This window comes from Pseudomonas sp. SWRI51 (assembly GCF_014268825.1).
Taxonomy (GTDB): domain Bacteria; phylum Pseudomonadota; class Gammaproteobacteria; order Pseudomonadales; family Pseudomonadaceae; genus Aquipseudomonas; species Aquipseudomonas farsensis.
The window spans coordinates 57,067-161,993 of the sequence record NZ_JABWRG010000003.1; the positions used below are offsets into that span (position 1 = coordinate 57,067).

Sequence of the window (104,927 nt, forward strand, 5' to 3'; positions counted from 1 at the left end):
ACATGACCGCGGCCCGCGCCGCGCCCCATTCCTCGCTGCAATAAACAGCACAAGCCTGCGCGCTTTGCTGTCAGGAGAACGCTAATGCCTGTCCACACGGATACGCCTGCGTCGGGAGGTGCCCCTTGATCGGCATGGACCGCCGTACCGGGCAACCCTTGAACGGCGTTGCCCATTTGCGCCAATCCATCGAAGACATCCTCACCACCCCATTGGGCAGCCGGCGCATGCGCCCCGACTACGGCAGCCAGCTGCGCCGCTACATCGACCTCCCGGTCAACGCCGGCTGGAAAAGCGCCGTGCAGGCCGAAGTGGCCCGCGCCCTGGGCCGCTGGGAACCGCGCCTGGCGCTGGAGCGGGTGAGGGTGGTGGCGGTACTTGATGGCCAGGTCAGCCTGGCCCTGAGCGGCCGCTACCTTGGCGACGACATGCTGGTGGAGGTGAACGTATGAGCCAGGTCGACCTGTCGAAACTACCGGCCCCGCAACTGCTTGAAGACCTCGATTTCGAGGAGCTTTACCAGCAGGACCTGGACACCTTCCGCATGCAACTGGGCGACAGCTGGAACGCCAGCCTTGAGAGCGACCCGGTGACCAAGCTGCTGGAGGTCGGTGCCTACCGCAAGCTGCTCAACCGGGCGCGCATCAACGATGCCGCCAAGGCCCTGCTGCTGGCCTATGCCGAGGGCCGCGACCTTGCGCAACTGGCGGCCAACGTGGGGTTGCAACGCTTGGAAATCCAGGCCGAAGACCTCACTGCCACGCCGCCGGTCATGCAACTGCTGGAAACCGACGATGCCCTGCGCGAGCGGGTGCAACTGGTCTACGAAGGCCTGACCACTGCGGGCCCGCGCAACAGCTACATCCTGCATGCCCGCAACGCCTCCGGCCAGGTGGCCGATGCCACTGCAGAAAGCCCGTCGCCTGCGGTGGTAGACATCACCGTGCTGAGCTTTGAAGGCGATGGCAGCGCCAGCGCCGAACTGGTGGCGGAAGTTGCGGCTTACCTCAACGACGACGATATACGCCCGGTGGCTGATCGGGTCGCGGTGCGCAGCGCCGAGATTCTGCCGTATCGCATCCAGGCGGTGCTGCACATGGCCGGCAGCGGCCCGGAGTACGAGGCGATTCTGGCCGAGTGCCGGCGCCGCCTGGCGGCTTCGGTCAACCCCCGTCGGCGCTTGGGCGTCGAGGTGGCGCGCTCTGGCATCGATGCCTTGCTGCATATCGACGGCGTCAGCCGGGTCGAGCTGATCGACTGGGTCGACCTGCAGCCGACCAAGGCCCAGGCCGCCTGGTGCACAGGCTTCGACCTGACCCGGGGAGGCTGAGATGCAAAGCCTTCTGCCGCTCAACCACACGCCCCTGGAGCGCGCCCTGGAGGTGGCCGCCGACGACGACCTCAAGGCCGGCCTACGCGCGCTCTACAACCCCGACACCTGCCCCGCGCATTTGCTTTATCAGCTGGCCTGGGCCTGGTCGGTGGACCGCTGGGACGACAACTGGAGCGAGCTGATCAAGCGTTCGGTGATCCGCTCGGCCTTCTTCGTTCATGCCCACAAAGGCACCCTCGGCGCCTTGCGCCGGGTGGTCGAGCCGTTCGGCTACCTGATCGAGGTGCGCGAATGGTGGCAGCTCAACCCACCGGGCCCGCCCGGCACCTTCAGCCTCAAGGTCGGCGTGGAAGAGGCCGGCATCGACCAGGACACCTTCCTGGAACTCAGCCGCCTGTTCGAGGACGCCAAGCCCGTCAGCCGTCACCTGATCGGCCTGGATATCAGCCTGGAAAGCCTGATCCCGGCCTACCAGGCGCTGGCCGTCAGCGATGGCGAACTGCTCGAGGTGTACCCCTGGGAAGCGGCGGACATCGACGTGCACCTGGCCGCTCCCCACCGGGTGAACGATCACACTCTGGACATACTGGACATCTACCTCAATGGCTAACACAACCACTCAATTCGGTGGGTTCCTGACCAACGTTGGCATCGCGCAGCAGGCCAATACTGCCGCGCTCGGCCAGCCCTGGAACATCACCCACATGCTGATCGGCGATGCCGGCGGCGAACCTTCGCAAACCCCGGACCCTACGCCGAAACCTACCCAGGCGGCACTGGTACGCCAGGTTTACCGGGCGCAACTCAACGCGCTGTACACCTCCCCAGCCGACCCCAATGTGCTGGTGGCCGAACTGGTGCTGCCACCGGAAACCGGCGGCTGGTGGATCCGCGAGCTGGCGCTGGAAGACGCCAACGGCAACTTCATCGCCGTGGCCAAGCCTGCACCGAGCTACAAGCCCCTGCTGGCGCAAGGGTCGGGGCGTACCCAGACCATCCGCATGCACGTGGTGTTCGGCAACCTGGCCAACGTCACCCTGAAGATCGACCCCAGCATCGTGCTGGCCACCCGCGATTACGCCGACAAGGCGCGCGAAGCGGCCGAGCTGTATGCCCGCAACCAGATCAAGGCACACATCGAGGCCACCGACCCGCACCCGCAATACCTGCGCCGTGCCGATGTGGCCAAGGATGCCGGGCAACTGGCCTGGCTGGGCACCGCCACCGGCACCGCCAATGCGCTGGTGCTCAAGCTCAAGAGCGGGGAAGCGGCGCTCACGGCCTATGCCGCCGGCCAGCGCTTCCAGTTCCAGGCCAGCGCCAGCAATACCGGCGCGGTAACGGCCAAGGTCAATGGCCTCGCCGCCGTGCCGGTGAAAAAGGCCGACAGCGCAGGGCTGGTGGACCTGTTCGCCGGGGATATTCGTGCTGGCGCGCTGTACGACCTCAATTACGACGGCACGTATTTCCAGCTGGGTGGTGGCGTTGGTGCTGGCAAGGCGTTCGAGCGTTTCTCGTTCGAGGCTTCGGTGGGGCAGACCACGTTCAACGTGCCGCACACCATCGGTAGCACCATCGTGCTGCGCAACGGCCGTGAGGTGACGGACTACCAGGCTGATGGCGCCAAGATCATCCTGCGCACCCCGTGTGCCTTGGGGGATGCGGTGGAAATCCTCGCGTTCAGCGGGTTCCAGACGGCCAATACCTACACCAAGGCGGAAACCCAGGAGTTGCTCAAGACAGCGTTGGCGCTGCCGGTCGGGACCATGCTGCCGTTTCCGCGCGGCACGGTGCCTGCGGGGTTTCTGGAGGTGGATGGTCGTGCGCACAGTGCGGCGGTTTATCCGGACTTGGCGGCGTATCTGGGTGGGGCGTTTGACAAGGGCGACGAAGGGGCTGGGTTCTTCAGGCTGCCGGATACTCGCGGGGAGTTTTTGCGTGGGTGGGATCATGGGCGGGATGTGGATGCTGGGCGTGAGCTTGGTTCTGCCCAGTCGGACGCTTTTCAAGGTCACAAACACGGTCCTGACGCCGATGTGGGTGCTAGCGCTTTGTGGGCGACTCGCACCGGCGGTGGCTTTGCAATGAACCCCGGAAGCACGCTTGGCAACCTCCAGTCGGTTGGTAAGCCAATTGCTGACGGTATCAATGGTGCGCCTAGGACTGCGGCAGAAACCCGGCCACGCAATCTCGCGGTGATGTGGTGCATCAAGGCGTGGAATGCTCCGGTAAATCAGGGAAACGTTGACGTCGCTGCACTCCAGCCCTTGGCTGGCCAAGCGACACAACAAACCCTCGGAGTGGTCACCCTTGCGACGCGCAGCCAAGTTCTAGAAGGCTTGGACGACCAAGCAGCCGTGACATCGAAATATCTTAAAGAGTTACGCTCAGGCTTTCTTTCCGAAGGGTTGCAGGTCGCTGGCGGGGGGCAATTGGTTGTCACTCACAACCTCGGCTACGTCCCAGCGCTAGATGCCATTGAGTTCCTGTGGGAGTGTGTAGTTGCTCAAGGAGGATGGCTACCGGGTGAGGTTCTTAACCGTGGCTCGTTCATGCAGGACAACGCTGGAACGGCATCAACCACTGGCCTCTATGCCTACGACGCCACCGCTAGCACTGTGACTATCGGGTGCGGTGCCAGCGCTTCATTGTGGGCTCTGCCGGTCAAAACAACGGGCGCAGCTATGAACAGCGTCCTGGCTAACTGGAAGCTTCGAGTGAGGATCAAACCATGATCGTGCAGATGTTTTATTGCCTGCCGTCCGGGCAGTTCTTCGGCAGTTGGGTCGGCGACCCTGTAAAAGACCGCAACGAGCTTGCAGAGCGCGGCTACATTGAAGTTCCGGCAGCACCTGAAAGTACAGCTTATTTCTGGAGCGCTGAGCAACAAGAGTTTTATATGCCGCCCTCGGCAGACACTGAGCGACAATGGCGTGATGCCGAGTTGTCTGGGATGGTGTGGCTGCGTGACCGGCACCGCGACCAGATGGAAATCGGCGCGGGCAATACACTGTCTGCTGGGCAGTTCAGCGAGCTGTTAGTGTACCTGCAGGCCTTGCGCGATTGGCCCCAGTCCGAGAGTTTTCCAGACGCCTCCGCTCGCCCTTTTGCACCTAAGTTCCTTGATTTTATCGGGGGTGTGCAATGAGTCGGGCTGATTCCCTCGCCTTGATCGAAAGCGGCATGCTCGCCGTTCAGGGCGTTAACAATAGCGTTGTACGCGCAAATAGAGTGCTTACGGCACAAGAAACGGGATTTGTTCTCGCAGATGCATCGGCAGGCCAGCTCAAAGTTACCTTGCCCCTGGCCACTCGGCCTATGGACGTGCGTGTCCAGCGCGTAGACAACAGCGCGAATCGTTTGTTGGTGTATGCAGCAGATGGCGAACGCATCAAGTTTCACACTCACTTGCGGTCCGAGGGATATCCATTCTGCATGGTGCTGGGCGGCGGAGATTTCTGGCACCTGCGCAGCGACGGCGCGGGTAGCTGGGTGCTTATCGACAGACTCGACAAAACTGCAGTGGGGCGCGTTGCCTACGACGCGTCGACCGCATTGAACCCCGGAGGTTGGGGTACTCCTGATGCCGCTTTATTGAACCGCGCTGACTGGCCCTGGTTGTGGGACTACGCCCAGCAATCGGGGATGCTTGTCACTGAAGCCGGACGCACGGGAATGGAGGGCTGCTGGACCTCTGGGGACGAAAGCACGCTGTTCCGCCTGCCCGACTTGCGCGGTGAGTTCATCAGGGGTTTCGACGAGACTCGAGGCCTTGATGTAGGGCGCCAACCGGGTGCCCGGCAGTTGGGTAGCGTGCAGGTTCTGGACTCCACCGTCCAGACAGGGACCGTGACAGGCCTCTATAACCCCACTACACCTGAGAACGAGGCGGCTGCCAGGGCAGGTCTCGACCCTATGAATGTTGATGAGTACGGCGCGGGTGCGACGTTTATAGGTATAGGTGGGGGCTCAGCTGGTAAGGCTGTGAACGCACCAAACAATTTCGGCATTACACGCCCTCGAAACATCGCTCAGCCCGTGCGTATCAAACTTATCTGAGTGTTGCAAAACACTTCTTCCCCTCAAGGCCCCGCACCCGCGGGGCCTTTTCATATCTGAATCTGGAGCAAAACCCCTATGAGTGGATTCTTCCACGGCGTCACCGTGACCAACGTCGACACCGGCGCACGCAGCATCGCGCTGCCTTCGTCCTCGATCATCGGCCTGGTCGATACCTTCACCGAGGGCCCGGGCGCTACCGCCAAGGCCAACGACCTGATCCTGATCACCAGCGAGCGCGAAGCGGTCGCGGCATTCGGCCCGGATGCCGCCATCACCCGTGCCTGCCGCGCCATCTATAGCCGCGCCAAGGCGGTCATTGTTGCCTGCGGCGTGGCCAAGCTCAGCGACCCGGCCGAGCAGACCTCGGCGATCATCGGCAGCGTGCTGGCCGACGGCAAGCGCACCGGTTTGCAGGCGCTGCTGGACGGCAAGAGCCGTTTCAACGCCCAGCCACGCCTGCTGGCAGCCCCCAAACACAGTGCCACCCAAGCGGTCGGCACCGCGCTGGTGGCCCTGGCCGACAAGCTGCGCGCCATTGCCATCATCGATGGCCCCAATACCACCGACGAGGCGGCCATCGCCTATGCCGAAAACTTCGGCGCCAAGCGCGCCTTCCTGGTCGACCCAGGCGTGCGCTACTGGGACACCGAGCAGGCCGCCACCGTGGATGCGCCGGGTTCTGCGTGGGTAGCCGGCCTGTTCGCCTGGACCGACCGCGAGTACGGCTTCTGGGCCTCGCCTTCGAACAAGGAGTTCGTCGGCATCACCGGCACCGGCCGCGCCGTTGAGTTTCTCGATGGCGACGACACCTGCCGCGCCAACCTGCTCAACAACGCCAACATCGCCACCATCATTCGCGATGACGGCTTCCGCCTGTGGGGCAACCGCACGCTGTCCAGTGACCCGAAATGGGCCTTCGTCACCCGCGTGCGGACCATGGACATCGTCATGGACGCGATCCTCTATGGCCACAAATGGGCGGTCGACCGCTCCATCACCGCCACCTACGTCAAGGACGTCACCGAAGGCCTGCAAGCCTTCATGCGCGACCTGAAGAACCAGGGCGCGATCATCAACTTCGAGGTCTATGCCGACCCCGAGCTGAACACTGCCAGCCAGCTGGAGCAGGGCAAGGTGTACTGGAACATCCGCTTCACCGACGTACCGCCTGCCGAAAACCCCAATTTCCGCGTTGAAGTCACCAACCAGTGGCTGACCGAAGTTCTCGATTCCGCCGCTTAAGGAGCGCATTTACATGGCAATGATTCCCGAAACACTGGCCAACCTGAACCTGTTCGTCGATGGCGTGAGCTTTCAAGGCGACGTTCCCAGCCTGACCCTGCCCAAGCTCACCCTGAAAATGGAAGAGTTCCGCCCCGGCGGCATGGACATGGCGGTCGAAATGGACCAAGGCATGGAAAAACAGGAAGCCGCCTTCACCACCACCGGCGTACGCCGCGAAGCACTGAAGTTCTTCGGCCTGGCCGATGGCAACGGCTTCAACGGCACCTTCCGCGGTGCCTTCAAGGGCCTCAAGGGCCAGGTCAACCCGGTGGTGGTGACCCTGCGCGGCACCCTCAAGGAAGTCGACATGGGTGACTGGAAATCCGGCGACAAGGCCGAGGTCAAGCACACCGTCGGCGTGACCTACTACAAGCTCGAAGTCGATGGCCGCCTGATCTACGAGATCGACGCCATGGGCATGAAGCGGGTGATCGACGGCGTCGACCAACTGGCCGCCCAGCGCGCCGCCCTGGGCTTGTGAGGAGAGCAGAAATGGCTCAAGCGAAAAAAATCCCGCAGTGGCTCAACCTCAGTGCCGAGCAAGTCACCGTGCGCCTGTCCCGTGCCAGTGAAGCCAATGGTGTACAGGTTGATAGCCTGACCCTGCGTGCCCCCACCGTGCGTGATATCCGCAACGCCCAGGCGGGCGGCAGCAAGGACGACGAACAGCGCGAACTGAACCTGTTCGCCTCGCTGGCCGAAGTCGGCGTCAAGGACCTCGAAGGGCTGGCGCTCAAGGACTACAGCCGCCTGCAAGCCGGCTACTTTCGCCTGGTGCAGGACGACGAGCTTTGACCCAGCCCGGCAGAAGGCCGCCGCCCGGCGGCTGGCCTGCGAGCTGAATTTTTCTGCGAGCGAAATCATGGGCATGTCGTACCCCGACATGCTCTGGTGGCTCGCGCCGTGACAAGGAGGAACGCATGGCGAACACACAAGTGTTCACCCTCGGCGTCACCCCCATCGCTTCGCTTGGCAGCGCGCTCGACGCGCTGCGCAAGCAGGCCGATGGCACCCGGCTCGGACGGCTGATCGGCGAGGTCATCCGCCTGGGGCTGGAGCTGGACAAGGTGCGCCTGGTTGAACGACGCCTGGCGATTGACCAGGCCTGGGCCCATGAACAACAGATCGACCGGCTGCACCGCGAAAGTGATGCAGTCGATGGCTTGCGCAGGCGGTATCTGGCGCTGCGCAGGGCAATAGCGTTGCAGCCGCCGAAGGCTCGGACCGTCAGTGCTGATAGCGGTGAAGCAGGCGTACCCACACAGAGCAAAAGCCAGTCTGCGGCTGGGGGGGAAACCACTGTTCCGGCCAATGAATCATCGGAGCAGGGAGCGGCTAAAGACAGTCGGCAGGCGCCAGCCCCGTACCCCCGTGATAAAGCGGACACCGGTGTTGTGGTCGGCTCCATAGGCGGTGTGATTGCAGCAACGCTGGCAGTTGGTTTGTTCAAAAAGATGCCTGCTCATTTGCAGACCAGCGTTAAGGAGGCTGCCCACGAAGGTGGGCCGACTGCCCTTGGTAAAGGGCTTGTGGCGCTTACCGAAGAAAACGAGCAAGACAGGGCAAGAGGCCTTGGCGCCGCTGCCGGCGAGTTGGCAGGCGGCGTATTGGGCACGCTGCTGGGGGCGTTGACCAAGAACGAGAAAGCCAAAAAATATGGCGGCAAGATCGGCGAGTCGTTAGGAGAAGAGATCGGTGGGGCATTTGGCGCTCTGCTGTATGACAAGGTTTACGCTGACCCTGCCCCGAGCGACAAGTCAGCTGGCTCCAAAGCTACAAGCCGACCCAATGACAGCACTAGAACGTCGCGCGATGAGGATGACGAGCCGCCGGAAGAGTATGAGGACGAGGAAGAAATAGAAGAGGAGGAAGAGGAGGAAGAGGCAGAGGAAGAGGTCGAGGAGTTTGAAGACGACGAAGTGCGAGCTGCTTCATCTCTGCAATCCACACAGCCCTCGACGGCGCCATCGCAACCTGGCTCGGCATTGGGCTCTGCCGTGCTCGGCGCCGCCTCGCTCGCAGGCCTGGCCGGCAAAACCTCGGCCAGCTCAGCTGGCGCCTCGTTGGCCAGCCGGGCGATGCGCCGGGTGCCGGTTTTGTCTGTGCTTGCCACCGGCATGCAACTGGCCGATACCTACAACAGCGATGCCACGCCTGATGAAAAACTCGAAGGCTACGGCGCGGCTGTCGGCGGTTTGGGTGGAGGCCTTGCGGGTGCGGCGGCAGGGGCCGCAATTGGCTCGGTTGTGCCGGTCGTCGGCACCTTGATTGGTGGCTTGATCGGCGGCGCGCTCGGCAGCATGGGCGGGGAGAGTATCGGCGGTTTGCTTGGCAAGGTACTCGGCAGCAGTGCCGATGATGTCCCTACTGCGCCTGGCCCTGCGCCATCTGCCATACCTACGCCGGTGCCAACGGCTGCAACGCCCCCTGCGCCCCCCAACCAGCAGTTCACCTTCACCGCCAACATGCCAGTCACCTTCACCAACAGCCTGTCCGACCCCAGCGTCCTGCAGCAGTTGGAGGCCATCGCGCGTCGACAGCTGGAAGAACTGATGCGCCAGGCGCGTTCGGTGCAGTTGGCCGACGCCCCCCACATCGCACTCTAAGGAGCACCCATGACCTATCTGGAGCAGCTGCAAGCCACGCTGCACGCTCTGGTCGCGGCGGGGGAGGCAGGGCGTCAGCGCATCGACGCCATGCTCGACCCAATGAACGAGGCCATCGACCATGTCAAAGGCGCAGTGACCGAGCTTGAGGGCCTGCCGGTGGTCGGCCCGATCATCGGCGCCAAGCTGCAACGCACCATGCGCGCCATTGCCCGGGCGCAGCAACGGGTAACCAAAGTGGTCGCCAAATACGACCAAACGCTGGGCAAGGTGCGCCAGGTGCGTGAGCGGATCGATGCCTTTGCCGGCCACGTGGCCAAGGCCGGGGCGGCAATCCGGCGGGTGGTGGGCGAGGTGCGTGCAACCGTCACCGGTGTGCTGCAGACCCTGGGTTTTGCGCCCCAGGTGACGCCCGCCGCCGAAGCGGTCAAGCCGTTCCCGCACCTGCTGGTGCTGCAGCCGCTCAAGCCAGGCACCGCGCCGTACTACTTCAACCTCGATACCGCAGCGTTTGACCAGTTGCGCCGGCAGACACGGTTTCGCTGGGCCGGGCAGGACCGCCTCGGCCGAGGCAGCGCGCAGCAGGCGGTCAGCCTTGGCGATGAGACCATCTCCCTCAGCGGCACGATCTTCCCTGGCTTCAAGGGTGGGCTGAGTCAGTTGCAGACCTTGCGCAGCATCGGCCAGCAACTGCTGCCCCTGTCACTGACCACCGGCTACGGCGAGGTGCTCGGCAACTGGTGCCTGACCAGCATCGAAGACAACCAGAGCCTGCTGCAAGCCGGCGGCATCCCTGCCAAGCAAGGCTTTTCACTGGAGTTCGTAAGCTATGGCCAAGACCTGCACAACGTCTGAAGGTGACCTGCTGGACACCCTCTGCCAGCACTACTACGGGCATTTGAGCGGCACCGTCGAAGCGGTGCTGGATGCCAACCAAGGCTTGGCCGACGAGGCGCAACCCTTTCGCACCGGGGTGCTGATCGTGCTGCCAGACCTGTCGGCGCCTGCCAGCAACACCCTTCAACTGTGGGACTGACAAGGAGGGCGGCGCGGCAACGCGCCGGCCTTCCAGGGAGGCACACGCATGAAACCTGAGTTCAGTATCCAGGCCGACGGCAAAGACATCACCGCACTGATCAACGACCGCCTGTTGCTGATGCGCACCACCGACAAACCCGGCCTTGAGTCGGACGAATTCGAACTGCGCATCGACGCCCGTGACGGCGTGCTGGCGCTGCCTGCTCGCGGTGCGGTGCTGGCCGTGCACCTGGGTTACAGCGGCCAGACGCTGACGCTGTTGGGGCGCTATACGGTGGATGAGGTGGAGCTGTCCGGCCCGCCCGATACCCTGGTGATCCGCGGCAAGGCCAGCGACCTGCGCGGCAGCGGCAAGACCATCCGCAGCGGCAGTTGGGAAGGGGTAACCCTGCAACGCATCGTCGCCGATATCGCCGCCCGCAACGGTTGGCAGGCGGTGTGCCCGGTGACCACGCAGATACCGCGCATCGACCAGTACAGCGAGTCCGACTTCAACTTCATCACCCGCGTGGCGCGTTTGCACGACTGCACTGCCAAACTGGCCAACGGGCAATTGCTGGTGCTGCCCCGTCAAGGCGGCAAGAGCGCCAGCGGGCAAGCCTTGGGCGTGGTCAGCCTGACCCGTGCCGAGGTCAGCCAGTGGCAGTTCCGCCTGGCCGATCGCACCACCCACAAAGCTGTGCGCACCCGCCACCAGGACAGCGCCAGCGGCCGGGTACAGGCGGTGGAACTGGCCAACGAAGCGGCGCCCGACGGCATGCAGCCGCTGTATACCGACCGCCACCTTTACCCCAACCGCAGTGCAGCCGAACAGGCGGCGCGTGCGCGGCTGGCCAGCTTCAACCGCGACACCGCCAGTGTGCGGCTGGACCTGCCGGGGCGCACTGACCTGTTCGCCGAACGCAGCATCGAGGCGCGCGGCTTTCTGGCCGGGCTCGACGGCCTGTACCTGATCGAGTCGGTGGAGCAGGTGTTCACCAGCAGCGGCTGGCGCACCACGCTGCAGTGCAACGGCGGTCAGCAGGGCAAGGCGCGCGCCAAGGGCAGTGCGACCCGCCAGGCCGATGCGCTCAAGGCGCAGGGCTGAAAACCCGAGCGGCGTTTCCCACTGCGGCCGGCCAGTGTCACTCCTTATAGTCGACCCTCTGTTGCCAGGGGGGGCGGCGTTGACCCCGTGAAAGCCTCGCGCTTCCAGCCATCGCCCTGAGCGACCCGTTGGCGGCTTGTGCCGCCGTTCGAACAGACAGCTATGGAGCATGTACGGATGGTGCTGACTGCAAGGCAACTCAGTGATATCTACCCCCTCGCCGGCCAGCGTGCCACGGCGTTTCTGCCAGCGTTGAACACGGCCATGGCGCGCTGGGAAATCGACCACCCCAAGCGCGTTGCGGCGTTTCTGGCCCAGGTTGGCCATGAGTCTGGCCAACTGCGCTATGTGAAGGAGTTGGGTAGCGATAGCTACCTGGCCCGTTACGACACCGGCAGCCTGGCCAAGCGCCTGGGCAATACCCCCGAGGCGGATGGCGATGGCCAGCGCTATTGCGGCCGAGGCCTGATCCAGGTGACCGGCCACAACAATTACCAGGCGTGCAGCCGCGCGCTGTTTGGCGATGAACGTTTGCTGGCCCAGCCGCAGATGCTCGAGCAACCGCGCTGGGCGTGCGAGTCGGCGGCCTGGTTCTGGCAATCGCGGGGGCTCAATGCCTTGGCAGACCAAGGCGAATTCAACCGGATCACCCGCCATATCAACGGCGGCCTGAACGGGCTTGCCGAGCGCCTGCAACTTTGGGCCAGGGCCCGGGAGGTGCTGTGCTGAACCGTTGGAAGCCAGGTCTCTACGCGGCGCTTCTGGTTTTGGGGGCGGTGCTGGCCTGGCAAGCCCAGGCCTGGCGTTATGGGCGCCTGCTGGCGCAACAGGAGCAGGCCCTGGTGCAGCAACGGCTGGATCAGGCCGAGGCGCTGCATGGCTTGCTGCTGGCCGAACGCGAGCAGCGCGAAGGGCTGGAACTGCGCGTTCGCGACATTGATGCAAGACACTTCAAGGAACTGAGCGATGCCCAGAATACTCAAGCTCGTCTACGTGACCGCCTTGCTACTGCCGATCTGCGCCTGTCGGTCTTGGTCGAACGTGGCGCCGGCTGTCCCGCAGTGCCCGCCGCCACCGGCGCCGCCGGCGTGGATGATGGCCCCGTACGCGCCCGACTTGACCCCGCGCATGCTCAACGAATTATCGCCATTACCGACCGCGGTGACCGGGGACTGATCGCCTTGCGCGCCTGCCAGGCCTATGTGCGGGCGCTGGCACCGTGATGCCTTGCGAGAGCAGATGAGGATGGTAGGGTAGGGCGCATTACCGCCTGGAGCCCGTCATGGACCCGATCACCGTTCTTTCTGCCCGCTTGGGCGAGCACCTGCAGCGTTTAAGTGCTCAGGTCACTACCGCCGAATCCTGCACAGGCGGCGGCATCGCCGAAGCCATCACCCGCATCCCCGGCAGCTCGGCCTGGTTCGAGGCCGGCTACGTCACCTATTCCAATGCCCAGAAAACCCGCCAGCTTGGCGTGCCGCAGGCACTGTTCGGCGAGGTGGGTGCGGTTAGTCGCGAGGTGGTCGAAGCCATGGCCCGCGGCGCACAGGCTGCCAGCGGCGCGCGTTTTGCCGTTGCCGTCAGCGGCGTCGCCGGGCCCGGTGGTGGTTCTGCGGCAAAACCGGTCGGCACGGTATGGCTAGCCTGGGCCGATGGTGGCCGTGTTCACAGCGAACAACGCCACTTCGACGGCGACCGCGATGCGGTACGCCGACAGACGGTGATCGCTGCGTTAGACGGCTTGTTACAGCTTGGTAGGGAGTAAATCGCCTAACGGGGGTTTGCGGAAACGAATCCCTGTGGAATAATACTGGCTACTTATACAGGTATTCCGGCCATCAGGGCCAAAGTCGAACACGTGAGGGTTTCAATGGACGACAACAAGAAGCGCGCCTTGGCTGCGGCCCTGGGTCAGATCGAACGCCAGTTTGGCAAGGGCGCAGTCATGCGCATGGGCGATCACGAGCGCCAGGGCATCCCGTCAATCTCCACCGGCTCGCTGGGCCTGGACATCGCCCTTGGCATTGGCGGCCTGCCCAAAGGCCGTATCGTCGAGATCTACGGCCCGGAATCGTCGGGTAAAACCACGCTGACCCTGTCGGTCATCGCCGAAGCGCAAAAAAGCGGCGCTACCTGCGCCTTCGTTGACGCCGAGCACGCCCTCGACCCCGAGTACGCCGGCAAGCTGGGCGTCAACGTCGATGACTTGCTGGTTTCGCAGCCCGACACCGGCGAACAGGCCCTGGAAATCACCGACATGCTGGTGCGTTCCAACGCGGTTGACGTGATCATCGTCGACTCCGTGGCAGCACTGGTACCCAAGGCCGAAATCGAAGGCGAAATGGGCGACATGCACGTCGGCCTGCAAGCCCGCCTGATGTCCCAGGCCCTGCGCAAGATCACTGGTAACATCAAGAACGCCAACTGCCTGGTTATCTTCATCAACCAGATTCGTATGAAAATCGGCGTAATGTTCGGCAGCCCGGAAACCACCACCGGTGGTAACGCGCTGAAGTTCTACGCTTCGGTACGCCTCGACATCCGCCGCACTGGCGCGGTCAAGGAAGGTGACGAAGTGGTGGGTAGCGAAACCCGCGTCAAAGTCGTCAAGAACAAGGTTTCGCCACCGTTCCGTCAGGCTGAATTCCAGATTCTCTACGGCAAGGGTATCTACCGCAACGGTGAAGTCATTGACCTGGGTGTTGCCCACGGGTTCATTGAAAAAGCCGGTGCCTGGTACAGCTACCAAGGCAACAAGATCGGCCAGGGCAAGGCGAACTCTGCCAAGTTCCTGCAAGAAAACCCGGCTATTGGCGCAGAGATCGAGAAGATGATTCGCGACAAGCTGCTGACCACCGGCGCTGCTGCCGCTGCTGGCAAAGCCGCTGCTGCCCAGGCTGATGCCAGCGACCTGGCTGACGCCGAAGCCGGTGTCTGATCTGCCCCATGTCCGCCGTACTCGACACCCCCGTCGCCGTTCGGCGGACAGCCATGGACCTGCTCGCACGCCGCGAGCATGGTCGGGTCGAGCTGACGCGCAAGCTGCGCCAGCGCGGCGCTACGGATGAGCTGATCGAGCCTGCGCTTGATCGGCTTTCCGAAGAAGGGTTGCTCAGCGAAGCCCGTTATCTGGAAAGCTTCATACGCTACCGTTCCAACGCAGGTTATGGCCCCGCGCGTATCCGCGAGGAGCTAGGCCAGCGGGGGCTCGAACGTGGCGATGTGGAGCAGGCGCTACGTGAAAGTGGCGTGGATTGGGGCGAGCGGCTTCAGGATGTCTGGCAACGCAAATACGCCGGGCTACGCCCTCAGGACCCGCGCAGCCGCGCACAACAAACACGTTTTCTCGCCTACCGTGGGTTCTCCATGGAAATGATCGGCCGGCTACTCAACGGCCGAGATTTGGACGATTACTGATCGATGCCCTGCATCGCAGGCCTTCAATGGCCTGTGGTGCAGGGCATTTTGCGTTTAGCTGACTTTCAAGGGCTGGTGGGCGCGCTGGGCGGTTTGCACAGGCAGTGGCTTGGCCCAGTTTTCCGGCAGGTTGATGAAATCCACCAGTTCGCGCAGGCGCCCCTGATTGCGGCCACTGAAGGCGAATGCCAGCCGCGTCAGGTGGCTGAAGTCGTCTCTTTCGTGTTCGGCCCCGGTGTCCGGCTGCTGCTGGAAGTGGCCGCTCAGGCACAAGTCGGCAAACTGTTCGCCAATTGCGCACAGCGCTGCCTCGCTCAAGGGGTGATGCATGCGGATCACGAACTTGTCCTTCAGCCAGCGGCTGGAGTGGTAGTTGCGGTAGAACTGCTCGATCTCGGCCACCGCCTCTTCGGCGCTGTACACCAGGTGCATGAGTTTCAGGTCGCTGGGCAAGATGTAGCGGTTTTCTTCGAGCTGACGGCGAATGAAGTCCAGCGCTTCACGCCAGAAACTGCCGCCCGGCGAGTCGAGCAGCACCACTGGCACCAGCGGGCTTTTGCCGGTCTGGATCAGCGTCAATACCTCCAGCGCTTCGTCCAGGGTGCCGAAGCCGCCCGGGCACAGTACCAAGGCGTCGGCTTCCTTGACGAAGAACAGCTTGCGAATGAAGAAAAAGTGGAACGGCAGCAGCTTGTCGGTACCGTCCACCGTGGCATTGGCATGCTGCTCGAAGGGCAGGGTGATGTTGAAGCCCAGGCTGTTGTCGCTGCCGGCGCCTTCGTGGGCCGCGGCCATGATGCCGCCGCCGGCACCGGTAATTACCATCAATTCAGCCTGCGCCAATTGTGCGCCCAGCTCACGGGCCAGTGCATACATTGGGTGTTCGACAGGCGTGCGCGCAGAACCAAAAACAGTGACCTTGCGCCGGCCTTTGTAGTGCTCCAGGGTACGGAAGGCGTGGTCCAGTTCACGCAGGGCCTGCAAGGTGATCTTGGCGTTCCAGCGGTTGCCGTCATCGTGTGCCATGCGCAGCACGGTAAGCATCATGTCGCGGTAAAGCGGCAAGTTAGGGCTGTTGGGGGCGACCAGTTGCAGTTGTTCGTCGACCTTGCTCAGGTCGATGCCATGTTCCTGAAAGTGGTTGAACAATCGTTCGTTCGGTAGGTAGGGCATTCAACGTCTCCTTGGGCAACGAAACCTGTTACCGGTCCGATGGCGTGGCCCGGCAGCGACTTCCATGCGTCGCAGGCTGCCTTGCGCTCAAGTATGCACACTGAGCATTGCAGAAGGCCTTCAAGGCCGCGTTGCAGAAGTAAAGTCCATCCATTTCTGTGTTTTTTTCACCGCGCAATTGCCCATGCGCTTGTGTTCAATCTAGACGTTCGACACGCGCCGTGCCGAGGATTCTGGCCTTTGGTCGGTTCGGATCCAATCATCGCCAGACTTTGATTTACTGAATACAGAAATGCCCGCTACGCGGAGGTGGCGCCATGCATCGCTTGGTAATTGAGGTAGACGCGCAGCTGTTCAGCCAGCTGGCAAGGGCTGCCAAGGCTGGGCATATCACGGTTGAGGCGGAGTGCCTGCGGCGGCTGCAAGGGGCAGAGCGGCACTCGCGGTATCTACAGGCGTTGCTTGCAGATTTACGCGCCGATGAGCAGCAACGGCGCGCAAGTTCCAGCGATCAGGTGGCGTGAATCACTTCTTCTTGTTGCCCGATACACAACTGGCAGCGTCGAAGGCCTGGTCCATGATCGGCTGGTTGGTCTTGTAGACAGTAAAGCGATAGACCAGCACCGCGCCCTTGGACATCAGCTGGCGGTAACCGTTGTTGCGGCACACGCTGTCGCCCAGCTGGCTACGGACTTGCTGAGGGTTGGCCAGCATGCGCTCTGCATGGCTCTGACGTACGCTCAGGTGGTTGACCAAGGCCTTGCCCTTCTCAACGGTATAACCCTGGTCAAGGATGTCTTCATTGATGGCACGCGGGGTGCCAATGCTGCTTTCCTTGGCGACTTTCTGCAGCACCTGGGTCAGCTCGTACTCCTGCTTGGAGGCGGCTTGTGCGGCCAGCGGCAGAGCGAGCAGCAGGCTCAGGGTCGGGGCGATAACACGCAGCATGAATCTCTCCTGGTTCGATAACTGGCGCTTTGACCGGCACCTGCAGCCGGCGTTCCATGAAACCCTTGGGTTCCGTGGCCGCCAAAGCCTGTGATTATAAAGGAGCAGCGGCTTGCCCTGCACGGCAAAACAGTTGCGCTCTGGTAGACTTGCGCTTTGTTTTTGCCGAGTTGTCGCCGTGCCCGTCTCCTCCTCCAGCCAAGGCCTGCAGCCATGAGCCACGCAGTCTCGCGCCTGCGCGCCGAGCGCCTGGCCCGCAGCGTCAAGCCTTTCATCGCCCGTGGCTCTCGCGCCGAGCGCTGCCCTGAATGCCGGGTGATTGCCACTCACTGCCTGTGCGCCTGGAAACCCAGGGTGCAGGCCAACGCTGGCATGTGCCTGCTGATGCACGACACCGAGCCGTTGAAGCCGACTAACACCGGCTGGCTGATTGCCGACCTGATTGAAGACACCTGCGCCTTCGGCTGGCTGCGCACCGCGGTCGACGAGCGCCTGCTGGCCCTGCTCGACGACCCGCAGTGGCAGCCGTATATCGTCTTCCCCGGTGAGTTCGTCGCCCAGGAACGGGTGGTCAACGAGGTGCACGCCGAGCCCGGCAAGCGCCCGCTGTTCATCCTGCTCGATGCCACCTGGACCGAAGCGCGCAAGATGTTTCGCAAGAGCCCCTACCTTGACCGCTTCCCGGTGCTGAGCCTTGAAGCCGAGCAGATGTCGCGCTATCGCCTGCGCCGGTCCAAGCGTGATGACCATTTCTGCACCGCCGAAGTGGCCGCCATGTGCCTGGATCTGGCCGGTGACAACCAGGCTTCGCAGGCACTGGATGCCTACCTGGACGTGTTCAGCCTGCATTACCTCAGTGGCAAGCGCCGCCTGCCGCTGGATGAGCAGGACGAAGTACACCAGCGCCTGCATACCTTCCTATAGTCCAAGGGGCGAGCGCCGCGGATTGGTTCATACTGTCGGGGCTGGCAGCCACAGGGCCAGGGCAACCGGGTAATTGGCTTGACCACCCGGGGTGTGCTCGGCATCCTTGGCGCCGCTTCAGGCACGCTGAAGGCGCGGTACAACCGCTCTGCGCCGTGCCATCCCGGCCGACGGCCCTGCCGTCAGCTTGAGTTGCCCGCCCGGCGCCTCCCGTACCCTGCGCCCGGCACAGAACAGGATCCATAGAGCAAATGGCCACGTACGAAATCCTGATTGCCGATGATCACCCGTTGTTCCGCAGCGCCCTGCGCCAGGCCGTTACCCTGGGCCTTGGGCCGGACGTGCGCCTGGTCGAGGTGGCGAGCATCGCCGAGCTGGAAACCCGGCTCAGCGAAAAAGCCGACTGGGACCTGGTCCTGCTCGATCTGAACATGCCCGGTGCGTACGGTTTCTCGGGGCTGGTGCTGTTGCGCGGGCAGTACCCGCAGATTCCGGTGGTGATGGTCTCGGCGCAGGAAGAAGCAGCAGTGGTGGTCAAGTCGCGCGAGTTTGGCGCCAGCGGTTTCATCCCCAAGTCGAGCGATTTGAGCGTCATCCAGGAAGCGGTCAAGAAGGTGCTGGATGGTGAAGTCTGGTGGCCGCCGCAGGCATTCGAGAAGGTCGATGTGTCCGCTGAGGCCAAGGCCGCCAGCGAAGGCCTGGCCAGCCTCACGCCGCAGCAGTTCCGCGTGCTCACCATGGTTTGCGAAGGTCTGCTGAACAAGCAGATCGCCTATGAGTTGAGCGTCTCGGAGGCCACCATCAAGGCCCACGTTACTGCTATCTTCCGCAAGCTTGGGGTACGTACTCGCACCCAGGCGGCATTGCTGTTGCAACAACTTGAATCGGTTTCGGCCAGCTAAGTTACTGTGCCTTCACGCTTTTTTGACCACGGTTGAACTAGCCTGCTGGCCATTTTTCGGTGAAGTCACTGCACCTATGTCGCCATTCAAAGGCCAGACCGGCCTCAAACGTATTTTCAATGCCGCTGGCTATTCGCTGGACGGCCTGCGCGCAGCGTTCAAGGGCGAGGCGGCGTTTCGCCAGTTGGTGCTGGTCAACGTGCTGCTGATTCCGACGGCCTTCTGGCTGCCGGTCAGCCGCGCCGAGCGGGCGATCCTGATTGCTGTATGTCTGCTGGGGCTGATCGTCGAACTGCTCAACTCGGCAGTCGAAGCGGCCATCGACCGCATCTCGCTTGACCGCCATCCGCTTTCGAAAAACGCCAAGGACATGGGCAGCGCCGCGCAACTGGTGGCCATGAGCATGGTCGCGCTGGTGTGGGGCGTTATCCTGCTGGGTTAGTGCTCAGGCTATGGTCGGCAGCACGATCTCGTCGCTGCGCTGAACGCCTGCGGTAAAGCTTCTGCACAGTTCCAGGAACTCGCGCATCGCCGAGGTCTGGTATTTCTGCTTGTGCCAGATGAAGTAGAACTGCCGCGCCAGGTCCAGTGCCGGGGTTTCCACCGGCACCAGGCTGCCGCGGCGGAACGCATCACGCAGGGCCAGGCGCGAGATGCAACCGATGCCAAGGCCCGATTCCACGGCACGTTTGATTGCCTCGGTATGCTCAAGCTCCAGGCGGATGTTCAGGTTGGCGCGGTGGTGGCGCATGGCCTGGTCGAAGGTCAGCCGAGTGCCAGAGCCCTGTTCGCGAAGAATCCACGCCTCATGGGCCAGTTGCTCGATGTCGGCGTGGCCAACCTTCGCCAGTGGGTGCTGAGGCGCACAGAACACCACCAATTCATCCTCGACCCACGGCTGCACTTCCAGGTTCGGGTGGTTGCAGTCGCCCTCGATCAGACCTAAGTCAATTTCGTAGTGGGCAACTTGTTGCACGATATGTGCTGTATTTTGCACATGCAGCTTCACCTGGCTTTCCGGGTGCAGTTGCATGAAGCTGCCGATGAGCAAGGTTGCCAGGTAGTTGCCGATGGTCAGCGTGGCGCCGACGGCCAGTGAGCCAAAGCCGGACTTGCCGTTGAGCAGGTCCTCGATCTCTTTGGCCTGGTCGAGCAGGGCAACGGCCTGTGGTAGCAATTGGTGGCCCAAGGCGTTGAGGCTCAGGCGCTTGCCGGCACGGTCGAACAGCTGGCAGCTGGACTGGCGCTCAAGTTCAGTGATCGACGTGCTGGCAGCCGACTGCGACAACGCCAGCACCCCTGCGGCTCGAGAGACGCTCTGGTGCTGTGCGACGGCGACAAAGACCTGTAGTTGACGAAGCGTGAATCGCATATCTATATAACCGATAACACATATCTTGATAATTCAGTTAACAGATATTGTCGCTGCCCCTAAACTATCGCGCAACTGCGCGTTTTGCGCGCCGCGTATTTCTTCAGGAGCCACCCTAGATGAGCAACATGAACCACGAACGTGTCCTCAGTGTGCACCACTGGAATGACACCCTGTTCAGCTTCAAGTGCACCCGCGATCCGGGCCTGCGCTTCGAGAACGGTCAGTTCGTGATGATCGGCCTGCAGCAGGAAAGCGGCCGTCCGCTCATGCGTGCCTATTCCATCGCGTCGCCGAACTGGGAAGAGCACCTGGAGTTCTTCAGCATCAAGGTGCCGGACGGTCCGCTGACCTCGCAGCTGCAGCACTTGAAGGAAGGCGACGAGATCATCATCAGCAAAAAGCCTACCGGCACGCTGGTACTCGACGACCTCAACCCAGGCAAGCACCTGTACCTGCTGAGCACCGGCACTGGCCTGGCGCCGTTCATGAGCGTCATCCAGGACCCGGAAACCTACGAGCGCTTCGAAAAAGTCATTCTGGTCCACGGCGTTCGCTACGTGAACGAAGTCGCCTATCGCGAGTTCATCACTGAACACCTGCCGCAGAACGAGTTCTTCGGTGAAGCGGTGCGAGAAAAGCTGATCTACTACCCAACCGTTACTCGCGAACCGTTCGAGAATCAGGGCCGGCTGACTGACCTGATGCGCAGCGGCAAGCTGTTCAGCGACATCGGCCTGCCACCGATCAACCCGCAGGATGACCGTGCGATGATCTGCGGCAGCCCAAGCATGCTCGACGAAACCAGCGAAGTGCTCGACAGCTTCGGCCTGAAAGTGTCGGCGCGTATGCGCGAGCCAGGTGACTACCTGATCGAGCGCGCCTTCGTCGAGAAGTAAGGCGAACGCGGCAAAAAAAACGCAGACCTTGGTCTGCGTTTTTTTATGCCTGCGATGCAGCGGCTCTGGCTCAAGTCTCGCGCACTACTTCCAGCACGCGGATCTGGTCCGGCTGGGGGTAATGCCAGCGCACCTGCACATCCCAGAATTTCACCCCGTAGACCCGCTCCGGTGGTGGCAGTTGGTACGCCGGGCGCGGGTCTTGCGCCAGACACTGCTCGATCAGCTCGACCAGCGGTTCACCCAGGCGCTGCGCATGCGCATGGGCCTGGGGCACGGCATGTTCGTGCCAAAGCACGACAATAGGCGCGGGTGCAGCGTCGGCCATCAGGTTGGTTGCCGTTGCAACGCTGTCGGCGTAGGGCACATATGGCTTGATATCCAGCACCGGCGTGCCGTCGAGCAAGTCGATGCCGGACAGCAACAGCCGGCCCGGCTCGACCCCTTCCAGGCGTACCACTGATTGCCCGATGCCATTGGGCCGGTGGGTCGCGCGGGTGGCGAACACGCCCATGCTCTTGTTGCCGCCCAGGCGCGGGGGGCGCACCTTCAGGCGCGGCTTGTCTTCAAGCGCTTCATGGAACAAAAACAGCAGCCAGACGTGGCTCACCTGTTCCAGGCCAGCCACCGCATCACCCTGGTTGAACGGGGGCAGCAGTTCCAGCACACCGCGGGCGGCTGGCGCCAGCTGTGGCTGGCGAGGGATGGCGAACTTTTCCTTGAAGCAGGAGCGCACGATACCCACCGGCGAAACCGAATGCGGCATCACCACTTAGCCATGTACGCGCAAGGTCAGGCCCTTGAGGAAGTTGCGCAGAAGCTGGTCGCCGCACGGGCGATAATTGTCATGGCCAGCCTTGCGGAACAGCGCGCTGAGCTCGGGCTTGGAGACTGGGAAGTCGACCGAGTTGAGCACGGCATGCATGTCTTCTTCCTTGAGTTCGAAGGCCACACGCAGCTTTTTCAGGATGCTGTTGTTGGTGACGGGGACTTCGATAGGCTGCGGCGGGCGGCTTTCGTCGCGGCCACGGCGGTGGATCACCAGGCCGTCGAGAAAGTGCGCCATGACGTTGTCCGGGCACTGCACGAAACCGGGTTCTTCTTCCTTTTTAACGTAGCCGGCGATGGCTTGTGCAGTAACTTGCAGGCCAGTCAGGGCAATGATTTCGGCCATTTTCTGGTCGTTGGCCTTGATCATGTAGCGCAGGCTGCGCATGACGTCGTTGTGGTTCATTGAAACAATCCTGTTCGAGCGCCGCGCGTACATGCGCGGCATGTATTTCTAGAAACGTTCGGTAGTCGCCATGAAGCGCCACTGGCCCAGCGGCAGTTTGCCCATGGACACACCGCCAATGCGGATGCGGCGCATGCCCAGCACCTTCAGGCCAGCGGTTTCGCACAGGGCTTCGATTTGCCCCGCTTGCGGGCCTTTCAGCACCATGCGCAGGTGTTGCTCGTTCTGCCAGCTGGCTTTGGCCTTGGGCAGTTCGACGCCTTTGCGCTCGACACCACGGGCCAGGCGCTCCAGCGCGCCCGGCTTGGCTTCGCCGCTGACTTGAACGATGTATTCCTGTTCGATGCGGCGCAGGTCGGCTTCAACCTTGCGCGTTACCCGCCAGTCCTGGGTGAAGACCTGCAGGCCAGCAGCACCGGGCAGCAGCGGTGCAATGCATTGCTGGCGGACAAAGTGCCCGTGCAGGGCCCGCACACCTTCGCGATGGGCTTCGCTGAGGCTGGCCATGCCGAGGCTGGCCTGGGCAATGCTCAGGGCCTGCCCGGCGGGCTGATTGAGCAGCAGCGTGACCGGCTCGAGGGTGTCGGCCGTGGCGCCTGGCAGCAGCTCGACGCGCTGGGTATCGACCTTGAACTGCGGCTGCTCGACCACCACGCCGTCGACCGTGACCCAGCCCCCTTCGATGTACATTTCGGCCTCTCGGCGCGAACAGCCAAGCTGTTCGATGAGGCGTTTTGACAGACGGATAGGCTCGGACATGGACATTCAGCTTCGCAGTGCAGGGAAAGGCGCCATTGTACCCGGCCCGGCGAGCTTGCGGCGGCCTATCGGTGTCATTTACGTCAATTCGGCAACGGTCCCCAGCAATATCGGATCAAGCCTCATGTCGCTGCAGGAAGCCGGCGCATGTGCAGCAAAGGGTAGGGCTGCCCAAGGCCGTCGGTTTCAGAGCGCCCGATGATTTCAAACCCTTCGTGCAGGTAGAAGCCCAGGGCCTGCTGGTTCTGTTCGTTGACATCCAGGCGTTCGGCGTTCAGCTCGCTCACGGCGTGGCGCAGCAAACGCTGGCCTACCCCTTGGCCGCGCTGCTCGGGTGCCACGAACAGCAGGTCGATACGGCCATTGGCGACCCCGGCAAAGCCCTGTATCCGCCCGTTGCGGTCTTTGCCGCAGACCAGCATCACGGCGTCCAGGTAGCGGCTGAGCACATGATCGCGCAGCAAGACTATATAGGCGTCAGGCAGAAAGTCGTGGGTCGCGCGCACCGAAGCCTCCCAGATGCGTACCAGCTCCGGGTAGTCGGTGTAGCGAGGTGTGTGCAGCGTCAGCGGTGGCTTGCTCAAGGGTGGCTCCTGTGTTGGCCTCTCAAGCAAACATAGATGCAAAAAAATACCCCGCCAGTTGGCGGGGTATTCTCGACGCAGCGCGCTTAGATGGGCTCGGCCCACATGTCGTACTCATCGGCATCGACTACGCGGCAACGCACCTTGTCGCCTGGCTTGAAGCCATGATCGCCGTCGATGAACACGCTGCCGTCGATTTCCGGGGCATCGAAGAAGCTGCGCCCAACCGAGCCTTGTTCTTCGACTTCGTCGATCAGTACTTCGATTTCCTTGCCGATGCGCAGTTGCAGGCGCGCCGTGCTGATCGCCTGCTGGTGAGCCATGAAGCGGTCCCAACGGTCCTGCTTGATGTCATCCGGCACTTCGGCCAGGCCCAGGTCGTTGGCCGGGGCGCCTTCGACCGGCGAGTACTGGAAGCAACCCACGCGATCGAGTTGCGCTTCGCTCAGCCAGTCCAGCAGGTACTGGAAGTCTTCTTCGGTTTCGCCAGGGAAGCCGACGATGAAGGTCGAACGAATCACCAGTTCCGGGCATTGCTCGCGCCAGTTCTTGATACGTGCCAAGGTGCGGTCTTCGAAGGCCGGGCGCTTCATCGACTTGAGCACTTTGGGGCTGGCGTGCTGGAACGGGATGTCCAGGTACGGCAGGATCTTGCCCGCGGCCATCAGTGGGATCACGTCATCGACGTTCGGGTAGGGGTACACATAGTGCAGGCGCACCCAGGCGCCGAGGCTGCTCAGCGCTTCGCACAGTTCGAGCATGCGCGTCTTGACCGGGCGGCCGTTCCAGAAATCGGTCTTGTACTTGACGTCGACGCCGTAGGCGCTGGTGTCCTGGGAGATCACCAGGATTTCCTTGACGCCAGCCTTGACCAGGCGCTCGGCCTCGCTCAGCACTTCGCCCACCGGGCGGCTGACCAGCTTGCCGCGCATCGACGGGATGATGCAGAAGCTGCAGCTGTGGTTGCAGCCTTCGGAAATCTTAAGGTAGGCGTAGTGACGCGGGGTCAGCTTGACGCCTTGCGGCGGCACCAGGTCGATCAGCGGGTTGTGGTCCTGGCGCGGCGGCACCACTTGGTGCACGGCATTGACCACCTGCTCGTATTGCTGGGGGCCGGTGACCGACAGCACGCTGGGGTGCACGTCACGGATGCTGCCTTCCTCGACACCCATGCAGCCGGTGACGATGACCTTGCCGTTTTCCTTGATGGCTTCTCCGATCACTTCCAGCGATTCGGCCTTGGCGCTGTCGATGAAGCCGCAGGTGTTGACCACCACGACGTCGGCGTCCTCGTATGTGGGCACGACTTCGTAGCCTTCCATGCGCAGCTGGGTAAGGATGCGCTCGGAATCGACCAGGGCCTTGGGGCAACCCAGCGATATAAATCCTACAGTTGGGGAATTGCTCATATACTCTGCCTGCAGGGCTCGCCCTGGCGAAAATTTTAGGCGCGAGATTCTATACGTTGATCAAAAAATGCGCAAAAAAACTTGTCGTTAATAGTTTTCATTATCATGGAGATGCGCATGCGTTGGGGTGAGCCGAGTAGCGAAGAGAAAGCCTCGCAGGTAAAGGAACATTGGATCGAACTGAGGAAAATTGAAACAAAGAGAAGGCAGATATATCTAACGATGCTGCTGGTATCTTGTTTTTCACTTTTTGGACTAATCATAAAGTATATCCCTTTGCCTGGAGGTGTCCCTGAAAAAATACTGGATAGTTGGCAGGGATATCTGGCCTTTACTTTTATGGGTATTGCACTGTTCTTCAAGGTGTGGACTGATAATTCCTACTATAAAAGTGATTCGTTTGTTGAGTTGGATGAGCGTCGACGCGAAGAGAAGTTTACTTTATCTGAATCAGGGGTTTTAAATTCTACGGTTTTGGGTGGGGGGGTTGTAGAATCGTACTCAGCTACGGAGAACGATGAGCCGATTATTGAAAAGAAAGTAAGGAGGGCTGTGTTGGGTGTCGAGTTTGCCGAGCACATGCGGACTATAATTGAAGCTTTGGATTCTCAAATTGACTACGCGGAAGCAAAGGCTTCAAGGCTGCTAGAGTCTGGAAGAACCTTTGTTCGTGGTGGTATCTCGATATATATATTTTCCATAGTGCTATGGCAGGGCTGGCTGTATCTCATCGATTTCAGGATTTCCCCTGGTGTGATATTCGGAATGATCTCAACTACCATGATTTTTTTAATTATGGAATTTATTGGTGCCTGGTATCTCAAGCAGTACAGGCATTACGGTGACTCTGCATTTTCTTATATGAGGGTGCGTTCGTCGTATAATCGCTATATGTTGTCGTATTGTGCGATTCGAGAGTTAGCCAATAATGATCCTGGTGCGGCTAGGGCTGAAATGCTTCAGGTTTTGGGGCAGGCTGAGAATTGGCCTGATTTGAGAGATGTTAATTCGAATGACTTTAATTACATGTTGCAGTCTGTGGAATCCTTTGGGAGTGTTTTCGATAAGTTGAAAGGTATTTTTGACCGTAGTAAAGCTTCTGGTTCACCGCAGTGAAACAGAATTTTGTATATAGTTATCTTCGTTTTTCCGATCCAAAGCAAGCTAGCGGTAGTAGTGCTGATCGACAGGCGGCCTATGCGGCGGGCTGGGCTGCTAAACACGACATGTTCTTGGATGAAACCCTTAGTCTCAAAGATGAAGGCCTATCTGCATATCATGAACGACATGTAAAGCAGGGCGCGCTTGGAGTATTCCTACGTGCTGTAGATGAGGGGCGCATCGCACCTGGGTCAGTCTTGATTGTAGAAGGGCTAGATCGACTGAGCCGAGCTGAGCCAATCTTAGCTCAAGCGCAATTGGCACAGATAGTAAATGCCGGAATAACGGTTGTGACCGCGAGTGACGGACGAGAGTACAATCGCGAAGGGCTCAAAGCGGAGCCAATGAATCTTGTTTACTCCTTGCTTGTGATGATCCGTGCCCACGAAGAATCTGACACCAAGAGTAAGCGAGTCAAAGCCGCGATCCGGCGGCAGTGCGAAGCATGGTTGACAGGAAGTTTTCGTGGATTGATTCGCAATGGAAAAGATCCCCAGTGGGTGCGGTGGAATGGTGAGTGTTGGGAATTGATTCCCGAGCGAGTTGCGGCTGTCCAACGTGCGCTGCAGTTGTATGGTGAGGGGCTTGGTGCTGGCCGGGCTGCGAAGTTGATGCACGAAGAAGGTCACGAGTTGACAGACTGGGGAGTTTCGGGACTGCAGATCTATAGACTCATTAAGTTGCCTGCACTTCGGGGGGTTAAACGCTTGAGTCTTGACGGCGAAAACTACGAGCTGGAGGGTTACTATCCGCGGATTCTGTCCGATACCGAGTGGGCTGAGTTACAGCATCTCGCTGGCCAGCGTCACCGTCGACGCGGTCATGGCGAAATACCGGGTATCGTGACAGGGGTTGGGTTGGCAATTTGTGGATACTGCGGCACTGCTTTGGTAGCGCAAAACATCATGCATCGCGCTGGGCCCGACGGAAAGCTTACAGATGGTAATCGGCGGTTGCATTGCACCTCGTATAGTAAGAAAGGTGGATGCTCAGCCGGAGGCAGCTGCAGTGTCGTGCCGATTGAGCGGGCGTTGCTCAACTTCTGCTCTGACCAGTTCAATCTAACGCGTCTCCTGCAGAATGGCGACGACGGTCGAGGGCTGCAGCAAGAGTTGGTCGCAGCCCGTGCTCAGGTCGAAAAGCTGAGCAACCAGCTCGCCAAGATCACCGATGCCCTTCTGGCAGATGAAAGCGACACCCCCCCGCTTGCCTTTGTCCGAAGAGCTCGGGAGCTGGAGCAGCAGCAGTTACTGGCGCAGAGGAGGGTCAAGGACCTGGAGCACCACGTAAATGCCCTTTCGAGCGTAGAGCGCCCAGTGCATGCTGCGCGCTGGGCTGAGCTTGCCGCTCAGGTAGAAACCGGCGATTACGCTGCTCGGGAGCAGGTAAGGCAGCTGGTCATGGATACATTTGAGCGCATCGTGATTTTCATGCGTGGGGTTGGTGCCACGGATCGCTCAAGCCATAACATAGACGTACAGCTGTTCTCCCGCACTGGTCAACATCGGCTCCTGCAGATCAATCGTCGTTCAGGTGCCTGGATCGCAAGTGAGAACTGGGAATAGGTAATGGCGTATTGCCTTCGGCCTGTAGGAATTTATACTGTATGCACGTACAGTGCTTATGGATCAGCTTATGTTTGTGATGCCCACCAGATTTCAGTCGCCAACCCGCTTTGAGCAACTTGCCCAACGCATACGCCGCCAGGTCAACAGCTCGGCAGCACAAGACCGGCGACGGACGGTCATATCGCGTCTGCCTGGTGAGCTCATGGACGATTGGGACCAACTGATAGACCAGCTGACGATCGAGGAAAGTGTGAGGCTTACTCGCCTAGATAGCGGTGCGATCCAGCTTTCTTGGACCAATCAGCACAGGTAGCTGATCCTTTGGGTTACCAGCGGTTAATATAAATTTACTTGCGGTGTTGATTTGAGGGGTTACCTGCGGTTAATCTTCTGGCTGTTGGGGCTGTGCTGTTGCGTGGCTCCTCCCATTTCGGAGATCAATCGCATGCACACCCATTCGCTTCACCTTTCAATGCTCAGCCGCCACGAGCTGGCCCGCCAAGTTACGACGAGTGGGACGTTCCACCACAACCTGCATGACAGCATCAGTTGCGTGATACGTGCCACGGCCAGCGTTGCCATTGAACAATGCAGCAATGGCTTGATCGCTCGTGTAGAGCTGGGCGAGTCCGTCAACAGCCTCACTCTCAGCAAGCGCGAAGACAACGCCCCCCGCCTAGTTGCGTTCATTGAGTCACTGGCAAATGGTGCGTCGCTTCCAGTTGGAATTCCCGAGGTTGGCGAGTTCGAACTGGTCACCGATCTTGAGGCAATGCTGCGTGATGCAGTGCGCGAACGCCGGGGCACATTTTATCTGCCCGCCGAGGGGGTCGAGGATCTGGCGCTACTGATGCGTCAAAGCGCCGTTGACCCTCAACGGGTGGCCTTTCGATTCGAGTTGGGGGGCTCGGGTTTGACTCTTCCCGCTCTTCTACCAACGGATCGCGAGGTGGCGTTTGAGCTACTCAGCGGATCCGTTGCAGAACTTGTTGCCAACTACCGTACTGCGGCCTGAGGAGCGAGGGATGAGTATCCATATTGCGCTGCCCGGCAAAGCCCAGGCACAACTCGAAACCGCCCTGGTTCGTTATCGGAAAGCCATAGCTGACCTCGATGCTGCGATCAAATCGCAAGCATGGGGGCGAATCCATGCTCTGCAGGGCAGCCGCGACCTGCAGGCACACACCATCGCCATGCTCGTCAATGCCAACTCGCCTGTGGTGATCGGTGAAGGAGTACCAGCATGATCGGAGTTCCCAAGACCGGTACCCTTGAGCACGGCTGCATCAGCGCCAACGTGAACACCGGTTATCGCTTCACAACTGCAGACGGTCGACCCGCACGGCTGGCGATCATCGATGACCAAGGCAACGTGGTCGAGGCCGGCGAGTCGGTCGCTAAAGAAGCCTGGAACGTTTGCATCGCCGTGATCAAGAACTTCAAGATCGGGCAGGGTCACATCGTGGTGCACAGCGCGCCGCCAGGTTCCCCATCGTCGGAGAAGGATGCCAGACCATGACTGCCAGCGCCGCTCAAAGAGGTGCACTGCTCAACATCCTGCGCATCAAGGTTGAAAAGATCGGCAAAGGCGAGCGCCGATACATCGACCGGCGCGAAGAAAATGCCCGTGCCTACGCCGAGGCACTGGCGGACGCGAACATCATCACTGACGACGAGCGCGATGAGTTGTACGAAAAGGCCCAGAAAGCTGCCGAAGACTCGGTTCGCATGCACCGTGCCGCTGGTGAACCGCACGCGGATCGTTACTTATGGCTGCGCGAACATGCTGTGCGGATACAAGGTAGTGACACCTGGTATCAAGGCGCAGCGTTGGATATTCGTGTTGACGTAGGGCGGGACCGCATGGTCGAGCAGGCCAAGCAGGTTCACGAGGGAAAGGTGCTTCTCAGGCATCAACCTGAATGAGGAGCGTCAGGGCAGCGGGTGCAACCGCTGCCCTGACAGGAATGACCAACTTTAAGGGAATCAATCATGTCCGAGCGTGAATATACCACGGTTCGTAGGATGAGCCTGCGCGAAGCCTTAGATCCAGCCAACCGCGAGAAGGTGAAGGCCTATTTTAAGTGCCAGTGTGGGTTGGTCGCATGGCACGGTTTCCTGCGCTCGATTGGGGAAGCAGTGCGGTGACCGACTGTCTAACACGGGTAGAGTTGACTGATACGGAAGTCGCTGCAGTAGCACGCCCAGGGGAGTCCTGGGCGAACGCTCGCCAGCGCGCTGAGCGGTTACGCGTTAGCGTTCGGACCTGTCAGCTCTGCAACCAGTGCGACCCGGAGCTGATCGCGAGGTACGGCATGGGCCCTGGCTGGATCGATAATGATCGTCACGCCTGTCCTGCCTGCAGATACGAATCTGATGACTGTGATGCTGCTGCGCAGGCTGGTCTATTGGCCAAGGCCAGGCTGGTGCGTGTAGAACAGTGGCAGAGAGTTGTGGCTTATCAAGGCCTGAATCCACGGGAGCAAATGCGGCAGTGGCTTGAGGGGCGCAGTCAAGATTCTACGTTTGAGCCGGCATTCTCGGCCCCGTCACATGCCCGTGATCTTGGCGTCGATCGCGCGGCCAACGATTTCCCAGTTCTCGTCCAGGGCGACCGTTTGGTACTCGGGGTTTAGTGGCACCAGGTAACCGACACCAGCGTCTGACACAAACTGTTTGAACGTGTGTTCGCCAGTCCCTGTATGACGGGCAATGTAGAACTTGCCGCTAATCAACTCGAAGCCCTCGGGCCGGATGAGTATCGGCGTCCCCTCGGGGAAGCTTGGCGGGGTATCAGAAGTCATTGATTTGCCCTTCACGGCAAGCCAATAACCATTTGGTCCCGCATTTTCAGTGGATGTGAGCCACTCATCGGCGATGCCCGTCGGGTGAGATACAGACGATTCGATGCGGTCACCTGCGACCACCCAAGTCAGCAATGGATATTCCCTCGCCTCTCGATGCGGTTGGGGCATGGGGGCTACGTTTGATGGATCAGTAGAGGCCACCATACCCGCGATCTGCGCAGCAAGGCGTGGGCTAAACGCGTCAACTGGCTCACCCAAAAGGCGTGCAAGGGCGACCGCAAATCGCACGTTCAGAGCATTCTTGCCGCTGAAATAGTGCGCCACTGCAGCAGGAGAAATACCTATCTCATCGGCTACTTTCTTTTGGCTCAGGCCGAGCGAATTTTTCTTCTGCAGGAACAGTTCATGGGCGGCTTGGCACTCGGCGAGTAGCTCAAGCGGGAGAATTTTTTTCTTCGTCATGGGCGAACTATAAACCGTTGGTTAATTTTAGGTAATTTACCTGCGGTATTGATGTTGTGATTACTTGCGGTTAATATCTCTGGAATACCCAGAGGTCCTCTGTATGAATCCCGTTGCATTACCTGATTTGGTTGCCCGGATAGGGCAAGCCGCCGTTGCCGAGGCACTCGGCGTGAGCCCGGCAGCCATTCATAAGGCCGTGAGATCTGGCCGGAAGATCTTTGTCACGGTCCATGAGGACGGTACTTGCACGGGCGAGGAAACTCGGCCGTTTCCTTGTCAGGAAGGCTCTCGAACGAGCCAGAAAGGTGAGCGTCAGGCTAATTCCCTGAGCCCCGTATGAGTACGTCCAGCCCTCGACACCCGCAGACCTCCCGCGACCAAGTGCTGGTGGCGCATGCCGCCGTCATGATTGCCCGTACCGGGTTCAGCCAGGACCATTTCGCCCAGGCGCTCAGTGGCCACTTGCACGACCTGGCGCTGACCAAGGCGATCGCCAAGGATGTGCCCGACTTCGATGCGCTCGCCCAAGGCAACGACGCTGATGGTTTCTTGAGGGCCTCCGGCACCTGGCTGCGGCGCGTATCGCGCTGGCTCAGCGGCGAAGTCGACCTGCCCAGCTGGATCGAGGAGGCCTGGGTTCAATCGCTTGAGGGCGAGTACCAGGAGCGCTGCCTGAACGAGCTGGCCAGCCGGCACGGCCTGTCTGGTGCCCGTGCGCTGGGCGGCGATGCAAACCCTGTGGGTGTGTTCGGGCAGTTGTTAGCCCGCTTGGGCGGCGCCGTAACGCTGGGCAGCGAGATCTTGGCAGATGGCCGGATCGACGAGCACGACCTGGCCAAGCTGCCTGAATTCGTTGAAAGCCTGCGATCGGCGGAAGCGCGCTGCAGCGAGCTGCGCACCAAGGCCGAGCAAGTCCTGGGCGAGCAACCACGGCTGCATGCTGTGAATAGCCAGGTGACTTCCAACCCGTGAGTCACCCACCCGACAACACTGCCAAGGACGCCGCAGGCCGCTCTACAAAGGAGCGGCCTACTGCTGTGCGTCGTGTGGACCCGAAGCTGCCCCATGCCGGATTGCGCGCCCCTATTCGACCAGAGCGCTATGCTGCCCCGCGCAAGCTCTCTGCAGAGCAGTTGAAGAAGCCGCTGATCCGTAAGGCATTCTGGCGGTTGAGCCGCATCAGTGAGTTGCGTGGGAGGTATCTGCGCTCCCTCGACACCATCCATGGCGGGCGCCGCACACGCTCCGAGAAGTTCGCGGCCTTGGCAAGGATCCCCGAGCAGTTGCTGGTCCGCCTCGATCTCGCGACCGGGGTACTGGGCTGGCTCGACGTCGAGCAAGGGCAGTTTTTCCTCAACACCCAGTGCAGCATTGCCGAGGACAGCGGGATTTCGCCGGCGGTGCTCAACCGCCTGCTGCACAGCATGGAGAAAGCCGACTACGTGTACCGTCGCATCGAGAAGGTGCGCCTGGACGAGAAGGACGAAGCCGGGCTGAACCTGGTGCGCACCCGCGTCCTGGTGCGCTTCACGCTCAAGTTCTGGACGGAACTCGGCCTCGGGCACGAGTGGGCCAAGGCCAAGAAGTCAGCCATCAAGAAGCGTGAGCACGAACTGCGTCAGGTGGCCCAGGCGCGGTCGTCCCGTATTGAGAAGGCCTCCCTGGAGGCGTTCCAGCGGCAAGTGAAGCGGCACCAGTGGCAGAAGAGCGAGGAGCGCAAAGCTGTGACTCTGGGGCTGACCCAGACGCCTCCCAATGGGGTAGGGCCACCGAACACCGCCTCGCCTCCACAGCCGCCTTCCACAGGCCCTGGTCCGGCGAGCAACGCAATGGCCCGCCTGCTACGCAGTGTCGAGGCTAAGAAGCCCACGTAACACCCTCCCGATCGCATCCCCTGCGAGGCCTGGCTGCGCCAGGTCGACCCCTTTCCCCCCTATTTCACCTGCGCGAACTGGCCAGCACCTGGCCGGCAACCTCGTGCACGCCCAATCCCCCGCAGATTTCGGCCCCGCCGCCGGCGGCCCACCCGGGGCGCCGGCATGCTTCTGTTTTAAATGGAATTTTAGACCCCCTTCAGTAACCGCAAAGCGTAAAAAAGAAGAGGCTTTCGAGTTGTTTGGACGATTGCATGAGGGGAACCAGATGATGCCTTCGCCCCGAGGGGCTCAGCTCGCTGCGCTCGACTCTTTACCATCGCGGGCTGCTCGCCCGCACCCAGGCAGGGCAAGTGCCCTGCACCCAACGCTTCCTCGCCTGCACGATGTGCTGGCGATTCAGCAGATCAAGGGCGGGTGATCAGGCGCGGCGGGTGGCGATCTGGCCTGGCGTGGTGCGCTCGCGGCCTGGCCATGGCAGGGGCGCTGCTATCGTGGGGCCGGTGTTGACTGTCGATCGGCCGCTGCGCGGGTATCGCCGCAGTGAAAGCGTAGCCATCACCAACGATCGTGCAGGCGGCTTTCATGCCTGCGCTGCAGGCATCTGGCGGGGGATTGACCGTCGCGGAAATGAAAAGTGCCCGCGTGGGGCACTTGAGGGGGCGAGCTGGCGGGGGAGGGCTCAGGCGGCGGGGGAGATGCCCAGTTGCTGGAACAGCTCGTGCTGCCGATCGCTCGGCAAGCTCCTGATGTGATCGAGGAGGAGGGTGGTCTGGCGCTGGGCTGGCGCACGTAGGGTGTGCTTGAACGTGAGCTCTGACACCCATGTGTGCCCGCACTCGGCGTTCAAGCATTGGCAGTACAATTTCGCATACGCTCGGGTTGTCTCTTCGCGTGAACTGATGCGCCCTTTGTGGTCGCACGCTGTGCAGTAAATCCTCATTCGCCACTCCCCTGGATCCAATGGTGTCATTATGCCGCCAAACAGGGCAGCTATCATCCGATTACTGTGTTTTTATTCAGTATTTTCGCCCGGTTTTGGGGGCTCGACCCATGCGATTTTTCTGTCATCGCGCAGGCAATCATTGACCTGGTTGAACAACTGGCAGATGGGCCGGATTTCGTTGCTGGTGTACACGCGGTCGATCTTCTCGATGTCCCCGAAACCGCCCGTGGTTTCGGGGATGATGCCGGCCAGCGCTGGGTTCATCCGCCAGGCGGCGATGACGTCGTTCCGGGTGATGTTCTTGACCTTCTCCAACTCGTCCTTTGCCTGGAAGTCGCCCACCGGGATGATCTTGATGGCGTTCTCGGCGCCTCCTGGGATGTTCACGAACATCGAGCGGAAGTTGCCCACGCCCTTGCTGGAGCTGATCTGGGCGCGCAGCTCGTTTTCGTCTTCCTCGGTGAGGTCGGGGTCGTTGGTGTAGAAAATGTACCCAGCGTGCGCGCCGTTGCTGTAGTAGCGCCGGCGGAAGAGGGTGGCAGCCTCATTCAGCAGCAGCGCCTGCAGGCCACCCAGGTAGTCGGGGATCCCATAGATGTTCTGCTCGACGTCGTAGTCCTTGATGTGGACGATTTCGTCCTGGTCGAAGTCCTCGAATTTGTTGTCCGGCAGCAGCATCCGATAGCCACCTTTGACCTTCACTCGCATGTTGATGGCCATCAGGTGCTCAAGCTCCACCGTTTGACCAAAAGCGTTGGGGACGCGGTAGAAATACGCCTCACCGAACACCATGTAGTCGAGCGCCGCCTTAGCCATGGTCTGCGCGCTGCAGGCCGGGGATGCGATGAACTCACGCAGCATCAGGTTGCGCTTGAACTTGGGAATGGCGCCGTGGTGCGCGTTGGCGCGCAGCAGCTTGGCCAGGCCGGCCCGCGACACCGGCGGCTTGTAAATCTCGCCGTCGTCGCTGGGGAACACGCCCAGGTACTCGCCGATGTTGCCGCTGAGCACCTGTTCCGGTTCCCCGAAGGTGAACATCCTGGTGGGCTGTTGCGACCGCGCCGGCGGCGCGACCTTTCTACTTTTGCGTCGGTTGGGCATTGGTTCCGCTCGTTAGATAGCGGCTGCGGCGCCGCTTGTTGGTGTTCAGAGGCTCGTTGTAGAGGGCGTGCATGACCGACCAGGCGATGTCAGCGTGGCCGGTGGCCTCAGTCCTGGACGCGCTGAACGTGATCTGCCCGCCGTTGGTGGTGCCGCGCTTGATCGTCAGGAAGGCCTGAGCGATGTCTGTCCAGCCGGCATCCCACTGCATGCGGCCCGCCTGGATGACGTCCTGGGCTTTAAGCACAAGCGTGGTTTTCGTCTCCAGGCTGTAATGGATCGATTTCGCCTTTGGGTAGAAGTCGCGCACCAGGTCGTAGACGCCGATGCCCACACCCGTTGTATCGATACCGATGTGCTGAACGTTGAAGCGCTCAGTGAGTTTCTTGACCTGGGCCGCTTGATGGGTGAAGGACTGCCCTCGCCAGCTGTGTTTCTCCAGGATCCTGAACTTGCCACCCGGTTCAGCCGGCGGCGCGACAACTACACAGGTCGCATCGTCTCGGGTACGGCTCGGGTCGTAGCCCAGCCAAACGGGGGCGTCACAGAACGGACGCTTAGCGGCTGGGTCGTGATCGCTCCATAGCTCTAGGTCGGAGTAGCATTTTTCGAGGGCCGCGAGGCTGAACACCGACTGGGTGCTGTCGATGAATTTGCACATGAACAGCTGCTCGAAACGATCCTCGTCGTTTTCGAGGCGCAGGCGCTCGATGTCGAAGAGATTACAGCCACCGGCGATGGCATCTTCCAGCGTGATGATCTTGCGCCACTGGCCATCGGGACAGAGCGTGCCTGCGTGAATCTCCGCTTCGCTTGGCCATGCCCCCGCCTTTTTGCCGCGCTTGCTGTTGCGGAAGGTCTCACCCGTCCAGAACGGATACGCCTCATGGGTCACTGCACTGGGTGTTGAGAAGTAGGTGTGTCGCCACTTCGCATGGGAGGCCATCCCACTGGCTACGGTCTGGATCTTGTCGAAGCGGGGAATCCAGAAGACTTCATCGACATAGAGGTGACCGTGGTAGCTCTGCGCAGTGTTAGCGTTGGTGGACAGGAACCGTAGTTCGGCCCAGGGCTTACCCTCTTTGCTCAGGATGATGGGGTTGCCGGTCAGTTCGATATCGAACCACTTGCTGGCAAACGCCACGATGTAGCTGCGGAACACCTCTGACTGCGCCCGGCTGGCAGAGAGGAAAATCTGGTTGTCACCTGTCAGCACCGCATCCATGAACGCTTCGGCGGCGAAGTAGTAGGTCAGCCCAATCTGACGACTCTTCAAAATGTGGCGCAGCCGGGCTGTCAAAGGGTTGATCTTGGCGGCGAACAGCTCTTGCTGATAGCCGAACATGGTGGAGGTGAACTTCTCCAGGAAGTCCACTTCGGTCAGAACGCTGATGTCGTTCTTGGCCTTCTTCTCTTTGCGCTTGCCCCCGCGATCGCCCCTGTCGCCTCGATCTCGACGCTCACGGCGTTGCCCGCGCTCCTCGTCCTGGTCGTGATCAGGTGCAGTGCCATTCTTTGGCGCCGGCGGTCGGCTCGACTGCTTAATCAACCGCTCGCGCATTGTGGTGAGCCGGTCCAGCTCGTCGAGCTCGCTCTTCGTCAACGGTTCGGTCTTTTCCAGGATGAGCGTGATCCGCCGGCTCACTGCAGTGACCGGCTCCTCATCCGTCAGCATCTCGTCCCACGACCCCTGGCGGATCCAGTAATAGATGATCCGCACGTTGGGCAGCTTCAAATGAGCCTGGATTTCCTTCACCGATGCCCGGCGCAGGTAGAGGCGTTTGGCGGCCTCTTTGACTTCGATGGAGTAGTTCATGGGCCGCAGTCTATGCGGCGATCCGCGCCGAAACGCCCGGAAAAATTCCGTGTTTCTCCTAGATTTGCGGAATAGGAGCAAGTCGAAAGTTCGGCGGTTGGCCGGGCACTTTTCGGTGCCTATGGTGGGGGCCTCAGACCCCGTCGACCACCGCCGAGCACTCTCCCAACCATGCCACGCTCCCTTGTCTCCTACTGGAAACGTGTCGCTGTAAGCGGCCCCACCTGCGATGGCCGCGAGATCCTGCCGCAGCACCTGCGGGACATGGCCGAGACCTATACCCCAGCGACCTATACCGCTGTTATCTGGTGCGACCACGACCGCTGGCCAGGTTCGCATGGCACCGTCTTCGCTCTGCGCCTGGACGAAACCTCCGATGACCTGGGGGCCGGCCAAGTTGCGTTGGAAGCGCAGTTGAAGCCCAACGACAAACTGCTGTGGCTCAACGATCGCGGTGAAAAGCTGTTCACCAGCGTCGAGATCACCCCCGACTTCGCCAACACCGGCAAGGCCTACCTCACCGGCCTGGCCGTGACCGACGAGCCCGCCAGCCTGGGTACCCAGGAGCTCTATTTCTCGAACAAGACCAGTAAGGCGTCGTACTTCGCCGCCTCGCAGGAGTTGGGGCCGCTCGAGGGCGAGCCGAAGGGTGAGACCGGCAAGCTCATCACCATGTTGACCAAGATTTTCAGCCGCTTTGCGTCGGGCGATGCCACCACCGAAACCGAACCCACCACCACCGAGAGCAAACCCCCAATGGATGAAGCTACCGCAACGGCCTTGAAGGCCCTGCTGGCTCAACTGCTTGTCGTCGCCGCCGGCATTCAAGCTGTGATCGAGCCCGCTGCCGAAGCTGCGCCTGACCCAGAGCAAGCCCCGATCGATGATGTCCAGACCGCTGTCGACGACATCGTCAACACCGCCGAGGCGGAGCGCGAGTTCGCCCGCAATGGCGCCGGCAACAAGGCCGTGTTGAAAGCGCTGGCAGGCCTGCAGCAGCAATTCACCGCCCTGCAGAACACCCCAACCGGGCGCCAGTTGCCGCGCTCCATTGGCCCTGCGGCCACCAAGAAACCGCGGGTGTTCTGACATGGCCCGTAACCTGAGCGCCTACGGCGCGCAAATGTTCGCCCAACTCCAGGTGGCCATGGCTGAGAGCTATGGCGTTGACCTGGTCAGCCAACACTTCAGCGTCGACCCGTCGATCACCCAAGAGCTGAACGAAGCGATCACCGCGAAATCGGACTTCCTGGAGCGGATCAACGTCGTTCCAGTAACCGAGATCAAAGGCGAAAAGGTCTTCATCGGTACCAATGGCCCGGTCACCGGTCGTACCAACACTAAGACCACCGACCGCGAGGCGAAAGACGCCTCCGGCCTGACCGACGATCAGTACGAGCTGCACGACACCCAGTCGGATGTGGGGCTGCCGTACGCCAAGATCGATGCCTGGGCCAAGTTCCCGGACTTCCATCAGCGCTACTCTGCCGCCGTGCAGAAGCAGATCGCCTTGGACCGCATCATGATTGGCTTCCACGGCACCCACGCTGCTGTGCAGACCGACATCACCCAGTATCCGCTGCTCCAGGATGTGAACATCGGCTGGCTGCAGATCCTGCGCACCCAGGTGCCGCACCAGGTGCTGGCCGAAGGCAAAGTGGCCGGCAAAATCGTCATCGGTACCGACGGCGACTACGCGAACCTCGACGCGGCGGTGCATGACGCCAAGCAGTTGGTCGATGAGCGTCTGCGCGAGGGCGGCGACCTGGTGGCCATCATTGGTTCCGATCTGCTGGCTGCCGACAAGGCGAAGCTGTACAGCAAACAGGCCGACACTCCGACCGAGAAAGAACGCATCGAGCTGGCCCAGGTGATCGCCACCTATGGCGGCCTGGCGGCCTACAGCGTGCCGAACTTCCCGGTGGACGCGATCCTGGTCACCAGCTTTAACAACCTGTCGATCTACTACCAGGAATCCAGCTGGCGTAAGCAGACCGTCGATAACCCGAAGCGCTCCCGCGTCGAGGACTACAACAGCCGCAACGAGGGCTACGTGGTCGAGCAGTTGGAGAAGGCCGGGCTGATGGAGAACGTCGAGGTGGCCAAGTGAGCCTGGCGCTGCAGCACAAGCGCCGGATCCTTGCCCTAGGGGCTGCCGCCGCGACAGCTGCAGTCACCGCCGCCACGCTGGCTTACTCGCCTGCAGAGGCGCTGAATAGCCCTGCGAACGCTCGCAAGCACCTGGCGCTGATGGTTGCAGGGCTGGATGAGGATCTGGCCCGAGTGAGCGCTATCAAGGGCCTGAGCAGCCGCCAGGACCTCAAGCGCAACGAGCTGCTGCCCAAGTACCAGGAATACGTCGATCGCTACTTGGCGTCCGGCCTTGTGTACCAGAACCGCGTCCTGGTGCAGGTCATGGTCTGGCTGTTTGATACCGCCCAGTTCGAGGACGCCCTGGCTCTGGCGGACATTGCCATGGAGCAGGGGCAGGAAATGCCGGAGCGGTTCAAACGCGACATTCCGACCTTTGTTGCCGATGCCGTGTGCGAATGGGCCTACGACGAGCACCAGGCTGGCCGGAGCCCCGAGCCGTATTTGTCGGAGCTGCTGCCGCGTGTGGATGGTGAGTGGGACCTGCCGGAGCAGATCCCGGCCAAGTATCACAAGCTGATCGGCATTCGTGCCCTGGAAGCCAAGGAGTGGCCGACCGCGATCAAGCACCTGGAGCGCGCCGCCGAGCTGTATCCGAAGGTCGGTGTGGGCACCCGCATCGATAACGCCCGCAAGGCTCTGCTCAAACAACAGCCGGCGCCAGTGGTGCCTGCGCAACCGACCCCTTAACCGACTACCCCCCCCAGCGGAAACCCGTGAAACGAGTCGGCCATTTATGGCCAGCCCCGTGGCAACGGTGTTTTCCGCCCTTTTCGAGTGGCCAGCAATGAGCTTTTCAGGCAAACCCACCACGGTCGTAGAGCAGACCATCGAGAACAACGGCTTTTGGCCCGACCTCTCGCTGGCTGAATACCAGAAGGCTTATCGCCTGCCGGGTGAGTATCTGAGCGAGGTGCTGGTTACTCAACTTGAACTGGCCATGGTCGAAGTGAATCAGGACCTGGCTCGCGTCGAAGTTGCCATTAAGGCCGCCGGCGTGACCTGCCTTGAAGATGGGGCCAGCCCGGGCAGCGTCCAGGGATGGGGCTATGCCGCCAAAGTCAGCCTCTACAAGCGCGCCGTGTACTGCCGGGCCAAGGCAACTGCCCTGACCGACTTTGCGACCGTCACCCGCCGCGACGTGGCCGAGAACACCGGCAAGGAAGCCCCCGAGCGCGCCGACACCTACCTTGCGTTCAGCCAGCAGGCGGTTCGTGCCCTGCAGGGCCGCAGCCGCATTACGGCGGCACTGCTGTGATCAAGCTACAGGCCATGACGGCCTACCTCATCGCCGCGAAGCTGGTACAGCCCGAGCAGCTGGACAGCTGGGTAGACCAAGTGAATCTGGACCTGATCTGGAAGCCCACCGGCAACGGCGGCATGCACATGGGCGACATGCGCTATCGCGCAGTGATCAGCTTGGAGCGCTTCACCGGCAACCCCGCGCTGCTCATGGCACTGGTCGGCAGTTGGCTTGAGTCGAACGACTCCGACCGTGGCGACGACCTGCCCGCGCCGAACTTTGCCGTCGAGCCCCTGGACAACGATCTGTTCGATGTCGACCTGACCATCGAGTTTGAGGAAGGCCAGCACCTGGTCGAAGACCCGGACGGCCCGATCAGCAGCGGCGGCAAGAAATACGGCCTGGGACAAGCCGAGCTGTGGGTGGCAGAGCACGGGGAGGTTGGCCATGGCGGCTAGCACCATCGGCCTGGACATTCGCGGGCTGCTCGATGCGCAGGCGCAACTGGCGCTGCTCGAGCTGCCGCCGAAGCTGCGCCGGCGCCTGCTCAACAACCTGGGCAAGCGCGTGCGCAGCATGAGCCGCAAGCGCATCCGCACCCAGCAGAACCTCGACGGATCGCACTTTGCGCCGCGCCGCGACACCACTGCCGGCAAGAAAAAGATGGAAACAGGCCTGGGCAAGCTGCTGCAGGTCACCAGCGTTACCCCCGACAAAGCCGTACTGGGCTGGAAGAACAACCTCACCGGCTGGGTCGCCTCGCAGCAGCACAACGGCGCCTCCGAGCGCCGTACAGCGCAACAAATGCGCCAGTGGAATTCCGTCGAGCCGGGTGCCAAGGCCACCGAAAAGCAGGCCAAGCGCCTGCGTTTGCTGGGCTTTCGCGTGCGCCAGGCCGGCAAGAAGAAGCTCAGCCGGCCCCCCGTGGCCTGGATCGTCGCCAATGTCAGCTACATGCAGGCCGGCGTGCTGATCCGCGTCCTGGACACCGAACGCAGCGAATCAACCGGCGCACAGAGCTGGGAAATCAAGCTGCCCAAGCGGCAGTTCCTGGGCTCTGGCAACGAACAAGAAAACCGCGAGCTGCTGAACACGCTGCTCGACCAAATCACCAACTCACCCCGATAGAGGCTCACATGGCACTCGGCAAAGTCAGCGTGAACAATCTCAACCTCGGCCAGGGTGCCGTGGTCGAGATCGAGCGCTATTTCCTGTACATCGGCGCCGCCGGCAAGAACGCTGGCCAGCTGCTGCAGCTCAACACCGACAGCGACCTGGACGTCATGCTTGGCGTGGCGACCAGCGACCTCAAGACCCAGATCACCGCCGCACGACTGAACGGCGGCGACCGCTGGGCGTGCTTGGCCGCGCCGATCAGCGGTGACAAGACCTGGCAGGACGCGCTGGAGAACGCGCAGCAGCACGGCCACTCAGTTGAGGCCGTGGTCATCACCACGCCGGTGGCCAGTGGCGGCGACCTGTCGGAAATGAACGACGCCGCGATCGCCGTGAGCAACACCTATGGCCGCCGCCTGTTCGTCATGGCTGCCACCGCCGGCATCACCGCCCTGCAGACCTGGTCGGAGTACGCCGCCGAGCAGAAAGCGATCACCAAGGACCTGGTGGCGCCGCGTGTCCTGGTCGTGCCTCAACTGCACGGCAACGACCTGGGCGTGCTGGCCGGGCGCTTGGCGAATGCTGCCGTCAGCATTGCCGACAGCCCGATGCGCGTGGCCACCGGCGCTGTCCTGGGCCTGGGCGAGGTGCCCACGGACAAGGAAGGTATCCCGCTGCCGTCTGCCATCCGTGCCGCCCTGGACGCCGATCGTTTCTCGGTATCGCAGACCTATCCCGATTACCCGGGCGTGTACTGGGGCGACGGCAACATGCTCGATGCGCCGGCCAGCGACTTCCTGGTGATCGAGAACCTTCGCCTGGCTGACAAGGCCGCGCGCCAGATCCGCCCGCTGCTGATCCGCCGTGTCGGTGATCGCCGGCTGAACAACAGCCCAGCCAGCATGGCCGCTGCCGTCACCTCGTTCATGAAGCCGCTGCGCGTGATGGCCAAGTCCACCACCTTTGCCAACCAGCAGTTCCCCGGGGAGATCAAGCAGCCAAAGGATGGCGACATCGTCATCAGCTGGCCGACCCGGAACCGAGTGGAGGTGTACATCAAGCTCACCCCGCTTGAGTCCCCGAAAGACCTCACCGCCAACATCGCACTCGACCTTTCGAACGAGTAAGGAGCCCGTATGTCCCGCATTGGCGGCAAGAACTTCGATATCGCCCTGGGCGACCTGCAGGTGCACGTCGAGTCCTGCACCCTAGATATCACCGACAACAGCGCAGCCGCGCAAACCCGGGGCGTGCCAGACGGCTACGTTGACGGCGATGTGTCGGCCAGCGGTGAGTTCGAGTTCGACAGCATGAACTTCAACCTGCTGATTGAAGCAGCGCGCACCGCTGGCAGCTTTCGCCAGCTGAGCACCTTTGACGCTGTGTTCTTTGGGCAAGCGGGCGAGCAGGAGCTGAAGGTGGAGGCCTTCGGCTGTCGCTTGAAGGTGTCCAGCCTGCTCAGCGTCGACCCCAAAGGCGGCGAGAAAACCAAGCACAAGGTGCCATACGAGGTCACCAGCCCGGACTTCATCCACATCAACGGCGTGCCGTACCTGGCCGCGTCCGAGATCGAGGGCCTGAGCTGATGGTCTGCCCATTCGACCGCGCCCAAGCCCTGGAGCAGCGACAGCGTGACCAGGCGATCGCCGCCGCCCTGGCCCAGGCGCCGTCGAGCGGGCCGAGCCTGACCCACTGCGAGGACTGCGACGGCTTGATCCCCGAGGCGCGCCGCGCTTTGGGCGGCAAAACTCGCTGCGTGCCTTGCCAATCCCTTTTCGAGCAAGGTGCCCGCCGATGAGCGCGAATCAAGCCGCCCAAGACACCGCAATTGCCTTTGCCAAGGCGGCACCCGCGATCGGCGTGGCCGCGACCGGGGCCACCGGCACCGTGGACTGGTCAGCAGTCGCCTACATGCTGACCGCCCTTTACATGGTGCTGCAGATCGTTCTGCTGGTCCCCAAGTACCGGCAGATGCTGCGCGATTGGAGGGTAAAACCATGAGCCTGCGCACGCGGATCATCGCCGGCACCATCACCCTGGTGCTGGGCAGCAGCACGCTGATGGCGTTCCTGGCCAAGTGGGAAGGCGAGGGCCAGAACGTGGTCTACGCCGACAAGCTCGCCCGTGGCCTGCCCACGGTCTGCGCCGGCATTACCCGACACGTCAGCCCCTACCCGGTGATTGTGGGCGACTACTGGTCGCCGGCGCGCTGCGCCGAGGTGGAGCAGCTGGTGGTCGAGAAGGGCCAACTGGCCCTGGCCGACTGCCTGACCAACCCAAACATCAGCCAGAACACGTTCGACTCGCTCTACAGCCACGGCCACAACGTCGGCGTGCCGTCGACGTGCGCGAGCCGGGCCGTGGGCCTCATCAATGCCGGGCGCATCAAGGAAGGCTGCAGGGCGCTGGCCTGGGGCGCCGATGGCCGCCCGGTCTGGGCCTACGTCACCGATGCCAAGGGCAGCAAAAGATTTGTACCCGGGCTGCACGCCCGCCGTCTGGACGAGATGAGGCTGTGCCTGCAATGACCTTTGAATCAGTGCGCTCTGTCGTGACCCTGCTGCTGATGGCCGTCGTGAGCTGGGCCGCTTGGGACTACAAGACCCAGCTGGCCACGGTGCGCTCGGAGCGCGACCAGGCCGTGTTTGAGGCCGAGGGCCTGCGCGAGGTCGCTCGCCTGGCCTACGAGCGGATGGAACAGGCCGCTGATCTGGATTCCCGACACACCAAGGAGCTGAACGATGCTCGGCAACAAAACACGGATTTGCAGCGTGCTGTTGATCAGCTTGATCAGCGGCTGCTCGTTAAAGCCAACTGCCCCGCAACCACTGTGCGCACCGATTCCGCCGGCGCCGGCGTGGCTGATGCAGGAACCGCCGAACTCGCAGCAGACGCTCGATCGGATTATTTCACCCTCCGAGATCAGCTCGCCCTCAGCCGGCAAATGATCCTCGGCCTGCAGGAGCGCGAACGGCGCTTCTGCACCACCCAACCCAATACTGGAGCCACACCATGACCGACCGCCGTGAAATCACCCTGGAGCTGGGCGAGCAGGAATTCACCTTCATCCTGACCCCGGCTGACGTGACCAAGTACTTCAACAGCATGACCCAGAACAACAAGGTGGCACCGGCCAACAACTTGCTGGTGACCACCGTTAACCAGGAGCAGCGCGCCACCCTGAAACCGCTGCTGGGTAACCCAGTGATGGTCATGCAGCTGGCCGGCGCGCTGATGGAAGAGTACGGCCCGCAGGTCGACATCATCGTAAAAAAGCCCTCGAACACGCTGAGCGCCTGAGCGAGAACGGCCTGGGCCAGCTGATGGCCCTCACTCAGCGCTGGCTACCCGGCGCTGAGCCCTCGATCGAGAACATGGGTCTGGCCAAGTGGCTGGACGATGAACACTGGAGACGCATGGAGATCGCCGTGGCAAACGGCATCGCCCACGCCCTCAACGGATAAAGCCGATGGCCTCGCAATCTTCGAAGCTGGATTTCATCCTGGCACTGACCGACAAAGTCACCGGCCCCCTGGGCAACGTGAAAGCCGGCTTTGACGACCTGGCCAAGCAGACCGAGGCCAATACCAAGCAAATGGGTCTGGGCCTGGCTGCCGTGACTGGGGCCTTTGTCGGTATCAACGCATCCCTTGAGCCTGCCCTGGAGATGAACCGCGCCCTGGGCGATGTTCGTTCTTTGGGGGTGGCCGAGGATGCGTTGACGTCGCTCAACAGCAAGGCCTTGGCGTTTTCCGTGGCCTACGGTGAGAACGCCCAGGAGTTCGTCGCCTCCGCCTACCAGATCGAGGGCGCCGTAAAGGGCCTGGCCGGCACCCAGTTGGCCACGTTCACCAACACCAGCAGCGTGCTGGCCAAGGCCACGAAGGCCGACAAGGCTGTCATGGGCGAGTACGTCGGCACGATGTACAACCTGCAAAAGCAGCAGGCCGACGCCATGGGTAAAAGCCAGTGGGTCGAGCGCCTGGGCGGGCAGACGGCCCTGGCCACCCAGCTTTTCCGCACCTCCGGCGAGGCCATGAAGGACGCTTTCAAGGAGGCCGGCGCCATTGCTACGGCGTCGGGCGTCGACCTGGCCGAGCAGATGGCCGTGATCGGCACCCTGTCCAGCACCATGGAAGGCGGCGATGCCGGCGGGCGCTACAAGGCGTTCTTCGAGAACATCGGCAACGCTTCGGAAAAGCTCGGGATCAAGTTCACCGACGCCAACGGCAAGGCCATGCCGATGCTGGACATCCTCGGCAAGCTGGAAGGCAAGTACGGCGACCTCAAGAACGCTGCAGCCAACGCCAAGCTGGTGGAGGCCTTCGGCGGTGAGGGTGCCATGGTGATCGGCGCACTGGCCAAGGACACTGGCCGGCTGCGCAACGGCATCGATCAACTGGGCAAGGTGCACGGCCTCGAGCAGGCCGAGCGCATGGCCAAAGCCATGGTTGACCCGTGGCAGCAGTTCGGCGCTGCCGTGCAGGCCCTGCGCATCGCCTTTGGCCAGGCACTGATTCCAATTCTGACCCCGCTGATGGACCGCCTGACCGGCATCGCCGGCACGCTGACCCGGTGGACCCAGTTGTTTCCGAACATCACCCGGGTGATCGGTATCACCGCGCTGACGGTGCTGGCCATGACGGCGGCGATGGGCCTTTTGACTTTTGGGGTGGGCCTGGCCAAGTCGACCTGGTTGGCCCTGGTGACCATCTGGAAGGTGCTGACCTGGACCGGCTGGAAGAGCATCGCGATGTTCCTCTACCACACGGTGATCTTCACCTTGTTCGTCGCCGGCATGGTGGCCATGTACACCTGGATGGGCCTCGTTCGGGTCGGGATGCTGGCCTGGCAGGGCGTGATCTGGCTGGTAAACGCAGCGCTCAGCGCGAATCCGATCGGCCTGATCGTAATCGGCATCGCCGCGTTGATCGCCCTGGTGACGCTGGCGGTCGTGTACTGGGACGAGTGGACCGCGGCCCTGATGGACACCGCCGCGTTCAAGTGGGTCAGCGAGCAACTGCTGGCCCTGTCCGAGTGGTTCAACTCCATGAGCGGCTGGTCGGCCATGGCCAAGGCCGCCTGGAGCAGCATCGTCTCGGTGTTCCAGGAGGCGATCAACGGCCTGATCGAACTCATCAACAAAATCCCGGGTGTGAACATCGAGGCGCGCCTGGGCGATATGCCGACGATCCCGGGCGCCGAGCAGGCGGTGATGGCCAGCGAAACCGCCAACGTCTCGCAGAGCGCCCAGCAGGCCCTCAGCGCCTCGGTACCGAGCTTGGCGCCGGCGCGGGCTAACGCCGTGCCCAAAGGTGGGCTGCTGAGCAGCATCCAGAACACCAACACCCAGAACAACAACGGCAAAAAGGTTGAGAGAGTGAACATCTATAACAGCCAGCCGATGACCCCGACCGAGCTGGAAAACATGCTTGAAATGGCGGTGGGCTGATGGACGGCCAGTACATCGATCTACTTATCCAGGACAACGACCTGGTGCTGGACCTTTCCCGCCAGCCGGCGCCGATCCAGGACCGGGCCAGCATCGCCCAGGACATCGCCCACATGATCCGCGACAGCGGTCTGCTGGTCACGCTGGTGGCCGAGCGTGACCGGCTGCGACAGCGCGACTGCATTCAGCAGCTGGAACTGCTGGTGGAGAACGACGAGCGTCTGGTTCCCGGTACCGCGCAGATCACCGAGCAAGGGTCAGGTGTGTACCTGGTCACAGCCACCACGTTGGCCTTTGGTGTCGTGGAGGTCAGCCTGTGAGCGATGTCGACTTCCAACAGGCGCTGGCAGATGCCGGCATCCCGACCACCGAGGCCGGCCTGCGCCAGGCGTGGGAGGCCGAGGTGGCCGCCCAAGGCAGCAAACTGAGCAACACCAGCGCATATTCACCGTTCTGGCGCGTGGTCACGGCTCTGGTGACGAAGCCAGTGCAATGGATGCTGCAGTTCCTGGTTACCACGGTGCTGCCGAACTTCTTCGTCAAGACGGCAACGGACAAGTGGCTGGACATGCTGGCCTGGGCCGTCGACGTGACGCGCAAGGGCTCGACCAAGGCCGTCGGGGTAATTCAGTTCACCCGCATGGCGCCCGGCGGCGCCCTGGTGGTGCCGGCCGGCACGCTGATTCAGTCGCCCGCGATCAACGGGCGCGTGTATCAGGTCGTGACCACGGCCGAGGGGCAGTTCAGCGATGGCCTGATACAACTCGACATTCCGGTGGAGGCTGTGGAGGCAGGGGTAGGGTTCAACCTTGCCCCGGGCTATTACGCGATCTTGCCGGTACCGGTACAAGGCATCGCCCAGGTGGCTAACGGTGAAAGCTGGCTGACCACCCCAGGCGCGGATCCTGAGCCCGACGACGAGCTGCGCCTGCGCACCCGTAACCAGTTCAGCGCGGTCAACCAGTACCACACCGATGCCGTCTACCGCGCCATGATTTCCGCTTTCCCTGGCGTGCGGCCCGATGGCGTCTACTTCGAGCACGGTGCCCCGCGTGGGCCGGGCAGCGCCAATGCCTTTGTGCTGTTCGACGCCGGCGTGCCGGCAGAGGCGTTCCTGGAGCAGATCAACGCCTACATCCGCGACCAGGGCAACCATGGCCACGGCGACGATCTGCTGGTCATGGTCATGCCTGAGACGCTGCATGACCTGGTCGTGCAACTGTGGCCCCGTTCGACGCTGACCGCTGAGCAGCGGGAAAAGCTGGAGGCGGACGTGGATCAGTTCATCCGCGCCGCATTCCGCGAGAACAGCGAGTACACCGTGACGCTCACGGCTCCCCAGTCGCGGTTTTCATTCAGCCGCCTGGGCGAGGAGCTGCACAAGCAGTTTCCCGGTATCGAGTCGCTGCACTTCGAAAACGCCGACATCGTGTCGGAGCTGAGCATTCCGCGCATCCACAGCCTGCAGGTGGTGCCCAATGATTAAGCTCGACCTGAAGTTCTGGCTGGCCGGTACCGAGCTGACCAAGCTCAAAGAGGCCGCGCAGGCCTGGTGGGAGCGGGTCGAGGAGTGGCTGCGCTGGCCGCTGCTGCAGCTGGACGCCGAAACCTGCCACCTGGCCATCCTCGACCTGCTGGCCTGGCAGCGCGACATCACTCGGTTCAAAGGTGAGCCCGAGTCCCTGTATCGCCTGCGTGTGAAGTACGCCTTCATCAACGCCGTGGACGCCGGCAGCATCGCCGGCATGAAGCGGATCCTGGTGCGCCTGGGCGTTGGCTACGTCGAGATTGAGGAGCGTCAGCCCGACCGCGACTGGGACGTGGTGCTCCTGCAGCTGACCAATACCCAGCTGGCCAAGAGCCCCGAGCTGCTGCGCGTGCTGATTCAGCAGTACGGGCGCACCTGCCGCCGCTATGACTTCGTGACCATTACCCCGTTAGCCATGGGCGTAGCCCTGGTGCATTTCAACGACGACCAGCAGACGCTGGTCGCCAGCCTGTAGGAGTTCCCCGTGGGAGCGAGCATTACCCTCGCAGGCGAAAGCCTGATTGCCCAGAAACAAGCCGCCCAGCAGATCCTGGACGTGCAGCGTTTCGTCTTCGCCAATGTGCCCGGGTTGGACCCGTCCAGCCCGGTTGATCGCGCTGCAGCGAGGCCTTCAGCGGATCGCATCGTCTATACCGGTGAGATTCCGAACAATAACGCCGGATTCGTGAACCCCAACCAGGTTGTGTATAGCCTGCAGGTCGGGTCGGACGTGGGCGACTGGGATTTCAACTGGATCGGCCTCGAATCCGCCGAGGGCGTGCTGTTCGCCGTGGCCTATGTGCCGCTGCAGCAGAAGCGCCGCAACGTGCCGCCGCTGCAGATCGGCAACAACATCACCCGCAACTTCCTGGTGGTGTACGACGGCGCGCAGGCGCTGACCGGCATCACCATTGACGCGAGCACCTGGCAGCACGATTTCACCGTGCGCCTGGCGGGCATCGATGAGCGCGAGCGGCAGAGTAATCGCGACATCTTCGGACGGGCCTGCTTCTTCGGCAGCGCCCTGCAGGTGGAGAAGGTGGGCAGCGCATACCAGGTGAAGCCCGGCACGGCCTACGTCGAAGGCATCCGCCTGCAGCGCAGCAGCGCGTTGGCCATCGTGCCGCCGGCACTGCCGACCACGGCCTGGCTCGATGTTGCCCTGCAGCGCGAACTGAGCGACGTGGTAGCGAGCTGGAGCGTGGTTTTCGGTACCGACCTGGCCGACCGGACTGACAGCGCCGGCGTGCGCCATTACCTGGTGCCGATTGCCGACCTGGCCACCGGCGGTGCCATGGTGGACCGTCGCCCTGTCGAGGCCATCAGCGGGCCACTGGTGCAGCACTTTGCCGCCAGGGTCGGGGACTACGAGCAGTTGAGGGCGCGGGCCACTACCAAGGATGACGTGGAGCTCGGCAACCTCCCAAACGCCAAAAGCGATGACCCGAGCCTGGAGAGCAGCGAAACACTGGCCACATCGATGGCCGTTTCCAAGGTCTACAAGCAGCTGAATATTGGTGCAACGGCGGGGAAGTACTTCGGCGTCAAGATCAACAACCGTGGCCAAGTCACCGAGGGCTACGGCCTCACGCCGCTGGCTGAGGCGCTGCTGGAGGCCGACACCCAGGACAAAGCCAAGACTCTGCTGGGCATTGGCGAGTTGCCCATGTTCACCCCGCAGTGGTTCCCTTCCCGGGAGCTGCTTGCTGCGACCCCGGGTTTTTTCCCTGCAGATGGCCAGACCATTGCGCGAGCACTGGTGACGTCTGCCACTGCCCAGTTGACCAGCGCCAAACCTCTGGTTCCGATCGTAAGCGAAGCCAGCTGGCAGGCGGATAATACGCTGCGTGGCTCCTATACCCTGGGCGACGGCGCAACCACCATTCGCCTGCCCGACTACAACGGTCGCTCACCTGGTGCCATCGCGGCGCCTTTTCAGCGGGGTGACGGTACGTTTTCCGCCGGTGTAGCCGGTGTGATTCAGCCTGACGAATTCCGCTCGCACGTCCACCCAATGGCGCTTGGGCCGGTGTCCGACGTGGGGAGCTCTGCCCAGGGCCCTGACGCGCCTTCGGACGGTACTGCCGTGATGGAAACCGACGCTGCCGGCGGCAGTGAAACCCGACCGACCAACGTCACAGGCGTATTCGGCGTGAAGCTGTACGGCGCCATTGCCAACCAGGGAAGCATCGATGCCGCAGCCCTTGCTGCCGCCTATGCATCGCTGCAGGGCGAGTTCCAGAGTTCGTTCGGCTTCCAGATCATCTATCCCAACGGTGGTACCGCCGAGGCCCCGGCCAGTGTCAGCTACAACAGCCGCTATGTGCTCCCGAACCCTTTTGCCGGTCACCACGTGATTTGCGTGGCCGAGATCCAGATCGGTGATAAATGGGGCGAGGCCGGATGGTTCTACAGCTCTGGTGGCTACGGCACCAAGGCCGCCCAATTGGATTTGGCGACGCTAGTCGTTCAGACCGGATCGTCGCGGGTGGGGTACTCGTCGTTTGGTAGCGGTGACCCCTTTGGCCAAACTGCTACCGCCCTGATTGCCGCCCCTTGCCGGGTAAAAGTATGGAGGGTCAAAGCGTGACCGTTTACGCACAGATCGGGTCGAGCCTGCAGCAGGTCGATGGCAGTTGCCCAGTGGGCTGGGTACAGATGCGCGAGCAGCGCCCTGATGGGGATTACTGGCTGGCCGCCGAGAACGGGGCGTGGGCCCTTGATGTGGATCTGCTATTGGCCCGGATAGATACCACCGCGGATTCGGTCCGCTCGACGGTGGCTGGGGATCCGCTGCGCGCCGTCGAGTACGACCGCGCCGTGCTCGAGGCGCAGCAGTTCAAGGAGGCTGGGTACCCATCTGACGCGGTGCCGCGATCGGTTGCCGCCGGCGTGGTGAACGGGCAAACCCCACAAGCGTCCGCCGATGCCATCCTGCGTGAATCCGCGCTGTACACCGAGGCGCTTTACAGCATTCGGGAAATACGTCTGCAGGCGAAGGCCGATGTTCGTGCGCTGGCAGAGGTGGGCGATGTCGCCGCCGTACTGGGCCGCACAGAGGCAGCCATGCGCGAGTTGGCCCTGGCGGCAAAGGACTCCGGCTATGCCATTTGAATGGACGGCGGTAAAAATGCGGTGGCCTGAGCAGGCTACCAGTTGGATGGGCGATTTGGTCGAGGCCAAGGGTCTGGCCGGCAGCGAACTGGCCAGCACCGGCGAGCGGCTGGCGGGCTTGGCCGATAAAGCCACCACAAGCCCCGGACCTGTGGGCGCAGCAGCACAGGTCGCGATCGAATCCGGTCGAGCGGCGCTGGCCAGCCAGTTGGGCCAGGCACCGGCCTGCCTGACGGTCACGCCGTTCCAGAGCGGTATCGGCCAGGGCCGAGGGCATCAAAAGTACCTGTCGGCGCCGAATCTGCTGCAGCAGCTGACCAGCAAGCTCACCGATGCCGGCGACAGCGCCCGGCCTGCAGGCGAGCAGTACGCCCTGGCAGTGATGTTCCTCGGGACTCGATACGACCAGTTTGCTGAAACCCTGGCGCGCTTCAACGCGCTGCTGCCGATCCCTGACCTGGTGCGCGCTGAACGGCGCGCTCGGCACCTTTCCACCCTGGAGCAAGAAAAGTGGGTGATTCCCACCGCCGGCCCGCTGCCGCGCTGGGGTGCGTTGCCCCTGGAGCGCTGCACGGTGGTGAAAGCCGCCAAGCAGTCGATGGCCGGGCAGATTGCCGCGCTGGAGAGCTACGCCGACAGCTCACCCATGGCCGACTTGGCCAGCCTGGCCGGGCGCAAGGCGCAAAAGGCGAAGGCCCGCGACCAGCAGTTGAGCGACCTGCAGGCGCTGCTCGCCGGCGGCCAGGCCGACAGCAGCATGCGCGCCCGTCTGGTCGGCCCAGGCGTTGCCCAAGAGCTGCGCCGTGATCTGCTCCAGGGCGATGCCCCGGGGCATGAATGGGTGTTGTCTGCAGGCGTGCTCCTGGTCGGCTCCCGCGAGGGCCTGAGCTTCGTGCGCGAACTGGTGGGCCTATGACGCTGATGCTTGACGGCCAAAAGGTCGTGGGCAAGCGCATGAAGGTCACCGCGAACCTGCGCATCGAGGCCGACGATATGTCGGGCCAGACCAGCGGCACCGAGAAGGCGCACAAGGGCTTCAAGCCCAAGACCCTCACTGTATCGCTGATGATCCCGTACAAGGACAAAGCCGACCTGCGCGCCCTGATGAGCCTGGCCGAGGGCACCGCCGGCGGCGGGCAGCTCAAGACCTACCGTGTGGTGAACGACACCGCCGCCGCGTTCGGCATCCGCCAGGTGCAGTTCGCTGAAGGCGTCAGCGCCCGCGAGGACGACAACCTGGCCCAGTGGGTGGTGCAGTTCACCCTGTCGGAGAAGCTGTCCAACCCCGAGCGGGTGGAGAGCCGGCGCAAAGCTGCCGGTACCAAGGCCCAATCCGCCCCGGGGCAATCCGTGGGCGGTGGCGACGGCGGTACCGGGGGCAGTGACGATAGCGGCGCCGAGCAAGGCCTGACCGGCTTTGAGGCGGTGCTCAAGAAAGTGGACGTGTTCATCGGGGGTGACTCGTGAGCATGAAGCTCCACAAGGTGCTGACCGTCGGCGGCGTCGTGCTGCCGCTGATCCAGGACGAGGTTCGTCTGCAGCTCAAGCACCCGGGGCGGGCCTCGTTCACCGTCCAGGCCGGCGCGCCGGTCAAAGGCCTGGTGACGCTCGATATCGGCTACAACGACCGCCCGCTGCAGCGCCACTTTATCGGCTACGTGCAGCGCAGCACGGCTGTGAACGGCCAGCAGCAGATCCTGTTCTGCCGCGAGCTGGCCACCGTGCTCGAGCAGCCGCTGCCGCTCAACCTGCGCCACGTCAGCCTGCAGGCCGTGCTCGAGGAGATCAGCCAGAAGACCGGCCTGCGTTTTCGGGTGCCGGCGCAGCCCTACGCCCAGGTGAAAGCCCCGTACTTCTACAGCCTGGGCGGCGGCTACCAGGCTATGGACAACCTGGCCAAGGTGTTCAACGTGCCCGACTTCATCTGGCAGCAGCAGGGCGACGGTGACGTGTTCGTCGGCAGCTGGGCCGATAGCTTCTTCGGCGCTCGATCGCCGCTGCAGCTGCCCGTCGAGCTGTTCGACGGCTACCAGGGCAACCAAAGCGCCACGATTTCGGCCCTTCCCGGGGTTAGACCAGGTGCAACGATCAACCAGGGCGAGCGGATCACAAGCGTGACGCTGGCCGGCAACCAGATGAGCATTCGATGGACGACGCAATCAAACGCAGCGTAGAGCGCGTATTCCCTGAGCTGACCGGTGGCTACCACCTGCCGCGCTTTGGCCGTGTGGTGGCGATACCCGACGCGCCGGCGGCGCCTGGGCTGTGCGACGACTTCCGCCCGCGCTTTGGCGTCGATGTCGAGATACTGCTGCCAGACGGAGAGCCTGACCCCGAGCTGCCAGTGCTGACCGGCGTGCCGCTGCCGGCGCCGATGGGCGGGCAAGAGGCGGGCATGTTCGGGTTTCCCGAAGAAGGCACCACCGTGGTGGTGGGGTTCGCGTATGGCCTGCCGCACAAGCCCTTTATCCAGCAGATCCTGGCGCACGGGCTGAGCCTGCCCCGGGTGCCGAAAGGTGACCAGGTGTGGCAGCACAGTGAGGCCTGCCAGCAGCGCGTGGATGCCGACGGCAACTGGCTGCGCCAGACCGATGGCAAGATCCAGGACAAGGCGATCGAGCGCGAAGTGGAGGCCCTGGACAACCGCGAGCAGTACCAGAGCCACGCCTGCAGTGTGGACGATCACTCCACCGAGTCGGTGGGCGGTACCAAGACGCTCGAGGCCTTGGGCGCGCTCAAGCTGCTGTCAGGCGGCGCCGCGAGTCTGGCGGCCATCGATGACCTGAACCAGGCAACGGGCCGCGACTTGAACCTGGTGGTTGGGCAGAAGCTGAACGCGACGATCGGCGGCGACCTGCAGGAGCGGATCGAGGGCTTGCGAGCGAGCGTAGTGGGGAAGAGTCAGCGCCTGCAGGCTCCGAAGACGTGGCTGGGGTCGGAAGGGGTGAACGTTCTCCAGGTGCTCTGTGATCTGCTCGACCTGGTGCAGGAGATGAACGCCCAGTTGGCGGGGCATGCTCATGGGCCAACACCGGTTCCGAGCAATGCGGCGGCTTTCACGCAGGTCGGTACCTCGGTCCTGGCGCTCTCGACTACTCTAAAATCAGTTACCGCTCAGTGATATTGGTATCCAATCTCAGTATTTGGTTGCCGAATCTAGCGTTTGTCTGGAGTGATGTTAACGCACCGATTTGCTCATCTGTTAGTTGAGCCCACTCGTAAACTTCTTCATCCTGATGGTCGATGAGCTCACCGCAGTCGAAGTTTTTGCAGTGACCTATAACATTGAGGGTGATATTTGCAAGATTTATCACTATGGTTGCATATTCACAAATTGATACGAGATCTCCCTCGTTAAGCTCTGGAAGTCGTCGATTTAATCTCTTTAAGCTCATGATTAGCAGCTGAATAGTTTGTCGCTGAGATCTCGTGAATTTGTGAGCGATTTCGATGAAGTATTCATCAAGGCAGAGGCCGCTTACATTGTCTGGTGTCTGATGGACTCTAACGCATTTGTTTGAGGCGATAGTGATGCATGCGTTACATAGCTCTGACAATACGATTGTTGCGCGTTGTCTGATGTTCTCTATATCTTCACGGCAACACGTTACCTTGTTAGTCGTAGAGCTGTTATCTTTTCGGGCAGAGCTGAGGTAGTTCAGTGCAAAGCCTAAGATCGCACCCACGAATGCTGAGCCGACAGGTATAAGCTTGTCGAAAGAAAATTCCGAGTGATTGGCTTGGATGTAGTGTAGGCACTGAGCGAAACTTTCGGCATCCATACGTGGTCAGTTTCCTTTGAGATAGAATCAATTGGGTTTGCTGAGCGCCATCGATTAATCATAAAAAACCCGTCCAAGCATGAGCAAGGACGGGCTCCCCAGGCGAACGATTTAGTTAGAGTTCGTCCCAGTTGTCGCGGATGAATTCATACAGGCGAAAGCACCGGTAAAGGTTCATCAAACCACTCAGAGTACGAAAAAACTTCTTCATACCTATAGGCCTCTGAATGGCCTGCCTCCAGCGATTTTTCCGGAACACATTCGCCTTCGGGTCTGCTCGTTGAAGCGCCCTGTGAGGAGGCCGGTTGATGGCCCCTCAATTTGAATCCGGCGCGGGTTACTAGGCCGCGTTGAGGGGGAATGGGTTACCCCCCCAATAGATATCATCCGGTCCCCACGGGGCTCGAGCGCGGCCATGTTACCGTATCCGCAACCTAGTAGCCCATCTCTTTGCACTTGGTATGCTCCGGTTTGCAGGCAGCATCTATCGGGCGTAAACTCAACAGACGTTGAAGCGCCCTGTGAGGCTAGCGAGCCAGCTACTAACTGAGCTTGCGGAGAAAACCGCCCTGATGAGGCGGTTTTTTTTTGCCCGCGATTCAACCTGCCGTTTGCTGTACGCCCTGGAATGGGCAAGCGGTCGGGCCTCTGACGCTTTGTCTATTCGAATCGACACCACCAGGACTGGGCATAAGCGCAGCCTTCGAGCACCTCGAACCCGCTGAGCACGAAGCCTAACGTGGACATGCCCGAGAGCCTTGCGTCGTACAGCGAGGGTAGCGCCTTCTCGTGCATCGGTAGGCGAGGATGGACCTCGGCAAGATTCGTGGCCCGGCCCAAGCGTTCATCCTGTACGCAGATCACTCGAACGTCAGCTTTCACGGCCCTGTATCTCTGGCGCTCCTGCAATGACAGATCGACGCCGCGGCTTCGCATCGGCGTAACAAGCATCCACATCGTATGAGCCCTCGGCTACCAACTATCAGCTTCTGCCGACTGGTGCGCATACATCAGCGCTTCATCAGCCAGCTCAAGCATTTCGGTCAAGGTATCGGGATCGACCGCATGGGCATCACGCAGCGCATAGGCGTGGTGCAGCAGCTCCCGGTGATGCTTGGTCGGCGCTCGTAGAAGTGCGTCAACGTCCTGCAGGAGGTGATACCACTGAGGGACTGAAATTAGCGCAGGTTGTTGGACGATCATGATGCACCTGAAGATAGCTGTATGCATATACAGTATTTCGAAAGCCCTCCGTTGTACAGAGGCGGGCGACCAGGTGTCAATCCTACGGTTTGGAAAATTGAGCTCGCGAAAAAAAATCGAGATAGAAAATCACTTATCCCCCTCCCGCCGACGCGCTTTTTGTGTGGAAAAAATGCAATGTCCGGGCTGAGTGAAGTGCTTGGCTAGACAAGGCCCGCCGGGGGGATCAGCAGCCGTGGTCACATTGCACGGTGTGTAGTGATTTGCAAAGGAATGACATCACTTTGCATGGCATGCCTGACGCTCTGATCGTCTGCGACGATATTCCGACTCCCGGTCTGCTTGGCCGAAAACTGGAAAAACTCGAGAGAGAGGCGATTTTCATGAAGCAGCAGAGTGCTTTTAAGCGGATCTGAGCATGAGGGTGGGTTTTGCTCCGTTCTGCTGTAGCCCAAGCGTGACAAGCCGTTCGTAGCTTTATCGGGCTCTGCCGCATTGCACGGCCTTGCACTTCTAGGGAGGGGCTCATTTGGTGTGCCGCCTTCAGTGTAGCCGGCTCACTGAGGCGATCCATTAGGCGGAATGGTTACGGCAATGTCACATAGGAAACACGAGGAAAAAAAATGGCTAGCATGTTGAGCGCTAGCCATTGTGTTGAGCTGGGCATGGCCTCGTCTCGTTAGTCCGAATCGTCTGCCTCCAAAAGGGCGGCGATTACATTTTCGATAGGGTTATACATCGGGGTTGTCCCATAGCCCCCGTCTTCTTCAAGTTCGTCAAAGCCAAACACTTCAGAATAGAAGGACGCCTTCCCAGGAGCAGCATCGAGATACACTGCTTTAAGTGGGATGGTGGTGTGCACGGTAACCGCCTTCGTGAAAGCTTCCAACATCAAGTCAGTACCCAGTCCACGCCCCTGGTGGCTTTCGTCAACACCAATCATAAAGACCTTCGCAACTGCCAGTTGCTTTGGTTGATTACCTTTGGTGGTGTTGACCCGTGATTTGTCAACAAGCGAGAAACCCATGGTCATGAAGCCGACCAACTCCATGTGCTCATTGCAAATCGCTGATGCGTGGAGGTTTTCAGATTTGACGGCACGTTTCAAATTCCCGGACGTCACATAATCATCCAACGTTTTGTCGCCACACTGGAATGACTTAGGGATTACAATTTTATCCAAGGCGTCATTTAGGTTTACCAGCGTGTACACTAGCTCGGGCTCTTTCATTTCTACTCCTTAATAGTTTTACAAGGTTTTTGTGGGCTTTCGGGTTTTCTGCGGCTTGCTGGCTTAGTTCGTGAGCTCGTGCAAACGCTTTTTCCGAAATTTCGATTATTCTATGAGACTGAATCACCGCTTCAGCTTTCTCAAAAGCTGATGCAACGATAAATGAGGTCATATCTAGTCCGGATATGGTTGCTGCTTTTCGAATCACCTCCTTAGCGAATTCAGTGGTTTTTAAATCAAGCCTTGCAGTTTTGGCACCCTGGAGTGTTTCTACTACTGAAGACATATTGTTACCCTCGTTGCGTACGTATATTGAGTGATGCGCTTCCTTCTTTTGGTTTACATCCAGCTTTGTATAAGCTGTGTGCCCTGTTGAGTAAATTTCATTCGACTCCATTCCTTTGACGGTTGCATCGTTGGTTAATTGGTTAATTGGTTAATTGGTTAATTGGTCAGGTTCAGTCGGTTAGTACGTTGGAATTCGGTACGTACGTTGACCGTACGCCAGAATAATAGCCACAGAGGCGCGCCATGTCAACGATGTACGGCTAACGTACGGTTCGTGCGAGGCTGGAGGGATGGACGGGGAGCGGCAGCTTGCTCATTGGGGGAGGCGTCGCGCTCGGATCGCGCTAGGGGAATAGACGTCTGAAAGCGGGGTTGATGACTAGTATATTTTGACAATCGTTAGGTCACCCAAGCGAAACAAAGCCGACCTTAGGAATGGCGTTGGTGGTGGACATGACTAACCTCGGTATTGAATACAGGCCGCCCGGCCGGTAACGGGGGCGATCCTGGCGGGCGCTTTGCGCGCCTCTGATCAAAAAGTGCGCAATTCTAGCGAGCACGAGGTCGCTTGACCAGCAGAAATACGACGAACGTTGTTTCCCCATCCATGGCGTTGCCCGGCGCCAGTAGGCAACGGCTGGAAACATAACCTTGCGTTTCCAAGCCTTGCTAAGCAGGGCGTTGCTGCGCACTCTCCGTCGCGTAATAAAATGCTTGTTAATGCTTATAAAACACTTATTATTTGCGGTGTGACGGCGGGCGGATGAATACGATCGACTGGTCCAGAAAGGCAGTAAAACAGCTACGCAAGATCACAAGTGGTGATCAGGTCAGAATCTACGACGCGGTCCAGGTGCTGGCGCAGATGCCGGATGTGCACAATGTCCGTGCGCTGTTAAACCATCCGCAGGGCTACCGGCTGAGGGTCGGAAATTACCGCGTTCTGTTTGACTGGGATGGAGGGGTGAAAATTGTCCACATCGAAGAGATCCGAAAACGCGATGAACACACCTACTAACGTGCAGATCATCAATGACGCCGATGGTCGCCCGGCTTTTGTCGTGTTGCCTTATGCCGATTACATCGCCAGTCGCCCCCAGCAGGATCTGGTGCCCAATGACGTTGTCGGCTACATGGTCAGAGAAGGCGCAACCGCTATCGCTGCGTGGCGCCGGCATCTTGATCTGACCCAGGCAGAGGTCGCCCTGCGCCTTGGTATTTCGCAACCTGCCTATGCTCAGCAGGAGGCCGCAGAACGTCCGCGCAAGGCTACGCGGCAGAAGATCGCCGCAGCGCTCGGTATTCCGCTGCAACTGCTCGATCTCTGAGCCATTTCTGAACGTCCGAAGAGCGCTTGACCAGCAGAAATACGACGAACGCTGCGCTATGCTTCGCGCCGTTGCGTCGGGGCCTTTTGCAGGCGCTGCGCCAATTCGAATTCTATGGCTCTATAAGGCCTTCTGCGGGAGTGGTCGATGGTTCAGGCAAGCAGTCACGCCGAGGGCGGGCAGGGGGCGACGCGGTCGTTGAGCCTGTTGGTGGCAGCTGTTGGGGTGGTGTATGGCGATATCGGTACCAGCCCGTTGTACACCCTCAAAGAGGTCTTCACCGGCGGCTACGGCGTGCCGGTCAACCACGATGGCGTGCTGGGGATCCTGTCGCTGATCCTCTGGTCGCTGCTGTGGGTGGTTTCGTTCAAGTACGTGATGTTCATCCTGCGCGCCGACAACCAGGGCGAAGGCGGCACCATGGCGCTGACGGCGCTGGCGAGGCGCGCTACTGCCGGCCACCCGAAGCTGCGCACGCTGATGGTGATTTGCGGGCTGATTGGCGCCTCGCTGTTCTACGGCGACAGCATGATCACCCCGGCGGTGTCGGTGCTGTCGGCGGTGGAGGGCATGGGGCTGGCGTTCGATGGGATCGACCATTGGGTGGTGCCGATTGCGCTGGTGGTGCTGGTGGCACTGTTTCTGGTGCAAAAGCACGGCACCGAAAAAATCGGCAAGCTGTTCGGCCCGGTCATGGTGGCGTGGTTCCTGGTGCTGGCGGCCCTTGGCGTGCACGGCATTGCCCAGAGCCCTGAGGTGCTCAAGGCGTTCAACCCTGGCTGGGCGCTGAACTTCTTCATCGTCCACCCTGGCATGGGCGTGGCCATTCTCGGCGCGGTGGTGCTGGCGTTGACTGGCGCCGAGGCGCTGTATGCCGACATGGGGCACTTTGGCCGCAAGCCGATTGCCCGCGCCTGGTTTGCCCTGGTGCTGCCGGCGTTGGTGCTGAACTACTTTGGCCAAGGCGCGATGCTGCTGCAAAACCCTGAAGCTGCGCGCAACCCGTTCTACCTGCTGGCGCCGAGCTGGGCGCTGTTGCCGCTGGTGGGGCTGGCGACCATGGCCACGGTGATCGCGTCGCAGGCGGTGATTTCCGGGGCCTTCTCCCTGACCCGCCAGGCTATCCAGCTGGGCTATATCCCGCGCATGCACATCCAGCACACTTCAAGCGACGAGCAGGGGCAGATCTACATCGGTGCAGTGAACTGGACGCTGATGGTCGGCGTGGTGTTGCTGGTGATCGGTTTCGAATCGTCCGGTGCGCTGGCGGCGGCCTATGGCGTAGCGGTTACTGGCACCATGCTGATGACCACCATCCTGGTGGCGGCGGTGATGCTGTTGCTGTGGAAGTGGCCGCCGCTGCTGGCGGTGCCGATCCTGATTGGCTTTCTGTTGGTCGACGGGCTGTTCTTTGCAGCCAACGTACCGAAGATCGTCCAGGGCGGCGCGTTCCCGGTGTTGGCCGGTGGGGTGCTGTACTTGCTGATGAGTACCTGGAAGCGCGGCAAGCAGATTCTGGTCGACCGTATCGATGAGGGCGCGCTGCCGTTGCCGGTGTTCATTGGCAGTATTCGTGTGCAGCCGCCGCACCGCGTCGAAGGCACGGCGGTGTTTCTGACTGCCCGTGCCGATGCGGTGCCCCATGCGCTGTTGCACAACATGCTGCACAACCAGGTGCTGCACAACCAGGTGGTGCTGCTGACAGTGGTCAGTGAGGATCGCCCGCGGGTGCCGGAGCATGAGCGCTTTGAGGTCGAGGCTTATGGCGACGGGTTCTTCCGGGTACTGTTGCACTTTGGCTTCATGGACGAGCCCGATGTGCCTGCCGCGCTCAAGCTCTGCCATCTGGAGGAGCTCGACTTCAGCCCCATGCGCACGACCTATTTCCTCAGCCGCGAGACAGTGATTGCATCGCGACTGGAGGGCATGTCGCGCTGGCGCGGCAACCTGTTTGCATTCTTGCTGAAGAACGCCAATGGCAACCTGCGCTTCTTCAACCTGCCGCTGAACCGGGTGATCGAGCTGGGTACGCAGGTGGAGATCTGAGGTAACCGGGGCCGAACAGCGGCCCCGGCTACATCACTTTTCGGCGACGTTGGACTTGCCTTGGCGGGTCTCGATTTCGTCGATCAGACGCTTGGCCAGGGCCGGGTAGTTCTCGTCGAAGTGGTGGCCGCCAGGCAGCTTCAGGCGCTCGCCTACCGCCGTCTTGTCGGTGCAGCCGCTTTCGTCGGTTTCTTCAACCCCATAGATGCACACCACCTTCGAGGCTGGCAGCTTGGCCATCTCCGGCCCGGTAGGGGCCTCCTGGCCTTCCTTGCCCAGCCAGCCCTCGACTTCGATCTCGAAGCTGCCACTGCGCGCAAAGGCCAGTAGCACTACTGCATCGACGCGTTTCTGGTCTTCTTCCGGCAGGCGGTTGTAGATGGCCGGCAGTACATCGGCGCCGAACGAGTAGCCGGTCAGCACGAAGCGTTTGGTACCCCATTTCTGCCGGTAGTGCTGCATCAGTTCGGACAGGTCGGCGGCGCTCTGCTCGGGGGTCTTGTGCTGCCAGTAGTAACGCAGGGTGTCGATGCCCACTACCGGGTAGCCGAGCTTGGCCATCTCGCCCGCCACGTCGCGGTCCAGGTCGCGCCAGCCGCCGTCACCGGAGAGGAACAGGGTGACCGTATCGGTAGTTTGCCCAGCCGGTACTTCAACCACCGGGATGGCCAGGGCGTTGCCGTCGTGGCCGACCAGGGCGTGGGTCAGTTGCGCCTTGAGCACCTGCGGCAGGTGGATATCGTAGTCGGCGATGCTGGTTTCGGCGTTGGCCTGATCGCGCACAAAGGCTGCGCTGGCGTCATCCGGGTTGTCGTTCCAGGCTACGTTCCAGTGGCCATGGGCTGCAGCCTTGGGCAGCGGGGCCTGGCAGCCGGGCTGCTCCAAGGTGAAGTCCACCGAAATGGCACGGGCCTGGTCATTGCCTTGCGTGGCCAGCCAGCGCCAGGCCTGGGCCGCGCCTGGGCCGATACCGGCGACGATAGAGGGCTTGTCGGCCAGTTGGGTCAGTGCCTGGTCCATGGCGGCTGCCTGCTTGGTACAGTCGGCATCCGGCAGGATCACCTGCACCAGTTGGGCTTCGCCGGCCTGGCTGAGGTCGAGCAACTGCTTGTCGCTCAGGGCCTGCTCGCGGGGCACGCCGATAGCCACCAGGGTTTTCGGGTGCACGCCTGGGGTGGCGCGGGTCAGGCTGCTGCCCTCGCTCAGGGTCAGGTGCTCAAGGCTCGGCTCAGGCGCCGGGCGGGTCCATAGCCAGAAGGCCACGGCGCCTGCCAGTACGGCCAGCAGCAGGGGAATCAGTACGTACAGCCAATAGCGTCGGATCATCAGCGTTTCACCAATCCAGTCAGGCCGCCTGCAATCAGGGCGGCGGTATCAGCCAGTGCCACCAGCGGGTCGAGCCCCGCCGGCACTGCCATGTAGCGAGGTTCCCAGTCCGGCTGGAACTTGTCCTTGAAGCGCCGCAGGCCCTGGAAGTTGTAAAGCTGTTCGCCGCGCTGGAACACCATCGAGCCCAGGCGCTGGGTCAGTGGCGCGCCCCGGCGCGGCTGCAAGCCGGAAAGCGGCACCATGCCCAGGCTGAAGCGGCCGTAGTCATGGCTTTTGTAATGCAGGATCAGGCCCACCATCATGAATTCCATGGTCAGCTTCGGGGCGTCCGGGTGGGCGCGCATCAGGTCCAGGCTGGCCAGCTCGTTGCTGTGGGTTTCCAGCAGGTTGGCGAACGCCACCGGGCGGCCCTGGAAGCGGATCAGCGCAATGCGAAAATGCTGCAGGTACTCTGGGCTGAAACGGCCGAGGGAGAAGCCTTTTTCACGCACGTTCTTGCCGCTCAGCCAGGCGTCGGAGATTTCCTTGAGCTCGGCCAGCGGGGCATGGCCGGGTTCGTGGATTTCCAGGCTCAGGCCATCGCGGCCGCCGCGGTTCCAGGTGTAGCGCAGGTCTTTCATCTCCTTGCCCTTGGCTTCGATATCGAAGCGGCGCAAGTCGACGCGTGCTTCTTCACCGAGCTTGATCGCGGTCAGGCCGATGTCCATGTAGAACGGCAGGTTCTCTGCGCGCACCTGGTAGAACACCGGGCGGGCGTGGTGCAGGTCGCACAGGTCGCGGAACTGCCAGATCATCTCGGCGCGTTCCTGGGCCGGGCCGATCGGGTCGTACAGTGCCACCAGGCTACGGCCACGCCGGGCGTACATCAGGTAGGCAGTGTCGTTGGGGTGGAACAGCAGCGCCTTGTCGCCGGTCAGGGCCAGGCCGCCGTCGGGCTGGTCCGAGGCCTGCAGAATACGGCTGGCGCGTTGCAACTCGTCGTCGGTAGGCAGGTGGATCACCGGCCGAGCGGTGCGCAGCAGCCAGGTCAAGGCGACGATCACCAGCAGCACCGCGCTGCCCAGGGTGGCGCGCAGGCCACGCGGGGCGTCGGCGTCGAGGGTGAACTGCCACCATAGGCGGTGGGTGTAGGGCACATCCTGGTAGGCGAACAGCAGCAACCATACCGAGGCGCCGATGACGCAGGCGCTGGCCACCAGGTAGACCGGTGAAAACGGCAGCTCCAGCAGGCGGCTGGGGCGGTAGAACGAACGGCGGAACAGCGCCAGCAAGGCGGCGGTGAAGCACATCATGCTGGCTTCTTCCCAGTCGAAGCCCTTCAGTAGCGACAGTACGGCGCCCACCAGTAGCAATATGGTGGTCAGTAACCACGCTGCCGACAGGCGTCGGCGCAGGCCCTGGGCCAGCAGCAGGCAGAGCACGCCGATCAGGCTGGCGCCGAAGTGCGAGGCGTCGATCAACCGATGTGGGATAAGAAAACCCATGTGTTCCAGGCGGCTGTCGATTTCCGGGGTAGCACCGGAAAACAGCAGCACCACGCCCGACAGAAACACCAGAATTGCCAGGATCGGCGCCGCAAGGCCGGAGGCTGCACGCATGGCTTGCTGGGCGAACAGCAGGCGGCGAGCTTCGTTGGCCAGCAGCAGTACGCAAGCCACCAACAGTGGCAGCACCACGTAGATCAGCCGATACAGCAGCAGGGCGGCAGCCAGCGGTGCGGCGCCAAGCTGGTTGGCGAAAGCGGCCAGCAGGATCGCCTCGAACACCCCGACGCCGCCCGGTACATGGCTTAGCACCCCAGCGGCCAGCGCCAGCAGGTAGACCAGTACGAACGCGCCGAAAGGCGGCGCCTCGGGCAGCAGCAGATAGAGCACAGTGGCAGCGGCGGCGACATCCAGCGCGGTAATCAGCAGCTGCAGCGCCGCCAGGCGACCGTTGGGCAGGCGCAGGGTGCGGCGACCGAGCTTTACCAGCAGGCTGTCCTTGAGCGGTTGCTCGGCCAGGCGGCGGCGATACAGGCCAATCACCAGCGCGGCCGTCAGCAGCAGTACCGCAACTGCGATGGCGCCCAGCAGCGTTGCCGGCAGGCGCAGCGCGGTGGCCGCAGCGGGCAGGTTGCTCAGGGTTGCCAGCGCCGCCAGGGGCGGCAGTGCGCAGCCCAGCGACAGGCTGGCGAACACCGTCATGCGCGCCACCTCGGCGGCCCCGAGGCCTTCACGGGCGTACAGGCGATAGCGCACAGAGCCCCCCGACAACATCGACAAACCAATGGCATTGCCAATGGCGAACGCACTGAAGCCGCCCAGCACCAGCGTGCGCGGCGGCAGCTTCACGTCCGCGTAGCGGGTCGCCGACCACTCATAGCCCAGCAGAATCACAAACCCGGCGACGGTCGCCAGCAGCGCGCCGGCCAGAGCGTGGCGCGGCACGCTGAGCATCGCGTCGTGCAGGGCATAGATATCCAGCTCGCTGAGCAGGTGTCGGCAAGCGACCAGGCCCATGCCGAACAAGAGCAGGGTCACGGCCAGGCCCAAGGGCTGGCGGTACTTGCTCAGCCGCTCAAGCCACGGCAGATGCTGCGCGGCCGCAGGCAGTGCTGCAGTCAGCGGAGTGTGGGTATCAGGGGTAGGGGCATTCATGGTTGACCCCGGGCGATCAGCGCGAGGTGGGGGCGAGGTGCGGCCAAGTTAAAATCCCTTTGGAAAAACGTGTCCAGATATTACTCCGGCCCGAGTGGTTAATCTGTTTCAGGATAGTTAAAGATAGTTCATCAGCTCCCCTGAATGCGGGAAACAGCGTGGATCGGGAGGGGATTTCAGAAAGGCAGAAAGCAACAAGCCCCGCCATCTTTCGAGGGCAGGGCTTGTTCTGACGATATGGTTGCGGGAGCCGGATTTGAACCGACGACCTTCGGGTTATGAGCCCGACGAGCTACCAGGCTGCTCCATCCCGCGTCAGTGGGGCGCATTCTACGGCTTTCTGAATTGGCGTCAAGCGTTAATGCTTGATTTGCCAAGTTTTTTTCCGGAAGGCATTTTGCGGGCAACAAAAAAGGCCACTGTGTGAACAGTGGCCTTTTTCTTGTATCTGGTTGCGGGAGCCGGATTTGAACCGACGACCTTCGGGTTATGAGCCCGACGAGCTACCAGGCTGCTCCATCCCGCGTCAAGGGTGCGTATTCTACGTATTGGCAGCCTGGTGTCAACAAAAAAATGCTGCGTGCGGTAAAAAACGCTGGGACGAGGTTATTCTTCGCCCATTTGCGACTGCAGGTAGTTCTCGATGCCGATCTTGTCGATCAGGCCCAGCTGGGTTTCCAGCCAGTCGATGTGCTCTTCCTCGGACTCGAGGATGTCTTCGAGCATTTCACGGGAGCCGAAGTCGCCAACGGTTTCGCAGTGGGCGATGGCAGCCTTGAGGTCGGCGTGGCCGGTTTTCTCGATTTTCAGGTCGCACTCGAGCATTTCGCGGGTGTGCTCGCCGATCAGCAGCTTGCCCAGGTCTTGCACGTTGGGCAGGCCTTCGAGGAAGAGAATACGCTTGATCAGTTTGTCAGCGTGCTTCATCTCGTCGATGGATTCTTTGTACTCGTGCTTGCCCAGCTTGTTCAGGCCCCAATCTTCATACATGCGGGCATGCAGGAAGTACTGGTTGATTGCGACCAGCTCGTTTCCGAGGATCTTGTTGAGATGCTGGATGACGCTTACGTCGCCTTTCATGGGGTCTGCCCTGTAGAAGTTGAGCCAATGAAAACAAGTTTGAGCCCGGGCACTATCTATGTCAAACCTAAGTTATTGAATAATAAGTGAAATTTAATCGGAATAAGAATGTTTTTGAACCGCGTTACAACGCTAACTTATTGAATTACAGGCATAAAAAAACCGGGCAAGGGCCCGGTTCTTCGAAATAAGGGTTTTACGCCGCGGTGAATTCAACGGGGTAGGGCAGAGCAGCCTGTTGGCTCAGTTGCAGCTCGGTGAGGGTTTCGCGCACCACTTGCTTGGCAAGGCAGGCACACTTGCCGCACTGGCTGGCCACGTTGGTGGCGGCTCGGACGTCCTTGTAGCTGCAGCATCCTTCGTAGATCGCATCGCGGATCTGTCCGTCGGTGACACCGACACATAGACACACATACATAAAGGCTGACCATCGCGGGTGGGTTCGATGGGTTGGAGAGTAATGGTAATGAGAATGCTTGTCAAAGCACTTTCTGAAAGGGGCGCGCCAGAGCGACCGGTGGTACATATTCGGCCTGTCACGCTAACCCGTGTATGATGGTCAGCCTTTATCGGGCCCGGTTGGCCGTGTGCTGCCCGGGCAAGTTTTCTAGCCTCATCCAGGAGAAATCGAATGAGCGTACTCGTTGGTAAGAAAGCCCCTGACTTCACCGTCCCTGCTGTGCTGGGCAACGGCGAAATCGTTGACAGCTTCAACCTGGCCTCGGCCATCAAAGGCAAGTACGGCCTGGTGTTCTTCTACCCGCTGGACTTCACCTTCGTATGCCCGTCCGAGCTGATCGCCCTGGACCACCGCATCCCGGACTTCCAGGCCCGCAACGTTGAAGTGATCGGCGTTTCGATCGACTCGCACTTCACCCACAACGCCTGGCGTAACACCCCGGTCAACAATGGCGGCATCGGCCAGGTCAAGTACACCCTGGCTGCCGACATGACCCACGAAATCTGCAAAGCCTACGACGTCGAGTCCGAAGGCGGCGTTGCCTTCCGTGGCGCGTTCCTGATCGACACCAACGGTGTCGTGCGTTCGCAGATCGTCAACGACCTGCCACTGGGCCGTAACATGGACGAGCTGCTGCGTCTGGTCGATGCCCTGCAGTTCCACGAAGAGCACGGCGAAGTCTGCCCTGCCAACTGGAAAAAGGGCGACAAGGGCATGAACGCTTCGCCAGAAGGCGTTGCTGCATACCTGAGCGAGAACGCCGGCAAGCTGTAATAATTGCCAGGCGCAAAAAAAAACCGGCCTTCGTGGCCGGTTTTTTTATATCCAGCTTGCAGCTCAGTCGTTGAAGTCGCGCCAGCCGCCCATCTCTTTCCAGCGGTTGACGATGCCGCAGAACAGTTCAGCGGTTTTCTCGGTGTCGTAACGCGCCGAATGCGCCTCACGGCCGTCGAAGTCGATGTCTGCGCTCTGGCACGCCCGCGCCAGGACCGTCTGGCCATAGGCAAGGCCGGCCAGGGTCGCGGTGTCGAAGCTTGAGAAGGGGTGGAACGGGTTGCGCTTGATATCGTTGCGGTTTACCGCCGCATTCAAAAAGCCCAGGTCAAAGCTGCTGTTGTGCCCGACCAGGATCGCCCGTTTGCAGCCATTGGCCTTGAGCGCCTTGCGCACCCCCCGGAAGATATCGGTAAGCGCCGCTTCTTCACTGACCGCCATGCGCAGCGGGTGGTCCAGCTTGATACCGGTGAATTCCAGTGCCGCCTGCTCGATGTTGGCCCCTTCGAACGGTTCGACCCGGAAGAAGTAGGTGTGCTCGGGGAACAGGAAGCCCTTCTCGTCCATGCCGATGGTGACGGCAGCGATTTCCAGCAGGGCGTCGGTGGCGCTGTTGAAGCCGCCGGTCTCGACATCCACCACTACCGGCAGGTAACCGCGAAAGCGTTCGGCCATCGGGTGGCGCGAGCCGCTAGTGGCTTGGCCTTCCTGTTCGTCTTCGTACAGGTCTTCGCTCACGCGTTTTCCTCCAGCAGGCGCCAGCGCAGTGTTTCACCAGCGCGCAACGGGATGATGGTGTTGTCGCCGAACGGCAGGCTGGCGGGCGCAGTCCATTCTTCGCGCACCAGGGTGATAGTGTCGGTGTTGCGCGGCAGGCCATAGAAGTCCGGGCCGTGCTTGCTGGCGAAGCCTTCGAGCTTGTCCAGCGCATTGCGCTGCTCGAACGCCTCGGCATACAGCTCGATGGCCGCAAAGGCGGTGTAGCAGCCGGCACAACCGCAGGCGTTTTCCTTGGCGTGCTGGGCGTGGGGCGCCGAGTCGGTGCCGAGGAAAAACTTCGGGCTGCCACTGGTTGCCGCGTCCAGCAGCGCCACCTGGTGGGTGTTGCGCTTGAGAATCGGCAGGCAATAGAAGTGCGGGCGGATGCCGCCCACCAGCATGTGATTACGGTTGTACAGCAGGTGCTGCGGGGTGATGGTCGCGCCGACGTTGGCCGGTGCATCCATGACGAACTGCGCGGCGTCGCTGGTGGTGATGTGTTCGAACACCACTTTGAGCGTCGGGAAGCGCTCGACCAGACGGCGCATGTGCTCGTCGATGAAACGCTTCTCGCGGTCGAACACGTCGACGTCGCTGCGTGTTACCTCACCGTGCACCAGAAGCGGCAGGCCGGTTTCGGCCAGGGCTTCGATGGCCGGGGTAATGTTGTCGATGCTGGTCACGCCCGAATCGGAGTTGGTGGTGGCGCCGGCCGGGTACATCTTGGCGGCGTACACGAAGCCGCTGGCCTTGGCCGCGCGGACATCCTCGGCGCTGGTGCGGTCGGTGAGGTACAGCACCATCAACGGCTCGAAGCGGCTGGCAGCCGGGCGGGCGGCAAGAATACGCTCGCGGTAGGCGCCTGCCTCGACGGCGTTGCGCACCGGCGGGACCAGATTGGGCATGATGATGGCGCGAGCAAAGGTGCGCGCCACGTCACCAACGGTATGTTTCAGCACAGCACCATCGCGCAGATGGATGTGCCAGTCGTCGGGACGCAGAAGGGTCAGGCGATCGGACATTGGGGTTTCCAGGCGGGTCGAACTCAGGCGCCAATCCTACCGGAAAACCCCGGCGCGAGCACGGCTATCAAGTTTTCCGCGAGCTGTCCGATAGCCTTGGGGTAAGCCGTCAGAATCTGTGGAGCCGCCCGTGCGCCAGCGTTATCTAGCCCTGTTCACCCTTGTTGCCAGCCTTCCGGCCGGGGCAATGACCTTCCAGACCCGCATGGAGAGCGTTGCCTGGAAAGTCGATGGTGATCAGTTCGAATGTCGCCTGATCCAGCCTATCGAAGGCTTCGGCAGTGGCGAGTTCGTGCGCCGCGCCGGTGAGCAGCCGACGTTCCAGTTGCGCTCGGACACCAATGTGCTGGGCGCAGGCTCCGCGACCTTGCTGGCCGCTGCGGCCCCGTGGCAGCCCGGTCGTGGCGACGTCAACCTGGGGTCGGTGCGCATGGCACGCACGGGTGTGCTGTTTACCTCAAGCCAAGGCCAGGCCAGCCGACTGATCAACGGCCTGCTCGATGGCCGCAGCACGGTCGTGCGCAACTACGCCGGTGAAGGCGGGCGGGTGATGGAAGTGCGAGTGCTGCCAATCAGCTTCGCCAAGGCTTTCAGCGACTATCAAGTGTGTGCGGCCAAGCTGCTGCCGATGAACTACGACCAGATCCGCCAAACTCAGATTGCTTTCCCAGGCACTGGCCTTGAGCTGGACAGCTCGGCGCGGGCGCGGCTGGATGTGCTGCTGGACTATCTGAAGGCCGACCCGTCGGTCAACCACATCGAGCTCGACGGCCACTCCGACAGCAGCGGCAACCGCCTCACCAACCGCGACAACTCGCGGCGCCGGGCACTGGCCGTTGCGGACTATCTCAAGGCCCATGGCGTACCTGAGGAGCAGATCACCGTACGTTTCCACGGTGAACGCTACCCGCTGGTCAAGAACAACAGCGCCGCCAACCGCGCGCGCAATCGGCGGGTGAACATTCAGCTGGATCGCGTTACACCGGTTGAAAAACCCGTGGAAAAAACCCAGGCGCCTGTAGCTCCGGCTGCCGCCCCCGCCGCCCCCGCACCCGCTCCGGCAGCACCAGCCCCAGCGAAGAAGGCCTGAGCGCGACCGTTGGTCGCACAGACGAAAGTTCTTGTCGCTTTGCCGTCAGAAGCTGTCGCCCCACTGTAAATTTTCCGGCAAGGCCGTTAGAATCGACGGCTTTCCGTACAACCCCGTGGAGTGATGGCATGGCGGACGTAAATAAGGTCGTACTGGCGTATTCCGGCGGCCTTGATACTTCGGTGATTCTCAAGTGGCTGCAGGACACCTATAACTGTGAAGTGGTGACCTTCACCGCTGACCTGGGCCAGGGCGAAGAGGTAGAGCCTGCTCGCGCCAAGGCGCAGGCAATGGGCGTTAAAGAAATCTACATCGACGATCTGCGCGAAGAGTTCGTGCGTGATTTCGTGTTCCCGATGTTCCGCGCCAACACCGTGTATGAAGGCGAGTACCTGCTGGGTACGTCCATCGCCCGCCCGCTGATCGCCAAGCGCCTGATCGAGATCGCCAACGAAACCGGCGCCGATGCCATTTCCCATGGTGCTACCGGCAAGGGTAACGACCAGGTGCGTTTCGAGCTGGGTGCCTACGCACTCAAGCCTGGCGTCAAGGTCATCGCCCCATGGCGTGAATGGGACCTGCTGTCGCGCGAGAAGCTGATGGACTACGCCGAGAAGCACGGTATCCCGATCGAGCGCCACGGCAAGAAGAAATCGCCGTACTCGATGGATGCCAACCTGCTGCACATCTCTTATGAAGGCGGCGTCCTGGAAGACACCTGGACCGAGCACGAAGAAGACATGTGGCGTTGGAGCGTCTCCCCGGAGAATGCCCCGGACCAGGCGACCTACATCGAGCTGACCTATCGCAATGGTGACATCGTCGCCATCGACGGCGTCGAGAAGACCCCGGCCACCGTGCTGGCCGACCTCAACCGCATCGGTGGCGCCAACGGCATCGGCCGTCTGGATATCGTCGAAAACCGCTACGTCGGCATGAAGTCGCGCGGCTGCTACGAGACCCCGGGTGGCACCATCATGCTCAAGGCGCACCGCGCCATCGAGTCGATCACCCTGGACCGCGAAGTGGCTCACCTCAAAGACGAGTTGATGCCCAAGTACGCCAGCCTGATCTACACCGGTTACTGGTGGAGCCCTGAGCGCCTGATGCTGCAGCAGATGATCGACGCTTCGCAGGTCAACGTGAACGGCGTGGTTCGCCTGAAGCTGTACAAAGGCAACGTCGTGGTTGTCGGCCGCCAGTCTGACGACTCGCTGTTCGACGCCAATATCGCCACCTTCGAAGAAGATGGCGGCGCCTACAACCAGGCTGATGCTGCTGGCTTCATCAAGCTCAACGCACTGCGCATGCGCATCGCGGCCAACAAAGGCCGCTCCATGCTGTAAGCGCGTCTGCTTGCGGCAGCAAAGACCCGGCCCAGGCCGGGTTTTTTGTTTTCAGGCAGCGCCTAGGGCATGGCTTCATCGGCCATCGGCCCGACGGTTAGCTGCACCGTAATGCGATTGTCGAGGTCATGCAGGGTCCAGCTGCGCGGCGCAGAATACTTGCGCTCAAGCACGTCGTGAAAGTGTCTCTGAAGGTTTGCCCGGCTCTGTGGCCCGGACAAGGCGATGATCATCGGTGTGCTGTCTGTGGCCACAGGCGTAAACAGAGCGGTTGCAAGGGGGGGCGGCTCGCTGGCGGCTGGCGGTGCTGCCGGTGCTGCCGGTGGAGAGTCCTGCGGCGCGGGCGCTTGCTCTGCAGTGTCATCTTGGCTACGAGGGGCGAACAATGTTCCGTTGTTGAAATTGAGCGTGAGGAAGAACAGCACGGTCAGGAAGAACGGAAAACCGACCAGAAACCATGTGTAGATCCCTTGGCTCGATTCGCTTAGAAACGGTAGCGACGCCAACGCCGAGGCTTCGATGACGCCTGCAAAGACTGCGATGAGGCTCAAGGGGCTCAGTGATTGCTGCTTCATGATCAGATCCACCTGTGTTTTAGCCATCAGTAACGCTTTGCATTTCAGTTGCCTAGTGCGCTTCTTTCCCTCCCGTTCAGGGATTGCACCTGAACCGACGAGATCCCCCTCCCTCGGTCGACATTTCTGTCATCCGCGGTGCTGTTTCCACGCTTTTTTAGGCGTGGCCTGGCCTGCTAGGTTGGGTTGCCTGGTAGGCCGGGCAGATAGCGGGCACTGAATTAAAGGTTTGCGCGTAGGACGTTTCTCTAAATCGCGTAGGCCTGTTCTTTCTCTGTAGGTTCAGGGGGAATCGCTACTTATCCAGAGGTGATGCTCGGGTAAGGTTAGTGGTCGAAATCAAACAACGAATCAATGGGTAACCCATGAACAAAGTGCTGATCGTGGATGATCATCCGGTCATTCGCCTCGCGGTGCGCATGCTGATGGAACGCCATGGCTATGACGTAGTGGCAGAGACCGACAACGGCGTCGACGCATTGCAACTCACTCGCGAGCACCTGCCGGACATCGTCGTCCTGGATATCGGGATCCCCAAGCTCGATGGGCTGGAGGTAGTGGCGCGCATGGCGCTGGCCAACCCGTGCAGCAAAGTGCTGGTACTCACCTCGCAGGCGCCTGGGCATTTTTCCATGCGTTGCATGCAGGCGGGGGCTGCGGGCTATGTCTGCAAGCAGCAGGAGCTCACCGAGTTGCTCAGCGCCATCAAGGCGGTGCTGTCGGGCTACAGCTACTTCCCTAACCAGGCGCTGCAGAAAGGCCGCTCGGTGACCAGTTCGGGCACCGAGGCGGAGATGGTCGGGCGCCTTTCAGGGCGCGAAATGATGGTGTTGCAACAGTTGGCCAAGGGCAGGAGCAACAAGGAAATCGCCGACTGCATGTTTCTGAGCAACAAGACAGTGAGTACCTACAAGACGCGGTTGCTGGCCAAACTCAATGCCCGCTCGTTGGTCGATCTGATAGAGCTGGCGCAGCGTAACGGGCTGATTTGACCATGCGCAAAACGCCTCCTGAAGGAGGCTTTTCAGGTGCGGTTACAGGTCGTAGTCGAAGTCGGCCAACTGCCGCTGCAGGCGGCGCTCCTCGAGCAGGTTGTCGATGGTGCGGCGCTTGCTGAGGTTGGTCTTGGCGGGCTCGATCCGAGGCTCTACGTCTTCCTCTGTGATGGGAAAATCGTCATCGACAACCAGGTCTTCTTTATCGGTGCTCATGCGTCAGGTCACTCCCAGCCAAAGGGCCATTGGCCGTCCTTATAACGGGATTCGCGAAGCCGGTAAAAAAGATTTTTTCAATCGAAATGGGCGTTGTTTTCTATTGCTTCAATCGTCAGAGGTCTTCTGCTTGTATTCGCACAGGTCTTCGATGCGACAACTGCCGCAGCGTGGCTTGCGGGCCTGGCAAACATAGCGCCCGTGCAGAATCAACCAGTGGTGCGCATCGAGCAGGTAGTCCTTTGGGACGAACTTGAGCAGCTTCTTTTCAACCTCCACCACCGTCTTGCCCGGTGCGATGCCGGTGCGGTTGCTGACGCGGAAGATATGCGTATCGACGGCCATGGTCAGTTGGCGGAAAGCGGTATTGAGCACCACGTTGGCGGTCTTGCGGCCAACGCCCGGCAGTGCCTCCAGCGCCTCACGCGACTCGGGAACCTCGCCGCCATGCAACTCGACCAGCAGGCGGCAGGTCTCGATGACGTTCTTGGCCTTGCTGTTGTAGAGCCCGATGGTCTTGATGTACTCACTCAAACCTTCAACGCCAAGAGCGTGAATGGCCTCGGGGGTATTGGCGACAGGGTACAGGCGTGCGGTGGCCTTGTTGACCCCCACGTCGGTGGACTGGGCCGAGAGAATCACCGCGATCAGCAATTCGAAGGGCGTGGTGTAGGCCAGTTCGGTTTTCGGCTCAGGGTTGTCTTCATGCAGCCTGCGGAAGATCTCCAGGCGTTTTGCGGCATTCATGGGGCCAAAGGGTTCCTTGATGGCATTGCAGATACAATTGCCCCGGCCAGTGGCCGGGGCAGGGGGCTTACTTGATGCGCTGGCCTGGCTTGGCGCCGCTGTCAGGGCTCAGCAGGTAGATCTCTTCACCGCCGGGGCCGGCAGCCATCACCATGCCTTCAGACACGCCAAAGCGCATCTTGCGGGGCTTGAGGTTGGCAACCATCATGGTCAGGCGGCCTTCGAGCTTGCTTGGGTCCGGGTAGGCCGATTTGATGCCCGAGAACACGTTGCGCCGCTCATCACCGATGTCCAGGGTGAGCTGCAACAGCTTGTCGGCGCCAGGCACTGCCTCGGCCTTGACGATAAGCGCTACGCGCAGGTCGACGGCGGCAAATGTATCGAACTCGATCTCGGCCGACAGCGGGTCTTTGGCCAGCTCGCCGTTACCTGCCGGCGCTGCAGCTTCTGCAGCCAGCAGGTCTTCCTTGCTGGCAGCGACCATGGCTTCGACCTTGGCCAGCTCGATACGGCTCATCAGCGCCTTGAACGGGTTCAGCTGGTGGTTTTCCAGGCGGCTCAGGTGGTCGTTCCAGGCCAGCGGGGCGACATTCAGGAATGCCTCGGCGTCGGCGGCCAGCACCGGCAGTACCGGTTTGAGGAAGATCACCAACTGGCGGAACAGGTTGATGCCCTGGGCGCAGATGGCCTGCACCTCGTCCTGCTTGCCTTCCTGCTTGGCCAGCGACCACGGTGCCTTGTCCGCGATCCAGGCGTTGGCGCGGTCGGCCAGGGCCATGATTTCGCGCATGGCGCGGCCAAAGTCGCGGCCTTCATAGGCGTCGGCAATGGACGGCGCGGCGGCGATGAAGGCCTCGGTCAGCTCTGGCGCGGCGTCACCGGCAACCATGACGCCGTCGTTGCCCTTGTGGATGAAGCCTGCACAGCGGCTGGCGATGTTGACCACCTTGCCGACCAGGTCCGAGTTGACCTTTTGCACGAAGTCTTCGAGGTTCAGGTCCAGGTCATCGACGCCACGGCCCAGCTTGGCTGCGTAGTAGTAGCGCAGGTATTCAGGCTGCAGGTGGTCCAGGTAGGTGCGCGCCTTGATGAAGGTGCCGCGCGACTTGGACATTTTCGCGCCATTGACGGTCAGGTAGCCATGCACGTTGACTGCGGTGGGTTTGCGCAGGCCTGCCCCTTCGAGCATGGCAGGCCAGAACAGGGCATGGAAGTTGACGATGTCCTTGCCGATGAAGTGGTACAGCTCGGCCTTGGAGTCTTTGTTCCAGAATGCGTCGAAGTCCAGTTCCGGGCGGCGTGCGCAGAGGTTCTTGAAGCTGGCCATGTAGCCAATCGGCGCGTCCAGCCAGACATAGAAATACTTGCCAGGCTCGCCGGGGATCTCGAAACCGAAATAAGGCGCGTCGCGGGAGATATCCCACTCCTGCAAGCCCGAGTCGAGCCATTCAGCCAGCTTGTTGGCCACTGCGTCCTGCAGCGTGCCGCTGCGGGTCCACTGCTGCAGCATGGCCTGGAAGTCCGGCAGCTTGAAGAAGAAGTGCTGGGAGTCGCGCAGCACGGGGGTGGCGCCGGAGATTGCCGATTTCGGGTCTTTCAGCTCGGTCGGTGCGTAGGTAGCGCCGCACTTTTCGCAGTTGTCGCCGTACTGGTCTTCGGCTGCGCATTTCGGGCAGGTGCCCTTGATGAAACGGTCGGCCAGAAACATGCCCTTTTCAGGGTCGAAGTACTGCGTCACCGAACGGGTGGCAATGTGGCCGGCATCGCGCAGGCGGCCGTAGATCATGCTCGACAGTTCGCGGTTCTCGTCGCTGTGCGTCGAGTGGAAATTGTCGAAGTCGACCAGAAAATCGGCAAAGTCGCCGGCGTGCTCGGCCTGGACGTTGGCAATCAGTTGCTCTGGCGTGATGCCCTCTTTTTCGGCACGCAGCATGATTGCCGAGCCGTGGGCGTCGTCGGCGCAGACATAGATGCACTGGTTGCCGCGCAGTTTCTGGAAGCGCACCCACATGTCCGTCTGGATGTACTCAAGCATATGGCCAAGGTGGATCGACCCATTGGCATAGGGCAGGGCGCTGGTAACGAGAATCTGGCGTGGCTCGGACATGGTGGCTCGGCTACTTATCTGGCGACGGGGTAAAGATTGGGTGATCGGCCACTATAAAGGCCCGGCGAATATATTTCACCCCGCGAACGCATCTGCTGACGATTGACGGGTTAGCATAGGCGCCTGTTTTGTATTCAGTTTGCCAATGGGAGTGTCCATGAGTGCCGTCACCCGTGCCGCCATCGAAGGCGTGCTTCGCCAGTACACCGACCCCTACCTGAACCAGGACCCGGTCAGCGCCGGCTGCGTGCAGGCCATCGACATTCAGGGCGGGCAGGTCAGCGTGCAGTTGCAGCTCGGCTACGCTGCCGGGCTGTTCAAGGGCGGTTGGGCCCAGGTGCTGGAGACGGCCATCGGCAACCTTGACGGGGTGACCTCGGCGAAGGTCGCCATCGACACCCGCATTGCCGCGCACAAGGCCCAGGCCCAGGTGCCGGCGCTGGCCAACGTGAAGAACATCATTGCCGTGGCGTCGGGCAAAGGCGGGGTCGGCAAGTCGACGACAGCGGCCAACCTGGCGCTGGCGCTGGCCCGTGAAGGCGCGCGCGTGGGCATTCTCGATGCCGACATCTACGGCCCAAGCCAGGGTGTGATGTTTGGTATTGCCGAAGGCACCCGCCCGCAGATCCGCGACCAGAAGTGGTTTGTACCGATCAAGGCCCATGGCGTCGAAGTGATGTCCATGGCGTTTCTGACTGACGACAACACGCCGATGGTCTGGCGCGGCCCGATGGTGTCCGGCGCGCTGCTGCAACTGGTCACCCAGACGGCCTGGGACGACCTCGATTACCTGGTGATCGACATGCCGCCAGGCACCGGCGACATCCAGCTGACCCTGGCGCAGAAAGTGCCGGTGGCCGGTTCCGTAATCGTCACCACACCGCAGGACCTGGCGCTACTCGATGCCCGAAAAGGCGTGGAGATGTTCCGCAAGGTAAACATCCCGGTGTTGGGTGTAGTGGAAAACATGGCCGTGCACATCTGCTCCAACTGCGGCCATGCCGAACACCTGTTCGGTGAGGGTGGCGGTGAGAAGCTGGCGGCGCAGTATGGTGTCGAGCTGCTGGCCTCGCTGCCGCTGTCGATGCTGATTCGCGAGCAGGCCGATAACGGCAAGCCTACGGCGATTGCCGAGCCAGAAAGCCAGATCGCCATGGTTTATCAGGAGCTGGCCCGCCAGGTGGGCGCGCGCATCGTGTTGCAAGAAGCTGCTGCGCCAGCCATGCCGAATATCACCATCAGCGAAGACTGAAAACCAAACCGAGTGGGCGAAGCGCTGCAGGCGCTGCGCCCATACAGCCTGCACGCCTTTGTTACAGGCATAAAAAAACCCGCCAGAGGCGGGTTTTTTTGAAAGCTAGGAAGCTAACGCGGCTTAGCCGAGTTGAACTTCTTCAGCCTGCATGCCTTTCTGGCCGCGGGTAGCGACGAAAGTAACAGCCTGGCCTTCTTTCAGGGTTTTGAAGCCATCAGCTTGGATAGCTTTGAAGTGCACGAACAGATCGTCGCCCGACTGAGGGGTGATGAAGCCGTAGCCTTTCTCGTCGTTGAACCACTTAACGGTACCGTTTTGACGGTTGGACATTTTTCTGTCTCCTTGGACAAAGTTGATGGCGGCAAGAGAAAAACCTCAAGCCGAGACTGAGTGCAAAGGAGCAGAAGTTGTCGTGGAGATGGGCCGATCGTAAATCGTGCATCAGAACAGGTCTTCGGTGTCGCGTGCAGCACAGTGGGCGTAACCTTAACCCACTTTCCCGAGCCTGCCAATAACCCAATCCATGTTTGTCGCAAATCGGATCGACGGTGGCTGGAGGCCACGTCTGACGCGGATTGCAGCGAGGTGGAGGATGTGACTTTGCCGCAGCCGCCGGGACCGGTAAGATGTGCATCACGTTTTTTTTCACCTTTGCACTCTCAGGACACCCCCCGCCATGAGCATCAAATCGGACAAGTGGATTCGCCGCATGGCGCAGGAACACGGCATGATCGAACCGTTCGTCGAGCGCCAGGTGCGCGGCGAGCAGGACAGCCGGGTCATCTCGTTCGGCGTTTCGAGCTACGGCTACGACGTGCGTTGCGCCGATGAATTCAAGGTGTTCACCAACATCAACTCGGCCACTGTCGACCCGAAGAACTTCGACGCTGGCAGCTTCGTCGATATCAAAAGCGACGTGTGCATCATTCCGCCCAACTCGTTCGCCCTGGCCCGCACCGTCGAGTATTTCCGCATTCCGCGTGATGTGCTGACCATCTGCCTGGGCAAGAGCACCTACGCGCGTTGCGGCATCATCGTCAACGTCACCCCGCTCGAGCCTGAATGGGAAGGCCACGTGACCCTGGAATTCTCCAACACCACCACCCTGCCGGCGAAGATCTACGCCAACGAGGGCGTGGCGCAGATGCTGTTCCTGCAGTCCGACGAAGAATGCGAAGTTTCGTACAAGGATCGCGGTGGCAAGTACCAGGGCCAGCGTGGTGTCACCCTGCCACGTACCTGAGCCGACCAGTTGCGGGGAATTGTTTGCTGGCAACGCACTCCAACGATTGAACAGTCCTGACGCACATGACGTGCGTCGGCTCTAGTCAGGAGTAGCCCAATGAAACTTGACCCCGCAATCAGTGCCAAGCTGGCCGTTCTGCAGCCCAACCAGATCGGATTGCTGGCGTGGACATTGCTGGCGCATCCGCCAACCGCTCTGTACGCCGGTGGCGTTCCGCACCAGCCCGAGCCAGATACACCGCAGCCGGTCGAACCCGGTGAGCCGACCCTACCGGATGAGCCGCCACCCGCGCCCGTTGCGTGACTATTGCGTCAGCGGCCAGACCCTGTCGGCGCCGGTCAGGAACATACGGGTGCCCGCCTGCGGCGCCACGTTCCAGCCGCCGGTGAATTCCCCGAATGCTGGCAGCACCGCGACCTGCGCGCCGATCACGAAGCACGGCAGGCGTAGGCGCTGTCGGGCGCGGCCGCGCAACACATAGGCAGGGTGCACATGGCCCGCCAGTACGGCATGGCTCGCGTGTGGCTCAGGTTCGTGGCACAGCGCAAATGGGCCGAGCAGCCAAGGCTCCTCATGCACGGTGATACCCAGCTCGACGGGCGGGTCGCCCGCATGCCGGTCGTGGTTGCCACGCACCAGCACGATCTCAAGCTCGCAATGCCGTGTACGCCATGCTGCAAGCGCTGCCAACGTGCCGGCGGCGCGCGCGGTTCTGGCGTGCAGAAAATCCCCCAGCACCACGAGCCTGTTGCATGCATATCGCGCCAGCAGTTGGTCGAGCCGAGCCAAGGTTGCCTCAGTGGTGCCACGCGGCACGGGCTGATGCAGCGCGCGGTAGCTTGCGGCCTTGCCGATATGCAGGTCAGCCACCAGCAGCGTGTGCTGCTGCGGCCAGTAGATTGCTTTGTCCGCCAAAAGCAGCAGCGTTTCGCCTGCGTATTCGATTGCCAGTTCATCCATGCGCGGTGCCTGCGGCCTGTTCCAGTTCTGCGACCATTCTGGCGATGCGATCGGCCAGTTTTTCGGTGCTCATCGTTTCGCGCAAGCCTTCGACCAGCAAGGTGAACGCCAGCGGGCTTGGGCGCTTCAACACATGTAGGTCGAGGCGCCGAGCGGCCATTTTTTCCAGCTGCCAGCGCAGGCGCTCGATCTCCAGCTCTTCGGCCAGCACCTCGTCACGGGCCTGGCCCAGCAGCAGGTTATCCGGGTCATGCTTGCGGAACACCTCGAAGAATAGCCCGCTGGACGCCTGGATCTGACGCATGCTTTTCTGCGCAGCCGGGTAGCCGCCAAATACCAACCCGCAGATCTGCGCGATTTCCCGAAAGCGCCGCAGCGCCATTTCGCCAGCATTGAGGCTGGCCAATACGTCGTCGAGCAAGTGCTCGGCGGACAATACCCTTGGTAGCCACGCGGCCCAGTCAATACGGCTCGGGGTGAGCAGCTCGAAGCCGTAATCGCTCACCGCAATCGACACCGACAGCGGCTGCTCGCGGCTCACCCGCCAGGCGATCAGGCTAGCCAACCCCAGGTTGGCCATGCGCCCGGCAAAGGGGTAGAGAAACAAGTGCGAGCCTTGGCGAGTGTTCAGGGTTTCGGCAAGCAGGGTGGTGGTGGTCGGCACGGCAGACCACTGCGCCTGCAGCGCCAGGAGCGGGCGCACCGCACGCAGCTCGGGGTTGTTGAAGCGCCCGTGGGCGGCGGCGTCCAGTTGTTCGACCAGTGCGTCGGCCAGCTCGCTGGAAAGCGGCATGCGCCCACCATTCCAGCGTGCCACTGCGGCCTTGCGCGAGGTGCTGCGGCGCACATAGGCGGTCATGTTCTCGACCCGGACCAGCTCCAGCACGCGCCCGCCGAACATCAGCGTGTCGCCTGGGCGAAGGCGGGCGATGAAGGCCTCTTCGACACTGCCCAAGGTCTTGCCGCCACCGCCCTTGCTCCAGAATTTCAGCTGTACGCTGGCCTCGCTGACGATGGTGCCAATGCCCATGCGGTGGCGGCGCGCCAGGCGCTCGCTGGCCACCCGCCATATCCCGTCAGGGTGTGCTTCGACCCGTTGGTAGTCGGGGTAGGCGCCCAGCGAGCTGCCGCCGTTGCGCACAAAAGCCAGCGCCCATTGCCAGTGGCTGTCGCGCAGGTCGCGGTAGGCCCAGGTACTGCGGACTTCAGCCAGCAGTTCGTCAGGCCGCATGCCGCTGCCCAGCGCCATGCTGACCACATGTTGCACCAGCACATCCATGCACAGGCGCGGCGAGCGCCTGGCCTCGATGCGCCCGGCTGCCAAGGCTTCGCGCGCGGCGGCGGCCTCGACCAGCTCAAGGCTGTGGGTGGGCACCAGGGTGATACGCGAGGTGCGCCCCGGCGCATGCCCGGAACGCCCGGCGCGCTGGGTAAGCCGGGCGATGCCCTTGGCCGAGCCGATCTGCAGCACGCGCTCGACGGGCAGGAAATCCACCCCAAGGTCCAGGCTTGAGGTGCAAACCACCGCTTTGAGTTCACCTTTTTTCAGTGCACCTTCCACCCAGTTACGCGTTTCGCGGGCGAGCGAGGCATGGTGCAAGGCGATCTGCCCGGCCCAGTCGGGGCGCGCGTCGAGCAGCGCCTGGTACCACAGCTCGGCTTGGGCGCGGGTATTGGTGAACACCAAGGTGCTGGCGCTGTGCTCCAGCTCATCGGCCACCTGGGCAAGCATCTTCAGGCCCATATGCCCGGCCCAGGGGAAGCGTTCAAGCTGGGCCGGGATCAAGGTGTCGACCTCCAGGCGCTTGTCCTGCCGGCCCCGCACCAGCAAGCCGTGTTCAGGCACCAGCACCTGCATGGCGTGGTCAAGGTTGCCCAAGGTGGCCGATAGCCCCCATACCAGCAAGCCCGGCTGCCAACGGCGCAACCGGGCCAAGGCCAGTTGCAGCTGGACGCCGCGCTTGTTGCCCAACAGTTCGTGCCACTCATCGACCACCACCAGGCGCAGGCTGGCAAAGTCGTTCTCGGCTTGGGCGCGGGTCAGCAGCAGGGTCAGGCTTTCGGGCGTGGTGATCAGCGCGCTGGGCAGGCGCCGAGCCTGGCGGGCACGTTCGGCGCTGCCAGTGTCACCACTGCGCACGCCAACGCTCCAGTTCAGTTGCAGCTCATCCAACGGCGCCTGCAAGGCACGCGCAGTGTCGGCGGCCAAGGCGCGCATGGGCGTGATCCACAGCACTTGCAGCGCTGCCGGCTGGCGCCCGGCGCTGTTTTGCGCAAAGGCGCGCAAGGCGGCCAGCCATACCGCGTAGGTCTTGCCGGTGCCGGTGCTGGCGTGCAGCAGGCCAGACTCGCCGCGCCCCACTGCTGCCCACACCTGCCGCTGGAAGGCAAAGGGCTTCCAGCCGCGGGTGGCGAACCATGCATTGGCGAGGTCGGGCATGCGGGCGAAATCCTGCGAGGTCTGTGACTCTACTGACCGCCCGCCAAGCCGTTTGGTTTAACCGAATCAGGCGCCCAATAGATAACCGCTGCGGCAGACCTTCTCGCCCGCCACGTGGGCCACCACCATGCCGGCTGTGGCCATGCGCCGCAGGCTGCGCGCATACATCAGCCCTGCCTGCGGCGTGTGCAGCGGCGTGACACGGTCGCTGAGCGGGTCGATCACTTCGGCAACCCGTTGCCCGGCCTCCAGGTACTGGCCGGGCTTGGCGTGAAACACCAGCAGCCCACCCAGCGGCGCGGCCACCTGCTCGACCGCCGCCAATGGCGTTGCCGGGCGGCGCAAGGCCGGCAGTGGCGCAGGCTCGCCTTCGATTACACCGCTGTGGGTCAGAAAGTCCAGGATCGCCTGGCAGTCCTGGGTGGCCAGCGCGTGGCTGACATCGCCCTGGCCGCGCAGCTCGATGGTCACCGCGACGCTGCCCAGCGGGATCGGGAAGCGCTTGCCGAAACGCTGCTGCAATTGCCACCACACAAGACTGAAACATTCATCGAACGACTGCCCACCGGAGTCGGTGGCCAGCAGGCTTGCCTGCACACCCAGGTAGCGCGCCAGGGGCTCTACTTGAGGCCAGGCTTCGGGGGTGGTGTACAGGTGTTCCACAGCCTCGAAGTCGCAGTGCAGGTCGAGCACCATATCGGCATCGCAGGCCAGCCGTTGCAGCACCAGGCGTTGTGATTGCAGTGGCGTGCGCGCCGGGTGCGCATCCAGGCCGCGGCGCAGGTATTCGCGGATCAGCGCCAGGTTGTGCGCGGCATCCTGGGTCAGGTGCGGCTCGATCTGATCGCCGATGCTGTCAGACAGGTCGACGAACTTGCGGTTGAAGTTCTCGCCGCTTTGCAGCTCGAAGCGGCCCAGCGGCGCATCCAGCAGTACCTGCTCCAGGCCCACCGGGTTGGCGACCGGCACCAGCACCACTTCGCGGCGCAGGCGGTCTTGCTGCTCCAGCTCTGCCAGGCGCTGCTTGAGGTGCCAGGCTACCAACATGCCTGGCAGCTCATCGGCATGCAGCGAAGCCTGAATATAGACCTTGGCCCCATCGCGCGGGCCAAAATGGAAGCTGTGCAACTGGCGGGTGATACCGGGGACAGGGGACAGCAGATCGTGGGTCGAATGGTGCATGGGCGGCCTGAGGCAAACGTGGATAAGAAGACCCAAGGATAGAAGCACAACTTTGCGTGCCGCGCACGTTCAGCCGAGCAGTGCTTGCAGGGTGGCCAGATCGTCAGCCTGCTCGACGGTTTTGTCATGCCGCCAGCGCAGCATGCGCGGGAACCGCACCGCGATTCCGCTTTTGTGCCGCTTGGACAGCGCAATACCCTCGAAACCCAGTTCGAACACCAAGGTCGGGGTGACGCTGCGCACCGGGCCGAAGGTCTCTATCGTGGTTTTGCGGACCACCGCATCGACCTTGCGCATTTCTTCGTCGCTCAGGCCGGAGTATGCCTTGGCGAAGGGCACCAGCGTGCGTTGTGCCGCGCCCGGTGGGCCGTCCCACACCGCGAAGGTGTAGTCGCTGTACAAGCTGGCCCGCCGGCCATGGCCGCGCTGGGCGTAGATCAGCACCGCATCGACGCTGAACGGGTCGATTTTCCACTTCCACCAAAGGCCCATGTCCTTGGTGCGGCCCACCCCATACAGCGCCTCGCGTTGCTTGAGCATCAAGCCTTCGACCCCCAGGCTGCGCGACGCCTCGCGTTGGCGGGCGAGGTCGGCCCAGGAGTCGCCGGTTAGCAGCGGTGAGAGCAGCAGCGGCGCCAATGGGTGCTGTTCCAGCAGGTGCTCCAGCTGGCGCCGACGCTCGTGCTGCGGGCGGTTGCGCCAGTCCTCGCCTTGCCATTCGAGCAGGTCGTAGGCTTGCAGCATGACCGGCGCATCGGCCAGCAGTTTCTTGCCCAGGGTCTTGCGCCCAAGGCGTTGCTGGAGCAAGGCAAAAGGCTGCACGGCAATGCCGTCGCCGCCGGGCTTCCACACCAGGATTTCACCATCGATCACCACCCCGTCGGGGAGCGTGGCCGCCAGTCTGTGCAGCTCCGGGAAACGTTCGGTGATCAGTTCTTCACCCCGTGACCACACCCATAGCTGGCCGTCGCGCTTGACCACCTGGGCGCGGATGCCATCCCATTTCCATTCCACCTGCCAGTCCTGCACCGCGCCGAGCGCGCTGTCGAACTGCTCGACGGGCAGTTGCAGGGCGTGAGCGAGGAAAAACGGGTACGGCTGGCCGCCGCGCTGTTGGTGTTCGTCGTCCGACTCCGGGGCTACCAGCTTGAGGTAGCTGGCGGCGACCGGGCGGTGGCTGAGGTCGGTATAGCCGACCATGCGCTGGGCCACGCGTTTGGCGTCAAGCCCGGCAAGCTGGGCGAGGGCGCGGGTCACCAGAAGCTTGGACACGCCGACGCGGAAACTTCCGGTGACCAGTTTCAGGCACAGCATCAGGCTTGGGCGGTCGAGCTTTGACCAAAGCTGCGGCAGGCGCTCGCGCACCGCTTCGCCAGGCTGCCCACGCAGGGGCAGCAGGTGGTGTTCGACCCAGATAGCCAAGCCCTCATCCGTGCCATGCGGGTTTTCCGGCAGCAGCAACGAGATGGCCTCGGCGAGGTCGCCTACCGCTTGATAGCTTTCCTCGAACAACCATTCCGGCAGCCCGGCCTGCTCGGTGGCAAGTTCGCGCAGCAGGCGGCTGGGCACCAGCTGGCGCGGCCGCCCGCCCGCCAGGAAGTACACTGCCCAAGCCGCATCGCCTGCCGGCGCTGAGGCAAAGTAGTCGCGCAGCGCTTGCAGCTTGGCATTGCTGGAGGTGGTCGCATCCAGGCGCAGGTAGAGCTCGGCGAAGGCCTTCATGCGTCGGCCTGCGCGGCGGGCACATCGTCTTCTTCTCCGTATTCGGTGACGAACCCGCGAGCATCCAGGCCCTGTTCGCTCAGGTAGCGCACCAGCACGTTGACCGAGCCATGGGTGACCATCACCCGCTCGGCGCCGCTTGCGTTGATGGCCCACAGCAGGCCCGGCCAGTCAGCGTGGTCGGAAAGGATGAAACCCCGGTCGACCCCGCGCCGCCTGCGCGCACCGCGCAGGCGCATCCAGCCGCTGGCGAAGCCGTCGCTGTAGTCGCCGAAGCGCTTCATCCATGTGCTGCCGCCTGCCGAGGGAGGTGCCAGCACCAGGGCCTGGCGCAGCATCGGGTCATTGCGCGGCAGGTCGCCGACATACAGTGTTTCGGGCAGATACACGCCAGCTTCGCGGTAGACCCGGTTCAGCGGCTCGACCGAGCCATGCACCAGGATCGGACCGATGTGCTCATCCAGCCCGTGGAGAATGCGTTGGGCTTTGCCGAAGGCGTAGCAGAACAGCACGCTGGCCTTGCCCTGGTCGCGGTTGGCGCGCCACCAGGCATTGATGTCGGCAAACACCTCGGCCTGGGCCGGCCAGCGATAGATCGGCAGGCCGAACGTCGACTCGGTAATGAACGTATGGCAACGCACCGGCTCGAACGCCGCGCAGGTGCCATCGGGCTCGACTTTGTAGTCGCCAGAGGCCACCCACACCTGGCCCTGGTATTCCAGGCGCACCTGCGCCGAGCCCAGCACATGGCCCGCCGGGTGCAGGCTGAGGGTCACGCCATGGTGCAACAGGCGTTCGCCGTAGGGCAGGGTTTGCAGGTCGATGCCCTGGCCCAGCCGGCTACGCAGAATGCCGGCGCCCGGCGTGGCGGTGAGGTAGTGGCGGTTGCCGGAACGCGAATGGTCGCCGTGACCGTGAGTGATCACCGCACGATCCACCGGCCGCCAGGGGTCGATATAGAAATCGCCGGGTGGGCAGTACAGGCCTTCGGGGCGGGCGATGACGAGGTCCATGAGCGGGGGCGTCGGTGGCGGGTGTTACAAGGTGGGAGCGCTGCCGGGGAAATAAAGTTCGGATTTAGTTGCCTGCCGCGAGGCAGTCGCTCGCGACAGGGTTCATTGTGCTGCGCCTGATTACTTGCCAGGCACCAAGGTCAAGCGTTGGCTGCCATACGCCCGGCCAAAGTTCTGTGGCTGCACGGGCAGGCTCATGAAGCGGCCTTTGAACCACGCATCCAGCCCGTCGCCGTAATGGCGGCTGGCGGGGTTGCCGGACTGCCCGCTGCTGGTCAGCACCTGCAGGGGTTCTGCCTGGCCGAAGTCGACGACCATGCGTGCCGAGTTCGGCAGGCGTGTGTCGAAGTTGTTGCCCCAGGCGTACGGGGTGAGCGCCAGTGTGCTGAAGTCTCCGCCTGCAGCCAGCGGCGCGCGGGTCTGGGTATCGCCCAAGCCTTGGTAGCTGGCAGCGGGCCAGCGGTACTGGTGCAACTTGCCCCACTGCCAGGCGCGGCGGTCGGCGCCCAGTTGCGCGGTGCCGGTGTCGATGGCTGCGGCCAGGCTGCGCGCCAGGATGGCGGGCTTGTCTTCTTTCTGCGGGGTGTTGCGATCATCCCAGAACGGGCTGTCTTCGCGGCCCAGCAAGTGGTCGGCCTGGGCTGAGTAGGACAACTGCGCATTGCTGACGAAGGCCTGCCACGCGGCGCCAGACGCGGGGCCCAGTTCGTCGAGGAAGGTCTGGCGGGTGACTTCCTGCAAGAACAGTTCGTACAGCGCAGCATCGGCCGACACCGGGCTCAGGCGACCGTCGAACGCCTTGAGCCGGGCCAGTGCGTCACGGGCTTTGTCACGCTGGGCGGCCGGCAAGGCGTCGATGGCCTGCTTGAGTGGCTGGGCCATGCCAGGGGCGTCGAACATCTGCTTGAGCTTGGCGGCCAGCAACGTCACCTGATCGTTCTGCAGGGCCATCAGGCTGCGGCTGTCATGGCGGCCATTGCCGGCAAGCTCGGCCAGGCGCTCGGCGCGCTCGGGGTAGTACCAGGTGCTCGACAATTGCATGCCATAACCCTTGGGCAGGCTGCGCTGGTTGGCGTGGCTGATGAAGCCTGTGGTCGGGTCCTGGTCGTAGGGGTGAAGCATGGCGTCGGCGTAGCCATCCCAGTCATAGCGCCCGTCCCAACCCGGTGAGGGCAGCAAGCCTTGGCCGTCACGGCGGTTGGGGTAGCGGCCACTGACCTGCCAGCCGATATGGCTTGGCTCGGCGAACACGAAGTTCAGCGCCGCAGCGCCCACTTCACGGGTGCTGTCGAAGGCGCGCTCGATGTTGCTGGCGCGGGTCAGGTCGAACAACGCATCCAGGCTGCGGTCGCCTTTGAGCTGTGGCACGTGCAGCGCCAGGCCCAGGCTGCCGTGGCCCGGCAGCAGGGTGCCGTGGCGGGTGTCGTACATCACCTCGCGCTGCGGGCGCTGGCCACGGACCAGGAAGGTCTCGTTGCGGCCCCGGGCCGGCTGCCATTTGCCGTCGGCCAGGTAGCTCAGTTGGTTGCCTTGGCGGCGCACCTGTTCAAGGAACAAGTCCTGGTTGTCGGCCATGACGGCGCTGGCGCTCCAGGCCAGCTTGCCGTTGAAACCGGCCAGCACAATCGGCAGGCCGGGCAGCGAAAGGCCCGCCACCTGGTACTTGCCGGTGTGGATCTGCACCGGGCTCAGCGCCCAGCTGGCGCGGCTGTCGCTGGCCAGCAGGCTTTTGCCACTGCGGCTGCGCTGCGGGCCAAGCGCCAGGTTGGAGGAACCTGGGCTACCGAGCAGACCAAGGTCGGCGAGCTGCTGGCTGGCGGCTGCGAGCGAGGCCAGCCCCGGCAGTTGGGTGGCCAGGTTGACCCCTTTGAGCTTGTCGGTTTCGCCATGGGCCAGCGGCTCGTCGGGGGCCACTGGCAGCAGCCAGGCCAGTTTGTCGGCACCGACTTTCTGCGCCAGGGTAAGGGCCGAGAGTTCTTCCTGCAGGTTGGCCGACTGGCTGAAGGCATACAGGCTGAAGACCAGCGCCGAATCTTCGGGCTTCCAGTATTCCGGGCGGTAGCCGCTGGCGGCGATGTCTGCCGGCAGGTTGTTGCGGTAGCGGAACAGGTAGGCGTTGACGCCCCGGGCATAGACTTCGAAGAAGCGCTTGAGCCGTGGCGAGGCATCGGCATACAGCTGGGCGGCGCTCTGCTTGAGGTTGGCGGCGCGCATCAGGCGGTCGATTTCCAGCGCATCGGGGCCTGCCATTTCGGCAAGGCGGCCCTGGGCCAGCAAACGCATGGTGAGCATCTGGCCAATGCGGTCGCCGGCGTGGACGTAGCCCAGGCTGAATAACGCGTCATGGAAGTTGCTGCTCTCGATCAGCGGTGCGCCCATGGCATTGCGCCGTACCGAGACATTTTGCGCCAGGCCCTTGAGCGGTTGCACACCGCTGCCAGGCAAAACGCTGCCCTTTTGGCCGCCGATCTGGCAACCGGCCAGCGCAAGCATGCCGAGCAGCGCGGCGGCACCGCCGAAACGGAGACGGAAGGGGGGAAGGACGGCGGCGGCCATGAACGGGGCTCCTGCGGGGCGAGGCGGGGAAAAGGCGCTAAAGGTAGTGGGACAAACCGCAAGCTTCAAGTTGAAAGCGGCAAGCGGCAAGCAAAAGCGGATGGGTTGGCGACCCCGCTCTCACTTGCTGCTTGCCGCTCGAACCTTGTGGCTGCTTCAGGCCCCGTGGCACTTCTTGAATTTTTTCTCGCTGCCGCATGGGCATGGGTCGTTGCGGCCAACGTCCTTCAGGGCGTTGCGCACCGGCTCCTGGTGGCCATGGTTGCAGTGCGGGCCGTGCACGTGGCCGTGGTCATGGTCGTGGTCGTGGTGATGGTCATCGCCGTGGTTGCAGTCAGGGCCATGAACATGAGGTTGTTGGGTCATTGCAGGGTCACTCCGGTTGAATATGGGCGCGATTATCGCACCCTTGCGCGCCAAGTGCAGCGGCTCATCCGACCAGATAGCTGGCGCAGCATTTCTTGAACTTCTGGCCGCTGGCGCAGGGGCAGGGGTCATTGCGCCCGGCCTTCAGGCCCACCGTCGGGTCAATGAAATACCAACGCCCGCCGTGCTGGACGAAGGCTGAGCGCTCGCGTTGCTGGTGATCGCCCTCGGCATCGTGCCAGCGCGCGGTAAAGGTCACGAAGGCATGCTCGGGTTGCCCGCCGAGTACCTCGGCGCTTTCTACTTCAAGCCCAAGCCAGGTGCTCTGGGCGCTCCACGCAGCCATGGCCGCGCGGTCCAGGCCGCTTTGCTGGGCCACAAGCGTGGTTGCCACCAGATAGTCCACCAGCCCCAGCACATAGGCGCTGTAGCGCGAGCGCATCAGGGCTTGCGCGTCCGGTGCCGGGGTGCCGGCATGATAATGCCCGCAGCAGGCATCGAGCAGGTTGCCACTGCCGCACGGGCAGACCGAGACACTCATTGAATCACCACCAGTACTTGCCGAAGTTTTCAGGGTTGGCCCAGAACCTGGCGTTGAGCCAGTCCGGGACCTGTTTGTAGTCGTGCAGATCATAGGTGAACAGGCTCAGCACCTGTTCGTCGCGGGTGAATTTTTCGCTTGCCGACAGCGCCAGCGAGAAAAAGTCGGTGTCGTGCCAGCCGCAGGCGGCGAGGTCGGCCAGTACCGCGACGCGGCTGGCATTGAGGTTGCGGATGCCACCGAGCAGCTCCAGGCCCTGGCGCTTGGGCAAGTGCTCCAGGCAATCCACCAGCAGCGCCAGCTCGAAGCGTTGTGCTGCCAGCGGCGCCGGCAGCGGGCCGGGCGCGGCCACCTCGATGTGCGTCTGCGGGTGGGCCTTGGCAAAGGCGTCCAGTGCCGGGAAGCGCGTGCCCACCAGCAGCAAGGTGCGCGGGGCAAAGCGTTCGAGCAGGGCGGCCAGCGCTTGCTGCGGCGTGCGGAGTGAGACAGCGTCGGTCATTGCCATTCCTCGTTCAGGTCGCTCAAGACTAGCGGCCTGGAGCGCGCAGGCAAAGAGGCGTGGCTTATTGCTGGCACATCGTGAAACAGCGGTCTTTACTCCCAGAGCATCGGTTTTGCACCGATTCCCCCCTAGGAGAAGCAACAAGATGAGCATAGTACGCACAGCGATACCCCTGGTTCTGCTCACCAGTGTGTTGACTGGTTGTGCAGGTTTGCAAAAAACCGACTGGCCGAAGTGTGCTGCCGTCGGGGGCGTGGGCGGCGCGGCCCTGGGCGCCATCGAAAGCTCCAGCTGGGCTGGTTGGGGCGCCTTGCTCGGCGGTGGCCTGGCGGCTGGCTACTGCTGGGCCAATGGTGACGGCGACGAGGACGGCGATGGTGTGCCGGACAGTCGCGACAAGTGCCCTGGCACCCCGCGCGGGGTGCAGGTCGATGCCAACGGTTGCCCGCCGGCAGCGCCTGTGGTGCAGGAAGAAGTGGTGGTGCAGAAGGAGGAAGTCATCGTCATCCGCGATGTGCACTTCGAGTTCGACTCGGCGCGCCTGACGGCCACCGACAAGGACCGCCTCAACACCATCGCCACGCGCCTCAAGCAAGAAGCACCGAGCGCGCGCCTGAGCGTCAGTGGGCATACCGACAGCGTCGGCTCCGATGCGTACAACCAGAAACTGTCCGAGCGCCGTGCCCATTCGGTAACGGATTATCTGGTGCAGAGCGGCGTGTCGCGCAGTAGCTTCGTTTCGGTGGTCGGTGCCGGTGAAACCCAGCCGGTGGCTGACAACGCAACCGCCGACGGCCGCGCCATGAACCGCCGTACCGAGATCAAGATCCAGCGTTGAGCGCAGTGCGTGCGCGCCTTGAGAAGTGGCGCGGGCGCGTCTTTACTCCTGTGTGACCGGTAGTGGCCGGTGACACAGGAGCATCGATCATGAATGTCATGTCGAAGGCGGCGCTGCCGCTACTGGTGGTGACTGGCCTGTTGGGCGGCTGCGCCACCCACAGCGATGGCAGCGCACCCCTCAATCAACGGACCTGGCCACTGTGCAGCCTGCTTGGCGGGCTGGTCGGCGGCGGCCTCGGGGCTATCGAGAGTTCCAGTTGGGCGGCCGGTGCTGGCGCCGCGGGGGCGATCGTCGGTGGCCTTGTCTGCTATGCCCAGGACGGCGACCAGGACGATGACGGTGTATTCGACCGCCGCGACCGTTGCCCCGACACCCCGGCCGGAACCCCGGTGAACCACATGGGGTGCCCAGTGCCGCAATATCCGCCGGCACAGACCCAGCCCGAGCCTGTAGCCGCCACCGCGCAAGTGATTACCCTCGACGACCAGGGCCAGGTGCTGTTCGCCTTCAATTCCGCTGAGCTCAATACCGGCGCGCAGCAGCGCCTGCAAAGCCTGCTGCCCAAGCTCAACGACCCCAGCGTTGTGAGCGTCAAGGTGATCGGCCATACCGACAGTGTCGGCTCCGATGCCTACAATCAGGGGCTGTCCGAGCGCCGTGCCAGCAGCGTGGCCGAGTACCTTATCAGCCAGGGGCTGGCGCCGCAGAAGGTGACCAGCCAGGGGCGTGGCGAGAGCGAACCGGTGGCTGACAACGACACCGACGAGGGCCGTGCGCAGAACCGACGGGTGGAACTGCACCTTAACTGAACACCCTCTGGCGCGCGCCCTTGCAACGGGGGTACTGTTGTCGACATGGCCCGCTCGGCGGGCCTTGCCGGCACAACAATAATGTCAGTGGGGGCGAGGGCATGAAGTTCATCCTGGGCTTGGGCAAGTTCCTGACCGTGGTGTTCTGGTGGGTGGTGCTGGTCAATCTGTTGATCCCGCAGCCGCTGCCGCTCAACCTGCTGATCAACGCTGCTGGCATTTGCCTGCTTGGCCTGCATGTGCTTGAAGTGCTGTGCTTCAACGCAAGCTTGCGCGGGCGCAGCCACCGCTGGTTCGACCGGTTGCAGATCCTGCTGACCGGTATCTTCCATGTCATGTCCATCCCCAAACCCGAAGAGGCGTCGCGCCGTGCGTAAACTGATGTTGCTGGCTGCCCTGGCCACGCCGATGGCCCAGGCCGAGAGCCTGGAAGTGGCTGCCCATTCGATGCTGCGCTTGCCCAACAAGGCTGCAAGCGTGCACCTGGAGCAGCTACGGGTGGCCGATTCTGCCACTTTGCTGTTGCCGGCCACGCTGACTGATTTAAAGATCGACCACCTTGAGCTTGGCCGTGATGCGCGCATTGCCATTGCCCCTGCCGCTGCGGGCTTGAGCATCGTGGCGGGCAGCGCAGCGCTTGGCGCGGGCAGCGAGTTCAGCGCTCCTGGCGCGCCGGGCAGTTACGAGCGCGCTGCGCGTCCGGGCCGGGACCTGGATATCCGCCTTGAAGCGCTGGAAGCTGAACGCTTGGTAATCGATGCGCGCGGCGGTGCGGGTGCGCCGGGTTACGTTGGGCTGGATGGCGCCAATGGCAAGGCCGGTGGCTGTACTTGGGGCCAGGCCAGCCGGGGTGCCAACGCTGATAACGGCGGCAATGGGCACGACGGGGCGGCTGGCGGGCGAGTGCGGCTGGCGCTGCCTCAAGGGTTTGCGCGCGAACGGGTTGAAGTGCGAGTCGATGGCGGGGCGCCGGGGCAAGGTGGCGCTGCCGGTGTGCCGGGTAAAGGTGGGGCGAGTAAAGGCTGCCTGGTTTATCGCACGGCCGCCGGAGCCAATGGGCGGCCCGGTCAGGCGGGTGAGCCTGGGCTGGCTGGGGCTGCTGGGGAGCTGATTCTGCAGCGGCTTTGAGGCCGGCTGGGGCTTGTGGAGTAAACGCGACCGTGGGGCCGCGCCCAGCCGCGATATCGGCGCCGTTTTACCCGGTCAGTGTAGGAGCGGCCTTGTGTCGCGAAAGGGGGGCGGAGCGCCCCCAGGATTTGTGCACCACGCTAATATCGCTGGGGCCGCTTCGCAGCCCTTTCGCGGCACAAGGCCGCTCCTACCTCGTGCGGCTTTTGGTTCATGTTGCTGGCGTTAGGGGGCAGAGATCGTCAGCTAGATCAAACCCAAAGCCGCGAACTGGCAACCGCCACAACCCCAACCCCGATCAGCAGATTAACCCCCACCATCCGTCGAATCCGCGCCAGCACCCCGGCCCCCGCAGCCCAATCCTCTGCCTGCACAGCCGCGCGCAGCTCAGGCAGCAGCAACGCCTGTACCCGCATGAACAAGGCGAACATCACGATCCCACCGCCGATCATCACCTGAACATACCGCGGTGCCGTCTCGAAGCCGACGAAGCGCAGGTGAATCATGCCCACCCCACTCACTGCCAGCACCACCACAGCAAGCCAGACCCATCCGAAAAAGCGTCGGAAAACTTCCACCCACAACCGCAGCCGCGCCGGCCCCTCAAGCGCTGAAACCATTGCCGGGCGCAGCACCAGCCAGGCGAAGAACATCCCGCCGACCCAAATCAGGGCAGCCAGAACATGCAGTGTATAGGGCAGGGCAAAGGCAACCATCCGGATCTCCATTCGGCACAAAGGGCAATAGCCGGGTATGATAGCCCCCCATGCGAAACACTGAAAATATATCCAGCCCTTCGGGCGTCCGCAGACCATGATCAGTACCGAACTCAAAGCCACCATCCAGGGCGCCTACTCGCGTTTCCTCGAAGCCAAAAGCCTCAAGCCGCGCTATGGCCAGCGCCTGATGATCGCCGAAGTCGCCAAGGTGCTCGGTGACATTGCCACCGACGACGAAGGCCGCCGTGCAGGCGAACCCGCCGTGGTAGCGGTCGAGGCCGGCACTGGTACCGGCAAGACCGTCGCCTACAGCCTGGCCGCCATTGCCGCCGCCAAGGCCGCAGGCAAGCGCCTGGTGATTGCCACCGCAACCGTGGCCCTGCAAGAGCAGATCGTGTTCAAGGACCTGCCCGACCTCATGCGCAACAGTGGGCTGAATTTCAGCTTTGCGCTGGCCAAGGGCCGTGGGCGCTATCTGTGCCTGTCCAAGCTCGACGTGCTGCTGCAAGAAGGCCACGCCCAGTCGGCCACCGCGCAGCTGTTCGAAGAAGAAGGCTTCCATATCGAAGTCGATGAGCGCAGCCAGAAGCTGTTCAACAGCATGATCGAAAAGCTCGCGGGCAACCGCTGGGACGGCGACCGCGACAGTTGGTCGGAAAACATCGAAGACCAGGACTGGGCGCGCCTGACCACTGACCACGGCCAGTGCACCGGCCGCCATTGCCCGAACTTCCAGCAGTGCGTGTTCTACAAGGCACGTGAAGGCATGGGCAAGGTCGATGTCATCGTCACCAACCACGACATGGTGCTGGCCGACCTTGCACTGGGTGGCGGCGCGGTGCTGCCCGACCCGCGTGACACCATGTACGTATTCGACGAAGGCCATCACCTGCCCGACAAGGCCATCGGCCACTTCGCCCATTACTCTCGCCTGCGCTCCACCTCCGACTGGCTTGAGCAAACCGCCAAGAACCTGACCAAGCTGTTGGCCCAGCACCCGCTGCCGGGCGACCTTGGCCGCTACATCGAACAGGTGCCGGAGCTTGCGCGTGAAGTGCGCACCCAGCAGCAGTTCATGTTCACCCTGTGCGAGCAGGTGGCCGATTTCCGTGCCGGCGAAGACATGGAAGGCCGTGACCGGCCGCGCTACCGTTTCGAAGGCGGTGTGGTGCCCGAGCAAATCCGCGAAGTCGGCATCGAGCTGAAAAAAGGCTTTGCCCGCCTCAACGACCTGTTCACCCGTCTGGCCGACCTGCTCAAGGAAGGCATGGACGGCGAAAGCAGCATTGGCATCGCCAGCCACCAGGCCGAAGAGTGGTACCCGCTGTTCGGCAGCCTGGTCACCCGCGCCCAGGGCAACTGGGAGCTATGGACCGCCTTCACCGCCGAAGACCCGGAAGACAGCCCGCCGATGGCGCGCTGGTTGACCCTGGCCGAAACCGGCGCGTTGTTCGATATCGAGGTCAACGCCAGCCCCATCCTGGCTGCCGAGATGCTGCGGCGCAATCTGTGGAATGTCGCCTTCGGCGCGCTGGTCACTTCGGCCACGCTGACCGCGCTGGGCAAGTTCGACCGCTTCCGCATGCGTTCGGGGCTGCCGCGTGATGCGGTGCAGTGCGTGGTACCCAGCCCGTTCGTGCACGATGACGCAGGCGTGCTGCGGGTGCCGGACCTGGGTGCCGACCCGCGCGATGCCACGGCGCATACCGCGGCGATCATTCGCGAGCTACCTGGCATTGTCGAGGGTGCTCGCGGCGCGCTGATCCTGTTCTCTTCGCGCAAGCAGATGCAGGATGTATTCGACGGCCTGGACCGCGACTGGCGCAAGCTGGTGCTGATCCAGGGCAACCTGTCCAAGCAGGAAACCCTGAACAAGCACAAGGCGCGGGTCGACGATGGCCAGCACAGCGTGCTGTTCGGCCTGGCAAGCTTCGCCGAAGGTGTCGACTTGCCGGGTGCCTACTGTGAACACGTGGTTATCGCCAAGATCCCCTTCGCGGTGCCCGATGATCCGGTCGAGGCTGCGCTGGCCGAGTGGATCGAGGCCCGTGGCGGCAACCCGTTCATGGAAATCGCCGTACCTGACGCTTCGCTGCGCCTGATCCAGGCCTGCGGCCGCCTGCTGCGTACCGAGCAGGACCGTGGTGTCATCACCTTGCTCGACCGGCGCCTGGTCACCCAGCGCTACGGCAAGGCTATTCTCAATGCACTTCCGCCGTTCCGGCGCGAAATCAGCTGACCGCCGGAGCAAGACGCACCGGCGTGCTGTCCATGACTGAGTTGCGAACCCATGAGGGTTCAGAAGGAGAGCTACCGCCCCATGATCCGTCGCACCCTACCTGCCATGCTTACCCTGTTGTTCAGCGCGCCGTTGCTCGCCGGGCAACAGACACTGTTCAGTTTCGTGCGCCCTGCCTCGGTGGTGAACGTCACCACCCAGGACGCCGGGATGCCGCAGTACAACGCAGAGCAAACCGCCGAAGGCGAGGTGCTGCGGCGGGTGGTATTCAACCCCGTGGCCCAGCCGACGCTGCGCCTGGCGCCGCCAAGCGGCGCGTGGGACTGGTCGGCCGGGCAGTTCCTCACCCTGCGCCTGCAAAGCGGCATGGATTGGGCGCTGACGGTAGATGTCACCGTTCAGGGTAGCGATGGCCGCACGCTGACCAGCCGCGTCGACCTGCCGGCCGGCCCGGCGCAGACGGTAATGGTTCCGCTGGTCGCCCGGTCGCCGCTAAGCCAGGGCATGCGCGCCGGCCCGCCGATGCCTTGGAGCCACGGCGGCGAGCGCCTGCTGCTGGCCAGCAGCAAGGGTGAAGTGGACCTCAAGCAGGTCACCTCGGTGAGCCTGAGCATCCCCAACCCGAATGTTGCCCAGAGCCTGCTGATCGAGCGCGTAGGCCTGCAAGACGATGACCTTGCATTCAAGGCTGCCTACAGCGAGCTGATCGACGGCTTTGGCCAGTCGACACGCGGCAACTGGCCAGAAAAGGTCAGCAGCGACGAGCAGCTCAAGGCTGCCAGCCTGCGTGAGCAGCCGCAGCTCAAGGCCTGGCTGGCCGAACGCGACAAGCTCGGCCTGGACCCATACGGCGGTGTGCAGGCAGGCCCCGCGTTCGATGCCAAAGGGTTCTTCCGTACCGAAAAACGTGACGGGCGCTGGTACCTGGTGACACCGGACGGCCACCCGTTCTATTCGCTTGGGGTCAATGCCGTTGCGCCAGACGGCGGGCGCACCTATGTTCAGGGCCGTGAGGGCATGTTCAAAAACCTGCCAGGCGAGGGCCAGGCGCTGGCTGCTTTTTATGGCCAGGGCAATAACGACGATGGCAACACGTCCTCTCAGGGCCGCCACTTCAAGCAGGGGCGCTGGTTCGACTTCTACAGTGCCAATCTGCAGCGCACCTATGCCAAACCGTGCCAGGCCGATGCCCAGGCTGCCCCATGCCCGCCACTGGCATTCGATGCCGCGCGCTGGCAGGCGCATACCCTCGACCGCTTGCAGGCGTGGGGTTTCAACACCTTGGGCAATTGGAGCGACCCGTCGTTTGAACACGCCCAGCGCATGCCCTACACGCTGCCACTGTCGATCGTTGGCGACTACGCCAGCATCAGCACCGGCATGGACTGGTGGGGGCGCATGCCCGACCCGTTCGACCCGCGCTTTGCCATGGCCACCGAACGCGCCGTGGCCATTGCCGCACGCGACCACCGCGATGACCCTTGGCTGATTGGTTATTTTGCCGACAACGAACTGGCCTGGGCTGCGCCGGGTGCAGACCCCAAAGCCCGCTATGGCCTGGCGTTCGGCACCTTGCGCCTGACCACCGACGTGCCGGCCAAGCGCGCCTTCCTTAAACAGTTGCGCGACAAGTACCGCAACCAGGACGGCCTTTCCAAAGCTTGGGGCATCGAGCTCAGTGCCTGGGAGTTGATGGAAGACCCAGGCTTCGAGGCGCCACTGCCCAACCCGGAACACCCGGAAATCGAGCGTGACTACCAGTACTTCCAGCAGGTATTCGCTGAAACCTACTTCAAGACCATCGCCGATGCCCTCAACTGGCACGCGCCCAACCACCTGCTGCTGGGCGGGCGCTTTGCGCAGAGTACGCCGGAAGCGGTCAAGGCCTGCGCGCGTTACTGTGACGTGCTGAGCTTCAACTTCTATACCCTCAAACCGCAGGACGGTTACGATTTCGAGCGCCTGGCCGAGTTGGACAAGCCGGTGCTGGTATCGGAGTTTCAGTTCGGTTCGCGTGATCGCGGCCCGTTCTGGCCAGGTCCGGTCGAAGTTGCGCGGGAAGAGGAGCGGGGCCCTGCGTACGGCAACTTCCTCAAGGCGGCGTTGGCCCAGCCCATGATTGTCGGGGCGCACTGGTTCCAGTACCTCGACCAGCCGGCCAGCGGCCGGTTGCTCGACGGCGAAAACGGCCACCTTGGGCTTGTGGCCATCACCGATGTGGCCTACCCGGGCTTCGTCGAAGCCGTGCGAAAGAGCAACCTGCAAGCCGTTGGTCAGTTGCGCACCGTGTTGCAGAAACCGGCGCAGTAAGCGGGTCGGGCGGGGCAGGAGTGGGCGATTCCGCGGCTTTATCGAGGGCCATCCAGTAGGCAAACCGCCCAACTACTGAAACAATGCACGCCTTTGCCAGTCAGGTCGTACGGAGAGGTAGCGGGTGCAGATCCAGGGTCACTATGAGCTGAAGTTCGAGGCGGTGCGCGATGCCTTCGCCGCGTTGTTCGAGGATCCCCAGGAGCGTGGCGCTGCGCTGTGCATCCAGGTCGGCGGCGAGACCGTTGTCGACCTGTGGGCCGGCACCGCCGACAAGGACGGCCAGCAGGCGTGGCACAGCGATACCATTGCCAACCTGTTCTCCTGCACCAAGACGTTCACGGCCGTCACCGCCCTGCAACTGGTCGGGGAAGGCAAGCTGGCGCTGGATGCACCGGTAGCGCGTTACTGGCCCGAGTTTACCCAGGCCGACAAGGGCAGCATCACCCTGCGCCAGTTGCTCAGCCATCGCGCCGGCCTGCCGGCCATCCGCCAACTGCTGCCCGCCGAGATGCTTTACGACTGGCAGGGCATGGTCGATGCCTTGGCCGCCGAAGCACCCTGGTGGACGCCCGGCAGCGAACACGGTTACGCCGCCATCACCTATGGCTGGCTGATCGGTGAGCTGATTCGCCGCGCCGACGGTCGTGGCCCTGGTGATTCGATTGTCGCCCGCACCGCCAGGCCGCTGGGCCTGGACTTCCATGTTGGCCTTGCCGATGAAGAGTTCCACCGGGTGGCGCATATTGCCCGTGGCAAGGGCAATGCCGGCGATGCCGCTGCCCAGCGCCTGCTGCAGGTGACGATGCGTGAGCCCGAGGCGTTGTCGACGCGCGCCTTTACCAACCCGCCGGCAATTCTTACCAGTACCAACAAGCCTGAATGGCGGCGCATGCAGCAGCCTGCGGCCAACGGGCACGGCAACGCCCGTAGCCTGGCCGGTTTTTATGCCGGGCTGCTTGATGGCAGCTTGCTCGAATCCGAACTACTGGATGAGCTGACCCGTGAACACAGCCTGGGCCAGGACCGCACCTTGCTCACCCAGACGCGCTTCGGCCTGGGCTGCATGCTCGACCAGCCCACGGTGGCCAATGCCACCTTCGGCCTTGGCGCCCGTGCCTTCGGCCACCCGGGGGCAGGCGGCTCGGTTGGCTTTGCCGACCCGGAGCACGACGTGGCTTTTGGCTTTGTCACCAATACCCTCGGCCCTTATGTGCTGATGGACCCGCGCGCGCAACAACTGGTGCGGGTGTTGGGCACCTGCCTTTGATCGGGTAACGCGGGTATTGCCTGCGGCCTTTGACTATCCTCAATGCCAACGCCTCACCCGTGTGGGCAAAATATCCTTCTATTTCATGGTGTATCGCTGATGTCTTCACATAAAACCTTAGCACTCGCGCTGTGCCTGGCCATGACCGGCTGCGCCAGCCATTCGCAGGACGCGTCCAAAGACAGCGGCCTGAGCTGGTGGCCATTTGGTTCGGACGCAGTCGCCGACAAGGAAGTGAAGGGCGCTGTTACCGAGAACGTGGCCAAGGCCGATGCCAAATCAGAAAGCGGCAGCCGTTGGTGGTGGCCGTTTGGCGGTGACGACAGCAAGGCGCAAGCCGCTGCCGTGCCGAAAATCGACCACAAGGCCACCCAGGCCTGGCTCGACCAGTACGAACCTAAAGTGCGCGAGGCCATCAAGGGCAGCAAGTTCGAGCTGGAGCGCCGTGAAGATGTGCTGGCGGTGACCATCCCGGTGGACGGGGCCTACAACCCTGACCGCCCGAACATGCTGCTGCCACTGACCCTCGGCCCGATTACCCAGGTGGCCAAGGCCATCGAGACCGACAACAAGACCGCCATTCTGATTCTCGGCCATGCCGACAGCAGTGGCGCCACGGCTGCCAACCAGAAGCTCAGCCTGGAGCGCGCAGCCTCGGTCTCGGCGATCTTCCGTCTTAGCGGCCTGAAACGTGACCGCCTGATGCTCAAGGGCATGGGCTCGGTCATGCCACGTGCGGCCAACGACAGCGCTGCCGGCCGGGCCTTGAACCGCCGTGTCGAGCTGCTGCTGACGCCGCAGGACACCATGGTTGCCCTGCTGGCCAAGTACCAACAACCTGCCCAGGCGCCTCAGCCAGCCGCGATGGTTGCCACGCAGGACGCCAAGGCGCCGGCCGCCGCTGCCGCTAAACCTGCGGCCAAGCCCGCTGCCAAACCGGCCGCCAAGGCTGCAGCAAAACCTGCTGCGAAAAAAACCGTAGCCAAGGCCAAGGCGCCAGCCAAGGCCACCGCTGCCGCCAAGAAAGCACCTGCAGCAGCCAAGCCTGCCGCAAAAAAGGCAACCACCGACAAGAAAGTTGCCGCCAATAGCCCTGCGAAGACCAACTGATCGTCAAGGAACCGCAGCAATGACCCAAACCCTGGCCGATATGCGCCGCGACTACACCCGTGATGGCCTGGCCGAAGCCCAGGCTCCGGGGGAGCCGTTCGCCTTGTTCCATCACTGGTTCGCTGATGCGGTGAAAACCGAGCAGTTGCCGGTGGAGGCCAACGCCATGACCCTGGCGACCGTCGACGCCGAGGGTCGCCCACATTGCCGGGTGCTGTTGCTCAAGGCCCTGGATGCGCGTGGGTTCACCTTCTTTACCAACTACACCAGTGCCAAGGGCCAGCATCTGGCGGCCAACCCGTTTGCCGCCATGACGTTCTTCTGGCCGGCGCTGGAACGCCAGGTGCGTATCGAGGGGCGGGTGGAGAAGGTCACGGCCAAGGAGTCGGACGACTATTACCAGGTGCGTCCACTGGGCAGCCGCCTGGGGGCCTGGGCTTCGCCGCAGAGCCAGGTCATTGCTGATCGGGAAGAACTCGAAGGGCTGGTCAAGGCCACCGAGGCGCGCTTCACCGACACCCAGCCGCATTGCCCGGAACACTGGGGAGGCTACCGTTTGCTGCCCGAGCGCATCGAGTTCTGGCAGGGCCGCGCCAGCCGTCTGCATGATCGCCTCAACTACCGCCTGGTAGAGGGGCAATGGCAGCGCGAGCGCCTGGCGCCGTAATGCCCAAGGGGGCCGTAACGCGGCCCCTGTCTACGGTTGTCTTGCCGCTTCGCGTTGCAGCCAGGCTGGCAGGTCCTTGCGTTTTACCTTCTCCCGCTGCGCCCGCTGCAGCAATTGCAGCATGTGCTCGCGCCGCGCGGGGTCGCTGCCGGCCATCGACAAGGCCAGATCGCGGTCCATCCAACGGCGCATGCGCACGTACAGCCAACCGTGGAAATACAGGCCAGCCACTGTGGCCACGACAACGATGAAGTAATCCATGACTATCCTTGGTCCAACCTGTTGAGTCCGGTCTGCAGCCGCTGTTTGGCTGTACCCGAGCTGAATGAGAACAAATTTGTCATCGTTGCGCCGTGACACCGGTCATGGTGCAGAGTCTAATAGTCACCTGTCTTTTGGAGATTGTCCTCATGCGTAAATCCGTTTTGCTGGTGGCGAGCTTCACCACCATGGCCCTGCTGCTGGGCGGCTGCCAGTCGTCGCTGACCGGCGACAGCTACTCCCGTGATGAGGCCCGCCGCGTGCAGACCGTGCGTATGGGTACCATCGAATCCTTGCGCCCCGTGAAAATCGAGGGCACCAAGACCCCAATTGGCGGTGGCGCTGGCGCCATTGTCGGTGGTGTGGCCGGTTCGGCAGTTGGTGGCGGCCGTGGCAGCATCGTGGCTGCGGTGATCGGTGCGGTTGCCGGTGGCCTGGCCGGTTCCGCGGCTGAAGAAGGCCTGACCCGCACCCAGGGTGTGGAAATTACTGTCCGTGAAGATGACGGCAGCATGCGTGCTTATGTGCAGCAGGTGCAGCAGAACGAAATCTTCCGGGTCGGCGAGCGCGTGCGCATCATGACCGTGGATGGCACCAGCCGCGTCAGCCACTGACTGCAGCCGTAAAAACAAAACCCCGAACCGGCCTGGCCGATTCGGGGTTTTTTATTGGACGCTATCGCCGTATGCAGGCTTACAGCCCGAGCATGTCCCGCGCGACTGCTTCGGCGATGCGGATGCCGTCGACACCCGCCGACAGAATGCCGCCCGCGTAGCCTGCGCCTTCACCTGCCGGGAACAGCCCCTTGAGGTTAAGGCTCTGGTAGTCGTCGCCACGGGTAATGCGCAGTGGCGAGGAGGTGCGCGTCTCGATGCCGGTGAGCACCGCGTCATGCAGGTTGTAGCCTTTGATCTGGCGGTCGAAGGCCGGCAGTGCCTCGCGGATGGCCTCGATGGCAAACGCCGGCAGGGCTTCGGCCAGGTCGACCAGGGTGACGCCCGGCTTGTAGGAGGGGTCGACGCTGCCAAGGGCCTTGGAAGGGCGCCCGGCGACAAAGTCACCGACCAGTTGCGCGGGGGCGTGGTAATTGCTGCCACCCATCACATAGGCGTGGGCTTCGAGGCGCTCTTGCAGCTCGATGCCGGCCAGCGGGCTGCCCGGGTAATCGCGCTCGGGGTCGATACCCACGACGATGCCCGAGTTGGCATTGCGCTCGTTGCGCGAATACTGGCTCATGCCGTTGGTGACGACGCGGCCCGGCTCGCTGGTGGCGGCGACCACGGTGCCGCCTGGGCACATGCAGAAACTGTACACCGAGCGGCCGTTCTTGGCGTGATACACCAGTTTGTAGTCGGCAGCTCCCAGTTTCGGGTGGCCTGCGTATTTGCCCAGGCGCGCCTTGTCGATCAGCGACTGCGGGTGCTCGATACGGAACCCAACCGAGAACGGCTTGGCTTCCATGAACACGCCCTTGGCGTGGAGCATGCGGAAGGTATCGCGGGCGCTGTGGCCCAGGGCCAGCACCACATGGCGTGAGTGCAGTTGTTCGCCGCTCTCCAGCACCACACCGGTCAGTTGCTCGCCCTCGGTGAGCAGGTCGGTGACTTTTTCCTGGAAGCGCACTTCGCCGCCCAGGTTGATGATTTCTTCGCGCATCTTCTCGACCATGCTGGTCAGGCGGAAGGTGCCGATGTGCGGCTTGTTGATGTACAGGATCTCGTCCGGCGCGCCGGCTTTGACGAACTCTTCGAGCACCTTGCGGCCGTGGTGCTGCGGGTCCTTGATCTGGCTGTACAGCTTGCCGTCGGAGAAGGTGCCGGCGCCGCCTTCGCCAAACTGCACGTTGGACTCGGGGTTGAGCTCGCTTTTGCGCCACAGGCCCCAGGTGTCCTTGGTGCGCTGGCGCACTTCCTTGCCGCGTTCGAGCACGATCGGCTTGAAGCCCATTTGCGCCAACAGCAGGCCGGCGAAGATGCCGCACGGCCCGAAGCCGACCACGATGGGGCGGGCCTGGGCGGTGTCGCTTGCATGGCCGACGAACTTGTAGGTGACGTCTGGGGCGACGCTGATCTTGGTGTCATCGGCGTGCTTGCGCAGCAGTTCTTCTTCGTTGCTGGCGTGCAGGTCGATGGTGTAGATGAACAGCAGCTCGCTGTTTTTCTTGCGCGCATCGTAGCTGCGTTTGAACAGGGTGAAGCTGAGCAGTTGCTCATCAAGGATGCCCAGGCGCGCGACGATGGCTTGGCGCAGGTCGTCGTCGGTATGGTCCAGGGGCAGCTTCAGTTCAGTGATTCGTAGCATGGCAGGGTCCAGTATCCCGGCCATGGGCGGCCGGCGGCTTTACACAAACCGCCAAGTATAAGCTGTTCGCCGCCCCGACTGGCAGGATAAAACCGCCCAGTGGTCAGAGGTCGCGTGCACCGCCGTAGTAGGCGCAGCCTTGTACGCTCTTGCCGTCGATGCGCAGCTCTGCCTTGAGGTGGCGAATGGCACCGGTTACCGGGTCGACGCAGCGCTGCGGGGCAACCCACAGCTCAACCCGCTGGCCATTGGCTTCGCTGGACAGGCTCAGGCCACCGCCGGGCATTTGTTCTTCCAGAAACGGCAACGGCAGTGGCGCCTGGCCTTCACGGTTGAGCACCATGCCTTTGCCGCTGGCCTTGATGTCCCAGGCGGGGTGCTGGCCGTCGGCGCGCAGGGTGAGCTGTTTGAAGTTGGGGTCTTCGCAGCTGCGGGTAGTGGGTTCCAGGCGGTACAGGCGGGTCACGTCGACCTGGCCGTCGCTGCCGGCCTGCTTGCTGCCGGCCAGGCGCCCACGCAGGTCGGCGAACAGTTTGTCGCCGGGGGATTTGGCGAGGTTTGCGGCTTCTTGAAGGATGGCGGTGCCGCCTGCGTCTTTGATCACGAACTGGCGTGCTTCAGTGCAGGGTTTGAACAGCAGGTGGCCGCCGGCTGCGCTCAGTTCACCTTGCATGCGCGTGGTGCCCAGGTTTGGGTCTGCGGGTTTCTCGGCGAGCATCTGGCAGCCGGCGAACAGCGGCAGCAGGGCAGTGAGCAGCAGGGGGGTGAGGCGCATTGGGCGGGCTCCGGGAAACTGTACAAAAGAGGCGCCACGTTACTGAGGGTGCAGTGGGATCACAAGGGCTTATCGCGGGGCAAGCCCGCCAGCCGAGTTTTGGAGCCCAGTTCTGTGCAGGCCCGTGCTGGCCTCATCGCAGGCTGTCGCCAGCTCCCACAGGTATCTTGGCCAGATCTCAACATTGTGGCTGAGAGGGGGCTCTGTGGGAGACTCTATGGTTTTGTACAACCTTGTTTTCGCCAGCCATATCTCCTTGTGGCGAGCGGGCTTGTCCCGCGTTGGGCTGCGCAGCAGCCCCTTGGGTTTTCAGGGCTGCTGCGC

118 protein-coding genes and 2 tRNA genes (1 of these 120 running past the window's edge) are annotated in these 104,927 nt (G+C 62.4%); 78 read left to right on the top strand and 42 right to left on the bottom strand.

Annotated features, from left to right (window positions below; genetic code table 11):
* From HU720_RS01765 to recX, 19 genes are all read left to right on the top strand, one after another.
* Positions 1–44, top strand: the final stretch of a protein-coding gene (locus HU720_RS01765) for a Com family DNA-binding transcriptional regulator (protein WP_186516807.1). 142 nt of this gene lie to the left of the window's left edge; 44 of the gene's 186 nt are visible here — the last part of the coding sequence; the start codon falls outside the window, past its left edge; its stop codon occupies positions 42–44.
* A gap of 81 nt (positions 45–125) precedes the next feature.
* Positions 126–452, top strand: coding sequence for a GPW/gp25 family protein (locus tag HU720_RS01770; RefSeq protein WP_186516808.1), 327 nt, complete (start codon positions 126–128; stop codon positions 450–452).
* Positions 449–1,330: a baseplate J/gp47 family protein gene (locus tag HU720_RS01775; RefSeq protein ID WP_186516809.1), complete on the top strand. Its 882-nt coding sequence runs from the start codon at positions 449–451 to the stop codon at positions 1,328–1,330. Before HU720_RS01770 ends, HU720_RS01775 begins: the two co-directional genes overlap by 4 nt.
* A gap of 1 nt (position 1,331) precedes the next feature.
* The gene (locus HU720_RS01780) at positions 1,332–1,943 is read left to right on the top strand and encodes a phage tail protein I (RefSeq protein ID WP_186516810.1); all 612 of its coding nucleotides are present in this window, start codon (positions 1,332–1,334) and stop codon (positions 1,941–1,943) included.
* The gene (locus HU720_RS24145) at positions 1,936–4,068 is read left to right on the top strand and encodes a phage tail protein (RefSeq protein ID WP_186516811.1); all 2,133 of its coding nucleotides are present in this window, start codon (positions 1,936–1,938) and stop codon (positions 4,066–4,068) included. The genes HU720_RS01780 and HU720_RS24145 overlap by 8 nt, the downstream gene beginning before the upstream one ends.
* Complete coding sequence (locus HU720_RS24150) at positions 4,065–4,481, top strand: phage tail assembly chaperone (protein ID WP_238337592.1); 417 nt, start codon at positions 4,065–4,067, stop codon at positions 4,479–4,481. Before HU720_RS24145 ends, HU720_RS24150 begins: the two co-directional genes overlap by 4 nt.
* Before the next feature lie 35 nt (positions 4,482–4,516).
* Positions 4,517–5,392: a phage tail protein gene (locus HU720_RS01795; protein ID WP_186516812.1), complete on the top strand. Its 876-nt coding sequence runs from the start codon at positions 4,517–4,519 to the stop codon at positions 5,390–5,392.
* Positions 5,393–5,470: 78 nt separating this feature from the next.
* The gene (locus tag HU720_RS01800) at positions 5,471–6,637 is read left to right on the top strand and encodes a phage tail sheath family protein (protein WP_186516813.1); all 1,167 of its coding nucleotides are present in this window, start codon (positions 5,471–5,473) and stop codon (positions 6,635–6,637) included.
* Between the two features lie 13 nt (positions 6,638–6,650).
* The gene (locus HU720_RS01805) at positions 6,651–7,160 is read left to right on the top strand and encodes a phage major tail tube protein (protein ID WP_186516815.1); all 510 of its coding nucleotides are present in this window, start codon (positions 6,651–6,653) and stop codon (positions 7,158–7,160) included.
* Between the two features lie 11 nt (positions 7,161–7,171).
* Positions 7,172–7,474, top strand: coding sequence for a phage tail assembly protein (locus tag HU720_RS01810; protein ID WP_186516817.1), 303 nt, complete (start codon positions 7,172–7,174; stop codon positions 7,472–7,474).
* 140 nt (positions 7,475–7,614) lie between these two features.
* Complete coding sequence (locus HU720_RS01815; RefSeq protein WP_186516819.1) at positions 7,615–9,285, top strand: hypothetical protein; 1,671 nt, start codon at positions 7,615–7,617, stop codon at positions 9,283–9,285.
* Between the two features lie 9 nt (positions 9,286–9,294).
* Positions 9,295–10,140: a phage tail protein gene (locus HU720_RS01820; protein ID WP_186516821.1), complete on the top strand. Its 846-nt coding sequence runs from the start codon at positions 9,295–9,297 to the stop codon at positions 10,138–10,140.
* The gene (locus HU720_RS01825) at positions 10,115–10,321 is read left to right on the top strand and encodes a tail protein X (RefSeq protein ID WP_186516822.1); all 207 of its coding nucleotides are present in this window, start codon (positions 10,115–10,117) and stop codon (positions 10,319–10,321) included. Before HU720_RS01820 ends, HU720_RS01825 begins: the two co-directional genes overlap by 26 nt.
* 48 nt (positions 10,322–10,369) lie before the next feature.
* Positions 10,370–11,410, top strand: a complete 1,041-nt coding sequence (locus HU720_RS01830) for a contractile injection system protein, VgrG/Pvc8 family (RefSeq protein ID WP_186516823.1) — start codon at positions 10,370–10,372, stop codon at positions 11,408–11,410.
* 177 nt (positions 11,411–11,587) lie between these two features.
* A complete protein-coding gene (locus HU720_RS01835) occupies positions 11,588–12,139 on the top strand; it encodes a glycoside hydrolase family 19 protein (protein ID WP_186516824.1) in 552 nt (183 codons plus the stop codon).
* Positions 12,133–12,633, top strand: coding sequence for a lysis system i-spanin subunit Rz (locus HU720_RS01840; protein ID WP_186516825.1), 501 nt, complete (start codon positions 12,133–12,135; stop codon positions 12,631–12,633). Before HU720_RS01835 ends, HU720_RS01840 begins: the two co-directional genes overlap by 7 nt.
* A 59-nt stretch (positions 12,634–12,692) precedes the next feature.
* Positions 12,693–13,175, top strand: a complete 483-nt coding sequence (locus tag HU720_RS01845) for a CinA family protein (RefSeq protein ID WP_186516826.1) — start codon at positions 12,693–12,695, stop codon at positions 13,173–13,175.
* 105 nt (positions 13,176–13,280) lie between these two features.
* Complete coding sequence (gene recA / locus HU720_RS01850) at positions 13,281–14,348, top strand: recombinase RecA (protein WP_186516828.1); 1,068 nt, start codon at positions 13,281–13,283, stop codon at positions 14,346–14,348.
* Between the two features lie 8 nt (positions 14,349–14,356).
* The gene (gene recX, locus HU720_RS01855) at positions 14,357–14,827 is read left to right on the top strand and encodes a recombination regulator RecX (protein ID WP_186516830.1); all 471 of its coding nucleotides are present in this window, start codon (positions 14,357–14,359) and stop codon (positions 14,825–14,827) included.
* A gap of 54 nt (positions 14,828–14,881) precedes the next feature.
* Here recX and HU720_RS01860 read toward each other — a convergent pair whose 3' ends face one another.
* Positions 14,882–16,000 carry a TIGR00730 family Rossman fold protein gene (locus tag HU720_RS01860; RefSeq protein WP_186516832.1) on the bottom strand — a complete coding sequence of 373 codons (1,119 nt, stop codon included), beginning with the start codon at positions 15,998–16,000 and terminating at the stop codon, positions 14,882–14,884.
* Positions 16,001–16,317: 317 nt separating this feature from the next.
* Between HU720_RS01860 and HU720_RS01865 the strand changes: the two genes are divergently transcribed.
* On the top strand, positions 16,318–16,524 hold the full coding sequence (locus HU720_RS01865) for a hypothetical protein (RefSeq protein ID WP_186516834.1): 207 nt from the start codon (positions 16,318–16,320) through the stop codon (positions 16,522–16,524).
* A 1-nt stretch (position 16,525) separates the two neighbouring features.
* Here HU720_RS01865 and HU720_RS01870 read toward each other — a convergent pair whose 3' ends face one another.
* The gene (locus HU720_RS01870) at positions 16,526–16,948 is read right to left on the bottom strand and encodes a quorum-sensing-regulated virulence factor family protein (protein WP_186516835.1); all 423 of its coding nucleotides are present in this window, start codon (positions 16,946–16,948) and stop codon (positions 16,526–16,528) included.
* Positions 16,949–17,161: 213 nt separating this feature from the next.
* On the opposite strand from HU720_RS01870, the gene HU720_RS01875 reads away from it, so the two are divergent.
* The 3 genes from HU720_RS01875 (at position 17,162) to HU720_RS01885 (ending at position 19,216) form a co-directional block, all read left to right on the top strand.
* On the top strand, positions 17,162–17,872 hold the full coding sequence (locus tag HU720_RS01875; RefSeq protein ID WP_186516836.1) for a tRNA-uridine aminocarboxypropyltransferase: 711 nt from the start codon (positions 17,162–17,164) through the stop codon (positions 17,870–17,872).
* Between the two features lie 251 nt (positions 17,873–18,123).
* Positions 18,124–18,774 carry a response regulator transcription factor ErdR gene (erdR, locus tag HU720_RS01880; RefSeq protein WP_186516837.1) on the top strand — a complete coding sequence of 217 codons (651 nt, stop codon included), beginning with the start codon at positions 18,124–18,126 and terminating at the stop codon, positions 18,772–18,774.
* A gap of 76 nt (positions 18,775–18,850) precedes the next feature.
* Positions 18,851–19,216, top strand: a complete 366-nt coding sequence (locus HU720_RS01885; RefSeq protein ID WP_023631044.1) for a diacylglycerol kinase — start codon at positions 18,851–18,853, stop codon at positions 19,214–19,216.
* 3 nt (positions 19,217–19,219) lie between these two features.
* Here HU720_RS01885 and HU720_RS01890 read toward each other — a convergent pair whose 3' ends face one another.
* On the bottom strand, positions 19,220–20,146 hold the full coding sequence (locus tag HU720_RS01890; protein WP_186516838.1) for a LysR family transcriptional regulator: 927 nt from the start codon (positions 20,144–20,146) through the stop codon (positions 19,220–19,222).
* 119 nt (positions 20,147–20,265) lie between these two features.
* Between HU720_RS01890 and fpr the strand changes: the two genes are divergently transcribed.
* A complete protein-coding gene (fpr, locus tag HU720_RS01895; RefSeq protein ID WP_138218473.1) occupies positions 20,266–21,045 on the top strand; it encodes a ferredoxin-NADP reductase in 780 nt (259 codons plus the stop codon).
* A gap of 70 nt (positions 21,046–21,115) precedes the next feature.
* On the opposite strand, the gene tsaA is transcribed toward fpr, so the two are convergent.
* From tsaA to rimO, 5 genes are all read right to left on the bottom strand, one after another.
* Complete coding sequence (tsaA, locus tag HU720_RS01900) at positions 21,116–21,811, bottom strand: tRNA (N6-threonylcarbamoyladenosine(37)-N6)-methyltransferase TrmO (RefSeq protein ID WP_186516839.1); 696 nt, start codon at positions 21,809–21,811, stop codon at positions 21,116–21,118.
* 6 nt (positions 21,812–21,817) lie between these two features.
* A complete protein-coding gene (locus HU720_RS01905; protein ID WP_186516840.1) occupies positions 21,818–22,279 on the bottom strand; it encodes a DUF1456 family protein in 462 nt (153 codons plus the stop codon).
* A gap of 48 nt (positions 22,280–22,327) precedes the next feature.
* A complete protein-coding gene (locus tag HU720_RS01910) occupies positions 22,328–23,038 on the bottom strand; it encodes an rRNA pseudouridine synthase (RefSeq protein WP_186516841.1) in 711 nt (236 codons plus the stop codon).
* A gap of 122 nt (positions 23,039–23,160) precedes the next feature.
* A complete protein-coding gene (locus tag HU720_RS01915) occupies positions 23,161–23,622 on the bottom strand; it encodes a GNAT family N-acetyltransferase (protein ID WP_186516843.1) in 462 nt (153 codons plus the stop codon).
* 86 nt (positions 23,623–23,708) lie between these two features.
* Positions 23,709–25,031, bottom strand: coding sequence for a 30S ribosomal protein S12 methylthiotransferase RimO (gene rimO / locus HU720_RS01920; RefSeq protein WP_186516844.1), 1,323 nt, complete (start codon positions 25,029–25,031; stop codon positions 23,709–23,711).
* Between the two features lie 117 nt (positions 25,032–25,148).
* Here rimO and HU720_RS01925 point away from each other — a divergent pair, with 117 nt between their 5' ends.
* The 7 genes from HU720_RS01925 (at position 25,149) to HU720_RS01960 (ending at position 29,908) form a co-directional block, all read left to right on the top strand.
* Positions 25,149–26,147 carry a hypothetical protein gene (locus HU720_RS01925; protein WP_186516845.1) on the top strand — a complete coding sequence of 333 codons (999 nt, stop codon included), beginning with the start codon at positions 25,149–25,151 and terminating at the stop codon, positions 26,145–26,147.
* Entirely contained in the window at positions 26,144–27,757 is a 1,614-nt protein-coding gene (locus HU720_RS01930; RefSeq protein ID WP_186516846.1) for a recombinase family protein, read from the top strand. Before HU720_RS01925 ends, HU720_RS01930 begins: the two co-directional genes overlap by 4 nt.
* Positions 27,758–28,205: 448 nt before the next feature.
* Entirely contained in the window at positions 28,206–28,775 is a 570-nt protein-coding gene (locus tag HU720_RS01940; RefSeq protein WP_186516848.1) for a hypothetical protein, read from the top strand.
* Positions 28,776–28,785: 10 nt separating this feature from the next.
* Entirely contained in the window at positions 28,786–29,007 is a 222-nt protein-coding gene (locus HU720_RS01945; protein WP_186516849.1) for a hypothetical protein, read from the top strand.
* Positions 29,004–29,279 carry a hypothetical protein gene (locus tag HU720_RS01950; RefSeq protein ID WP_186516851.1) on the top strand — a complete coding sequence of 92 codons (276 nt, stop codon included), beginning with the start codon at positions 29,004–29,006 and terminating at the stop codon, positions 29,277–29,279. The genes HU720_RS01945 and HU720_RS01950 overlap by 4 nt, the downstream gene beginning before the upstream one ends.
* Positions 29,276–29,686: a hypothetical protein gene (locus HU720_RS01955; RefSeq protein ID WP_186516853.1), complete on the top strand. Its 411-nt coding sequence runs from the start codon at positions 29,276–29,278 to the stop codon at positions 29,684–29,686. Before HU720_RS01950 ends, HU720_RS01955 begins: the two co-directional genes overlap by 4 nt.
* 66 nt (positions 29,687–29,752) lie before the next feature.
* Positions 29,753–29,908: a hypothetical protein gene (locus HU720_RS01960; RefSeq protein WP_186516855.1), complete on the top strand. Its 156-nt coding sequence runs from the start codon at positions 29,753–29,755 to the stop codon at positions 29,906–29,908.
* Positions 29,909–30,309: 401 nt separating this feature from the next.
* On the opposite strand, the gene HU720_RS01965 is transcribed toward HU720_RS01960, so the two are convergent.
* The gene (locus HU720_RS01965; protein ID WP_186516858.1) at positions 30,310–31,029 is read right to left on the bottom strand and encodes a LexA family transcriptional regulator; all 720 of its coding nucleotides are present in this window, start codon (positions 31,027–31,029) and stop codon (positions 30,310–30,312) included.
* Between the two features lie 103 nt (positions 31,030–31,132).
* Here HU720_RS01965 and HU720_RS01970 point away from each other — a divergent pair, with 103 nt between their 5' ends.
* The 3 genes from HU720_RS01970 (at position 31,133) to HU720_RS01980 (ending at position 32,906) form a co-directional block, all read left to right on the top strand.
* Positions 31,133–31,372, top strand: coding sequence for a Cro/CI family transcriptional regulator (locus HU720_RS01970; protein WP_186516860.1), 240 nt, complete (start codon positions 31,133–31,135; stop codon positions 31,370–31,372).
* Complete coding sequence (locus tag HU720_RS01975; RefSeq protein WP_186516862.1) at positions 31,369–32,004, top strand: hypothetical protein; 636 nt, start codon at positions 31,369–31,371, stop codon at positions 32,002–32,004. Before HU720_RS01970 ends, HU720_RS01975 begins: the two co-directional genes overlap by 4 nt.
* A gap of 65 nt (positions 32,005–32,069) precedes the next feature.
* The gene (locus HU720_RS01980; RefSeq protein WP_346656545.1) at positions 32,070–32,906 is read left to right on the top strand and encodes a hypothetical protein; all 837 of its coding nucleotides are present in this window, start codon (positions 32,070–32,072) and stop codon (positions 32,904–32,906) included.
* A 682-nt stretch (positions 32,907–33,588) separates the two neighbouring features.
* On the opposite strand, the gene HU720_RS01985 is transcribed toward HU720_RS01980, so the two are convergent.
* From HU720_RS01985 to HU720_RS01995, 3 genes are all read right to left on the bottom strand, one after another.
* A complete protein-coding gene (locus tag HU720_RS01985; RefSeq protein WP_186516865.1) occupies positions 33,589–33,849 on the bottom strand; it encodes an ogr/Delta-like zinc finger family protein in 261 nt (86 codons plus the stop codon).
* A gap of 72 nt (positions 33,850–33,921) precedes the next feature.
* Positions 33,922–34,863 carry a phage portal protein gene (locus tag HU720_RS01990; protein ID WP_346656547.1) on the bottom strand — a complete coding sequence of 314 codons (942 nt, stop codon included), beginning with the start codon at positions 34,861–34,863 and terminating at the stop codon, positions 33,922–33,924.
* Between the two features lie 67 nt (positions 34,864–34,930).
* Complete coding sequence (locus HU720_RS01995) at positions 34,931–36,769, bottom strand: terminase family protein (RefSeq protein ID WP_238337594.1); 1,839 nt, start codon at positions 36,767–36,769, stop codon at positions 34,931–34,933.
* 171 nt (positions 36,770–36,940) lie between these two features.
* Between HU720_RS01995 and HU720_RS02000 the strand changes: the two genes are divergently transcribed.
* From HU720_RS02000 to HU720_RS02115, 24 genes are all read left to right on the top strand, one after another.
* Positions 36,941–37,858, top strand: coding sequence for a GPO family capsid scaffolding protein (locus tag HU720_RS02000; protein WP_186516867.1), 918 nt, complete (start codon positions 36,941–36,943; stop codon positions 37,856–37,858).
* Between the two features lies 1 nt (position 37,859).
* Complete coding sequence (locus tag HU720_RS02005) at positions 37,860–38,879, top strand: phage major capsid protein, P2 family (protein ID WP_186516869.1); 1,020 nt, start codon at positions 37,860–37,862, stop codon at positions 38,877–38,879.
* Entirely contained in the window at positions 38,876–39,610 is a 735-nt protein-coding gene (gene gpM, locus HU720_RS02010) for a phage terminase small subunit (protein ID WP_186516871.1), read from the top strand. Before HU720_RS02005 ends, gpM begins: the two co-directional genes overlap by 4 nt.
* A 97-nt stretch (positions 39,611–39,707) precedes the next feature.
* Positions 39,708–40,178, top strand: coding sequence for a head completion/stabilization protein (locus HU720_RS02015; protein ID WP_186516873.1), 471 nt, complete (start codon positions 39,708–39,710; stop codon positions 40,176–40,178).
* Positions 40,175–40,621 carry a phage tail protein gene (locus tag HU720_RS02020; RefSeq protein WP_186516874.1) on the top strand — a complete coding sequence of 149 codons (447 nt, stop codon included), beginning with the start codon at positions 40,175–40,177 and terminating at the stop codon, positions 40,619–40,621. The genes HU720_RS02015 and HU720_RS02020 overlap by 4 nt, the downstream gene beginning before the upstream one ends.
* The gene (locus tag HU720_RS02025; protein WP_186516875.1) at positions 40,611–41,291 is read left to right on the top strand and encodes a phage virion morphogenesis protein; all 681 of its coding nucleotides are present in this window, start codon (positions 40,611–40,613) and stop codon (positions 41,289–41,291) included. Before HU720_RS02020 ends, HU720_RS02025 begins: the two co-directional genes overlap by 11 nt.
* Positions 41,292–41,299: 8 nt before the next feature.
* Complete coding sequence (locus HU720_RS02030) at positions 41,300–42,406, top strand: DUF2586 domain-containing protein (protein WP_186516876.1); 1,107 nt, start codon at positions 41,300–41,302, stop codon at positions 42,404–42,406.
* A gap of 9 nt (positions 42,407–42,415) precedes the next feature.
* The gene (locus HU720_RS02035; protein WP_186516877.1) at positions 42,416–42,865 is read left to right on the top strand and encodes a phage protein; all 450 of its coding nucleotides are present in this window, start codon (positions 42,416–42,418) and stop codon (positions 42,863–42,865) included.
* The gene (locus tag HU720_RS02040; RefSeq protein WP_186516878.1) at positions 42,865–43,077 is read left to right on the top strand and encodes a TraR/DksA C4-type zinc finger protein; all 213 of its coding nucleotides are present in this window, start codon (positions 42,865–42,867) and stop codon (positions 43,075–43,077) included. Before HU720_RS02035 ends, HU720_RS02040 begins: the two co-directional genes overlap by 1 nt.
* The gene (locus tag HU720_RS02045) at positions 43,074–43,280 is read left to right on the top strand and encodes a hypothetical protein (RefSeq protein ID WP_186516879.1); all 207 of its coding nucleotides are present in this window, start codon (positions 43,074–43,076) and stop codon (positions 43,278–43,280) included. The genes HU720_RS02040 and HU720_RS02045 overlap by 4 nt, the downstream gene beginning before the upstream one ends.
* Positions 43,277–43,807, top strand: coding sequence for a lysozyme (locus tag HU720_RS02050; protein ID WP_186516880.1), 531 nt, complete (start codon positions 43,277–43,279; stop codon positions 43,805–43,807). The genes HU720_RS02045 and HU720_RS02050 overlap by 4 nt, the downstream gene beginning before the upstream one ends.
* 23 nt (positions 43,808–43,830) lie before the next feature.
* Positions 43,831–44,295, top strand: coding sequence for a lysis system i-spanin subunit Rz (locus tag HU720_RS02055; RefSeq protein ID WP_346656546.1), 465 nt, complete (start codon positions 43,831–43,833; stop codon positions 44,293–44,295).
* Positions 44,292–44,579 carry a putative phage tail assembly chaperone gene (locus HU720_RS02060; RefSeq protein ID WP_186516884.1) on the top strand — a complete coding sequence of 96 codons (288 nt, stop codon included), beginning with the start codon at positions 44,292–44,294 and terminating at the stop codon, positions 44,577–44,579. The genes HU720_RS02055 and HU720_RS02060 overlap by 4 nt, the downstream gene beginning before the upstream one ends.
* Positions 44,580–44,602: 23 nt before the next feature.
* On the top strand, positions 44,603–44,743 hold the full coding sequence (locus tag HU720_RS02065) for a hypothetical protein (protein ID WP_186516886.1): 141 nt from the start codon (positions 44,603–44,605) through the stop codon (positions 44,741–44,743).
* 5 nt (positions 44,744–44,748) lie between these two features.
* The gene (locus HU720_RS02070) at positions 44,749–46,731 is read left to right on the top strand and encodes a phage tail tape measure protein (RefSeq protein WP_186516887.1); all 1,983 of its coding nucleotides are present in this window, start codon (positions 44,749–44,751) and stop codon (positions 46,729–46,731) included.
* Positions 46,731–47,051 (top strand): DUF2590 family protein, encoded by a 321-nt coding sequence (locus tag HU720_RS02075; protein WP_186516888.1) that lies wholly within the window; start codon positions 46,731–46,733, stop codon positions 47,049–47,051. The genes HU720_RS02070 and HU720_RS02075 overlap by 1 nt, the downstream gene beginning before the upstream one ends.
* Positions 47,048–48,217, top strand: coding sequence for a baseplate J/gp47 family protein (locus tag HU720_RS02080; protein ID WP_186516889.1), 1,170 nt, complete (start codon positions 47,048–47,050; stop codon positions 48,215–48,217). Before HU720_RS02075 ends, HU720_RS02080 begins: the two co-directional genes overlap by 4 nt.
* The gene (locus HU720_RS02085) at positions 48,210–48,734 is read left to right on the top strand and encodes a phage tail protein (RefSeq protein ID WP_186516890.1); all 525 of its coding nucleotides are present in this window, start codon (positions 48,210–48,212) and stop codon (positions 48,732–48,734) included. The genes HU720_RS02080 and HU720_RS02085 overlap by 8 nt, the downstream gene beginning before the upstream one ends.
* A 9-nt stretch (positions 48,735–48,743) precedes the next feature.
* Positions 48,744–50,849: a phage tail protein gene (locus tag HU720_RS02090; RefSeq protein WP_186516891.1), complete on the top strand. Its 2,106-nt coding sequence runs from the start codon at positions 48,744–48,746 to the stop codon at positions 50,847–50,849.
* Entirely contained in the window at positions 50,846–51,373 is a 528-nt protein-coding gene (locus HU720_RS02095) for a phage tail protein (RefSeq protein WP_186516892.1), read from the top strand. The genes HU720_RS02090 and HU720_RS02095 overlap by 4 nt, the downstream gene beginning before the upstream one ends.
* Positions 51,363–52,289 carry a hypothetical protein gene (locus tag HU720_RS02100; protein ID WP_186516894.1) on the top strand — a complete coding sequence of 309 codons (927 nt, stop codon included), beginning with the start codon at positions 51,363–51,365 and terminating at the stop codon, positions 52,287–52,289. Before HU720_RS02095 ends, HU720_RS02100 begins: the two co-directional genes overlap by 11 nt.
* Entirely contained in the window at positions 52,286–52,840 is a 555-nt protein-coding gene (locus tag HU720_RS02105) for a DNA-binding protein (RefSeq protein WP_186516896.1), read from the top strand. Before HU720_RS02100 ends, HU720_RS02105 begins: the two co-directional genes overlap by 4 nt.
* A gap of 2 nt (positions 52,841–52,842) precedes the next feature.
* Entirely contained in the window at positions 52,843–53,547 is a 705-nt protein-coding gene (locus HU720_RS02110) for a hypothetical protein (RefSeq protein ID WP_186516898.1), read from the top strand.
* Positions 53,520–54,494: a hypothetical protein gene (locus HU720_RS02115; RefSeq protein WP_186516900.1), complete on the top strand. Its 975-nt coding sequence runs from the start codon at positions 53,520–53,522 to the stop codon at positions 54,492–54,494. Before HU720_RS02110 ends, HU720_RS02115 begins: the two co-directional genes overlap by 28 nt.
* Here the strand turns inward: HU720_RS02115 and HU720_RS02120 are convergent.
* The 4 genes from HU720_RS02120 to HU720_RS02135 form a co-directional block, all read right to left on the bottom strand.
* Positions 54,481–55,155 (bottom strand): hypothetical protein, encoded by a 675-nt coding sequence (locus HU720_RS02120; RefSeq protein WP_186516902.1) that lies wholly within the window; start codon positions 55,153–55,155, stop codon positions 54,481–54,483. The two genes, HU720_RS02115 and HU720_RS02120, sit on opposite strands and share 14 nt — an antisense overlap.
* Positions 55,156–56,127: 972 nt before the next feature.
* Positions 56,128–56,358 carry a hypothetical protein gene (locus HU720_RS02125; protein ID WP_186516904.1) on the bottom strand — a complete coding sequence of 77 codons (231 nt, stop codon included), beginning with the start codon at positions 56,356–56,358 and terminating at the stop codon, positions 56,128–56,130.
* A gap of 679 nt (positions 56,359–57,037) precedes the next feature.
* Positions 57,038–57,589 (bottom strand): GNAT family N-acetyltransferase, encoded by a 552-nt coding sequence (locus tag HU720_RS02130; protein ID WP_186516906.1) that lies wholly within the window; start codon positions 57,587–57,589, stop codon positions 57,038–57,040.
* The gene (locus HU720_RS02135; protein ID WP_238337595.1) at positions 57,546–57,986 is read right to left on the bottom strand and encodes a DUF1778 domain-containing protein; all 441 of its coding nucleotides are present in this window, start codon (positions 57,984–57,986) and stop codon (positions 57,546–57,548) included. Before HU720_RS02135 ends, HU720_RS02130 begins: the two co-directional genes overlap by 44 nt.
* A 654-nt stretch (positions 57,987–58,640) precedes the next feature.
* Between HU720_RS02135 and HU720_RS02140 the strand changes: the two genes are divergently transcribed.
* From HU720_RS02140 to HU720_RS02150, 3 genes are all read left to right on the top strand, one after another.
* A complete protein-coding gene (locus HU720_RS02140) occupies positions 58,641–58,895 on the top strand; it encodes a type II toxin-antitoxin system RelE/ParE family toxin (protein ID WP_186516908.1) in 255 nt (84 codons plus the stop codon).
* Positions 58,879–59,205: a helix-turn-helix transcriptional regulator gene (locus HU720_RS02145; protein ID WP_186516990.1), complete on the top strand. Its 327-nt coding sequence runs from the start codon at positions 58,879–58,881 to the stop codon at positions 59,203–59,205. Before HU720_RS02140 ends, HU720_RS02145 begins: the two co-directional genes overlap by 17 nt.
* A gap of 147 nt (positions 59,206–59,352) precedes the next feature.
* A complete protein-coding gene (locus HU720_RS02150) occupies positions 59,353–61,251 on the top strand; it encodes a potassium transporter Kup (protein WP_186516910.1) in 1,899 nt (632 codons plus the stop codon).
* A 33-nt stretch (positions 61,252–61,284) separates the two neighbouring features.
* On the opposite strand, the gene HU720_RS02155 is transcribed toward HU720_RS02150, so the two are convergent.
* The 6 genes from HU720_RS02155 to HU720_RS02180 all read right to left on the bottom strand — a co-directional run bounded on the left by HU720_RS02155 (position 61,285) and on the right by HU720_RS02180 (position 66,717).
* A complete protein-coding gene (locus HU720_RS02155) occupies positions 61,285–62,577 on the bottom strand; it encodes a virulence factor family protein (RefSeq protein WP_186516912.1) in 1,293 nt (430 codons plus the stop codon).
* On the bottom strand, positions 62,577–65,219 hold the full coding sequence (gene mprF, locus HU720_RS02160) for a bifunctional lysylphosphatidylglycerol flippase/synthetase MprF (protein WP_186516914.1): 2,643 nt from the start codon (positions 65,217–65,219) through the stop codon (positions 62,577–62,579). The genes HU720_RS02155 and mprF overlap by 1 nt, the downstream gene beginning before the upstream one ends.
* 238 nt (positions 65,220–65,457) lie before the next feature.
* Positions 65,458–65,534 (bottom strand) — tRNA-Met (locus HU720_RS02165).
* A gap of 134 nt (positions 65,535–65,668) precedes the next feature.
* Positions 65,669–65,745 (bottom strand) — tRNA-Met (locus HU720_RS02170).
* Positions 65,746–65,825: 80 nt separating this feature from the next.
* A complete protein-coding gene (bfr, locus tag HU720_RS02175; RefSeq protein ID WP_186516916.1) occupies positions 65,826–66,299 on the bottom strand; it encodes a bacterioferritin in 474 nt (157 codons plus the stop codon).
* 196 nt (positions 66,300–66,495) lie between these two features.
* Entirely contained in the window at positions 66,496–66,717 is a 222-nt protein-coding gene (locus tag HU720_RS02180; protein ID WP_186516918.1) for a bacterioferritin-associated ferredoxin, read from the bottom strand.
* 213 nt (positions 66,718–66,930) lie between these two features.
* Between HU720_RS02180 and HU720_RS02185 the strand changes: the two genes are divergently transcribed.
* Entirely contained in the window at positions 66,931–67,533 is a 603-nt protein-coding gene (locus tag HU720_RS02185) for a peroxiredoxin (protein WP_009684560.1), read from the top strand.
* Between the two features lie 63 nt (positions 67,534–67,596).
* Here HU720_RS02185 and rnt read toward each other — a convergent pair whose 3' ends face one another.
* Both rnt and pyrC read right to left on the bottom strand, forming a co-directional pair.
* Positions 67,597–68,271 (bottom strand): ribonuclease T, encoded by a 675-nt coding sequence (gene rnt / locus HU720_RS02190; RefSeq protein ID WP_186516920.1) that lies wholly within the window; start codon positions 68,269–68,271, stop codon positions 67,597–67,599.
* Entirely contained in the window at positions 68,268–69,314 is a 1,047-nt protein-coding gene (pyrC, locus tag HU720_RS02195; RefSeq protein WP_186516922.1) for a dihydroorotase, read from the bottom strand. The genes rnt and pyrC overlap by 4 nt, the downstream gene beginning before the upstream one ends.
* Positions 69,315–69,444: 130 nt before the next feature.
* Here pyrC and HU720_RS02200 point away from each other — a divergent pair, with 130 nt between their 5' ends.
* Together HU720_RS02200 and HU720_RS02205 are read left to right on the top strand one after the other, a co-directional pair.
* Positions 69,445–70,404 (top strand): OmpA family protein, encoded by a 960-nt coding sequence (locus HU720_RS02200; RefSeq protein WP_186516924.1) that lies wholly within the window; start codon positions 69,445–69,447, stop codon positions 70,402–70,404.
* Positions 70,405–70,532: 128 nt separating this feature from the next.
* A complete protein-coding gene (locus HU720_RS02205; RefSeq protein WP_186516926.1) occupies positions 70,533–71,750 on the top strand; it encodes an argininosuccinate synthase in 1,218 nt (405 codons plus the stop codon).
* Positions 71,751–71,812: 62 nt separating this feature from the next.
* On the opposite strand, the gene HU720_RS24155 is transcribed toward HU720_RS02205, so the two are convergent.
* Entirely contained in the window at positions 71,813–72,328 is a 516-nt protein-coding gene (locus tag HU720_RS24155) for a hypothetical protein (RefSeq protein ID WP_346656548.1), read from the bottom strand.
* 362 nt (positions 72,329–72,690) lie between these two features.
* On the opposite strand from HU720_RS24155, the gene HU720_RS02215 reads away from it, so the two are divergent.
* Entirely contained in the window at positions 72,691–73,317 is a 627-nt protein-coding gene (locus HU720_RS02215) for a response regulator transcription factor (protein ID WP_186516929.1), read from the top strand.
* Positions 73,318–73,359: 42 nt separating this feature from the next.
* Here the strand turns inward: HU720_RS02215 and HU720_RS02220 are convergent, their stop codons facing one another.
* The 3 genes from HU720_RS02220 to metG form a co-directional block, all read right to left on the bottom strand.
* Entirely contained in the window at positions 73,360–73,536 is a 177-nt protein-coding gene (locus tag HU720_RS02220; protein WP_186516931.1) for a hypothetical protein, read from the bottom strand.
* A gap of 108 nt (positions 73,537–73,644) precedes the next feature.
* Positions 73,645–74,283, bottom strand: a complete 639-nt coding sequence (gene nth, locus HU720_RS02225; protein ID WP_186516933.1) for an endonuclease III — start codon at positions 74,281–74,283, stop codon at positions 73,645–73,647.
* 67 nt (positions 74,284–74,350) lie between these two features.
* Entirely contained in the window at positions 74,351–76,390 is a 2,040-nt protein-coding gene (gene metG / locus HU720_RS02230) for a methionine--tRNA ligase (protein WP_186516935.1), read from the bottom strand.
* Between the two features lie 157 nt (positions 76,391–76,547).
* On the opposite strand from metG, the gene apbC reads away from it, so the two are divergent.
* Entirely contained in the window at positions 76,548–77,642 is a 1,095-nt protein-coding gene (apbC, locus tag HU720_RS02235) for an iron-sulfur cluster carrier protein ApbC (protein WP_186516937.1), read from the top strand.
* 123 nt (positions 77,643–77,765) lie between these two features.
* Here apbC and HU720_RS02240 read toward each other — a convergent pair whose 3' ends face one another.
* A complete protein-coding gene (locus HU720_RS02240) occupies positions 77,766–77,975 on the bottom strand; it encodes a cold-shock protein (RefSeq protein ID WP_101321828.1) in 210 nt (69 codons plus the stop codon).
* Between the two features lie 346 nt (positions 77,976–78,321).
* Between HU720_RS02240 and dcd the strand changes: the two genes are divergently transcribed.
* Positions 78,322–78,888 (top strand): dCTP deaminase, encoded by a 567-nt coding sequence (gene dcd / locus HU720_RS02245; protein WP_003258001.1) that lies wholly within the window; start codon positions 78,322–78,324, stop codon positions 78,886–78,888.
* Positions 78,889–78,987: 99 nt separating this feature from the next.
* Complete coding sequence (locus HU720_RS02250; protein WP_186516939.1) at positions 78,988–79,194, top strand: hypothetical protein; 207 nt, start codon at positions 78,988–78,990, stop codon at positions 79,192–79,194.
* Here the strand turns inward: HU720_RS02250 and pdeM are convergent, their stop codons facing one another.
* The 9 genes from pdeM to HU720_RS02295 all read right to left on the bottom strand — a co-directional run bounded on the left by pdeM (position 79,195) and on the right by HU720_RS02295 (position 90,170).
* On the bottom strand, positions 79,195–79,851 hold the full coding sequence (gene pdeM, locus HU720_RS02255) for a ligase-associated DNA damage response endonuclease PdeM (protein ID WP_186516941.1): 657 nt from the start codon (positions 79,849–79,851) through the stop codon (positions 79,195–79,197). It abuts the gene before it with no gap.
* Positions 79,844–82,291 (bottom strand): ligase-associated DNA damage response DEXH box helicase, encoded by a 2,448-nt coding sequence (locus tag HU720_RS02260; RefSeq protein ID WP_186516943.1) that lies wholly within the window; start codon positions 82,289–82,291, stop codon positions 79,844–79,846. The genes pdeM and HU720_RS02260 overlap by 8 nt, the downstream gene beginning before the upstream one ends.
* A 66-nt stretch (positions 82,292–82,357) precedes the next feature.
* A complete protein-coding gene (locus HU720_RS02265; protein WP_186516944.1) occupies positions 82,358–83,473 on the bottom strand; it encodes a succinylglutamate desuccinylase/aspartoacylase family protein in 1,116 nt (371 codons plus the stop codon).
* A gap of 69 nt (positions 83,474–83,542) precedes the next feature.
* Positions 83,543–85,195 carry an ATP-dependent DNA ligase gene (locus tag HU720_RS02270; RefSeq protein ID WP_186516945.1) on the bottom strand — a complete coding sequence of 551 codons (1,653 nt, stop codon included), beginning with the start codon at positions 85,193–85,195 and terminating at the stop codon, positions 83,543–83,545.
* Positions 85,192–86,208: a ligase-associated DNA damage response exonuclease gene (locus tag HU720_RS02275; RefSeq protein WP_186516946.1), complete on the bottom strand. Its 1,017-nt coding sequence runs from the start codon at positions 86,206–86,208 to the stop codon at positions 85,192–85,194. Before HU720_RS02275 ends, HU720_RS02270 begins: the two co-directional genes overlap by 4 nt.
* 120 nt (positions 86,209–86,328) lie before the next feature.
* On the bottom strand, positions 86,329–88,764 hold the full coding sequence (locus HU720_RS02280; protein ID WP_186516947.1) for a penicillin acylase family protein: 2,436 nt from the start codon (positions 88,762–88,764) through the stop codon (positions 86,329–86,331).
* Between the two features lie 156 nt (positions 88,765–88,920).
* Positions 88,921–89,130, bottom strand: a complete 210-nt coding sequence (locus tag HU720_RS02285) for an SEC-C metal-binding domain-containing protein (RefSeq protein ID WP_186516948.1) — start codon at positions 89,128–89,130, stop codon at positions 88,921–88,923.
* A gap of 64 nt (positions 89,131–89,194) precedes the next feature.
* A complete protein-coding gene (locus HU720_RS02290) occupies positions 89,195–89,671 on the bottom strand; it encodes a YchJ family protein (protein ID WP_186516949.1) in 477 nt (158 codons plus the stop codon).
* Positions 89,672–89,675: 4 nt separating this feature from the next.
* A complete protein-coding gene (locus HU720_RS02295; protein WP_186516950.1) occupies positions 89,676–90,170 on the bottom strand; it encodes a DUF6231 family protein in 495 nt (164 codons plus the stop codon).
* A 148-nt stretch (positions 90,171–90,318) separates the two neighbouring features.
* On the opposite strand from HU720_RS02295, the gene HU720_RS02300 reads away from it, so the two are divergent.
* The 4 genes from HU720_RS02300 to HU720_RS02315 all read left to right on the top strand — a co-directional run bounded on the left by HU720_RS02300 (position 90,319) and on the right by HU720_RS02315 (position 92,951).
* A complete protein-coding gene (locus tag HU720_RS02300; protein WP_186516952.1) occupies positions 90,319–91,011 on the top strand; it encodes an OmpA family protein in 693 nt (230 codons plus the stop codon).
* Positions 91,012–91,100: 89 nt separating this feature from the next.
* On the top strand, positions 91,101–91,823 hold the full coding sequence (locus tag HU720_RS02305; protein ID WP_186516954.1) for an OmpA family protein: 723 nt from the start codon (positions 91,101–91,103) through the stop codon (positions 91,821–91,823).
* Positions 91,824–91,924: 101 nt separating this feature from the next.
* The gene (locus HU720_RS02310; protein WP_186516956.1) at positions 91,925–92,200 is read left to right on the top strand and encodes a DUF1145 domain-containing protein; all 276 of its coding nucleotides are present in this window, start codon (positions 91,925–91,927) and stop codon (positions 92,198–92,200) included.
* The gene (locus HU720_RS02315; RefSeq protein WP_186516958.1) at positions 92,193–92,951 is read left to right on the top strand and encodes a collagen-like protein; all 759 of its coding nucleotides are present in this window, start codon (positions 92,193–92,195) and stop codon (positions 92,949–92,951) included. The genes HU720_RS02310 and HU720_RS02315 overlap by 8 nt, the downstream gene beginning before the upstream one ends.
* Positions 92,952–93,202: 251 nt before the next feature.
* Here HU720_RS02315 and HU720_RS02320 read toward each other — a convergent pair whose 3' ends face one another.
* Positions 93,203–93,667 (bottom strand): CopD family protein, encoded by a 465-nt coding sequence (locus HU720_RS02320; protein WP_186516960.1) that lies wholly within the window; start codon positions 93,665–93,667, stop codon positions 93,203–93,205.
* A gap of 97 nt (positions 93,668–93,764) precedes the next feature.
* Between HU720_RS02320 and dinG the strand changes: the two genes are divergently transcribed.
* The 5 genes from dinG to pdxH all read left to right on the top strand — a co-directional run bounded on the left by dinG (position 93,765) and on the right by pdxH (position 101,266).
* Positions 93,765–95,909, top strand: coding sequence for an ATP-dependent DNA helicase DinG (gene dinG, locus HU720_RS02325; protein ID WP_186516962.1), 2,145 nt, complete (start codon positions 93,765–93,767; stop codon positions 95,907–95,909).
* An 81-nt stretch (positions 95,910–95,990) separates the two neighbouring features.
* Positions 95,991–98,219 carry a beta-galactosidase gene (locus tag HU720_RS02330; protein WP_186516964.1) on the top strand — a complete coding sequence of 743 codons (2,229 nt, stop codon included), beginning with the start codon at positions 95,991–95,993 and terminating at the stop codon, positions 98,217–98,219.
* Between the two features lie 124 nt (positions 98,220–98,343).
* The gene (locus HU720_RS02335; RefSeq protein ID WP_186516966.1) at positions 98,344–99,489 is read left to right on the top strand and encodes a serine hydrolase; all 1,146 of its coding nucleotides are present in this window, start codon (positions 98,344–98,346) and stop codon (positions 99,487–99,489) included.
* A gap of 99 nt (positions 99,490–99,588) precedes the next feature.
* Entirely contained in the window at positions 99,589–100,599 is a 1,011-nt protein-coding gene (locus HU720_RS02340; protein WP_186516968.1) for an OmpA family protein, read from the top strand.
* A 19-nt stretch (positions 100,600–100,618) separates the two neighbouring features.
* Complete coding sequence (pdxH, locus tag HU720_RS02345; protein WP_186516970.1) at positions 100,619–101,266, top strand: pyridoxamine 5'-phosphate oxidase; 648 nt, start codon at positions 100,619–100,621, stop codon at positions 101,264–101,266.
* A 30-nt stretch (positions 101,267–101,296) separates the two neighbouring features.
* Here the strand turns inward: pdxH and HU720_RS02350 are convergent, their stop codons facing one another.
* Entirely contained in the window at positions 101,297–101,527 is a 231-nt protein-coding gene (locus tag HU720_RS02350) for a hypothetical protein (protein WP_186516972.1), read from the bottom strand.
* A 149-nt stretch (positions 101,528–101,676) separates the two neighbouring features.
* On the opposite strand from HU720_RS02350, the gene HU720_RS02355 reads away from it, so the two are divergent.
* Positions 101,677–102,141: a glycine zipper 2TM domain-containing protein gene (locus HU720_RS02355; protein ID WP_186516974.1), complete on the top strand. Its 465-nt coding sequence runs from the start codon at positions 101,677–101,679 to the stop codon at positions 102,139–102,141.
* A gap of 79 nt (positions 102,142–102,220) precedes the next feature.
* On the opposite strand, the gene HU720_RS02360 is transcribed toward HU720_RS02355, so the two are convergent.
* On the bottom strand, positions 102,221–103,828 hold the full coding sequence (locus tag HU720_RS02360) for an NAD(P)/FAD-dependent oxidoreductase (RefSeq protein WP_186516976.1): 1,608 nt from the start codon (positions 103,826–103,828) through the stop codon (positions 102,221–102,223).
* A 103-nt stretch (positions 103,829–103,931) separates the two neighbouring features.
* Positions 103,932–104,603 (bottom strand): hypothetical protein, encoded by a 672-nt coding sequence (locus tag HU720_RS02365; protein WP_186516978.1) that lies wholly within the window; start codon positions 104,601–104,603, stop codon positions 103,932–103,934.
* Between the last annotated feature and the right edge of the window lie 324 nt (positions 104,604–104,927).

Bases quoted from the DNA above. Each gene is read 5' to 3' on its own strand.
- HU720_RS01775 (WP_186516809.1), top strand. From the start codon at position 449: ATGAGCCAGGTCGACCTGTCGAAACTACCGGCCCCGCAACTGCTTGAA.
- HU720_RS01780 (WP_186516810.1), top strand. From the start codon at position 1,332: ATGCAAAGCCTTCTGCCGCTCAACCACACGCCCCTGGAGCGCGCCCTG.
- HU720_RS24145 (WP_186516811.1), top strand. From the start codon at position 1,936: ATGGCTAACACAACCACTCAATTCGGTGGGTTCCTGACCAACGTTGGC.
- HU720_RS24150 (WP_238337592.1), top strand. From the start codon at position 4,065: ATGATCGTGCAGATGTTTTATTGCCTGCCGTCCGGGCAGTTCTTCGGC.
- HU720_RS01795 (WP_186516812.1), top strand. From the start codon at position 4,517: ATGCTCGCCGTTCAGGGCGTTAACAATAGCGTTGTACGCGCAAATAGA.
- HU720_RS01800 (WP_186516813.1), top strand. From the start codon at position 5,471: ATGAGTGGATTCTTCCACGGCGTCACCGTGACCAACGTCGACACCGGC.
- HU720_RS01805 (WP_186516815.1), top strand. From the start codon at position 6,651: ATGGCAATGATTCCCGAAACACTGGCCAACCTGAACCTGTTCGTCGAT.
- HU720_RS01810 (WP_186516817.1), top strand. From the start codon at position 7,172: ATGGCTCAAGCGAAAAAAATCCCGCAGTGGCTCAACCTCAGTGCCGAG.
- HU720_RS01820 (WP_186516821.1), top strand. From the start codon at position 9,295: ATGACCTATCTGGAGCAGCTGCAAGCCACGCTGCACGCTCTGGTCGCG.
- HU720_RS01825 (WP_186516822.1), top strand. From the start codon at position 10,115: ATGGCCAAGACCTGCACAACGTCTGAAGGTGACCTGCTGGACACCCTC.
- HU720_RS01830 (WP_186516823.1), top strand. From the start codon at position 10,370: ATGAAACCTGAGTTCAGTATCCAGGCCGACGGCAAAGACATCACCGCA.
- HU720_RS01835 (WP_186516824.1), top strand. From the start codon at position 11,588: ATGGTGCTGACTGCAAGGCAACTCAGTGATATCTACCCCCTCGCCGGC.
- HU720_RS01845 (WP_186516826.1), top strand. From the start codon at position 12,693: ATGGACCCGATCACCGTTCTTTCTGCCCGCTTGGGCGAGCACCTGCAG.
- recA (WP_186516828.1), top strand. From the start codon at position 13,281: ATGGACGACAACAAGAAGCGCGCCTTGGCTGCGGCCCTGGGTCAGATC.
- recX (WP_186516830.1), top strand. From the start codon at position 14,357: ATGTCCGCCGTACTCGACACCCCCGTCGCCGTTCGGCGGACAGCCATG.
- HU720_RS01860 (WP_186516832.1), bottom strand. From the start codon at position 16,000: ATGCCCTACCTACCGAACGAACGATTGTTCAACCACTTTCAGGAACAT.
- HU720_RS01865 (WP_186516834.1), top strand. From the start codon at position 16,318: ATGCATCGCTTGGTAATTGAGGTAGACGCGCAGCTGTTCAGCCAGCTG.
- HU720_RS01870 (WP_186516835.1), bottom strand. From the start codon at position 16,948: ATGCTGCGTGTTATCGCCCCGACCCTGAGCCTGCTGCTCGCTCTGCCG.
- HU720_RS01875 (WP_186516836.1), top strand. From the start codon at position 17,162: ATGAGCCACGCAGTCTCGCGCCTGCGCGCCGAGCGCCTGGCCCGCAGC.
- erdR (WP_186516837.1), top strand. From the start codon at position 18,124: ATGGCCACGTACGAAATCCTGATTGCCGATGATCACCCGTTGTTCCGC.
- HU720_RS01885 (WP_023631044.1), top strand. From the start codon at position 18,851: ATGTCGCCATTCAAAGGCCAGACCGGCCTCAAACGTATTTTCAATGCC.
- HU720_RS01890 (WP_186516838.1), bottom strand. From the start codon at position 20,146: ATGCGATTCACGCTTCGTCAACTACAGGTCTTTGTCGCCGTCGCACAG.
- fpr (WP_138218473.1), top strand. From the start codon at position 20,266: ATGAGCAACATGAACCACGAACGTGTCCTCAGTGTGCACCACTGGAAT.
- tsaA (WP_186516839.1), bottom strand. From the start codon at position 21,811: ATGCCGCATTCGGTTTCGCCGGTGGGTATCGTGCGCTCCTGCTTCAAG.
- HU720_RS01905 (WP_186516840.1), bottom strand. From the start codon at position 22,279: ATGAACCACAACGACGTCATGCGCAGCCTGCGCTACATGATCAAGGCC.
- HU720_RS01910 (WP_186516841.1), bottom strand. From the start codon at position 23,038: ATGTCCGAGCCTATCCGTCTGTCAAAACGCCTCATCGAACAGCTTGGC.
- rimO (WP_186516844.1), bottom strand. From the start codon at position 25,031: ATGAGCAATTCCCCAACTGTAGGATTTATATCGCTGGGTTGCCCCAAG.
- HU720_RS01925 (WP_186516845.1), top strand. From the start codon at position 25,149: ATGCGTTGGGGTGAGCCGAGTAGCGAAGAGAAAGCCTCGCAGGTAAAG.
- HU720_RS01940 (WP_186516848.1), top strand. From the start codon at position 28,206: ATGCACACCCATTCGCTTCACCTTTCAATGCTCAGCCGCCACGAGCTG.
- HU720_RS01945 (WP_186516849.1), top strand. From the start codon at position 28,786: ATGAGTATCCATATTGCGCTGCCCGGCAAAGCCCAGGCACAACTCGAA.
- HU720_RS01950 (WP_186516851.1), top strand. From the start codon at position 29,004: ATGATCGGAGTTCCCAAGACCGGTACCCTTGAGCACGGCTGCATCAGC.
- HU720_RS01955 (WP_186516853.1), top strand. From the start codon at position 29,276: ATGACTGCCAGCGCCGCTCAAAGAGGTGCACTGCTCAACATCCTGCGC.
- HU720_RS01960 (WP_186516855.1), top strand. From the start codon at position 29,753: ATGTCCGAGCGTGAATATACCACGGTTCGTAGGATGAGCCTGCGCGAA.
- HU720_RS01965 (WP_186516858.1), bottom strand. From the start codon at position 31,029: ATGACGAAGAAAAAAATTCTCCCGCTTGAGCTACTCGCCGAGTGCCAA.
- HU720_RS01970 (WP_186516860.1), top strand. From the start codon at position 31,133: ATGAATCCCGTTGCATTACCTGATTTGGTTGCCCGGATAGGGCAAGCC.
- HU720_RS01975 (WP_186516862.1), top strand. From the start codon at position 31,369: ATGAGTACGTCCAGCCCTCGACACCCGCAGACCTCCCGCGACCAAGTG.
- HU720_RS01985 (WP_186516865.1), bottom strand. From the start codon at position 33,849: ATGAGGATTTACTGCACAGCGTGCGACCACAAAGGGCGCATCAGTTCA.
- HU720_RS01995 (WP_238337594.1), bottom strand. From the start codon at position 36,769: ATGAACTACTCCATCGAAGTCAAAGAGGCCGCCAAACGCCTCTACCTG.
- HU720_RS02000 (WP_186516867.1), top strand. From the start codon at position 36,941: ATGCCACGCTCCCTTGTCTCCTACTGGAAACGTGTCGCTGTAAGCGGC.
- HU720_RS02005 (WP_186516869.1), top strand. From the start codon at position 37,860: ATGGCCCGTAACCTGAGCGCCTACGGCGCGCAAATGTTCGCCCAACTC.
- HU720_RS02015 (WP_186516873.1), top strand. From the start codon at position 39,708: ATGAGCTTTTCAGGCAAACCCACCACGGTCGTAGAGCAGACCATCGAG.
- HU720_RS02025 (WP_186516875.1), top strand. From the start codon at position 40,611: ATGGCGGCTAGCACCATCGGCCTGGACATTCGCGGGCTGCTCGATGCG.
- HU720_RS02030 (WP_186516876.1), top strand. From the start codon at position 41,300: ATGGCACTCGGCAAAGTCAGCGTGAACAATCTCAACCTCGGCCAGGGT.
- HU720_RS02035 (WP_186516877.1), top strand. From the start codon at position 42,416: ATGTCCCGCATTGGCGGCAAGAACTTCGATATCGCCCTGGGCGACCTG.
- HU720_RS02040 (WP_186516878.1), top strand. From the start codon at position 42,865: ATGGTCTGCCCATTCGACCGCGCCCAAGCCCTGGAGCAGCGACAGCGT.
- HU720_RS02045 (WP_186516879.1), top strand. From the start codon at position 43,074: ATGAGCGCGAATCAAGCCGCCCAAGACACCGCAATTGCCTTTGCCAAG.
- HU720_RS02050 (WP_186516880.1), top strand. From the start codon at position 43,277: ATGAGCCTGCGCACGCGGATCATCGCCGGCACCATCACCCTGGTGCTG.
- HU720_RS02060 (WP_186516884.1), top strand. From the start codon at position 44,292: ATGACCGACCGCCGTGAAATCACCCTGGAGCTGGGCGAGCAGGAATTC.
- HU720_RS02065 (WP_186516886.1), top strand. From the start codon at position 44,603: ATGGCCCTCACTCAGCGCTGGCTACCCGGCGCTGAGCCCTCGATCGAG.
- HU720_RS02070 (WP_186516887.1), top strand. From the start codon at position 44,749: ATGGCCTCGCAATCTTCGAAGCTGGATTTCATCCTGGCACTGACCGAC.
- HU720_RS02075 (WP_186516888.1), top strand. From the start codon at position 46,731: ATGGACGGCCAGTACATCGATCTACTTATCCAGGACAACGACCTGGTG.
- HU720_RS02085 (WP_186516890.1), top strand. From the start codon at position 48,210: ATGATTAAGCTCGACCTGAAGTTCTGGCTGGCCGGTACCGAGCTGACC.
- HU720_RS02100 (WP_186516894.1), top strand. From the start codon at position 51,363: ATGCCATTTGAATGGACGGCGGTAAAAATGCGGTGGCCTGAGCAGGCT.
- HU720_RS02105 (WP_186516896.1), top strand. From the start codon at position 52,286: ATGACGCTGATGCTTGACGGCCAAAAGGTCGTGGGCAAGCGCATGAAG.
- HU720_RS02110 (WP_186516898.1), top strand. From the start codon at position 52,843: ATGAAGCTCCACAAGGTGCTGACCGTCGGCGGCGTCGTGCTGCCGCTG.
- HU720_RS02115 (WP_186516900.1), top strand. From the start codon at position 53,520: ATGGACGACGCAATCAAACGCAGCGTAGAGCGCGTATTCCCTGAGCTG.
- HU720_RS02120 (WP_186516902.1), bottom strand. From the start codon at position 55,155: ATGGATGCCGAAAGTTTCGCTCAGTGCCTACACTACATCCAAGCCAAT.
- HU720_RS02125 (WP_186516904.1), bottom strand. From the start codon at position 56,358: ATGATCGTCCAACAACCTGCGCTAATTTCAGTCCCTCAGTGGTATCAC.
- HU720_RS02130 (WP_186516906.1), bottom strand. From the start codon at position 57,589: ATGAAAGAGCCCGAGCTAGTGTACACGCTGGTAAACCTAAATGACGCC.
- HU720_RS02135 (WP_238337595.1), bottom strand. From the start codon at position 57,986: ATGGAGTCGAATGAAATTTACTCAACAGGGCACACAGCTTATACAAAG.
- HU720_RS02140 (WP_186516908.1), top strand. From the start codon at position 58,641: ATGAATACGATCGACTGGTCCAGAAAGGCAGTAAAACAGCTACGCAAG.
- HU720_RS02145 (WP_186516990.1), top strand. From the start codon at position 58,879: ATGAACACACCTACTAACGTGCAGATCATCAATGACGCCGATGGTCGC.
- HU720_RS02150 (WP_186516910.1), top strand. From the start codon at position 59,353: ATGGTTCAGGCAAGCAGTCACGCCGAGGGCGGGCAGGGGGCGACGCGG.
- HU720_RS02155 (WP_186516912.1), bottom strand. From the start codon at position 62,577: ATGATCCGACGCTATTGGCTGTACGTACTGATTCCCCTGCTGCTGGCC.
- mprF (WP_186516914.1), bottom strand. From the start codon at position 65,219: ATGAATGCCCCTACCCCTGATACCCACACTCCGCTGACTGCAGCACTG.
- bfr (WP_186516916.1), bottom strand. From the start codon at position 66,299: ATGAAAGGCGACGTAAGCGTCATCCAGCATCTCAACAAGATCCTCGGA.
- HU720_RS02180 (WP_186516918.1), bottom strand. From the start codon at position 66,717: ATGTATGTGTGTCTATGTGTCGGTGTCACCGACGGACAGATCCGCGAT.
- HU720_RS02185 (WP_009684560.1), top strand. From the start codon at position 66,931: ATGAGCGTACTCGTTGGTAAGAAAGCCCCTGACTTCACCGTCCCTGCT.
- pyrC (WP_186516922.1), bottom strand. From the start codon at position 69,314: ATGTCCGATCGCCTGACCCTTCTGCGTCCCGACGACTGGCACATCCAT.
- HU720_RS02205 (WP_186516926.1), top strand. From the start codon at position 70,533: ATGGCGGACGTAAATAAGGTCGTACTGGCGTATTCCGGCGGCCTTGAT.
- HU720_RS02215 (WP_186516929.1), top strand. From the start codon at position 72,691: ATGAACAAAGTGCTGATCGTGGATGATCATCCGGTCATTCGCCTCGCG.
- HU720_RS02220 (WP_186516931.1), bottom strand. From the start codon at position 73,536: ATGAGCACCGATAAAGAAGACCTGGTTGTCGATGACGATTTTCCCATC.
- nth (WP_186516933.1), bottom strand. From the start codon at position 74,283: ATGAATGCCGCAAAACGCCTGGAGATCTTCCGCAGGCTGCATGAAGAC.
- metG (WP_186516935.1), bottom strand. From the start codon at position 76,390: ATGTCCGAGCCACGCCAGATTCTCGTTACCAGCGCCCTGCCCTATGCC.
- apbC (WP_186516937.1), top strand. From the start codon at position 76,548: ATGAGTGCCGTCACCCGTGCCGCCATCGAAGGCGTGCTTCGCCAGTAC.
- HU720_RS02240 (WP_101321828.1), bottom strand. From the start codon at position 77,975: ATGTCCAACCGTCAAAACGGTACCGTTAAGTGGTTCAACGACGAGAAA.
- dcd (WP_003258001.1), top strand. From the start codon at position 78,322: ATGAGCATCAAATCGGACAAGTGGATTCGCCGCATGGCGCAGGAACAC.
- HU720_RS02250 (WP_186516939.1), top strand. From the start codon at position 78,988: ATGAAACTTGACCCCGCAATCAGTGCCAAGCTGGCCGTTCTGCAGCCC.
- pdeM (WP_186516941.1), bottom strand. From the start codon at position 79,851: ATGGATGAACTGGCAATCGAATACGCAGGCGAAACGCTGCTGCTTTTG.
- HU720_RS02260 (WP_186516943.1), bottom strand. From the start codon at position 82,291: ATGCCCGACCTCGCCAATGCATGGTTCGCCACCCGCGGCTGGAAGCCC.
- HU720_RS02265 (WP_186516944.1), bottom strand. From the start codon at position 83,473: ATGCACCATTCGACCCACGATCTGCTGTCCCCTGTCCCCGGTATCACC.
- HU720_RS02270 (WP_186516945.1), bottom strand. From the start codon at position 85,195: ATGAAGGCCTTCGCCGAGCTCTACCTGCGCCTGGATGCGACCACCTCC.
- HU720_RS02275 (WP_186516946.1), bottom strand. From the start codon at position 86,208: ATGGACCTCGTCATCGCCCGCCCCGAAGGCCTGTACTGCCCACCCGGC.
- HU720_RS02280 (WP_186516947.1), bottom strand. From the start codon at position 88,764: ATGGCCGCCGCCGTCCTTCCCCCCTTCCGTCTCCGTTTCGGCGGTGCC.
- HU720_RS02285 (WP_186516948.1), bottom strand. From the start codon at position 89,130: ATGACCCAACAACCTCATGTTCATGGCCCTGACTGCAACCACGGCGAT.
- HU720_RS02290 (WP_186516949.1), bottom strand. From the start codon at position 89,671: ATGAGTGTCTCGGTCTGCCCGTGCGGCAGTGGCAACCTGCTCGATGCC.
- HU720_RS02295 (WP_186516950.1), bottom strand. From the start codon at position 90,170: ATGACCGACGCTGTCTCACTCCGCACGCCGCAGCAAGCGCTGGCCGCC.
- HU720_RS02300 (WP_186516952.1), top strand. From the start codon at position 90,319: ATGAGCATAGTACGCACAGCGATACCCCTGGTTCTGCTCACCAGTGTG.
- HU720_RS02305 (WP_186516954.1), top strand. From the start codon at position 91,101: ATGAATGTCATGTCGAAGGCGGCGCTGCCGCTACTGGTGGTGACTGGC.
- HU720_RS02310 (WP_186516956.1), top strand. From the start codon at position 91,925: ATGAAGTTCATCCTGGGCTTGGGCAAGTTCCTGACCGTGGTGTTCTGG.
- HU720_RS02320 (WP_186516960.1), bottom strand. From the start codon at position 93,667: ATGGTTGCCTTTGCCCTGCCCTATACACTGCATGTTCTGGCTGCCCTG.
- dinG (WP_186516962.1), top strand. From the start codon at position 93,765: ATGATCAGTACCGAACTCAAAGCCACCATCCAGGGCGCCTACTCGCGT.
- HU720_RS02330 (WP_186516964.1), top strand. From the start codon at position 95,991: ATGATCCGTCGCACCCTACCTGCCATGCTTACCCTGTTGTTCAGCGCG.
- HU720_RS02340 (WP_186516968.1), top strand. From the start codon at position 99,589: ATGTCTTCACATAAAACCTTAGCACTCGCGCTGTGCCTGGCCATGACC.
- pdxH (WP_186516970.1), top strand. From the start codon at position 100,619: ATGACCCAAACCCTGGCCGATATGCGCCGCGACTACACCCGTGATGGC.
- HU720_RS02350 (WP_186516972.1), bottom strand. From the start codon at position 101,527: ATGGATTACTTCATCGTTGTCGTGGCCACAGTGGCTGGCCTGTATTTC.
- HU720_RS02355 (WP_186516974.1), top strand. From the start codon at position 101,677: ATGCGTAAATCCGTTTTGCTGGTGGCGAGCTTCACCACCATGGCCCTG.
- HU720_RS02360 (WP_186516976.1), bottom strand. From the start codon at position 103,828: ATGCTACGAATCACTGAACTGAAGCTGCCCCTGGACCATACCGACGAC.
- HU720_RS02365 (WP_186516978.1), bottom strand. From the start codon at position 104,603: ATGCGCCTCACCCCCCTGCTGCTCACTGCCCTGCTGCCGCTGTTCGCC.